The following is an 82,481-nucleotide window of genomic DNA, read 5'->3' as shown; positions in this document are numbered from 1 at the left end:
GCATTGGTCAGTTCATGTCGGCGCACCATGCCCAGCTCCTGCCCGGAACAGCAGCAGATCCACCACCCGGGCAAGAGCCAACAGACACTGCCTAGGCCGGTTCCTGGCTGGACTTGTCGGTCGGGTGCGGGTGGTGTCGTCCGCAACACGGCTTCGCCGCGTTGTCCTCTATCGCCGGACGGGCTGAAATCAGCCCGTCCGGCGATAGAGGACGTGCCCGAAGGGCGCTCCAGCCGCAGGCGCCAACGGACCGGTAGCCGGGGGACCGGGGCGCGGGCCCCAGTTCGGGAAGGGGCGGGGCAGGGGGACAAGCCCGCCCCCCTCACACCCGCCGTTCCAGCACATACCCGCACAATTCCACGAGCTCCTCCCGCGCCCCCTCCGCCAGCCGCACCGACTCAAGGCAGTCGTACGCCCCGGCCACCTGCCGCCGGGCCTCCTCCATCGTGAACTCCCGCCCACCCGCGGCTTCCACGATCGCGGAAGCCGCGGCCGCGGCCGCCGTGGACAGCGGCTCCGGCGAGCCGAGCAGCCCGGCGAGCCGCTCGGCCGCCGTGCTGTCCAGGGCCGTCGCGGCCAGCACGGGCAGCGTCCTCTTCCGGCGGCGCAGATCGCTGTGGACGGGCTTGCCCGTGGTCCCCGGGTCGCCCCAGATCCCGAGCAGGTCGTCGACCGCCTGGAACGCCAGCCCCAGCCGACGTCCCGCCTCCGACAGCGCCCCCACGACCGGCGGCGCGGCACCCGCGAGCAACGGGCCCAGCGCCATCGCGCACCCGAGCAGGGCCCCGGTCTTGCGGTCCGCCATCGCCCGGTACTCGGCTATGCCGACCGCCCCCGGCCCCGTCCACGGCCGGGACTCGAAGAGCAGGTCGTCGGCCTGGCCGTGGACGAGATCGCCCAGGGCCTCGGCGAGCCGGCCCACAGCCGCAGCTCCGTGTGGGCCACCGGCCCTGGCCAGCGTCTGCACCCCGAGGGCGAAGAGCGCGTCGCCGGTCAGCACCGCCGGGCCCGTGCCGAACGCCTTCCACACGGTGTCCCGGTGCCGGCGCCGCTCGTCGCCGTCCATGATGTCGTCGTGCACCAGCGAGAAGGTGTGGATCAACTCCACGGCGACAGCGGCGGCCACGCCCGGCTCCGCGGGCGCGCCGGCCGCTTCGGTGGCGAGGACGGCGAGTGCCTGCCGCACGCCCTTGCCGCCGGGGCCGGCGCTCGGCGTGCCGTCGGCGTCGCACCAGCCGAGCGAGAACGACGCCATCCGGCGCGGCTGGGGGTGGAGGCTCTCGACGGCCGCCCTGAGCGCGGGTTCGACGGATGCCCGGCAGCGCGTGAGGGCTTGGGGCGCCGTGGCCCGTGGTGCGGCGTGCGTGGTCATGGCGGCTTCTCTCTCCTGTGGCGGACCTGTTGACGCGTGCGGGTGGGGGCGGGCGGACCGGGGCGTCAGCCGGTGGGCAGGACGCCCAGTTCGGCCCGCGCCTTCTCGACCATGTCCCGCGCGTGCAGCAGGCCGATCGCACCGAGCGTGCGGTGGAGTTCGTCGAGGTCGGCGGAGGTCTCCGCGGCGTCGCGGCCCAGCCGGGCCCGGGCCTTGACCCACCCCAGCCGGGCGAGTGCCGCGCCGCGCGGCTCGTCCATGGCCCGGAACTCCTCCAGGGCACCGCTGTAGCAGACCTCGGCCTCCGCGTACCGCCCCGCGCGGAAGAGGACGTTGCCGCGCATCTTGTGGTTGTACGCCAGCGCGCTCACCAGCCGCATCTCCCGGCAGGTGGCCTCCGCCTCGGACAGCAGCGCCAGGGCCCGCGCGGTCTCGCCCCGCACGGACAGCACGTCCGCGATGCCCCGCAGGGCCCAGGCGCGGCCGCGGGCGTCGTCGGCTCCGCCGGCTATCGCGGCCGCTTCCTCGAACATCGCCAGGGCGGTGTCGTACGAACCGGTGTTGCGGTGCATCTGCGCGATGCCCTCCAGCGCCCACACCGTGTGCCGGGCCTCGCCGCGCCGTCTGGCCTCGGCGAGCAGCTTCTCGTGCAGTTCGCCGACGGCCTGGTAGTCGCCCTGTATCCGCCCCGTCTCGGCGAGGCCGGCGAGGGAGTAGCCGCGGGCCACGATGTCCCCGCCCTGCTCGGCGAGTTCGGCGGCCAGGGACAGCCACCGCCAGGCCAGGGCGAGCGCGCCGCGCTGCCGGGCGAGGGTCCCGCCGCTCCACACCGCCCAGGCCATCGCCCCGCGGTCCCCGGCCCGCCGCGCCGCGCGGTAGCTGGCCTTCCACGCGGCCTCCGCCTCCGCGACACGGCCCAGCCGCCGGTACGCCTCGGCGACGGCGAGCCCGGCGTGCGCCGACTCCAGTGCCTCGTCGCCGAGTTCGGCCTCCCGGCGTCTCGCCAGGGCCGTCTCCAGGACCTCCGCCAGCGAGGCGTTCACCGAGAGATCGCCCAGCGAGCCCCGGTACTCGGGTGCGAATGCCTTGCCGTACATGGTGTGCCTCACTTCGGGTCGATCGACGGCGGGTCAGCCGCTGATCAAGAAGCTATGGCGGGGGAGGGCGGCCCGGCATCCGACCAGGAGCCCGTGTGCCGTACATCCGAAGACCGGTGGCCGGGCGCCGGGTCATACGCGAGATGTACGAATGCCCCTGAGGGCTCTCGGGGTTACCCGGGGCCACCCGGTGTGGGATTCCCGTCATTGTCAAGGCCCGTAAGCACGATTTTCCGGACAGCCGGGCGGGGGTGACGAACCCTTCGGCCGGGTGACGGCGCACCCCCTCAGGACTGATAACTTCAGGGCGTCACCCACTTGACATCTCGATAAGGATGCGAAATTGGCTCGCCACCGGCTCCGCCGTTTAAACCGTCTCGCAGGAAGTGCGGCGGCCTCGGCCATAGCGCTCGCCGTGCTGCCCGCAGCGCCGGCCCTGGCGGATTCCGCCGACGGCTCGGGCACCCCGCACCTCGACGCCGTGGAGCAGACGCTGCGTCAGGTCTCGCCGGGGCTTGAAGGCGACGTATGGGAGCGCACCAGCGGTAACAAGCTGGACGCCTCCTCCGCCGACCCGACGGACTGGCTGTTGCAGACCCCCGGCTGCTGGGGCGACGACAAGTGCGCCGAGCGCCCAGGTACGAAGCGGCTGCTCGCCAAGATGACCGAGAACATCTCCAAGGCGAAGCGCACGGTCGACATATCCACGCTCGCGCCCTTCCCCGACGGTGCGTTCCAGGACGCGATCGTCGCCGGTCTGAAAGCCTCCGCGGAATCCGGCAACAAGCTGAAGGTCCGGATACTCGTCGGCGCCGCTCCCGTCTACCACTTGAATGTGGTGCCGTCGAAATACCGCGACGAGCTCAATTCCAAGCTGGGCAAGGCCGCCGGCGATGTCACGCTGAATGTCGCGTCGATGACCACGTCGAAGACCGCGTTCTCGTGGAACCACTCCAAGCTTCTCGTCGTGGACGGCGAGTCGGCGGTCACCGGTGGCATCAACGGCTGGAAGGGCGACTATGTCGACACGGCCCACCCGGTGTCGGACGTCGACCTCGCCCTGACCGGCCCCGCCGCCGGCTCGGCGGGCCGCTATCTGGACACGCTCTGGTCCTGGACGTGCGAGAACAAGAGCAACATCGCGAGCGTCTGGTTCGCCTCGTCCAACGGCGCCGGCTGCATGCCGACGCTGGAGAAGGACGCCAACCCCAAGGCGGCCGCCGCCACGGGCAATGTGCCGGTGATCGCAGTCGGCGGTCTCGGGGTCGGCATCAAGGACAAGGACTCCTCCTCGTCGTTCCGCCCGGACCTGCCGAGCGCCTCGGACACCAAGTGCGTCGTGGGTCTGCACGACAACACCAACGCAGACCGCGACTACGACACGGTCAACCCCGAGGAGAGCGCCCTGCGGGCGCTGGTCGGCAGCGCGAAGAGTCACGTCGAGATCTCCCAGCAGGACCTCAACGCCACCTGCCCGCCGCTGCCGCGCTACGACGTTCGCCTCTACGACGCCATCGCGGCGAAGATGGCGGCCGGTGTGAAGGTCCGCATCGTGGTCAGCGACCCGGCCAACCGCGGCGCCGTCGGCAGCGGCGGCTACTCGCAGATCAAGTCGCTGTCCGAGATCAGCGATCTGCTGCGCAACCGGCTGGCGCTGATCACCGGCGGCCAGCAGGGCGCCAAGGCGGCGATGTGCGGCAACCTCCAGCTCGCCACCGCCCGCAGCTCCGACAGCGCCAAGTGGGCCGACGGGCACCCGTACGCGCAGCACCACAAGCTGGTCTCCGTGGACGACTCCGCCTTCTACATCGGTTCCAAGAACCTCTACCCGTCCTGGCTCCAGGACTTCGGGTACATCGTGGAGAGTCCGGAGGCGGCCAAGCAGCTCGACGCCAAGCTGCTCGCCCCGCAGTGGCAGTTCTCGAAGGCGACCGCCACGTTCGACTACGAGCGCGGCGTCTGCCAGGGCTGATCGGGCCCGCAACGCGCGAAGGCTCCCGCCGGAGGACCGACCTCCGGCGGGAGCCTTCGCGGTTCCGGTCAGCGCGAGCGGCTCACGTCCAGTCCCGGTGAGGCCACCGTACCGGGCACCTTGCCGCAGTATTCGGCCTCCACGAGAGCCGTGGTGTCGCCCGTCCAGTCCGCGTTGAAGTTGAACGCCGCGGTGTGCCGCCCGTCCGGCGTCGAGGACACGACCGAGACCGATCCGGGGATGCCGCCGTCGTGTCCCCACACCTTCACCCCGCACGACAGCGTCGTGGTGAGGACACCGAGCCCGTACGCCATCCGCGGGTCCTTCCCGCCGGCCGGCACCGTGGTCAGCAACTCCCGCTGCTGGCGCTCCGGGAGGAGCTTGCCGCCGAGCAGCGCGTGGTAGAAGCGGTTGAGGTCACCCGTCGTGGAGACGATCTCGCCCGCCGCGTACGCCCACGACGGGTTGAAGACCGTGACGTCGTGGATCTTCGCGTCCGGGGCGCTGTCCAGCTTCCCGTACGCCCGTCCGTGCGGGTCCGGCATCCACGGCGAGGTGCCCGGCAGGGTGGTGGCCCGCAGGCCGGCGGGCTTGAGGACGCGCCGGGTGACCTCGGAGGCGTACGAGCGGCCGGACACCTTCTCCACGATCATGCCGGCGAGGACGTAGTTGGTGTTGGAGTAGTGCCAGCCGGCACCGGGCCGGAAGTCCGGCGCGTGGGCCATGGCGATGTCCACGAGCTGCCGCGGGGTGTGGGTGTCGAACCGGTGCTCGTAGAAGCCCGAGGTGAGGTCCTTCCGGACGTCCGGGTCCTCGGTGTAGTTGAAGATCCCGCTGGTGTGGTTGAGGAGTTGACGGACCGTGATGTGCCGTCCGTCGTGGCCGTGCCCCCGGACCACGCCGGGCAGCCAGCGGTCGACCGTGTCGTCGAGCCGGATCCTGCCCTCGGCCTCCTGCTGGAGGAGGGCCACCGAGGTGAAAGCCTTGGTGATGCTGCCGACCCGGAAGCGGTCCTCCGCCGCGCGCGGCCGGTGCGTGGTGAGGTCCGCGACCCCCGCTGACCCCTGCCAGACGCCGTCCTCTCCCACGCTCTGCCCCAGCACCCCCGGCACCCCGGCCCGCACCTGGGCCTCCATCGCGGTGCGAGTGGCGGCGTGCGGGCCGGTGCCTCTGCCCCCGGCCGAGGCGGGTGCGGTGAGGGCGGTCGCGGTCACCGCGGCGGTGGCCAGCGCCCCCACCAGAGCTCTGTGGATCGTGCGTACCTTCATGCTCTACGTCCCCTCCCTTTCCCACGGACAAGTGCACCCGACAGGACTCGCCCAACACCCGGCCGGTTGAGCCGCGTTGGGCGCGGGGCCGGAATCCGGCCATGCGCGGCCAGTGGGTCGGTGAAGAAGTTTCCCGAGCATCCGAAGGCGACTAAAATGGACATACCGTCGCGTGAACGGGGGTGATCAGCGGAATGGACGCCGAAGAGGTCTGGCGGACGACCGGCGCCGAGCGCCGGAGCCTCGCCGACCTGCTGGACCGGCTCTCCGACGAGGAGTGGGAGCGGTCGTCCCTCTGCGAAGGCTGGCGCGTACGTGACGTCGCCGCCCACCTCGCCCTGTCGCGCACCGGCCCCGGCGCCACTCTGATCGCTCTCGTGCGGGCGCGGGGCAGCTTTCACCGCATGGTGCGCGACACCGCCCGGCGCTACGCCGCGCGGCGGCCCACCGCGGCGCTGGCCGCCGAGATCCGGGAGTCGGCCGGATCCCGCCGCCACGCGGTCGGGACGAGCCATCTGGAGCCGCTCCTGGACGTCCTCGTGCACGGCCAGGACATCGCGCTGCCGCTGGGCAGGCCGCGCGAGATGCCGCCACAGGCGGCGGCCGTCGCCGCCACCCGCGTCTGGACGACCGGCTTTCCCTTCCACGCCCGGAAGAACCTCTGGGGCCTGCGCATCGCCGCGACCGACACCGAATGGGCCGCGGGGGAGGGCCACGAGGTGGAGGGCCCGATCAGCGCGATCCTGCTGCTCCTCACCGGCCGCCCGGCCGCCCTCGACCGGCTGTCGGGGGCGGGGGCGGAAGAGCTGCGCAGGCGCGTTCAGTGGGAGCCGGGCGCCGGGAGCACCCCGTCGAGGATGTGCCGCACCCCTCGCAGATAGCCGTGCCGCCCCTCGGCCTCGGCGGGGCGCTCGCCGTCGGCCGTGCCCCGGCCCTCCTGCGGCGGCCCGCCCGGACGTGGCACGGTCGCGAGGATCTGCCCGGTCGTGTAGTACCAGATCGTCCGGTGCGCCTCGACCGCCCGCTCCCGGCTGAGCCCGCAGCCGACGAGCGCGGCGACGATCTCCTCCGTCATCCACGCCGCGGGCATGCCCGCGGGCTCCCCGCGCGCCACGATGGGCACCACCCACGGGTTGCTCACGAACGCCTGGTGCATCAGCCCGCAGACCGTGGCCAGCCGCTCCCGCGGTTCCTCCGGAAGCTCCGGCCGCGGCAGCGTGCGGGCCGCGTGCTCCAGGGTCAGCGTGAGCAACTCGTCCTTGTCCCGCACATGGTGATAGACCGCCATCGCCGTGCTCCCCAGCGCACCGGCCAGCCGGCGCATCGTCAGGTTCTCCGCGCCCTCCTTGAGGATGATCTCGTAGGCGGCGGTGACGATGTGCTCGCGCGACAGCCGGGACGGCCGTCCCCGCTTCGGGCGTTCGGGTGTGCTGCCGGTCAGTGTTCTGCCCTCTTTCGTACGCGTGCCGCCGGGTCCGCCGCCACCGCGGGCGCGAGGGCGCCGCGGGAGTGTTCCGGATCTTCGCAGGCGTCCGAGGATACTGTTTCCGTATGCGTACGGTAACGCGCCGTCGCGCCGTGGGGGTCCGGCGGGGGAAGCGGAGCGGGCCGCGCGGGCCGCGCGTGTAGCTTTGCGTACAGCCGTGCCGACGACCCGCGCGGCATTGCGCTCGTCACCTGCGCGTGTACTGCCGTGCCGGTACCGCCCTACCGATACAAAGGACGCCCCACCCATGCCGTACGTGCGCCACTGGTTGCGCAACTCCATCCTGCTGTTCGCGCTCGCGATCACGCTGGGACTGGTCGCCGCGCACACCCACCTGATCCAGCCGCACGATCTCCAGCTGGACCGCACGATCCAGACGCTCCGCACCGGCTGGCTGAATCACACGATGGAGGGGGTCAGCTATCTGGCCTCGCCGGTGGCCGGAGTCGTGATCCTCGCGGTCTGGAGCGGCTGGCTGCTGTTCGTGCGGCGGCGGCCGATGCGCGCGGTGGCCACCTTCCTCGTCGTCGCGGTCGGCTGGAACAGCACGCAGCTGGCCAAGGCGATCGTGGCCCGCCCCCGGCCGCCCCGGGAGTTCATGCTCGATCCCGAGATCGGCTCCAACAGCTTCCCCAGCGGCCACACCGCCTTCACCGTCGCCGCGGTGGTCGCCGCGTACTTCCTCCTCCGCGAGACCCGTCACCGCCGGACCGTCCTGGTCTGCGGCGTCCTCGCGGTGCTTCTCGTCGCCTTCTCCCGGATGTACGTCGGCGCCCACTACCCCACGGACACCCTCGGCTCGGTGCTGATCGCCGGTTCCGCGATCTTCTTCGTGACCGGCGTCTGGCACGCCCGGGTGCTGCCCCAGCTGCACCGGCTGCCGCTGATGGAGCGCTTCGGCCTGTCCCGCGAGCTGGATGAGCGGGAGGCGGCGTCGCACGTCCACGGGACCGTGCCGAGCGGGCGCAGGCAGGCCGCGGGCAGCGGCTCCGCGCCCACCGGCGGACGCCACCGCAAGCACGCGGGGCGCTGACGCCCTCACCTTCAGCCGATGTCTCCGCCTTCAGCGGAACGAGCGGGCCGGTCGCCGGTGGCGACCGGCCCGCCGTCGTTCCCGCGCCTTCCGGATTTCTGCAACGGGTTCTAGTGTGTGCGCCGTCACCCGCGGCGACGGCGCGACCCTACGGAGGGCCCATGGACCTCGACCACACACCGGAGCAGCGGCGCCTCCGCGCCGAACTGCGGGACTACTTCGCCGGCCTCGTCCCCGACAACGCCTACGCCCGGCACACCGACCCCGCCCGGCAGAAGCGCTTCTACCGCGACACCGTCCGCCGGCTCGGCGCCGACGGCCGCCTGGGCGTGGGCTGGCCCAAGGAGTACGGGGGCGGCGGGATGACCCCCATGGAACAGTTCATCTTCTTCGACGAGGCCGCGCAGGCCGGGGTGCCCCTGCCACTCATGGCGCTCAACACCGTCGGACCGACGATCATGCAGTACGGGACTCCCGAGCAGAAGGCGTACTTCCTGCCGAGGATCCTCTCCGGGGAGATCGACTTCGCCATCGGCTACAGCGAGCCCGACGCGGGCACCGACCTCGCCTCGCTGAAGACCCGCGCCGTGCGTGACGGCGACGACTATGTCGTCAACGGACAGAAGATCTGGACCACCAACGGCGACACCGCCGACTGGATCTGGCTCGCCGTGCGCACCGCCCCCGTGGAGGAGGGCGTACCGCCCCACCGCGGCATCAGCATCCTGCTCGTGCCGACCGGCGCCCCCGGCTACTCGTACACCCCCATCGACACCCTCGCCTCCCACGGCACCACCGCCGGATACTACGAGAACGTCCGCGTCCCCGTCCGCAACCGGGTCGGGGAGGAGAACAAGGGCTGGCGGCTGATCACCACCCAGCTCAACCACGAGCGCGTCACCCTCGCCGCCCACGGCGCCACCGCGATCCGCGCCCTGCGCGACGTCCGGCGCTGGGCCGCGGCCACCCGGCTCCCCGACGGCCGCCGCGTCGCCGACCTCGGCTGGGTCCGCGGCCGCCTCGCCCGCACGCACCTGCGCCTCGACGCGATGAAGCTCCTCAACTGGCAGATGGTGGACGCACTCCAGCGGGGCACCCTCACCCCCCAGGACGCCTCCGCCGCCAAGGTCTACGGCTCCGAGGCACGCCGCGACGCCTACGCCTGGCTGATGGAGATCCTCGCCGCCGCGGGCCCCCTCAAGGAGGGCTCGGCGGGCGAGGTCCTCCACGGCGAACTGGAACGCGGCTACCGCAGCGCGGTCATCTTCACCTTCGGCGGCGGCAACAACGAGATCCAGCGCGAGATCATCTCCTGGATCGGGCTGGGGATGCCGCGGGTGCGGCGCTGAGTCCTTTGCGACGAGGCGGACTGAACGTCTCCGCGGGCGAAGCCGTTGCCCTGGCGGCCTCCGGCGCTAGCCAGCGCCCAGAATCGCAGGCATGCGGCCGCCGCAAGTGCACCTTGGCCTCATGGGCGTGATGGAGCCCCTTTATGCAAATTCCCATGCGCAGAAATCCTTTGCTATGACCGCTTTCAGGCAAACTGCTAGGAGCGGGCTCTGGCCGAGTTGTGCCGCCATGGCCGTGAGCCGTCCTTCGTCGGGACGCCGGTCGGCCAGAGCACGGCGCATCCACAGATCGGCCATGGCGAACGCATCGATCGCCCTCGGGCCTGCGTTCGCCCATGCCATGCACCCTCGGCCCAGGATTTGGCGGACTCGGGGCTGTGGCCGGCTGCGATCAGCTGTACGACGAAACAGGCCGGGTCGATGAACGCTGCCCCGCGTGTGAGCCATGACCAGTCAATACGCCATGCGCCCGCATCCCCTACCACCAAGTTGGACGGATTGATGTCGGTATGCAGCAGAGCGTCACCACGGAAGAATGCCAGCTCGTCTTCGCCGCTGACGCAGGAACGATCCCTTCCCACTGTCGATGACCGCAGCGAACTCCGTGGTGAACCCCTGCTTCGGAACATGCACTTGAGCGACTTCGCCGGTGTACGGGCGGATCAGTTCGCGGGAGTGCTCGCCGGGCAGTTCAGCCAAGTCGGTTCCTTTCGAACACTTCAGACCCTGGGTTGGCAAGTGGTCCGCGTTCCCGGTCGGCACGCCGAGTGCGGCTCGCACCGCGGATCAGAGCGAGTGGGGGCTGATGACGTCCGGGCTCAAGCATTACGGGCAGTTCTGGTTGGACAGGATCGGGAGCCAGCGGAGCGCAGTGCGGAACTGTCGACCGTCCATGATCCCTCCACGCGGCTACATGTACTCGTCGGGTTCCCCTCCGTGCTGGTCCATCGGCCAGGCGACCCGGCATTCCAGGCATGTGAGCCGCCATTCCTAGCGGCGCCGTACGTGATCACGTCAGGGTGCACGGTGATCGTGTGCGGCACATGCCGGATGACGGCGCGGGTCACTGCGTCACCTCCGCCTGGTGGCGCCTGGTGTCGTGATCGATCCGGGCATCAGCATGACGGTCCACGACCCTTCAGCTGCACGGTGTACGGGCCGCATCGGAAGACGCGGCGGGTACGGATCCGCGGTTCGACGTCGGGGTGCACGACCGGCGGGTGCCGGGCGCCCCCTTGGTCGCTTCGCACTCCTCTGTCCGCGCTGGGCTGCTCCTGCGCATGATCCGGCGCTGAAGCGTGACCTGGCCGACATGGTCGTCATGAGAGGCAACGCCGACCTGAGCCAGGTCCTTGGTGACCTTCCAGAACTCGTGTCCGGAGTCCAGAACTACGCCCACGCCGTCAATACGCCAGGAAGCCTGGGCGATGGTGGCTGAGGCATACAGCACGGTGTATTGGCTGGCTGCCCGACATCGGTGGATGACCCTGGCAGACCTCGCCGTCACCAAGCAAAAACTGGCAGCTGCTCAGGCTGATCCGGTAACTCTCGCGATTGCGGGGCGGGATACGGCTGGAGTTCATCTGAATCATGGTGAGTTCGAGGATGGCCTTGCCGTCGTCGACCGTGCGATCTGCCAGGTGGAGACCCACGCCGCCGGGCAAGGACGCTCGTGTGCTCTCGGAATTCCGCGCCTCCGGGGGATGACCCTGGCCGGCCGTCTGAAAGACAAGGCGACGGCTGACCGGCACATCGCGGAGTCTCGCAGGCTCGCACGAGACTTTGACCACGACGCGAATCGCCTCGGCAACCACTTCGGGCCCCAGAACACCGCTGTGCACGTCGTTGCTACTTCTGGCGACCTCGGTCGGCATCAGGATGCCATTGACGAGATGAGCCGGTTCGGGAGCAGGAACCCGCTTGTGTTGCCGGCTACGAGGACCAGTCCACTCCATATGAACGTCGCACGGTCGAAACTGGCCCTCGGCGACAGGACTGGTGCGCTGGAAGAGCTGGAAAAAGCCTGGGCCCTGGCACCGTAGATGGCACGGGTCCATCCGACCAGTCAGGAGTTGTGTGAGTCACCCGTCGCCATCCGGCCGGTGCGCGATCGCTCAGACGTAAGCCAGGGCCACCCCCTGCCACGCCCCCGCCGCCCGCGCGGTTTCCGACGAGGCCGCGCGGGCGAGCTGGTGACGCCGGAGTCCAGGCCGCTCAACCCCCCGCCGGCGTCCGCAGCGCCAGGATCGCCATGTCGTCATGGCCGTCGCCGGGGCGGGCGTCCGCCACGGCCCGGGCCAGGGCGGCCAGGGGCTCGTCGGCGTGCGCGGCCGCGACGGTCGCGATCATGCGCAGGCCCTCGTCGAAGTCGCGGCCCGGGTGCTCGACCAAGCCGTCGGTGAACATCAGGACGGTCGCTCCCGGCGGCAGCACGTGCCGGTGGTCGCGGCGGACGAGGCCGGCGTCGACGCCGATCGGCACGTCGGCGTCGGCGTCGAGGAAGCGCGCGTCGCCGTCCTCGGTCACCACGAGCGGCGGCGGATGGCCCGCGCTGCTCCACAGGAGCGACCAGCCGCCCTCGCACGGTGCGATGCGGGCCACGCAGACGGTGGCCATGGTGGGCTCCGTGACGGCCGCCAGGGTGCGGTCGAGGCGGCTGAGCAGCTCGCTGGGCAGCGCGTCGGAGTCGAAGGCCAGGGCGCGGAGCATGTTGCGGATCTGCGCCATCGTGGCGGCGGCGCGCACGTCGTGGCCGACGACATCACCGACGATCACCACGCGGCTGCCGTCGGGCAGCACCATCGCGTCGTACCAGTCGCCGCCGAGCAGTGCCGGGTCCGCCGCGGGCTGGTAGAGGGCCCAGGAGTCGAAGGGGGAGAGGTCGGGCAGGCTCGGCAGCAGCAGCCGCTGGAACTGCTCGGCACCCGCGCGCACCTGCCCGTACAGGCGGGCGTTCTCGATGGCCACACCGGCCGCGCCGGCCAGCGCGATCACCACGGCCTCGTCGGCGGCGTCGAAGGCGCCGCTGTCCTCGCGGTCGGTGAGGTAGAGATTGCCGTAGACCTTGCCGCGCACGGTGATGGCGACCCCGAGGAGCGTGCGCATCGGAGGGTGGCCGGGCGGGAATCCCGTCGCCTGCGGATGCTCGGGGATCGCCTCGACCCGCAGTGGCCGCGGGTCGCTGATGAGCAGGCCGAGCAGCCCCTGGCCGTGCGGGAGAGCCACCCCCGCCAGCCGCTGTCTCTCCTCCTCGGCCAGGCCCACGGGGATGAACTCGGCGAGCTCGGTGCCCTCCTCGTCCAGGACGCCGAGGGCTCCGTAGCGGGCCCCGACCAGCTCCATGGCGGTGGTCACGATGCGGCGCAGCACGACGGGGAGGTCCAGCTCCCCGCTGACCGCGAGTATCGCCCCCAGTAATCCGCGCATGCGCTCTTGCGTGCGGGCGAATTCGGCCAGCTGCTCCCCGAGCCGGTCGAGATCCTCGTCGAGGGCCGGCCGGCGACCGGTGAGGTCGCGGTGGGTGTGTCCGTTGTCTGTCTCACTTGTCGCCACCGCTCAGACACTAGTGAATCGGCCGCTCCGGGGTGGGGAATGACCGCATGTCAGTACGGTGACGGTGGCGCGGTCGGCGACACGCTCCGTCACTGGCGCGGGAAGCCGCTCGCGGACGCACTCGCGACCGCTTATCGAACGGACAACCACCCGGGTTCCAGAGGGGATTGAGGCGCTGCGGCAGCACTTATGGTAGGAGTCGCAGGAGGAGCGCCGATCACCGGAGGTGTGCCCATGCCGCAAGCCGACCCCGGGCTCTTCGGGCCCGCCTCGGTCGCCTGGCAGCTGCACGGTGACCCGATGATGTGGATCGCGGGCATCCGCGCGCTGTGGCTCCAGGCGCTGCACCCGCGCGCGGTCCGCGGTGTCACCCAGAATTCCGCCGCGTTCACCGAGGCCGATGCCTTCGGGCGGCTGCGGCGGACCGCGAACTTCGTGGGCACCACCCTCTACGGCACCACGGAGGCCGCCGAGCGCGCGGGCGCGGCCGTCCGCGGCATCCACCGGCGGCTGTCGGCCACCGATCCGGACACCGGCGAGCGCTACGGCGTCGACGACCCCGAACTGCTGCTGTGGGTGCACTGCGCCGAGGTCGACTCCTATCTCCACGTCGTCCGCCGCTCCGGCATCCCGCTCACCGCGGCCCAGGCCGACGCCTTCCTGGACGAGCACCGGGCCTCCGCCCGGCTCGTGGGCCTCGACCCCGCCGGTGTCCCGGCCTCGACGGAGGCGATGGCGGCGTACTTCGAGAAGGCGCGGCCCGGTCTGGCCCTCACCCCCGAGGCGCGTCAGGTCGACGCCTTCCTGCGCCGTCCGCCGGTGCGCCCCCTGCTCAGACCCGCGCGCGCCCTCGTGTGGGGGACGGTGGCCTCCCTCGCCTACGGGGCGCTCCCTCCTTACGCGCACGAGCTCTACGGGCGCGCCGCCCCGCCCCCTGCCGTCGTCACCCGCCGCTTGCGCCGCGCGGGCACCGTCCTGCGCTCCGTCCCCGCCACCGTACGATGGCAACTCCCGCCCAAACACATCCTCCGGGCCGTCGGCAGGATGGGCGCCGGTAGCCGCCCTTCCTCCTACAACCTGCAAAGACGGGCCGCCATACTGGAGGGGCCGGGGGAGGCACAGCGACGCGACGGGGGCGGCGGCGAGGGATGGCGGAATCCAGGCTGATCCAGGGCCGGTACCTGCTGCTCGAACGGATCGGGCGGGGCGGCATGGGCGAGGTGTGGCGGGCTCGCGACGAATCACTCGGCCGCCAGGTGGCCGTCAAGTGCCTCAAACCGATGGGGCCCCAGCACGAGCAGTCCTATCTCCGCGTGCTGCGCGAGCGGTTCCGGCGCGAGGCGCGCCTCGCCGCCGGGCTCCAGCACCGCGGCATCACCGTCATTCACGACTTCGGCGAGTCCGACGGCGTGCTCTTCCTCGTCATGGAGCTGCTCGACGGCCGCAACCTCAGCGAGCTCATGGAGGACAACGACCAGCGGCCGCTGCCCGTGTCCGAGGTCGTCGGGATCTCCGAGCAGGTGGCCGCGGCCCTCGCGTACACCCACCGGCAGGGCGTGGTGCACCGTGACCTCAAGCCCGCCAACATCATGCGGCTCACCGACGGCGCCGTGAAGATATGCGATTTCGGGATCGCCCGCCTCGGGCACGACATCGGCTTCTCCGCGCCGTCCTCGCGCCTCACCGGCACCGGCATCGCCATGGGCACCCCGCACTACATGTCGCCCGAGCAGATCGGCGGCGGCCAGGTCGACCACCGCAGCGACCTCTACTCCCTGGGCTGTGTGCTGTACGAGATCGCCACCGGCGCCCCGCCCTTCGACATGGACGACGCCTGGGCCGTCCTCGTCGGCCACCGCGACACCCCGCCCACCCCGCTGCGGGAGATTCGCCCCGAACTGCCGGAAACATTCGAGGAGGTCGTCCTCGACCTGCTCGCCAAGGACCCCGACGCCCGGCCGCCCGACGCCGGTGTCCTCCATGAACGGCTGCTGGAGCTCGCCCTGTCCGGGCACGCCACCACGGTGCCCCGCACGCTCCCCGAGGCCCGCCCACGCCCCCTGCGCGCCTCCGTGCGCCTGCCCGAACCGCCCCGGCTCCCGCACTGGGCCCGGAACATGACCACCGGTTCCAAGGCGACCGGCCCCGGCGTCCTGCCCTTGCCGCCGCCCGACCCGGCCGCCTCGCTCACCGGCGCCTGGACCGGGCCCGCCGCGGCGCGCGCCGAGGAGACCGCGCCGCCGTCCCCGGAGGTCGTGGCCGACCTCGCGACACGCCATCAGGAGGCGCTGCGGCTCGGCAGGCTGGGCCGCTGGACGGAGTCCGGCGAGGCGCACCACGAGGTGGCCGCCGAGCGCGAACGCGCCCTCGGCGCCGACCACCCCGACACCCTCGCCAGCCGCTACGAGGCCGCCTTCACCCTCAGCCGGCAGGGCCGCCCAGCCGACGCGCTGCGCGAGTACGCCCGCGCCGCGGCCGGCCGCGAACGCGTCCTGGGCGCCGACCACCCGGACACGCTCGCCGCCCGTCAGGAGACCGCGTACGTGCTCGGGCAGCTCGGCCGGTACGCCGAGGCCCACGAGGTCTACGCCGCCGTGCTCGCCGTCCGCGACCGCACCATGGGCCCCGAGCACCCCGACACTCTGCGCTGCCGCCACAACCTCGCCTTCAACCTGGGCCGGCTGGGGCGGCTGGAGGAGTCGTACGGCATGGCGCGCGAGGTCGCCGACGCCCGCGCCCGCGTCCTGGGCCCGAGCCACCCGGACACCCTCGTCACCCGCTACGAGGTCGGCTACGCCCTCGGCCAGCTGGGCCGCTGGACCGACGCGCTGCGGACCTACCGCGAGGTGGCCGCCGCACGGCAGCGCGCGCTCGGCGCCGACCACCCCGACACGCTCGCCGCCCGCTACGAGACCGGCATCTGCCTCGGCCGGCTCGGCCGCAGCGCGGAGGCGCTCCGGCTCTTCCGCGACCTCGTGGACGAGCGCACCCAGGCCCAGGGCCGGGAGCACCCCGACACCCTGCGGGCCCGGCACTGCCTCGGCGTCAACCTCGGCCGGCTCGGCCGCTGGGAGGAGGCGCTCGCCGAGGCGCGCGACGTGTGCGCGATCCGCGAGCGGGTGCTGGGCGCCGACCACCCCGAAACCCTTGTCAGCTGCCGGGAGATCGCGGTCGCCCTCGGCTGGCTCGGCCGCTGGACCGAGGCGCTCGCCCGCTACCGCGAGGTGGCCCAGGCCCGCCAGCGGGTGCTGGGCGCCGAGCACCCCGACGCCCTGGCCAGCCGTGGCGACGAGGCCCACTGCCTGGAGCAGCTCGGCCGCTCCACCGAGGCCGTCGAGCTCCACCGCCAGGTCGCCGCGCTGCGCTGGACGCGGGCCACCCGCGGGGCGCCGTACGGGAGATGACCCCGGTAATCTGACGTTGCGTCAGAAAAACTCTTCCCTCGCCCCGCCCGCTGCGGCATCCTGCCGCCCATGGAGACCGAGCTGAGCCGGCGACTGGGAATCGAGCACGCGCTCTTCGGCTTCACCCCCTTCCCCGCGGTGGCCGCGGCCGTCACCCGCGCCGGGGGACTCGGCGTGCTCGGCGCCGTGCGCTACACCGACCCCGGCGCCCTCGCCCGGGACCTCGACTGGATGGCCGCGCACACCGACGGCAAGCCGTACGGGCTCGACGTCGTCATGCCCGTCAAGAAGGTCGAGGGCGTCACCGAGGCCGACGTCGAGGCCATGATCCCGGACGCGCACCGGCGCTTCGTCCAGGAGACCCTCGCCCGGCACGGCGTACCCGCGCTCGCCGCCGGGGACCGCTCCGGATGGCGCATCACCGGCTGGATGGAGGAGGTCGCCCGCGCCCAGCTCGACGTCGCCTTCGAGCACCCGGTCACGCTGCTCGCCAACGCCCTCGGCCCGCCGCCCGCCGACGTCGTCCGCCGCGCCCACGACCACGGCGTCCTCGTCGCCGCGCTCGCCGGGAGCGCCCGGCACGCCGTCCGCCACGCCGAGGCGGGCATCGACATCGTCGTCGCCCAGGGCTACGAGGCGGGCGGCCACACCGGCGAGATCGCCACCATGGTGCTCACCCCCGAGGTCGTACAGGCCGTCGACCCGCTGCCCGTACTCGCCGCCGGTGGCATCGGCAGCGGCGAACAGATCGCCGCCGGGCTCGCGCTCGGCGCGCAGGGGGTCTGGCTGGGCTCCCTCTGGCTCACCACGGAGGAGGCCGAGCTGCACTCGCCCGCCCTCACCGCGAAGCTCCTGGCCGCGGGCTCCGGCGACACCGTGCGCTCCCGGGCGCTCACCGGCAAACCGGCCCGCCAGCTGCGCACGGCCTGGACCGACGCCTGGGACGACCCGGGCGGACCCGGCCCGCTGCCCATGCCACTGCAAGGGCTGCTCGTCGCCGAGGCCCTGTCCCGCATCCAGAAGTACGAGGTGGAGCCGCTGCTCGGCACACCGGTCGGGCAGATCGTGGGGCGGATGAACTCCCGGCGCAGTGTCCAGGCCGTCTTCGACGACCTGACGGCCGGCTTCGAGCGGGCCGTCGACCGGATGAACCGCATCGCGGGCCGCACCGGGCCCGCCCGGCCCTGAGACCGAGGAGGGAGCACCCCATGCCGCACCCCGAAGGGTTCTGGGCACAGGCCACCGCCGACCCCGAACGCACCGTGCTCGTCACCCCCGACGGCCGCACCCGCACCGCGGGCCGGCTCCACGCCGCCGCCAACCGGCTGGTCCGCGGCCTGCGCGCCGCCGGACTCCGCCGGGGCGACGCCTTCGCCGCCGTCCTCCCCAACGGCGAGGAACTCCTCACCGCCTACCTCGCGGCCGCCCAGGCCGGCTTCTACCTCGTACCCGTCAACCACCATCTCCTCGGCGAGGAGATCGCCTGGATCGTGGCGGACGCGGAGGCGGGGGCGCTCATCGCCCACGAGCGGTTCGCCGCCGCCGCGACCGCCGCCGCCGACGGCGCGGGGCTGCCCGCCGCGCGCCGCTACGCCGTCGGTGACATCCCCGGCTTCCGCCCGTACGAAGGGCTCCTCGCCGGCCACCCCGGCACCCCGCCGGCGGACCGCACGCTCGGCTGGGTCATGAACTACACCTCCGGCACCACCGGCAGGCCACGGGGCATCCGCCGTCCCCTGCCCGGGAAGCCGCCCGAGGAGAGCCATCTCGGCGGCTTCCTCGGCATCTTCGGCATCAAGCCGTTCGACGACAACACCCACCTCGTCTGCTCACCGCTCTACCACACGGCGGTCCTCCAGTTCGCGGCCGCTTCCCTGCATCTCGGCCACCGACTGGTGGTCATGGACAAATGGACCCCCGAGGAGATGCTGCGCCTCATCGACACCCACCGCTGCACCCACACCCACATGGTCCCCACCCAGTTCCAGCGGCTGCTGGCACTGCCCGCGCACGTACGGGACGCGTACGACGTCTCCTCCATGCGGCACGCCATCCACGGCGCCGCCCCCTGCCCCGACCACGTCAAGCGCGCGATGATCCACTGGTGGGGCGACTGCGTCGAGGAGTACTACGCGGCCAGCGAGGGCGGCGGGGCCTTCGCCACCGCCGAGGACTGGCTGAAGAAACCCGGCACCGTCGGCAGGGCCTGGCCCATCAGCGAACTCGCCGTCTTCGACGACACCGGCCGACGGCTGCCCGCCGGTGAACTCGGCACCGTCTACATGAAGATGACCACCGGCGGTTTCGCCTATCACAAGGACGAGGGCAAGACCCGCGAGAACCGCATCGGCGACTTCTTCACCGTCGGCGACCTCGGCTTTCTGGACGAGGACGGCTATCTCTTCCTCCGCGACCGCAAGATCGACCTGATCATCTCCGGCGGGGTCAACATCTACCCCGCCGAGGTCGAATCCGTGCTCCTCACCCATCCCGCCGTGGCCGACGCCGCCGTCTTCGGCGTCCCGCACGACGACTGGGGCGAGGAGGTGAGAGCCGTGGTGGAGCCGGCCGACGGCCATGCGCCCGGCGCCCCGCTGGCCGCCGAGCTCCTCGCCCACTGCGCGCGCCACCTGGCGGGCTACAAGCGGCCCCGGGCCGTCGACTTCATCGCCGACATGCCCCGCGACCCCAACGGCAAGCTCTACAAACGCCGGCTGCGCGACCCGCACTGGCGGCGCCCGGCTTAGCCCGCGGGCCGGCCCGTGCCCGCGGCCGCGTCCTCGAACTCCCCCAGACTCCGTCCGGGGGTGCCCCCGGACGGAGTCTGGGGGAGGTAGCTGGGGGAGTTCGAGGACAACGCGGCGAAGCCGTGTCGCCGGGGGGCTGGGGGCTTGCCCCCACGCGGCGGAGATGCGGCCGGGAAGGGGCGGGGCAGGGGAAGAAGCCTGCCGCAGGCGCCGGCCGACCCGCACTGGCGGTCCCGGCGTCGTGCCCTCCGGCCCTGCTCACGGCCTCGGCTCACGCGCGTCCACGACGCGCCTCAGCTTGCCCGTCGAGCGCTCCAGCGTGCCCGGGTCCACGATCTCCACGGTTGCCGACACCCCGATGCCCTCCTTCACCCGGCGGGCGATCTCCCCGGCCGCCTCCGCGCGTCGCCCCGGCGTCGCCCCGGGCCGGGCCTCCGCGCGCACGGTGAGGTGGTCCATCCGGCCCTCGCGCGTCAGCCGCAACTGGAAGTGCGGGGCGACGCCCGGCGTGCGCAGCACGATCTCCTCGACCTGCCCGGGAAAGAGGTTGACCCCGCGCACGATGATCAGATCGTCGCTGCGCCCGCTGATCCGTTCCATGCGCCGGAAGACGCGGGCGGTGCCGGGCAGCAGCCGCGTGAGGTCGCGGGTGCGGTAGCGCACGACGGGCATCGCCTCCTTGGTGAGCGAGGTGAGGACCAGCTCGCCGTGCTCGCCCTCGGACAGCACCTCGCCCGTGACCGGGTCCACGATCTCGGGAAGGAAGTGGTCCTCCCAGATGTGCGGCCCGTCCTTGGTCTCCACGCACTCCTGCGCGACGCCCGGACCCATGACCTCGGACAGGCCGTAGATGTCCACCGCGTCGAGGGCGAACCTCTCCTCGATCTCCCGCCGCATCCCCTCCGTCCAGGGCTCGGCCCCGAAGACGCCGGTCCGCAGCGAGGACGCCCGGGGGTCGAGCCCTTGGCGCTCGAACTCGTCGAGCAGGGTGAGCATGTAGGACGGCGTCACCATGATGACCTCCGGCCGGAGGTCCGTAAGCAGCCTGACCTGGCGTTCGGTCATCCCGCCGGACGCGGGGATCACCGTGCAGCCGAGCCGCTCCGCGCCGTAGTGCGCGCCCAGCCCGCCGGTGAACAGGCCGTAGCCGTACGCCACATGCACCTTGTCCCCCGGCCGGACACCGGCCGCCCGCAGCGAGCGCGCGACGACCTCGGCCCATGTGCCGAGGTCCCCCTGCGTGTAGCCGACGACGGTCGGGGTGCCCGTCGTACCACTGGAGGCATGGATCCGCCGCACCTCGCCCTCCGGCACGGCGAACATCCCGAACGGATAGTGCTCGCGCAGATCCCCCTTGGTGGTGAACGGGAACCGCGCGAGATCCCCGAGCCCCCGGCACTCCTCGGGCCGCACGCCTGCGGCGTCGAACGCGTGCCGGTAGAAGGGCACGCGCTCGTACACGCGCCGCAGGGTCCGGCGCAGCCGTACGAGCTGCAACTCGGTGAGCTGCTCACGGGACATCTGCTCGGCTGCGTCGACCATGCCGGGGAGTTTCCCCGGGTGCGGCGGTGGCCGAAACCGGGGGAGTGCCCCGGACGCCACCGGCTATCCGAGGACCCGCCCCGCGAACCGCCGTTCGAAGCCGTCGCCCACGTCCGCCGTCACCGTCACGTCGTACGCCCCGTCCGAAGCCACCGCCACCGTCAGCTCCGTGTGGCCGCCGGCCGTGACCGTGGCGGTCGTGCCGTCCGAGACGGTGAAGAGCACGGGAGCGCGGCCGCCGTTCGTCAGGGTCAGCCGCAGTCCGTCGGGCGAGGCCGTGACCGCGGCCTCCGGACGGCCCTTCGCCGCGTTCGTCCATGTGCGGACGTCTCCCTTGAAGCCGCGCAGATAGCCGTCGGGGCCGTGCAGGTCGATGTCGTACTTGCCGCCGCCGTAGGTGAGCGCGCTGAAGTAGTCGCTCGCGCTGCCGCCCACCGGGACGGTGTAGTGCCATGCCTCGTACGCCCGGTGGTTCACCGCGTAGGCCGTGAAGCCCGCGCCCAGCCGGCCGGTGTTGACCACCTTGAACCACAGGCGGTTGGTGGAGGTGTCGGTCCAGGACGTGGTGTCGAAACCGTAGCCGGTCGGCCGGGCCGGGCGGGTGCCCTCCTCCTGGGCGGGGCGGGCGGCGCCGGCCGGGGGCCTGGCGTCGGGCAGGGAGTCCTGCTTGTCGCAGGCGGCGACGAGGGCCGTCGTGTCCGGCAGGGCGGGGAAGGAGGCGTTCTTCGAGGTGAAGTCGAAGGCGCTCATCAGGTCGCCGCACACCGTGCGCCGCCAGGCGGAGATGTTGGGCTCCTTGACGCCGGTCCAGTTCTCCAGGAAGCGCAGCGGCGAGGTGTGGTCGAGCACCTCGGAGTGGACGTAACCGGACCGGCTCCACGGTGAGATCACGGTCATCGGGACCCGCGGCCCGAGCCCGATGGGCGCGCCGCCGATGAACTCGTCGGGGGTGCCGGACGGCGGCACGGGCGGGGCGACGTGGTCGAAGAAGCCGTCGTTCTCGTCGAAGTTGAGGAAGACCACCGTCTTCGCCCAGACCTCGGGGTGCGCGGCCAGCGACTCCAGGACGTACTTCGCGGTGTAGTCGGCGCCGTACGCGGGCGGGTAGGCGGGGTGCTCGGACTGCCGCTCGGGGGCGACGACCCAGCTGACGGCGGGCAGCTTGCCGTCGGCGACGTCCTGGTTGAAGGCGTCGGCTGTACGGCGCCGCATGCCGTTGATGTACAGCGAGGAGTCGCTCCCGGCGCTCTTGAAGCGGCTGAACCAGGCCAGCGGGTTGTCGTCGTAGTTGTCCTGCTGCTGGTAGACGCGCCAGGAGATCCCGGCGGCGTCGAGCCGCTCGGGGTAGGTGGTCCAGGTGTAGCCCTTCTCGGAGTTGTCGGTGACCGGGCCGCCGTTCCGGCCGCCCGGGTCGATCATGCCCGTCCACTGGTAGAGCCGGTTGGGGTTGGTCGGCCCCTGCACGGAGCAGAAATACTGGTCGCAGATGGTGAACGCCTCGGCCAGCGCGAACTGGAAGGGGATGTCGGCGCGCTGGTAATACCCCATGGTCCAGGCGCTCTTGGCGGGGATCCAGTTGTTGTATCTGCCGCCGTTCCAGGCGCTGTGGGTGCCCGCCCAGCCGTGGTCGAGGTCGCGGACGCGCTGGGCGTCGGTGGTGGCCGTGTCCAGGTGCCAGGGCGTCAGCACACTGCCGCCGAGGGGTCCGAGCGTCGTCTGGCGCAGGACGTCGGAGCCGCCGGGGAAGCGCAGCAGGGAGCGGTCCCCGAAGCCCCGTACGCCCTTCAGCGTGCCGAAGTAGTGGTCGAAGGAGCGGTTCTCCTGCATGAAGATCACCACGTGCTCGACATCGTCCAGCCTGCCGGACGGCGAGCTCGCGGCCATGGCCTGCTGGAGCGAGGACGGCAGGGCGCCGAGCGCGGCGGCGCCGGCGGCCGCACCGAGGAAACCACGGCGGGACAAGGGGGTCACGGTGACTCCTGGAGGCAGCGGGTGGAAGGTGACGCGCTGATTGAAGGCCCACGCGGCCACCCCCGCCCCAACGCCTGCGGAGTGCGCCGTGTCCACCGCGCGCACAGGAGGTGTCCCGCGTGTCAAGACTTGGCAAAAGCGCTACGGGGCGCGCTCGCCGCAGGCCACGGCGCGCGCCCACCGGTAGTCCGCCTTGCCGCTGGGCGAGCGCTCGACGCGGTCGGTGAGGACGAGGCTGCGCGGCACCTTGTACCCCGCCAGCCGGGCGCGGCAGTGCTCCTGGAGGGCGCCGAGCGTCGGCGGGCGCGCACCGGGCCGGGGCTGGACGACGGCGGCGACACGGTGTCCCCACCGGGCGTCGGGCACGCCGGTGACCAGCGCGTCGTACACATCCGGATGAGCCTTGAGGGCCTCCTCGACCTCTTCCGGATAGACCTTCTCGCCACCGGTGTTGATGCACTGCGAGCCGCGCCCCAGGACGGTGACCACGCCGTCCGCGCCGACCGTGGCCATGTCCCCGAGCAGGACCCACCGCTCGCCCCGCGCCTGGAAGAACGTCTCCGCGGTCTTCGCCGGGTCGTTGTAGTAGCCGAGCGGCACATGGCCGCGCTGCGCGACCCGCCCGACCTCGCCGGGGCCCACCGGTTCGTACGTCACCGGATCGACCACCGCCGTACGGTCGTTGACGCGCACCCGCAGGCCCCGGCCGCCGTCGTCGGTCGCGGTGCCGTTGAAGCCGGACTCCGAGGAGCCGAAGTTGTTCACCAGGGCCACGTGCGGCAGGAGCGCCGCGAACTCCTCCCGTACGGTGTCCGACAGGACGGCCCCCGAGCTGCTGACGCTGAACAGTGACGAGCAGTCCGTGCCCCGCAGCGGCCCCGCCAGCGCCTCCACCAGAGGCCGCAGCATCGCGTCGCCCACCAGCGAGACGCAGGTGACGCGCTCCTTCGCGACGGTCCGCAGCACCTGCTCCGGGACGTACTTGCGGTGCAGGACCACCTTCTGGCCGAAGTCGAAGGCGATGAAGGCCGTCAGCGTGGACGTGCCGTGCATCAGGGGCGCGGCGGGGAAGAAGACGAGGCCCTCGCCGCCCGCCGCGACCCGCTCGGCGAGCTCCTCGGGCCGCCGCACCGGGTCGCCGGTCGGCGCGCCGCCGCCGAGCCCCGAGAAGAAGAGGTCCTCCTGCCGCCACATGACGCCCTTGGGCATGCCGGTGGTGCCGCCGGTGTAGATGATGATCTGGTCGTCGCCGGAGCGCGGCCCGAAGTCGCGCCCCGGGGCGCCCGATGCCTCGGCGTCCGCGAAGGGCACGGGCTCGATCCGGGGCCTGGGGGCGCCCTCGGGCGGCGGGCCGACGCGGACGAGGTGACGGATCCGCTCCACCCCGGGCAGCGCCGCCGCCACCCGCCCGGTGAACTCGGCGTCGAAGACCAGCCCCGCCAGGTCGGCGTCCCGGTAGAGATAGGCCAGCTCCTCCTCCACATAGCGGTAGTTGACGTTGACCGGCACGGCCCGGAGCTTCAGGCACGCCCAGAGGGTCTGGAGGTACTCGACGCCGTTGTAGAGGTGCAGGCCCACGTGCTCGCCCGGCCGGATGCCGCTGTCACGCAGGTGGTGGGCCAGCCGGTCGGCCGCCGCGTCGAGCTGCGCGTACGTCAGCCGCCGCTCGGCGCCGCTGCCCGGGTGCTCGATGTGCACCAGGGCCTCCCGGCCGGGCACCGTGTCGACGACCGACTCGAAGAGGTCGGCGAGGTTCACGTCCATGTCTCCTCCTGCCGGGCGGTACGGCGGGGAACGGCGGTGGTGCGGTGGGGCCCGGTCGCGCGGTCGCGGGACGGGAACGGCGGTGGCACGGTGGCCGGGACGGCCCGGCGGTCATTAGAGCGCCGGGCGCGGTGGGTGGGAAGGGGCGCCGCCCAAGAAATCTGACAGGTTGTCAGAAAACTCTTGAAGTGCGGACCCGCCTCCGCCACCCTGTTCTCCGTCGCCGGACAGGAGGACACCCATGAGCGGGACCGCACACCTCGTGGTCGAACGCGTCGGCGCCACCCTGCTGCTCACCCTCAACCGGCCGGAGGCCAGGAACGCCCTCTCCCTGCCGATGCTGGTCGGGCTCCACGACGGCTGGGCCGAGGCGGATGAGGACGACACCGTCCGCTCCGTCGTCCTCACCGGCGCGGGCGGAGCCTTCTGCTCCGGCATGGACCTCAAGGCGCTCGCCGGGCAGGGGAGGGCGGCCGACGACACCTGCCGGGAGCGGCTGAAGGCGGACCCCGACCTCCACTGGAAGGCCATGCTCCGCCACCACCGCCCCCGCAAGCCCGTCATCGCCGCCGTCGAGGGCCCCTGCGTCGCGGGCGGCACCGAGATCCTCCAGGGCACCGACATCCGCGTCGCGGGCGAGAGCGCCACCTTCGGCCTCTTCGAGGTCCGGCGCGGCCTCTTCCCCGTCGGCGGCTCCACCGTCCGCCTCGCCCGCCAGATCCCGCGCACCCACGCCCTCGAAATGCTGCTCACCGGCCGCCCCTACACCGCCCGCGAGGCCGAGCGCATCGGGCTGATCGGACGGGTCGTGCCCGACGGCACCGCCCTGGAGTCGGCCCTCGCCACCGCCGAACTCGTCAACGCCAACGGCCCGCTGGCCGTGGAGGCGGTCAAGGCGTGCGCCTACGAGACCGCCGGCCTCGACGAGCCCGACGCCCTCGCCGTCGAGCTCGAACGCGGCATGCGGATCTTCGACACCGCCGACGCCAAGGAAGGCGCCCGCGCCTTCGCCGAGAAGCGCCCGCCCGTCTTCCGGCGCGCCTGAGCCCCCCCGGAGACGCCCGAGACCGTCCGACAGAAGGAGAGCCGCGGCCGTGTCCGAGATCCTCACCGCGCCCCTGGTCGTCGAATTCCCCTTCACCCGCTCCCTGGGCCCCGTCCAGAGCGCCTTCCTCACGGGCCTGCGCGAACGCGTCGTCCTCGGCGTGCGCACCACCGACGGCCGCGTCCTCGTGCCGCCCGTCGAGTACGACCCGTTCACCGCCGAGGAGATCCGCGAGCTCGTCGAGGTGGCCCCCACCGGCACCGTCACCACCTGGGCCTGGAACGCGGCCCCCCGCCCGCGGCAGCCCCTGCCGACTCCCTTCGCGTGGGCCCTCGTACGCCTCGACGGAGCCGACACGGCCCTCCTGCACGCTCTCGACGCCCCCGGCCCCGACGCCGTACGCACCGGCATGCGCGTACGCGTCCGCTGGACCGCCGAGCGCACCGGCGCGATCACCGACATCGCGTGCTTCGAACCGCACGAGAGCGGCACGGCGGGCCCCGCGACCCCGCACAGCGGCGCCTTCGCCGACCCGGTCACCGGCATCACCACCCCCGCCCGCCTCGACTACACCTACGCCCCCGGCCGCGCCCAGAGCCGCCACCTCGCGGCCCTCGCCCGGCACACCCTCACCGGCGAACGCTGCCCCGCCTGCCGCCGCGTGTACGTACCGCCCCGGGGCGCCTGCCCGACCTGCGGCGTCGCCACCGGCGAACAGGTCGAGGTAGGCCCGCGCGGCACCGTCACCACCTACTGCGTCGTCAACATCAAGGCCAGGAACGCCGCGATCGACGTCCCGTACGTCTACGCCCACATCGCCCTCGACGGCGCCGACCTCGCCCTGCACGGGCGCATCGCGGGCATCCCCTGCGACCAGGTGCGCATGGGCCTGCGCGTCGAGCCGGTCTGGACCGAGGGCGCCCGCCACCCCGATCACTACCGCCCCACGGGCGAACCCGACGCCGACTACGACACGTACAAGGAGCTGCTGTGACGCGGTACGCCCGCGACGTGGCGATCGTCGCCTTCGCGCAGACCGCCCACCGGCGCTCGTCGGAGGACGTGTCCGAGACCGAGATGCTGCTGCCCGTCCTGCGCGAGGTGCTGGACCGGGCACAACTGGCACCCGGCGAGGCCGGCTTCACCTGCTCGGGGTCGAGCGACTACCTCGCCGGGCGCCCCTTCTCCTTCACCATGGCCCTCGACTGCGTCGGCGCCTGGCCGCCCGTCGCGGAGTCCCACGTGGAGACGGACGGTGCCTGGGCGCTCTACGAAGCCTGGGTCGAACTCCTCACCGGCGCCGCCGACACCGCCCTCGTCTACGCCTACGGCAAGTCCTCCGCCGGTGATCTCGGCGCCGTCCTCACCCGCCAGCTCGACCCCTACTGCACCGCCCCGCTGTGGCCCGGCCCCGTCGACCTCGCCGCGCTCCAGGCGCAGGCGCTCATCGACGCGGGCGAGACCGACGAGGAGGCCCTCGCCGCCGTCGCGGACCGCAGCCGCGCCGCCGCCCGCACCAACCCCCACGCGCGGCTGCGCGGCCGGGTGCCGATGGGCGACCACCTCGTAGCACCGCTGCGCACCGGCGACTGCCCGCCCGTCTGCGACGGCGCCGCCGCGGTCGTCCTCGCCGCCGGGGACACCGCCCGCCGCATGTGCGAACGGCCCGCCTGGATCCGCGGCCTGGACCACCGCGTCGACCCGCAGGGCCTCGGACTGCGCGACCTCACCGACGCCCCCTCCGCCCGGCTCGCCGCCGAACACGCCGGGGCGTTCGACGCCCCCGTCGACACCGCGGAGATCCACGCGCCCTTCACCGCGCAGGAGGTGATTCTGCGCAAGGCCCTCCGGCTCGGGGACGACGTCACGGTCAACCCCTCCGGCGGCGCCCTCGCCGCCGACCCGGTCATGGCGACCGGGCTGATCCGCTTCGGCGAGGCGGCCGCCCGCATCCACCGCGGCGCGTCGGACCGGGCGCTGGCCCACGCCACCTCCGGGCCGTGCCTCCAGCAGAACCTCGTCGGCGTCCTGGAAGGGGAGAGCCGGTGAAGCGCGCGGACAACGAACCCGTGGCCGTCGTCGGCGTCGGCCAGACCCGGCATGCCGCCGCCCGCCGGGACGTCTCGATCGCCGGGCTCGTCCGCGAGGCCGCTCTGCGCGCCCTCGCCGACGCGGAGCTGACCTGGGCCGGCATCGACGCCGTCGTGATCGGCAAGGCGCCGGACTTCTTCGAGGGCGTCATGATGCCCGAGCTCTACCTCGCCGACGCGCTCGGAGCCGTCGGCAAACCCCTGATGCGTGTGCACACCGCGGGTTCCGTCGGCGGCTCCACGGCCCTCGTCGCCGCGAACCTCGTTGCCTCCCGGGTGCGCGGCACCGTCCTGGCCGTCGCCTTCGAGAAGCAGTCCGAGTCGAACGCCATGTGGGGGCTGTCCCTGCCCGTCCCCTTCCAGCAGCCCCTGCTGGCCGGCGCCGGCGGCTTCTTCGCCCCGCATGTACGCGCGTACATGCGCCGCACCGGAGCACCCGATCACGTCGGCGCGCTCGTCGCCTACAAGGACCGCCGCAACGCCCTGCGGAATCCCCATGCCCACCTCCACGAACACGACATCACGCTGGAGAAGGTGCGGTCGTCGCCCATGCTGTGGGACCCGATCCGCTACTCCGAGACCTGCCCTTCCTCCGACGGGGCCTGCGCGATGGTCCTCACCGGCCGCCGGGGCGCCGCGCGCGCACCGCGGCCGCCGGCCTGGATGCACGGCGGCGCCATGCGCAGCGAGCCGACCCTCTTCGCCGGCAAGGACTTCGTCTCGCCCCGGGCGGGCCGCGACTGCGCCGCCGAGGTCTACCGCCAGGCGGGGATCACCGACCCGCGCCGCGAGATCGACGTGGCCGAACTCTATGTCCCCTTCAGCTGGTACGAGCCGATGTGGCTGGAGAACCTCGGCTTCGCGGCCGAGGGCGAGGGCTGGAAACTCACCGTCTCCGGCGCCACCGAGCAGGACGGCGACCTGCCCGTGAACCCCTCGGGCGGGGTGCTGTCCACCAACCCCATCGGTGCCTCGGGCATGCTGCGCTTCGCCGAGGCCGCGCTCCAGGTGTGCGGCCGGGCCGGCGCACACCAGGTCGACGGCGCCCGCAAGGCGCTCGGTCACGCCTACGGCGGGGGAGCGCAGTTCTTCTCGATGTGGCTGGTGGGCGCCGAGCCGCCCGGCAGCTGAGACGCGCGGCCTGTCCGGCGCATCGCGTGCTCGCTAGGGTGGCCGGGAGGGACGACCGGGAGGAGCAACGGACGTGGCGAAGAGCACGACGCACCAACTGGCCGGTGGCACAAGGCCGGAGCTCGACCTCGCGAACGCCGCATGGCAGCCGGGCAGTCAGGGCGTCGGCGACGTCCAGATCGCCTTCGTCGAGGGATTCATCGCCATGCGTCACGAACGCAGGCCGGACGCGCCCGCCTTGGTGTTCACCCCGGCGGAGTGGCGGGCGTTCGTCGTCGGCGCGCGGGGCGGCGAATTCGATCCGGCCTGACGCCCCGGGGCCGCCCGCCGCGCACGCCCCGGGACCACACGGCGTCAGCCGACCCGGGAGCCCTCCGTCAGCAGATCGGCGTGGTAGCGGCGGGCGACCTCCGGGTGGGCGCGCAGCCAGCCCTTGACCTCATTGCGGCCGTACTCCGCGAACAGCGGGTTGGCGGAGTCCTGGGTGACCCCCGGCGCCCGGTGCGCGTGCGGGAAGGGCACGGGCTCGATGCGCGCGTCCAGCCGGGGGTTGTAGAAGAACGGCACGGAGTAGCGCTCCCGGGTGCCGGGCGGGCTGACCACGCGGTGGTTGGTGGCCTTGAGATAGCCGTTGGTCGCCACCTCCAGCAGCTCGCCGAGGTTGATCACGAACGCCCCGGGCAGCGGCGGCACATCGCGGAACACCCCGTCCGAGCCCTCCACTTGGAGGCCGCCGACCTCGTCCTGGAGCAGCAGCGTCAGGAAGCCGTAGTCCTTGTGCGCGCCCACGCCCTGCCCCGCGCCGTCGGGGGCGCTGCCGGGGTAGCGGACCAGCTTGAGGTGCAGGTGGGGGCGGTCGGCGAAGGCGTCGTCGTAGAAGGTGGGCGGAGCGCCGATCGAGGCCAGCAGCTCGTGCAGCAGCCGCCCGGCGATCTCGCTCAGCCTGTCGATCCAGCGCAGCGCGGTGGTCTTCAGCTCGGGAAGGGCGGCGGGCCACTGGTTCGGGCCCTCCAGCCACCAGTAGCCGGGCTCGTCGCCGGTGGGTATGCGGGCCGCGCGCTCGGCGCCTATGTCGATCTGGTCCCGCCAGTCGCGGCTGCCGCCGGTCCGCTCGTCACCGATGCGGGTGTAGCCGCGGAAATGGGGCGAGTTGAGGTTGCTGATGGACAGCCGCTCCGCCTCGGGGAGCGCGAAGAACGCGCGGAGGGTACGCATCAGTTCGGCGGTCTCGGACTCGGTGATCCCGTGCCCGGTCAGATGGAAGAAGCCCACGTCGCGGGCGGCGGCGTGCAGCGCCTCGTGGAAGGCGGCGCGGCCGGCGGCGTCACCCGACGCGGCCGAGAGGTCGAGGACAGGAAGCTTGTTGCTCATGAGGGTGTCCACAGCGTGAAGGCCCGGTTTCCGTACGGCGGTATGCCGGACGGCCGCGCTGCCGTCGCGGGGTACGCGGACAGGGCAGGCGGGACCGGGAAAGCGGCAGGGAAGAGAGAAAGAGGAAAGAGGCCACGGCCCGGGAAAGCGGGCTGGGCGGGGTGAAGGTCAGCCGTAGTGGCGACAGGACATGCTCGTGACGCGGAGGAGGTCCACGTGGCGGCGTTTCACGAGCATGGTCACGTGCCCCATCGTATACGACGCCGTAACAAACGGATCCGGCCTGGTCGGACGGCCTGGCGGCGGTGGATCTTCCGGGTCCGGGCGCAAGGGAATCCCCCCTTCCGCGGTGCTCGTGCACCCGCGGAAGGGGGGATTCGCGCAGCAGCGTCCGCCGTGGTCAGCGACCGTTGCCCGAGCCGTTGCCCGAGACGACCGGGATCTCGCTGAGGATGTGCGACAGCGGGTCGTCGCCGTCGGAGATCGTCGAGTTGTCGGTGCACTGCTGCTGCTGCTGGGAGCTGAGGACCGGTACGTCCTGGACGCCGACGTTGAGCAGGGCGATCAGGGACTGGAGGCCGATCTTGCCGATGCCGAGGCACGGCTTGTTGAGCGTGCCCTGGATCAGGCTCATCTGCGGGCTCTGCTCGCCGCCGGTCTTGGTGTTGCCGTAACCGGTGCGGGAAGCGTTTCCGTTCGCCACGTCCTGGTCGTTGCCGATCGCCATCGCGGGACCGGCGATGGTGCCGACCGCCGAGGCCGTCAGTGCGGCCGTGGCGAGTACCTTCTTGAGCACGTCTGTGCCTTTCGATCGATTAGCGCCTTCTCAGGGGAAGTGTCCTGAGTAACTCGACCCCATTTGCCGAGGTTTCGGGCATTCACTCATTTGCGCCATCGGACGATCGGCACGGAAAGGCCGGGAGTCTCGCTACTGCCTCGGGTTATTTCCCCCGCCGGTGCGGCGCATGGGGGTGATCGCGGCGGGGGCCTGCCCGGTATCGCTGGTAGCGTGCTGCGTGCGGCGGATCTTCGGCCGTCAGTCCGCCCGGACAGCGCCCCCACAAGCTGCGTCCGGGCGGGCTTTTGCGCTCCTGCGGGCCGGTCGCCGGGCGTGGCGGGCGGGCCTCAGGGCCGGCTGCGCTCCGGCGCGAACGGCACCCCGGACCGGAGGCCGCGCAGCCCCACCACCAGCGCCTCGCCGAGGAAGCTGACACCGATGTTCAGCTGTGTGGGCCGCGCGCTCTCGTGCATGCCCGCGCGCGTGGCGAGCAGCCCGAAGCCCGCCATGGCGGCGAAGGTGATCACCAGGACGAGGAAGGACCGTCCGGTGTAGCGCTGCCACAGCACCCCGTTCTTCTCGAAGACCGCGATGGTCGACCCGCGCCACGCGCCGGCCGCCATGCCCAGCACGGCGCCCGTCGCCGACCAGACGCCGTCCGTCGCGGTCAGCCCCTCGGCCTTGGCCAGGGACGCGACGCCGAGGCCGGTCAGGATCACCGGGGCCGCCAGCAGATCGCGGGCATTGAGCGGCTCTCCCGCCAGTCGCTTGATCACTACGACGACCACCGCCACGGCGATGATCCCCCCGAGCAGCCAGCTGTGCACGTGGCCTCCTTTTTAGCTTGACTGTGCCAAAAAGATATTAGCTCGGCCGTGCTATAAAGCCAACATGCCGAAGATCGTCGATCCCGGGGCCCGCCGCCGCGCCGTGGCCGCGGCCTTCCTCCGCGTCGTGGGCCGCGACGGCCTGGAAGCCGCCTCGCTGCGCAACGTCGCCGACGAGGCGGGGCTCGCCATCGGGTCCGTCCGCCACTACTTCAGCGATCACGACGAGCTGGTGATCTTCGCGATGGGGGAGCTGATCGACCGCATCGAACGCCGCCTCCGCGCCCGCGCCGACCTCGTCCTCGCCACCGCACCCGGCGGCGACCTCCGCACGCGCGCCGAGGAACTGCTCGCCGAGCTCCTGCCGCTCGACGACGAGCGCCGCGAGGAGGCCGAACTCTGGATCGCCTTCACCACGGCGGCCCGCACCCGGCCCGGACTGCGGCCCCGCGCCGTCGAGTTGCAGCGGGGCACCGTCACCCTGCTGGCCCGTGTCCTCCAGGGCGGCCGGGAGAGCGGAGGTCTGTCCGACGGCCTCGACGTCGAACTGGAGAGCCTCCGGCTCGCCGCGCTGGTCGACGGCCTCTCCCTCCAGGCCGTGCTCGAACCGGACCGGCTGACCCCCGAGCTCCAGCGCCGGATGCTGAGCCACCACCTGGACACCCTCGGGCAGCACCGCTGACCGCACCCGTTCGGCCCCACGGCCGCCGCGCGCGCCACTCGCCCCGTACGCCGCCCGGGCCCCGCGCGCGGGCCGCACCGGGGGTCTCCCCGGCGTCACGGCGCGCCGCGGTGCACGTACGATGTGAGCATGTCGTTCCTCCGCCGCCGCAGCGCCGCCACGCCCACCGGGCCGGACTTCGACGTCCTCGCCATGGACCCGGGGGACTGGCCCGGCGACCTCGGTGCCGGGCTGCTGCCCGCGCCCGACGGCAGCTGCCAGGGCGTCTTCCTCCGCTACGACCTCTTCGGCGGGCGCGGCCCCGCGATGATCATCGGCAATCTGCCCGAGGGCTCCCCGGCCCGCGAGCTGGGCGAGGGCCAGGTCCCCTTCGAGGTGGCACAGCTGCTGGTGGCCCTCGGCAACGACGAGCCCGTGCAGGTGCTGGAGACCGAGGACATCCCGGTCATGCACGAGGACAACCTGCTGATCGTGCGCCGTCTGAAGTGCTCCGAAGGCCGCATCTCCTGCACCCAGTTCGACCGCAGCGACGGCGTCCTCGTCACCATCGCCAGCTGGGACCGGCCCATCACCGACGAGCTCTACCAGCTGCTCAAGCCGCTGCCCGCGGAGATGTTCCAGCAGGTCTGAGCCCGCGGAACGCCCCATCGACACCGGAGCCCGGTACGCCTGCCGTACCGGGCTCTCTCGCTGTCCGCCTCCTCAGCTGCCGGACTGGCGCACGCTCACATCGGCGGCCCTGACGAAGGCCACCCGGTGACCGAACTGGATCTCGTAGTAGACGTCCTTGCCGCGGATCACCCGGTGCCCCGCCGGATCGAAGGACTTCGACCACAGATACTCGTTCGGCACCTGACCGCCCAGCACGTACGCCTGCCCCGCGAGCAGTTTGTACGGCAGCGGTGTCACCTCCTGCACGGGCACACCGGCGGGATACGCCTCCTTCTCCGGATAGGCCCGTCCGTAGACCGGGACCCCGGCCGACCCCGCCTTGGGGGTGACCACCTTGCCCCGGGCGTTGACCACGGTGGGGTCCCACCACGGGTTGACGAACCACGCCTTCTGACCGAGGTACCAGATCGCCGTCCAGTCGCCCTGGCGGTCGGCGACCGCGAACTGCTGGCCGGTGGAGGCGCGGGCCCCCGTGTCGTTGACGTCGGTCGTCGAGGCGCCGCCGTCCGGGCGCAGCCCGATGTCCTTCACGAGGGGGGCGTCCTTCTTCGGCGCCGTGTACAGCCGGACCGCGCCCGAACCGTGCCGCGCACAGGGCTTGCCCGCTCCCTCGCAGCCCGTGTACCGCGGGGTGTTGGAGTCGTAGTCGGGCCGGATGGTGACCATCCCGCCGTACGTGCCGCCCGTGGGGTAGAAGGGCTTGCCCAGCAGCTCGAAATAGTGCTCCCAGTCCCAGAAGGGACCCGGGTCGGTGTGCATGCCCTTGATGGTCGCCGGGGTCGTCCCCGGGACGTTGTCATGACCCAGGATGTGCTGCCGGTCCAGCGGGACGTGCAGCTTGTCGGCCAGATAGCGCACCAGCCGGGCCGACGTGCGGTACATCTCCTCGGTGTACCAGGCCTCGGGCTGGGCGAGGAAGCCCTCGTGCTCGATGCCGACGGAGGCGGAGTTCACATACCAGTTGCCCGCGTGCCAGGCCACGTCCTTCGTCGGCACGTGCTGGGCGATGTGCCCGTCCGAGGAGCGCACGGTGTAGTTCCAGGAGACGTACGCGGGATCCTTGATCAGCTTGACCGTCGTCTCCCACGACGCCTCGGTGTCGTGGATGACGATGAAGTCCACCTTCTGCGAAGGCGCCTTGGGGCGGTCCGCGAGGTCGTGGTTGCCGTAGTCCGCCCCCTCCAGCTTCTGATACGGCGCCGGGGCCGACTCGCACGCCACCGAGGACGGGCACTCCACGCCCTTCGCCGAAGGCGCCGGCAGCCCCAGCCGCCGCACCAGGTCCATGCGGTCGACCGCACGGGGGACCGCCTCCAGATCGACCAGCTGACCGGCGTCCGTCGTGCGCCGCACACCCGCGCGGATCACCTCGAAGACGTCGTGCGCGAAGGTGCCGGCCGACACCGCGTCCGCGGCGCCCGGATAGCTCGCCACCGCGCCGTACCAGTCCGCGGGGTCGGGACTCGGCGGCAGACCCAGCCGGTGCTGCGCGGCGGCCAGCAGGGCCGCACCACCCTGGACGTTGGCCGCCGGGTCCAGGCGGAGCGCCTCGGTGGACAGGCCGGACAGCTCGGCGGCCCGGTCCAGCGTGCGCAGCCGCGCCGGGACCTCCACGGGCACGGGCAGCTCCGGGCGGACGGAACGCGCCCCGGCCAGCGGCCGGGCGCCGTCGCCGCGGGGATCCTGGAGCTCGTCACCGCGGCGCGTGCCCGCCGCGAGCGCGGTGACGGCCTCGGTGAGGTGCATGGGGCCGTAGCCACCGGTGACACTGGGCGCACCGGCATGGTCGTTCCAGCGGGACTGGAGATACGAGACGCCCAGCAGCACGCTCGAGGGCACGCGATACTTCGCGGACGCCGCGATGAAGGCCCGCTGCAACGCGCCGGAGCCCGGCTGCTCCCCGGCGCCGGCCACGGCACCGCCCGAGAGGGCGGGCGTCAACAGGGCGGCCGACGTCAGGACGCCGACCGCCCGGAGTCTGCGGCGGTTTCCCCGCAGGGCTCTCGGCAGGGTGGTCCGGGGGGCGGGGGCGGATCCTCGCAATGCGGCCTCCTCGGGACGGCGGTGCCACCGAGCTGGATGGTAGGTGCGCGATCGGGCGTGCCGGACCGGACGTACCAGAGGTAGCCGCTGGATGACGATCCGTCAATCATGGTGATGCGCCTGTGTGGGTGACGCTTCAGCGTGAAAACGGTGGTCATCCTTGCCGGTGAACGACGACACGCCGCGCGGGGAGGACGCGCGGCGTGTCGGGGTGGCGAGCCGGGTGGGAGCGGTCAGCGGGTGCCGACCGCCGCCCTTACGGCACGCCGGGCGAGCGCGCAGTCGTCGTGCAGACGACGCAGCAGCAGCCGCTGCTCCTCACCGGACTCGGCGGCACCGGGTGCGGTCGGCGTGGCACCGGGTGCGGTCGGGGCCGGCTCCTGCAATGCGCGCTGGACAGCCGTTTCGTACGTACGGATCTCCCGCGTCAGCACGAGCATCAGATTCACCAGAAAGGCGTCACGCGAGACCGTGCCGGCCTGCTGTGCGTACTGGCTGATCTGACGGCGGGCCCCCGGGGCGTCCCCGAGGACGGTCCAGAGGGTGGCCAGGTCGTATCCCGGGAGATACCAGCCGGCCTGGTCCCAGTCGACGAGCACCGGGCCCGCGGGGGAGAGCAGGATGTTGGAGAGCAGGGCGTCGCCGTGGCAGAACTGCCCCTGGACGTGGGCCAGCCCGTGCAGCAGCTTCTGGAGGTCGCCCAGATCGCGGTCGGTGAGCAGGCCCAGCTCGTGATAGCGGGTGATGCGCTTGCCGTAGTCGAGCGGCATGTCGAACATGCCGGCCGGGGGCCGCCAGAGGTTGACCCGGCAGATCGCCCCGAGCGCCGCGCGGACATCCGCGCGGGGCGGTGGGTCGGTCGGGTGCCGCATGGCGGCGGCCGGCCGGCCGGGCATCCGCTCGATCACCAGCGTGCAGTTGTCGGGGTCCGCGGCGATCAGCCGCGGCACCCGCACCGGCGGGCGGTGACGGACGAACGCCCGGTACGTAGCTATTTCGTGGCGGAACCGCTCGGCCCATGCCGGAGAGTGGTCCAGTAAACACTTGGCCACTGCTGTACTGCGGCCGGTGGACCCGACCAGCAGGACCGAGCGGCCGCTGCGGCGCAGCACCTGGACCGGGTTGAACTCCGGGCAGATGCGGTGCACCGCGGCGATGGCCGTGCGCAACTGCGCGCCCTGGGGGCCGGACAAGTCGATTCTCCCGCTGAGCGGTTGGCCGCCGAGCCCCGCGGGCCGCCGGGCCCGTCCGGCACCGAAGGCAGCTCCCGCGGCGTGGGAGGGGTCGAGGTACGGTCCGCCGCCTACGTGCTGCGGACGGAGCTGCCGGGGCGGCGCGGACACGGAGGACGAGGCTGCATACATGTGCGGAACAGATCCCTTCGTGTGCCGGCGAATTACGGCGCTCCCCGGTCCCCGGGCCGTGGGGCACCCTGGGGAATGCCTTCCGGCTGCGGGGTGGCCGGGGTGGCGCGTTCCTACATCACACCCGACCGCGGGTGGCACACCATCTGGCGCACCCTGGCGAACCCTGGCGAATACTCGCTTGGCCCATGACGGCCCGCTACCTTCAAGTCAGCCGAGAACCTGGGGGCTTGACGTGACGAGGGAACCCAACACCCGCCTAGCGGATCTGTTCGGCCTGGCCGGATGGTCCAAGGGCGAACTCGCGAGACTGGTGAACCGGCAGGCGGCCGTCATGGGCCACCCGCAGCTGGCCACCGACACCTCACGGGTGAGGCGTTGGATCGACATGGGGGAGTCCCCCCGCGATCCCGTGCCCCGTGTGCTGGCAGCCCTCTTCACCGAGCGGCTCGGTCGTGTCGTGACCATCGAGGACCTCGGGTTCGGCCGGCGAGGGCGCGCAGGCAAGGGGCAGTCCGCTGACGGGCTGCCCTGGCCGCCCGAGCGGACCGCCGCGGTCCTCACCGAATTCACGGGAATGGACCTCATGCTCAACCGACGCGGCTTGGTGGGCGCGGGCGCCGCGCTCGCCGCAGGCTCAGCACTCAGCAGCGCTATGCACGACTGGCTGCACTCCGATCCGGTTCTCGCCTCCGACGCTCCCCGCTTCACCGACCCCCTGCACCTGAACTCCACACACGCCGACCACGCCGGGCTCGACCGCTACGAGGCGGCGCCCGTGGGCTCCACCGAGATCGACGCCCTGGAGCACTCGGTCAACGTCTTCCGCGCCTGGGACGCCCAGCGCGGCGGCGGCCTCCAGCGCAAGGCGGTCGTGGGCCAGCTCAACGAGGTGGGCGGCATGCTCGCCTACCACCACCCCGAGCACCTCCAGCGGAGGCTGTGGGGGGTCGCCGCGAATCTCGCGGTGCTCGCCGGCTGGATGTCCCACGACGTGGGCCTGGAGCCCACCGCGCAGAAGTATTTCGTCATCGCCGCCCACGCGGCACGCGAGGGCGGCGACCGACCGCGGGCGGGCGAGGCGCTCTCCCGTGCCGCGCGCCAGATGGTCCACCTCGGCCGCCCGGACGACGCGCTGGATCTGATGAAGCTCGCCAAGTCCGGCTCCGGCGAGGAGGCCCTGCCCCGCACCCGCGCCATGCTCTGCACCATCGAGGCATGGGCTCAGGCGTCCATGGGCCGGGGTCAGGCCATGCGGCGCACCCTGGGCGAGGCCGAGGAGCTCTTCATCTCGGACAAGGGCGATGTGCCACCGCCCAGCTGGATGCAGTCGTTCGACGAGGCGGACCTCCACGGCATGGAGGCGCTGGCCTACCGCACGCTCGCGGAGCACGATCCCTCGGCCGCGGCGGTCGCCCAGCAGCACGCCAAGGAGGCCCTGGCGCTGCGCGGCGCCGGCTACCAACGCTCCATGATCTTCGACTACATCTCCATGGCGTCGGCCTGCTTCATCGACAACGACCCGGAGCAGGCGGACACCTATGCCCGGCTGGCACTGGTGTCCATCGGTGAAACGTCCTCGCACCGCACCTGGGACCGGCTGCGCGTGATGTACCGGCTCACCGGGCGGTACGCGGGCTACGGCCGGATCGAGGACCTCCGCCAGGAGATCAAGCAGGCTCTCCCCAAGGCTCCGAAGAGCCCGGGGAAGGGCACGCGCAAGGATCCGGACAAGGGCACGGCCGTCTAGGGCGGTTCGGGGTCTCTCCCGGGATCACATGAAGGACCTCTCCGGCACCGGGTTCACCCCAAGAAGCGGATCCTCAAGTTCCGCGGATCTTCAAGCGGCTTCGGCCGGGCCCGCGTACGGATGCTTCCACGGACCGTCTCAACGGCGGATGCGGGCGATCAGCACGCAGGCGTCGTCCTCGCGCTCCTTGCCCCCGAACTCCTCCAGCACGCCCCTGACGCACTCCTGGGCACTCCTGGCCGTGGCGAACCGCGGTGCGAGGTCCAGCAGCCGCTCCGTGATCGCAGCGGACGGCTCGGTGCTGCGGGGTGACAGACCGTCGGTGTGCAACACCAGCACATCGCCGGGCTCCAAGGGCTCTTCGGCCTGGGCGTACGCGGCATCGGGCACCGCTCCGAGCAGCATGCCCTCCGGTGGTCGGAGGGCACTGCCGACTCCGTCGCGGAAGAGCAGCGGGGCGGGGTGGCCCGCCTGCGACCAGCTCAGCGTCCTGGTCGTGGGGTCGTAACGACAGCACACGGCGCTGCCCAGGGCGGGCTGCGCGGAGGCATCGAGGAGGTGATTGAGCCAGCCCATCAGAGGGCCGGGCTCGGCCCCGGTGACCGCCATGCCCCGCAGCGCGCCCAGCAGCATGGCCATGCTGGAAGTGGCGGCCACGCCGTGCCCGGTGAGGCCGCCCACGCTCAGCACGGTCCTGCCGTCCGGCAGTTGGAGGGCGTCGAACCAGTCCCCGCCGACCAGCGCGCTGCGGGCGGAAGGAAGATAGTGCGCCGCGAGATCGAGAGTGCCGGGGGTCGCGTCGGCCTCCGGCACCGTGCTGCCCGGGGGGAAGACCAAGGAGCCGCGCCACGGCGGCAGCACGGCCTCCTGGAGCTCGACCGCGAGGCGGTGCTCGGTGCGCGCGGCGTGCCGGTGGTGCCGCAGCGAGTCGCGCGTCTCCTGCACGGCCTGGCGGCTGCGGCGCAGCTCGCTCACGTCCCGTAACACCGCCCACATGGAGGCCGCGGCGCCGTCCGCGTCGAGCACCGGCTCACCCATCATGTGCACGGTGCGCCGCGAGCCGTCACCGCGCACGATGCGGAACTCCCCGTCGATCGGCTTGCCGTCGACGAGGCAGTCGGTGACCATCGCGGTCAGCAGTTGGGTGTCCTCCTCCAGGATCCAGGAGGGCAGCTCGTCGAGCGTGGGCGCGCCGTCCTCGGGCCGGCGGCCGAAGAGCTCGAAGAGCTCGGGGGACCAGGTGACATCGTCGGTGAGGAGATTCCACTCGGCGCTGCCGGCCTTGCCGAGCGCCGCGCCGGGCTGCCGGCCGTACGCCCCGGCCGGATCCCCCGGGAGCGCCTCCGGATCGTCGGCGCGGGCCGCCGTGCCTTCGTCGGGCAGCCCTTCCCGGAGCTGGTCCAGGTGCTCGCCGAGGTCGTCGAGCTGATGCGCGGCGAGCTCGCACAGGGCGCGCTGCCAGCGCGCCCGGGGGTCGGCGGGCAGCTCCTCGCCCACGGCCTCGCGACGCACGGCGTCGAGGTCGCCACGGAGCCGGCGCGTGAGCGAGATCAGCGCGTCGACGGTCTGCTCGGGCGGCTGAGCGGCGGAACGATCCGTGTGGAGGGGGGACGGCATGACGTACTCCGATACGGGCGTGGCGCGACCGGCGTTGGGTCCGGGGGAAAGGCCGGTAACGACTGTTGCACAGGGAGCGAGGGCCTGTAAGTGGTTTGGCAACACCCGATCCGGTGGTGTCGACGGCATATGCCGAAGGCAACAGGGAGGTTTGTCAGGGGCATGAGGTATGGGGCGTTCCGGGTGCGGCAGGAGGTGTTCGGCGGTAGGGAGGAGGTGTGTCGTGGACATGGAGACGCGGTGCCGCGCAGGGCGCGGAGGGGCGAACGACGTCAAATGCGGTCAAAGATCCACTGTGTGCTCGCGGTGGGCCCGGAGCGCCGCCGCCCGGTGCTCCGGGCCGGGAAGCCCCTGGCCTCGGGTGCCGGTGGCCCAGAGGAGGGGCGGAGGCGGGCAATTCGGGCGCGACTCGGCGGAATGCTCGGCTCCGGGTAGGCTGCGGGCGCTCGGAGACCTCGAGTTCCCGCTGTTCACCAGGCATGGCACCGGTGGACACCGGCAAGAATGCCGGACGACGGAAATCCCGTTGCCAGCCGACTCCCCGCACCGGATGCTGACCCCATGTTCGATCCAGACATAGCGCCCAGCGGCACCCTGCTCGGCCTCCTTCAGCGAGGCCGCGGCGACGGGACCCTGCATGCCCTCGCGGCGCCCCGGGCGGAGGCGCTCGCGGCGCTGCACCACTGCGTGCTCCACGACCCCCGGCGTGACTGGCAGGTCGAGAACCGCTCGCTCTATTACGCGCGCCTCCACATGGACCTCGACGGCGGGTTCGACGAGATCGAACAGCACCTCTTCCACCCCGACGACCTGCTCGACACCGCCGAGGAGCGCACCGGGCTGGCCCTCGCCGTCCTCGGCCACCTCGCGTCGTACGGCCGCACGGACGCCCTGCTGCTGCTGCGCCGCTACGCGATCTCCGGCGGGAACTGGGCCTGGGCACTCGACGAGCTGGCCCTGCGGGACGACGACGCCGGACTGCTGGGCCTCGGGGAGAGCGTCCTGGCCCGCTTCCCCCACACCCCCGCGGGTGAGACCGCGCTCGCCGCGGCCGTGCGCGACGCCTTCGAGCCCCGCCCCTGGCGGCTGTGGGCCGACGACCGGCTGTCGCCCGCGACCGCCGCCCGCGTCCGCGCCGCCCAGGAGCAGGGCTCCTTCGACCGCTGGCAGCGCCAGCTGCGCCCGACGGGCCCCCGGCCCGGCTGGAGCGTGCGCGAGGTCCTGGACTGGGCCCAGGAGGGCCTGGCCCTGCACCCCACCCAGCTGCGGCACGTCCCCGCGACCCGCTGCCTCACCGCCGTCGCCGGTCCCGAGGACCGGCTGGAGATCATCCAGGCGGCCGCGTCCGGCCCCGAGGCCGCGCGCGCCACCGCCCTGCGCTATCTCGCGGAGCACCACGACCCCCAGGCCCTCGACCTGATCGAGACGGCCGCGGCCGACCCCGCCGAGCTGGTCGCGGAGGCGGCCGTCACCGCCTTCGAGCGCATGCGCGACACCGCGGCCCTGGAGCGGGCCCGTGTGTGGATCCATCGCGCCGACGCCCTCGGCGCCGCCGCCGCGGGCATGCTGGCCTGCCGGGGCGCGGCGTACGACTCCGCGCTCGTGCTCGGTGCCCTGCGCCGGACGGTGCGGGCCGAGGGCCCGGACGCCGCGGTGCTGTGCGACCTCGTCCACGGCGCCGGGCGGCTCTCGATCGGCTGCGCCGCGCCCGTCCTGCGCCACATCTACCGCGAGACCTCCTCCTCGCAGCTGCGCGGGCGCACGGCGCGCGCCCTGGCGGCCACGGACCCGTCGTTCGCCACCGGCTTCGCCGTCGAGTGCCTGTGGGACTGCGAGGAGACCACCCGCGAGCTGGCCGCCCACCACGCCACCACGGCGGACGCGCGCGTGGTCGAGCAGCTCCGCAGACTCGCCGCCGACCCGGCCGAGGAGGCCGAGGTCCAGACGGCGGTCCGCAGCCGCTTTGGCCCCGAGGCGTCCTCGGCGGGATGATCAGCGGCATGACTTCCACGATCATGCCGCGCGCCGCGGCCGGCGGCCGGGCGCTGCTGCTCTCCGCCACCCTCATATCCGCCGTCGCCGTCCCGCTGGTGGCCGGGCCCGCCGCGGAGGCCCGGCCGCGTGCCGCGGCCGCCGCGGACAGGGACACCACGGCTGTCCGGATCACCGAGGGCCAGGTCGCCGAGGCCGCGCCCGGCCGCCCGATCCTCTACCCGAGCGTGACGAGCTGCCTGACGGTGACGGTCCACCTGAAGGACGGCGGCAAGGCGGGCGCGCACGCCAGCCTCTTCCAGGTGCCCGGCGAATACCGCTCCGACCGGATCCTCGCCGCGCTCAGGAACCGGGTCGGGAAGCGGCCGGTGAGCGGCGTCGAGGTCAAGGGCGCGGTCGGCGCCTGGTATCCCGGCTATTTCACCAAGGCCATCGAGAGCTACGGCGAGGGCGAGACCGTTCCCTACCCCACGGCGCCCGACGCGGAAGGCATCGCGAAGGCGGTGGCCTCGGGGCTCGGCGTGCCGCGCGCGAAGGTCACCGTCGAGGACCTCCCTGACGGCGATCTGACCGTCAACTGATCCGGGCGCCGGGCGGAACGGCCGCCCGGCGCCACCCGCCGATGCCGGCTTTCCCGTCGTCACCTGCTTGAATCGGACCGGCTGAACGTCAACCGGACTTCAACTGACCGCGCCGCCGTGCCAAGCTGGGGCGACGGACGCCATGACCAGGAGGTTTTTGATGACGGACAGCAACGCGTCCCAGGACACGCCCGAAACCGGCGCCGAGGACGATGTGAAGCGGAAGTTCCGCGAGGCCCTGGAGCGCAAGCGCGGCCAGTCGGCCGAGGGCGGCGCCAACGGCCAGAGCCGCGACGGCTCCAAGATCCACGGCACCCACGGCAAGGCGGGTGGCCAGCGCTCCTTCCGTCGCAAGAGCGGCTGACCGTCCCCTCGGTCAGGTACGGCGGCGCCCGAAGGCCCGCCGTGCCAGCCGGATCGCCAGCGCGATCAGCAGCACCACGAAGAGCACGACGATGATCAGCACCACCAGCAGGAAGATGCCCAGCTTCGCGAAGAAGCCCTTCTTCTTTTTCTTCGCCTTCGCGGCCGTGACCTGGTGGTCCACAGCGGTCCGGGTGGTCTGCCGCGCCCCGTGACGTACGGCGGCGGGCGCCTGGGCGGTGTCGGCGGTGCCCGTCGCGGCCACCGTCCGGCCGGCGGACGCCACCGTCCGGGCCGGGCTCTCGGCCGAAGCGGCCGGCACGAGCAGGGCGGCCCCCAGGGCCAGGGCCGCGACGACGGCCGCACGGCGGGTGCGCCGGTCCCGGCGCCGCACGGCGTCCGCCGACCGCCCCTCGCGCGGTGGCCCGTCAGCTTCCAACTCAGCGATCATCCATGCCCCCATGGTGTGCCGGGTGTCCCTGGCAGCGCAGGCGGTACCGGCGGGTGAACCACCGGCGTCCCCATTATCCGCCCACCGCGGGCGACTTGAGCAGGGCGCGTGCCGGGCCGACGGGGCGCGACGGAATCGCGACAGACGCGCCCCGTACGGCCGGACGCACCCCGTCGAGCGGGTAGGGCCCGGCGACCTGGTGCGTTCGTACGAGGAAGCGCGGGCGGCCGGCGCCCGGGCACGGCGGCCGTTCGCCGCGGCGCGTTCACCACCCCACGCGATGTCAACACCCCACCCGTCACTGTCACCCCACAGGACCGCCCCGCATCGCGTCGCGCCCCCGGCACCCGCCGCCCGCCTGGAAAGCTGGAGCCGCGAGGCCCCGGACCCGCCGACGCCTCCGTTCCCCGAACGCACACCGCGAGGACCCGTGACCCTCGATTCGCCCCCGCACTCCGTCGCCCCCGAGCGGTCCCCGGCCGCCTTCTTCTCGCGCTACTACACGCGGCGCACGGAGGAACTGTGGCCCCGGCCCGACGACGCCCTCGACTCCCTGGCCCGCTACGCCCTGCTGCCCCACGGCAAACTGCTGCGCCCCAGGCTGTTCCTGCTGTGTGTCGCGGCACTGGGCGGCGACCTCGCCCAGGCCGCCTCCCTCGCGGCCGCCCTGGAAAGCCACCACACCGCGAGCCTGGTGCACGACGACCTCATCGACGGGGACGCCGAACGCCGGGGCCGCCCCTCGGTCCACGCGCGTTTCGGCACCGACCGGGCCCTGCTCGTGGGTGACGCCCTGATGTGCCGCTCCTTCGCCGACGTCGCCGACTGCCGCGGTCAGGGGCTCGCCCCCGAACTGCTGCTGGACATCATCGCCCTGGCGGGCGACACCGGAGTCGAGATCTGCCGGGGCCAGCTGCTGGAGGACCGGATGCGCACCGACCTGGGCTGCGGCCTCGACGCCTATCTCGCCATGATCACCCTCAAGACCGCCGCCCTGCTGCGCTCCACCTGCCGCATGGCGGCACTCGTCACCGGCGCCGGTGACGAGGTGACCGCGGCGCTCACCGCCTACGGCGAGATCCTGGGCATCGCCTTCCAGATGCGCGACGACCTCCTGCCGTACCGCGCCCAGGACGTACGGTCGCCGACCGGCAAGCCCATGGCCAGCGATCTGAGCAACCGCCGCCCCACGCTGCCGTTGCTCCTCGCCCTGGAGCGGGCCACCCCGCGGCAGGCCCGGCGCCTGCGGCGGCTGTTCCTGCGGGGCGAGGGGCGGCGGGCGCGCAGCAGGCTGACCGCGCTGGTGCACGAAGTGAAGGCCGTGGAAGCGGCGGTGGGGATGCTCGACGCCTACGTGGAGACCGCGCGCACGCACCTGAACCGGCTGCCCGACACCGCGCACCGTGAGCAACTGCATCGGCTGACGTACGCGATGAGCACCAGCTGACGCGCGGTGCCGGGGCCGCGCCCCGGTCAGACCGCCGTGGCCGGCGTGCCGAAGTCGCGCAGGGCCTCGTTCACGATGGCCTCCAGGCGCTCATGGTGCGCTCCGCGCCAGTAGACGCGCTCGCAGTCCACACACTGGGCGAAGACGTCGTACGTGGAGCGCGTGCCGTGTTCCAGGCGCTCGCCCACCGACTGCTTGTCGGCGTCGCGGAGCGGGCCGTTGCAGGCCGTGCACCGGCTCCAGGGCACGAGGGCCGGGGCGAAGCGGCCGAGGACGTCGCGCAGTTGCTCGTCCGGCCGGTCGCTGTAGACGTAGGCGCCCGCCCAGATCTCCCGGCGCCGCAGCAGCCCCCGGTCACGGGAGAGCAGCACCCGGCGCTCGGCCGCCGAGAGGGCCGCGAGGGCGGGGTCGCCGATGTCCTCGCTCTCGTAGGCGGCGTCCACGCCCAGCAGCCGCAACCGCCGGGCCAGCGTCCCCAGGTGCACGTCGAGGAGGAAGCGCAGCGGAGCCCCCGGCACCTCCTGCGGGCGCGTGACGGCGCGCACCTCGACGTCCTCGTCCGCTCCCGGGACGTACGACACCGGCACCTGCCGCCCGTTGACCAGCAGCGCGCCCACCTCGGTGAGCGGGACGCCGGACGACTCGACGACATGGCCGAGCGAGGAGGCGCCGTCGGTGGCCACGGGGGTGCGCTCCGCGCGGCGGTCGGCGGGCGCGAAGAGCCGCAGTTCGGGGGCGAGGGTGAGGCGGATCCGGCAAGGGTTCACACCTTCAGCATAGGAAACGGCCTGTGTGCGACGGCGGCTGCCCCGCCCGGGGCCTCGGCCGGCGCGTACGGCCGCGCCCGGTGCCACCCGGCCGCCGATGTCGATCGTGCCGTCGGCGCGCGGGCGGGTGAGGATCTGCGAGGCCGCGCCCTGACGGATGTCGAGGGCACGGCCCAGCCGGTCGGTGAGCGTCAGCGCGGCCGCGCCCGTCGCCTCGTCCTCGGCGATGCCGTCGCCGCGGCGGGGGAAGCCGCGGGCGCGCACCCGGCCGGCGCGCTCGTCCTGCCAGGCCCAGGCGTACAGCCAGCCCTCGCCCTCGGGAGGCGCGGGCAGCGCCTCGACCTCGGCCGGTGAGGCGTACTGCTCGGTGAGCCGTCCGGCCGCCCACGCGGCGCGGCCGCGCACCCAGGTGAACTCGCCGTCCCCGTGCACGCGGACCTCGCCCGCGGGCGGCCGCAGCACCTCCGTACCCAGCAGCCACCCCACGCCGACCAGCGGGTGGCCGGCGAAGGGTAGCCGGACGCTGGGCGTCCAGATGTCGACGACGCCTCGGCCGGCGTCGTCGATGAACACGGTCTCGCTGTAGCCGAGTTCGGCGGCGAGTTCCTGCCTGGCCGTGTCACCGCGCACGGCCGTGCCGTCGTGGACGACGCCGAGGGCGTTGCCGCCCTCGGCGTCCGGTCCGGTGAAGACGTGGAGCACCTGGATGTCGATCATGTGGGCATTCAACATCAGGCGCGGCGCGCCGTCCGGGTCAGGGCTGCCGGGTGTCCGGGGCGGCCGCGGGTCCCTGACGCAGGAACAGCAGCATCCGCGTGAGTCTCCCGGGCGGGCGAGCGCTGGCCCGGAGGGCTCGTTCCGGTGGCGAGGCGGGCGGAGTCTCCGGCTCCGCGGCCGCGGGGGAGCCCTCCGGAAGGCCGGCCGGTTCCTCTTCGACGACGGCGGTGGGTGGTGGCCCGGAGGCGTGGTCGCGGTAGACCTGGGCGCGCAGATAGGCGCCCATGGCACGCGCGGGGTCGAGGGGCATGACGTCTCTTTCCGGTCTCTCTGCTCTCGTACCTGCTGGATGTGCCGGGCGTGGTGGGCGGCCCCGGGCAGTGGGGCGCGCCTCGCCCTCAGCAGCGCAGGACGGTGTGACCCGCGCGGGCGGCGCGCGCTGGAGCGGCGTCGGCGCGGGAGACGAGCAGGGGGAGAGGAAGCCGGGCGACCGGGGTGGCCGGGCCGGTGGGCAGGGGCACGCGCCGCCCCTCGCGCACGGCGCTCCCGGGGAGCAGCGGTACGGAGGTGACGCACTCGTCGGACGGGGCGAACTCCGAGGAGGAGGTGCCCTCTTCGCGGTCGTCGCCGTACGCCATGGCCTGGACGCCGCCGCCCGCGAGGACCAGCAGCAAGGAGATCAGCACGGCGGCCGCGGCGCGGAGCGCCGACTGCGGCAGAGCGAGACCCCAACCAGGCATGGACTTAGCGTAAGATTGCCATTACTTTGCGCGCATTCCTGCGTTCGGGTGATTTTTCCGGATCTCGCAGGAGGGCTACTTCCTGGCGGCGAGCTCCTTGTCCAGCCAGCGCAGCACGACCGGGTACTCCTCGCGCCACGTCTGGAAGTTGTGTCCGCCCTCGTCACGGACGAGTTTGGTGACGCGGGCCGGGGGCTTGGCGGCGGCCGCGAACTTCAGGGTCGGCTCGTAGTTCTCCTCGCCGGTCTTGCTCGTCGACACCAGCAGGGACACGGGCGGCGGGGGCATGTGCTCGAGGCGCCAGGTCAGGTCGTTCTCGTTCCTGTACGCCTTGCTGCCGGCGTAGAGGTCGCCGGTCTTGCCGTCCTGCCGGGCGAAGTAGTCCGCGGACAGCCCCGCTGCCGCCCCGTACCGCGCGGGGTCGGTCATGGCGAGCTTCAGCGCGCAGTAGCCGCCGGTGGAGTTGCCCACGGCGCCCCAGGAGCCCACGGCGTCCGAGGCGCGGTACTGCTCGGAGACCGCCAGCGGGAGGTCCTGGCCGAAGAACGTCAGCGCCTGCGGGCCGCCCGGCACGTCCGTGCAGTTGGTGTCGCGGTCGGCGACGACCGAGGGCCGCACGAGGAGATAGATGGTGGGCCGGATCTCCTTCGCCATGATGGCGGAGGACGCCACCTGCGGGATCTTGAGCTGGGTGATGAGGTTCTTGGAGACCCCTGGCTGGCCCGTGATCGCCACGACCACGGGGAACTTCTCGCTCGCGTGCTCCTTCTGGAAATACTGCGGCGGCAGATAGGCGTAGCCGTCCATGCTCAGCCCGCTGACCGGGCCGCGGATCTCGACGCGGTCCACCTGGCCCGCCTTCTCCCGGGTGCCCTTCAGGCCCACCGACTCCTGCCCCTTGACGGTGAGGGCGCGCACCCGCTCGCCGCCCTCCGGGCCCGGCTGGAGGGACTGGCGGCTGGAGGCGCGGCCGAGGAGCTCGTTCCAAGTGGAGTAGAAGCCGAAGGTGTTGTTCGCGGCGACGAGGAGCACCGCCAGGATGCCGGCCTGGGTGACGGCCAGCAGTCCGATCCGGGCGGCCAGGGGCAGGAGCCCCTTCCCCGCCGCGCGCGGCCACAGCCAGAGCACGAGCACGCTCACCGCGAGGGCGATGAGCGTGAGGACGGTGAGGAACGTCTGGGACGTGAGGCCCACGGTGGTCACTCCTCGTGGAGGGAGGTTCCCCAGGAGAGACGGGATACGGCCGGTACGGGTTTACCGTGCGACGGCCGATGTCATCTTATGCCGGTGGGGAAAGCCCGGCGATTCCGGCGCCGGGCGGGCCGGGGCCCGGCCCGCCCGGCAACGCGTGAGGTCAGCCGGTGCCCAGGACCTTCGCCTCCAGCTCCGGGTCCAGCCCGGGTGCCGGGCGGTCCGGGCGCCGCGGCGCCACGCAGTCCAGCGTCCGCAGCCACGCCCAGGTGTCGGCCACCGTCTCTTCGGCGGGCCGGCACCGCAGCCCCGCGGCCAGGGCCTTCGCCGCCGACCCCCGGTGCAGCGTGTCGTACAGCTCGCCGCGCGGCACCCACACCGGAAGGTCCGTCCACGGCTGGACGCCCGCCGCGAGAATCGCCTCGGGGCCGGTCCAGCGCAGCTCGGCGTCCGAGCCCGTGGCGCGCACGCACGCCTCCAGCAGGGCGCCCGTCGTGGTGTGTCCCGGCGGGGCGATCAGGTTGTACGGGCCGGAGAGCCCCTCCGTGACGGCGTCCAGCGTCCAGGTGGCGAGGTCGCGCACGTCGATGAACTGCAGGGGGAGGTCGCGCGGCCCGGGCGCCAGGACCGGCCCGCCGCGGGCGATCCGGTTCAGCCACCAGGGCAGCCGGCCGATGTTCTCGCGGGGGCCGAGGATCAGCCCGGCGCGCACCAGCAGTGACGCGTCGTCGCCGAAGGCCGCCGTCGCCGCGAGCTCCCCGCCGCGCTTGTCCTGCGCGTAGTCCACCGCGCCGGCGTCCGGCGAGCCGTCGACCACGGGGTGGCTCTCGTCGTGCCCGTCCGGCGAGGGGTAGGTGTAGACGGAGCCGGTCGAGACGTAGGCGTAGCGCCCGGCCCGGCCCGCCAGCGCCCGCGCCGCGTCGCGCACGGCCGTCGGCGCCGCCGACCAGGTGTCGACGACCGCGTCCCACTCGCCCGTGCCCAGGGCCGCCAGGCCGTCCGGTGCCGTGCGGTCGCCGTGCAGCGCCCTCACGCCGGCCGGTGCCGCGTGCCGCCCGCGGTGAAAGACGGTCACCTCCCAGCCGCGGGCCAGGGCCGCCTCGGTGACGGCGTGGCCCACGAATTCCGTTCCGCCCAGAATCAGTAGTCTCATGAGGGAAACCCTGCCTGCTCAAGGGCGTTGACGGAAGCGTCGTCAGCCGTGAGCGGATCTGCCGCGGGCAGACGGCCGGAGGCCGCCTTCCGTCATATGCCGGTAATCATTCAACCAGCCGCCGATCGAGTGGAGTTGATCCCTCCCCCAAGGATTTGAGGGCAACCTTACTTAGAGGGGGCGGCGCGGCTTCCGGTTGCCTCCCGGAGTTGGGGTCGATCTTGGAAGGCGCGTCGGCGGCGAGCGCCGTTCGGGTGATGTATCCGGCAATCGGCGGGTGTAACGGGCAAGCCGGACAGGAGTGATCAGGCCGATCTCAGGGCGTCTCATTCCCCGGGGCATCTCTGTGGCACCGTGCGAAGAGGGCGGGCGCCGCGGCGGTGTGTACCAATGTCGGCACAGGTCATCGCGGAGATGGCCGCCGGATCCGGGGGCGGCCCCTCCGGCGGGGGGTCCGCGGAGGTGCGTCCAATTCCGGACAGCGGCCGGGCACATGCGCCTGGGCTACTCGGCAGTGCGCCAGCGGGACGTTCGGCCATGGCGCACTATATGGCTGGGCGGTCGAGAGGCATCGGTGCCTCTCGAGGGCCGGGCGCCGCCGTGCCCGCCGCCCGTGGACACCGTCGTACGGCACCGGCTCCGGCCGTACGGCATCGGCGGCGGACACAGCGTCCGCGCCGGGCGCAGGAGAAGCGGGCGGTCGGGTGGGGAGGCGCGACCGCGCAGGGGCCGTTTCCGGGGACTCAATCGATGTGCCGTGGTGCCGGGTCCGGCCCTGCGCGCACACGTCGTACCGGACGGCCGCGCACCGGGTGCGCGAGGCCGTTCTGGGGGGAGAAAATCATGGGTCGTTCGACCCGTCTTGCCGCAGCCTGGGCTGCGGGCGCCCTGCTGGCCGTGGCCGTTCCCGTGACGGGAGCGTATGCCGCGGACACCACTCCGAGGATCGATCTGCGGGTGCTCGTCGTCGACGACGGCGGTCCCGCCACCGAGGCGATACGCGCCGAACTGGACGACGCGGGAACGCCGTACACGAGCGTGGCGCTCGACGACGCCGGGCGGCCCCGGATCGACGACGCGTTCCTCAGCGACACCGTCGACGGCAGACCCAGGGCCAAGTTCCAGGGCGTCGTGCTGCCCAACGACAATCCCTTCGGGGCCAATTCGCCGGAGATGGCGGCGCTGGCGTCGTACGAGAAGCGCTTCGGCATACGTCAGGTGGACGCCTATACGTATGCCCGCCCGGCCGTGGGCCTCAACACCCCGCAGGACGCCGGCTACAGCGGCACCCTGGACGGCGCCACCGCGCAGGTGACGGCGAGCGGGGTCACCGGACCGTTCGGCTACCTCAGGAAAAACGTTCCCTTTGAGGACAACGACCCCGGTGTCAACGAGAGTTGGGGCTATCTCTCGGCCCCGCTGGCCAAGCAGGCCGACGGCGCCACCTACACCAGCTATCTCGACGCCCCCATACCCGGCGGCACGGGGCGCGGTTCGCTCATCGGCCAGTACACCCACGACGGCCGCAGCGAGCTGGTCGTCACCTTCGTCTACAACCAGTACCAGCAGCAGTTCCGGCTCGTCTCCCGCGGCATGGTGGAGTGGCTGACCCAGGGTGTCCATCTCGGCGCCTCCCGGAACTACTTCGCCGTGCACGTCGACGACGTCTTCGCCTCCGACGACCGCTGGGACACCAAGCTCAAGTGCACCCCCGGTGACGTCGACTGCCCCGGCAACCCCACCCCCGACCACCCCGCGCTGCGGATGACGGCCGCCGACGCGCAGTACGCCAAGCAGTGGTCGCAGAGCCATGGACTCCCGCTCGATCTGCTCTACAACGGCGTCGGCAGCGAGGAGTACAAGGCGGACCACGGCGGGGCCCCCGACCCGCTGCTGAACCAGCTCGTCGCGGACCAGAAGTCCTTCCGCTGGGTCAACCACACCTACACCCACGCGTTCCTGGGCTGCGAGCAGAACACCACCGTCGTGCCCTGGAAGTGCCAGACCGATCTCTTCGGCAAGGTGCGCTGGGTCAGCGGGGCGACCATCAACAGCCAGATCAACGACAACCTCAACTGGGGCGCCCGGCAAGGGCTCACCCTCGACCGGGACGAGCTCGTCACCGGCGAGCACTCCGGCCTGCGGACGACTCCGCAGCAGCCCGACGACAACCCCAACCTCGCGCCCGTGCTGGCCGCGAACGGCGTCCGCTGGATCGGCAGCGACACTTCGCGCGAGCGGCAGCAGCGCCCGGTGGGCGCCGCGCTCACCGTCCCCCGCTACCCCATGAACATCTTCTACAACACCGGCACCGCCGCCGAGGAGACCGACGAGTACAACTGGCTCTACACCAAGAAGGCCGACGGCGGCAGCGGCACCTGTGAGAACTCCAAGGTGACGACCTGCCTGAAGAGCCCGCTGGACGTGAAGACGGGCTTCGGCTCCTACATCGTGCCGCTGGAGAGCCGGATCGCGCTGAGCCACGTGCTCGCCAACGACCCGCGGCCGCACTTCATGCACCAGTCCAACCTCTCCGAGGAGCGTATCGGCTACGCGGCCCTGGAGAAGACCCTCGCCGACTACGCGGGCCTCTACGCCGACAGCGCGCCGATCGTCAACCTCCGCATGCGGGACATCGGTACGGAGCTGAGCAAGCGGTCCGCCTGGAAGGCCGCGGTCGCCTCCGGTGCCACCGCCTACCGCATCGGCTCCGCGGTCACCGTCGGCGCACCGGCCGGCGTGGAGGTCACCGCGACCCTCCCCGAGGGCACCGTGCAGGTCAAGGGCGCGACCACCACCCCCTTCGGCACCGCGTACGCCGGAGCGCGCTCCGGCTGGGCCACGCCCGCCGCCGGGCAGACCCAGCTCTCCTTCACCCTGCCCGCCACCGCCACCACCGCGGCCACACACGCCACGGCCCACGCCGCACGGGTGCAGGACCCGGCGGCCCGCCTGTCGATCCCCCAGGGCGTCGCCCGCCCCGTGCCGTTCGGCCCGGGACAGGGCGCCCGCCGCTGAGCGCACCCCGTCACCTCAGGCCGCGCCACTTCTGGAGAACCGAATTTCATGCACGGACCGCTTGCCGAAACGGCATTCGACACCCCCTCGGTGACCCTGCTCACCGAGGGGACCTACCCGCACAGCCATGGCGGAGTGAGCGTGTGGTGCGACCAGTTGGTGCAGGGCATGCCCGACGTCGACTTCCGGGTCATCGCGGTGACGGGCACCGGCCGGGAGGCCCTCGCCTGGGAACTCCCGTCCCACGTCCGCGGCGTCGAGACCCACCCGCTGTGGGGCCCGGCCCCGGCCGGCCGCGCCCCGCGCGGCCGGGCCCTGCGCTCCTTCCTCACCTGCTACGAACAGTTCCTGCTGGCCCTCCTCGACCCCGCGCAGGAGCACCACTTCCCGCGCGCCTTCTACCGGCTGGCCGACCACGCGGCGGCGGGCACCCTGGCCCCGGCCCTGCGGGGCGAGGCCGCCGCCCGCACCCTCGTCCGCGTCTGGAACAGGACCGGACTCGCCACCGCCGCCGCGCGCCCCACGCTCCACGACGCGCTGACCGCCACCGACCTGCTGGAACACGCGCTCCGTCCGCTCGCCGCCGACCCGCCCCCCGGCGGCGTCACCCACGCGGTGAGCGGCGGGCTCGCCGCCCTGCCGGGCCTGGTCGCCCACCACCGGCACGGCACCCCTTTCCTCCTCACCGAACACGGCATCTATCTGCGGGAGCGCTACCTCGGCTTCCGTACGGAGCCGTACACCTGGCCGGTCAAGTCCCTGATGCTGGGCTTCTTCCGGCTGCTCGCGATCGAGAGCTACCGGTGCGCCGCGCTGGTCACCCCGGGCAACCGCTACAACCGGCGCTGGGAGGAGCACGGCGGCACCCCGCCCGCCCGGATCCGCACCGTCTACAACGGCGTCGACCCGGCGGCCTTCCCGCCCGCCGGACCGGAGCCGGAGACCCCGACCCTCAGCTGGGCCGGGCGCGTCGACCCGATCAAGGGCCTGGAGACCCTGATCCGGGCGTTCGCCCTCGTCCGGGCCGAGCTCCCCGAGGCGCGGCTGCGCCTCTTCGGCGGCACCCCGCGCGGCGGGGAGGGCTACCGCACCGCCTGCGAGAAGCTCGCCGCCGAGCTCGGTGTCGGCGAGGCCGTGGTCTTCGAGGGCCGGGTCGAGGACATCCGCGACGCCTACGCCGCGGGCAACGTGGTGATGCTCTCCAGCATCAGCGAAGGCTTCCCCTTCACCCTCATCGAGGCCATGTCCTGCGGCCGGGCCACGGTCTCGACCGACGTGGGCGGGGTCCGCGAAGCCGTCGGCGACACCGGGCTCGTCGTCCCGCCGCGCGACCCCGAGAGCATGGCGAAGGCGGCACTGAAACTGCTGCGGGACGACGCGCTGCGCGCCCGCATGGGCGAGGCCGCCCGGCTCCGCGTCATCGAGCAGTTCACCCTCCGCCAGACGATCAGCGCCTTCCGCGACATCTACCGCGACCTCGCCGGTGTCGGCCGGCCGCCCGTCGAGCGCGCCTGGCACAAGCCGCGGCCCGCTCACGAGGAAGCCGCTCCCGTCCCGGTCATGGCCATGGCGGCAGGTGACGCCGGATGAGCGGGTTACTCCGCCTGGTGCCCGACGAACCCGAGCCCGCCCACGAGCTCGCGGGCACCCCGGTGGCCGGCCGCCCCAGACCCCGGCCGCGGTGGGCCGCGGACCCGATCGACGAACTCGCCGAGGAGCTCGCCGCGGTGTGTGCCGTCGCCGTGCACCCCGACGAGATCGCGGCGGTCCTGGAGGCCGACGGGCTGACCGGGGAACAGATCACCGAACGCTACGGCCGGGCCGACGCCTTCGAGCTCGCGGCGGAGCTGTACGCACGCGTCCCCCGCAGCCACCCCGAGCCCGGCCCCCGCCCCGACCCCTGGCGGGTGCACCCCGCCCAATTCCTGCTCAGGGCCCTGGTGTTCACCCTCCCCGGTTTCGGCTACGCCCTCGGCTCACCGCTGATGAGCGGAGCCCGGGACGGCTACGGACTGCCCCAGGGCACCGTCGGACTCGTGCTCTCGGCGCTCGTGGCCTGGGCGTGGAACCAGGGCTTCGCCCACCGCGCCTACCTCCGGCTCGCCGTGGGCCGTCCGGCCGCGGGGCGCTGCCTGCGGTGGGGAGCGCCGCTCGGCGCCCTCCTCGCCACCGCGGCGACACTGGCGGCACCCCGCGGCGCCGGGGTCACCTCCTTCGCCGCGGGCCAGGCCGTCTATCTCGCGGCGGCCACCGTCCTGCTCGTCCTCGGCCGCGAACAGCTCCTGCTGCTCACCCTGCTGCCCACCGCCGCCGGGGGAGCGCTGCTCCTCGCCGTCCCCCTGCCCGCCCCCGTGCGGATCGCCCTGCTCCTCGCCACCGTCGCCGGCGTGACCGGCGCCGCGGTCCACGAGATCCTCCGCACCCGGGAGACCGGCACCCCGGGCACCCCGCCGCCCCCGCTGTCACCGCTGGCCTCACTGCCGTACGGGCTGTTCGGCCTGGGCTGCGGTGTGCTCACCACCCTCGCCGCGCTCGGGGACGTCCTGCGCCACAGCCCCGGCGCCCGCACGGCCGGTGCCGCCGTCATCGCGCTCACCCTCAGCATGGGAGCCGCCGAATGGCTGCTCTACCGCTGCCGGAGCATGGCCCTGGCCGCGCTCACCCGTGCCACCACTCCGCGGGGACTGCTGATCGGCGGGGTCCGCGTGCTCGCCTTCTGCGCGAGCGTCTACCTCGCCGTCCTCACGGTCCTCGCCCTGGCCACCGGCGCGCTCTGGCCGGACGGCCCCCCGGTCACCGCCGTACGGCTCGCCGGACTGCTCGCCCTCGGCACCGTCCTGTGGGCCGGGCTGCTGCTGCAGGCGTTCGGCGTCGCCTGGGTCCCGGCGCTGCTGTGCCTGGGCGCGGCCGGCGCCGAATCGGCCGCGCTGGCCCTGCGGGCCTCGACTCCCCCCACGGTCCAGCTCCTCGTCTGTACGGCCGCGGCCGCCGCCCTGCTGGCCGTCTCGGCCCAACGGCTCGGACGCCTCACCACGCACCGCTGACGCACCGCGTACCTCCAGCACCGCACGGCGCCACCACGGGCCGGTCCCGCGCACAGCCCGTCACAAGGGAGATCTCTCATGCCCGCATCCGCACCCGTCGCCGTCACCGGCGCGGAAGGCTTCATCGGCTCGCACCTCGTCGAGGCACTCGTCGCCTCCGGCCACCGGGTCCGCGCCATGGTGCAGTACAACTCCTTCTCCTCCTACGGCTGGCTGGAGACGCTGCCCGGCGAAGTGATGGAGCAGGTCGACGTCGTCCTCGGCGACGTCCGCGACCCCGGCTCCGTCACCGGGCTCGTCACCGGCACCGAAGCCGTCTACCACCTGGCCGCGCTGATCGCGATCCCGTACTCCTACCTCGCCCCGCACAGCTATGTGGAGACCAACGTCACCGGCACCCTCAATGTGCTCGAAGCCGTACGCCACCTGGGCATCCCACGCCTCGTGCACACCTCCACCAGCGAGACCTACGGCACCGCGCAGACCGTGCCCATCAGCGAGGACCACCCCATCAACACCCAGTCCCCGTACTCCGCTTCGAAGGCCGGCGGCGACCGGCTCGCGGACAGCTACCACGCCAGCTTCGGGGTGCCCGTGGTCACGCTGCGGCCGTTCAACACCTTCGGGCCGCGGCAGTCCATGCGCGCCGTCATCCCCACCGTGATCGGCCAGGTCGCCGCCGGACAGCGCGTCATCACCCTCGGCGACCTCCGTCCCACCCGCGACTTCAGCTACGTCAAGGACACCGTCGCCGCCTTCCTCGCCGTCGGCACCGCGCCCGCCGACGTCGTCGTCGGCCGCACCTTCAACTCCGGCACCGGCGAGGAGATCTCCATCGGAGACCTGGTGTCCCTGATCGGCAAGCTCATGGACACCGACCTGGACGTACGCCCCGACCCCGAGCGCGTCCGGCCGGAGAACTCGGAGGTCATGCGGCTCGTCTGCGACGCGGGCAGGCTGCGCGCCGCCACCGGCTGGGCCCCCGCGCACACGCTCCAGCAGGGCCTGGCCGCGACCGTCGACTTCTTCCGCGACCCGCGGAACCTCGCGCGCTACAAGGCCGGCATCTACAACGTCTGACCCGGCCGGCCCGCTCACCACCCGACGTGACCCACGCAGAGAGGACGGCAACCATGCACGTAGTCATACTCGCCGGAGGCAAGGGCGTCCGGCTGCGCCCGTACACCACGGCGCTCCCCAAGCCGCTGGTGCCCATCGGCGAGGAGCACGCGATCCTGGAGATCGTGATGCGCCAGCTCGCCGGCGCGGGCTTCACCAGCTGCACCCTCGCGATCGGCCACCTCGGCCACATCATCCGCGCCTATGTCGGCGACGGCTCCCAATGGGGCATGAAGGTCGACTACACCACCGAGGAGAGCCCCCTCGGCACCATGGGCCCCCTGCTCACCATGCTCGACCGGCTGCCCGAGCACTTCCTCGCCATGAACGGCGACATCCTCACCGACCTCGACTTCGGTGACGTCTACCGCACCCATGTCGCCTCCGGCGCACCGCTGACGATCGCCACCTACGCCCGTCAGGTGAACATCGACTTCGGGGTGCTCACCACCGACGCCGGGCGCGTCGTCGGCTTCGCCGAGAAGCCGAGCATGGACTACCGCGTCTCCATGGGCGTCTACGGCGTCTCCCGCGCGGCGCTGGCCCGCTACACCCCCGGACTGCCCCTCGGCTTCGACGAGTTGGTGCTGGACATGCTGGAGGAGGGGACCCCGCCGCACGCCTACGACTTCGACGGCTACTGGCTCGACATCGGCCGTCCCGACGACTACGACCGGGCCAACCGCGAATTCTCCGGGCACCGCGACCTGCTGATCAAGGGAGCGTGAACGGCTCGCATGCGCATTCTCGTCCTCGGCGGCACCGGCTTCCTGGGCCGGCACGCCGCCAGCAGCCTGCGCGCCCTCCCGGGCGCGCAGGTCCTCGACGCCGGCCGCGGGCCGGGTGCCGCGCTGACCGTCGACCTGGCCACCGCGGACCCGGACCGGCTCGCCGCCGCCCTGCGGACCGCCGCCCCCGACGCCGTCGTCAACTGCGCCGGCGCGGTCGGCGGCGGCCCTGTGACCCTCACCGCGACCAACGCCCGCGGCCCCGCCGTCCTCTGCGAGGCACTGCTCGCGGCGGCGCCCCGGGCGCGCCTGGTCCACCTCGGCTCCGCCGCCGAGTACGGCGCCACCGATGCCCGTACGCCGCTGGCCGAATCCGGCATCACCCGCCCGGTGGGGCTCTACGGCGCCAGCAAGCTGGCGGGCACCCTCGCGGTCACCGGATCCGGCCTCGACGCCGTCGTCCTGCGGGTGTTCAACCCCGTCGGCCCCGGTGCCCCGGCCGCCTCGCTGCCCGGCCGGCTCGCCGCCGAGCTGCGCCGGGCCGGGCCCGACGGCCGGGTCCGGGTCGGCGACCTCTCCACCCACCGCGACTTCGTCGACGCCCGCGACGTGGCCGAGGCCGTCGTCCGCGCCGTCACCGCCCCCGGGCCACTGCCGCCCGTCGTCAACATCGGCAGCGGAACCGCCCGTTCGGCCCGCGAGCTCGCCGAGGAACTCATCCGGGCCGCGGGCTTCCGCGGCCGGCTGGACGAGGACGGCGACGGCTCGCACCGCTCCGCCGCCGTACCCTGGCAGCAGGCGGACATCACGCTCGCCGCGCGCGCGTTGCACTGGCTGCCGCGCCGCCCCTTGGCAGAGTCCCTCACCGACCTCTGGGACGGGACCGCCCGACCGCCGGAGTCCGCCCCATGAACGGTACGGCCGCGGCACGACGCCGACTGCTCGTCCCGCTGTACGTCCACCCCGCCGCCGACCCCGGCGCGTGGGCCGCGCTGGAGGCGGCCGCGCCCGCGCTGCGCGGCGTGGTCCTCAACGTCGCCGACGGGCCGGGGCACCGCCCCGACCCCGCCTTCACGGCCGCGGCCGCGCGCCTGCGCGCCGCGGGCGTCCCGCTGTTCGGCTACGCCGACACCGGCTACGGCCACCGGTTGGCCCGCGAGGTCGTCGCCGACATCCGCCGCCACCGCAGGTGGTACGAGGTCGACGGGGTCTTCCTCGACCAGGCCGCGGCCCACCCCGCGCTGCTGCCCCGCTACCGCCGCCTGGTGCTGCTCGGCAAGGCGCTGGGCGCGCGCACCGCCGTGCTCAACCCCGGCACGCACCCCGACCCCGGCTACGCCCAACTCGCCGACCTGCTCGTCACTTTCGAGGGCGACTGGGAGGCGTACCGGCGGGCGGAGGTCCCGGCCTGGACCGCCGACCATCCGCCGGAGCGCTTCTGCCACCTCGTCCACGGGGTGCCTCCCGAGCGCGCCGAGCAGGTGGCGCGCACCGCCGAGCGGCGAGGCGCGGCGGTGCACTGCGCCGTGCCGGGCGAGGGGCCCAACCCCTGGCAGGCCGTGCCCCGGACGGCCGCGGCCGCGGGGGAGGGGCGATGAGACGCACCTGGTGGGCAGCGCTGTCGGCGGTGCTGCTGCTGGTCCTCGCGGGCTGCTCGTCCGACGACTCCCCGCGGGCGGAGCCGGACGACGGCGCGGGCCCGGCCGGCCGCTCCGCGAGCCCGCCGTCCGGCCGCTGGCAGCCCCGCCCCGGCACCCGCTGGCAGTGGCAGCTCGACGGGAAGGTCGACACGAGCGTGGACGTCCCCGTCTACGACATCGACGGGTTCGAGAACTCCGCCGCGGTCGTGGACCGCCTCCACGCGCACGGCCGCAAGGTGATCTGCTACATCAACGCCGGTGCGTGGGAGGACTTCCGGCCCGATCAGAGCGCCTTCCCGAAAACCCTGCTCGGCGACCGCAACAAGGGCTGGAAGGGCGAGAAGTGGCTGGACATCCGCCGCCTCGACACCCTCCGCCCGCTCATGGCCGCCCGCTTCGACATGTGCCGCGAGAAGGGCTTCGACGCGGTCGAACCGGACCTGACGGAGGGCTACCGCAACCACACCGGCTTCCCCCTGACGGCCGCCGACCAGCTCGCCTTCAACCGCATGCTCGCGCGACTGGCCCACGACCGCGGCCTGGCCATCGGCCTGAAGAACGACCTCGAACAGATCCCGCGGCTGGTCTCCGACTTCGACTTCGCCGTGAACGAGCAGTGCGCGCAGTACGAGGAGTGCGACGAGCTGACGCCGTTCGTCAAGAGCGGGAAGGCGGTCTTCCACGTGGAGTACGAGCTGGACCCGGGCGACTTCTGCCACGAGGCGAAGAGCCTCGGCCTGAGCTCCATGCGCAAACGGCTGGCGCTGGACGCGTGGCGCCAGCCGTGCTGAGGTTCCCGCGGGGGTCCCCGGTGGGTCAGGCGATCGCGTCCACGTAGACCCACTCGCCGTCGACGCGGGCGAAGCCGCTGTTCTCGTGCTGGTCGCCCGCGCGGCCGCGGGCGGTGAAGTGGGCGCGGAATTCCACGGTGCCCTCGTTGTGGAACGCCGTGCCGCCCGTCGTGCCGAGGATCTCCAGGCGGGTCCACCGCTGCTCCGGGTCGAAGTCGATGCTCTCCGGGCGCGTGCTCGGGTGCCAGGACCGCAGCAGGTAGGGGGCGTCGTGCACGGCGAACGCGCTGTAACGGGACCTCATGAGCGCCTCGGCGGTGGCCGCGGTCCTGACGCCCCGGTGGAGGGCGCCGCAGCATTCGCCGTAGGGCTTGCCGAGACCGCAGGGGCAGTCGGCGGTGAGGTCGGTGGTGCGTGTGTTGGACATCCTCCGATTGTCCACGCCGCCGGGGGCGCCGCGCCGCGCGGGCCGACACGCGTCCTCGCTGCTGGCGGCACGGCCCGCCCACCGGGATGATCGGACCCTCACGGCGGCCTGCAGAGGAGCCCCTGGATGTCCCGTCACCGCACGAGCAAGCGCGTCGCGCTGATCGCGGCCCTGGCCGCCCTGGCCCTGGCCCTCACCCCGGCCACCGGCACCGCCGGTCCGCACCGGGCCGCTCCGTACGACCACCAGCGCTGCGGCAACACTTCCGGCAGGGTGCTGCTGTCCTTCGACGACTGGGCCTACGACGACCCCGACCTCGCCGTGGAGGTGGGGGACTATCTGGCGGGCCGGGGCATCCGCGCCGCGTTCTTCCTCATCAACGAATTCGCCTCCCAGAACCCGCGCATCGTCGACACCCTGCGCGACCAGGGCCACTGGGTCGGCAACCACACCTACTCCCACCGGAACCTCCCGGACCTCTCCGAGGCCGACGCCCGCGCCGAGATCCGCGACGGCCTGGACAGCACCCTGCTGCGGCCCCCCTTCGGCAACTACGGGGACCGGGAGAGCCGCATCGCCTCCGAACTCGGCTACCGCGTCTGCACCTGGACCGTGGACACGCTCGACTGGGACAACAGCGCGGGCGGCTTCCCCGGCGCCGACACCCTCCGGGCGCGCGTCCGCCAGGCACCCGCGGCGGACAAGCGGGGCGGAGTGATTCTCGGGCACCTCTTCACCCACTTCCCCGACGCCGTGCCGGGGATCATCGACGACCTCCGCGACGAGGGCTATCAGCTGTGCCGCGACACGGGACCCACCTCGCGGAACATCCCCGTCCCGCTGGACTGCTGAACGCCCCGGCGGCCGACCGCCGTCCGGGCCCGCCGGAGACCGAGGACGAAGCGCGATGACCACCCGCCGGCGCGAGGCGCAGACCGGCGAGTGATCGCCCGGTCGTCGCGCTGCGTCGCCTGGATCCGGGTCCCCTTCTTCATCCCGCTCTTCCTGGCGGGGCAGCGCCCGGACGCGGAAGCGGGGGCGGAGGCCCTGGCCCGCGCCCAGGCGGGCGCGCGCGGGACCGTCAAGGAGATGCGCGAGATCATCTTCGATCCGTACCCGCAGATCCTCGCCACCGCGGGCCTGCCCGCCGCCCTGGAGGCACCGGGCGGCCGCTTCGCCGTGGACAGCGCCCCCGGCCGCGCCATGACGACCGAGGTGAGACGGCCGGCGGGCCCGCCCCGGGGTCGCGACGGGCACGGCGCCACCCGCGGGCGGCGGAGGCGCTGCGGTCCGGCGGTGGTGCCGACGGGCCGGGCCTCGCGGGGCCGCCCCCGGCCGCTTGCCCGCCGGACGCCTCCGCCCCGCCGCGCTACGTCGAGCACCGGCCCGGCACCCCCGGCGCCCGGGGCCGCCCTGCTGATCGTCGACGCCGAGGCGTGGCTCACCGGGGTGGCCCGCGCCGCGGCCCGGATCCGGCCCCGGGCTGAGGGCAGCGCCCGGCCGTCCTGGAGGAAACCTCCTATTGTGGTGCGAGAGGGACAAAGCTGTCGCGCGAGGCGGCACGCACGCGGAAGGGCGGTCGTATGGAGTCCGATGCCGGTGCGCCGGTGACGGTGGTCGTCGCCGACGACCACCCCGTCTACCGCGAGGGCATCGCCCGCGGGCTGCGGCTGAGCGGCCGGATCGAGGTGGTGGCCGAGACGGGGGACGGCGCGGAGACGCTCCGGGTGATCCGGGAGCTGGAGCCCCAGGTCGCCCTGATCGACTACCGCATCCCCACCATGGACGGCATCGCCGTCGTGCGCGCCGTCGTCCGCGACCAGCTGCCGACCCGCGCCATCCTGCTCTCGGCCACGACGGACGCCGCCGTGGTCTACCGGGCCGTGGAGGAGGGCGCGGCGGGCTATCTCGCCAAGGACGCCAAGCGGGCCGAGATCGTCGACGCGGTCCTGAAGGTCGCGAACGGCAAGCAGGTGGTCTCACAGGACCTCGCCGGAGGACTCGTCGACGAGATCCGGCTGCGCGCGGACCGGGACACCACGGTCCTCTCCGAGCGCGAACGGCAGGTGCTGCACGGCTTCGCCGCCGGCAAGAGCATCCCCCAGGTGGCCGCGGAGCTCTATCTGGGCGCGAGCACCGTCAAGACCCACACCCAGCGGCTGTACGAGAAGCTCGGGGTGTCCGACCGGGCGGCCGCCGTCGCCGAGGCGATGCGGCGCGGCCTGCTGGAATAGCGCGACCGTGCCCCTCAGACGGCCACCTCCGCGCCCGCCAGCTCCCGCGCGACCTGCCGCGCCTGCCGCACCACATTGCGCAGGTGGTTGGCGAACGGGATGCGGACGTGCGTCCCCACCCCCACAACCCACACCCGCTCCGGCGCGGCCCCGGCCGCCCGGCGGACCCGCAGATCGCCCTCCAGGTGGTCGACGGCCGTGGCGTGCGGGGGCGGATCACCCAGGTGCAGCGCGGAGCCCGCGCGGTCCCAGTGGAGCACCGGCGGGTGATAGCCGGTGGCGTTGACCACGTAGTCGAACCGCTCCACCCGCCCGTCCGGTGCCGCCACCCGCCAGGCGCCTCCGTCGAAGGCCACGGCGGACGGGTAGGACGGTGCCATCCGCAGCGCGCCCGAGTCGAAACAGGCCAGCAGGCGGCGGGCGTTGACCGCGGTCACCGCGGTGGCGTAGCGCCCGGTGAACCACCCGAAGCGCGCCGCGAGCGCCGTGCGGCGCGCGGGCGGCAGCGCGGGCGCGAGGGCGATCACGGCCTCGATCAGGGGCACCATCACCCCGGCACACGCGCAGGCCCCCTCCTCCATCAGCGCCGTCTCCTCCCGCAGCCGCCGCACGGGGTCGGCCGCCCGCGAGGTCTGCCGCCGCAGCGGCAGCGGGCCGAGCAGCCGGACGGCCTCCACCACGCAGCGGACCAGCCGCTCCTCCAGACAAGGGTCGCCGGGGTCGAGCCGGGCGATCCGGTCCAGCGGCGGGAAGTCCCGTACGGGCGCGGCCAGCGACACCCGTACGGCGGGCAGCAGACCCGACGGCGAGGTCACCGTCGTGCGGTGCCCGTCCCGGCACAGCAGCAACGAGGCGTCCACCGCCGACTGGTGACTGCCGACCACCAGCACTCGCGAATCCGGGCGCAGCGTCCGGATCCGGGCCGCCGGATAGGGGCTGTCCAGATAGCGGGGGTGAGCGGTGAAGGCGGCGAAGCCGTCGGGGGTGCGGGGGCGGTGGACGCCGGTGCAGACGACGACGCCGTCGGCCCGCACCACCCGCCCGTCGGCCAGCTCGATCCGCGGCCCTTCCGCGCCCCGCGTCTCGACCAAGGCGGCCGTGCCGCGCACCTGCCGCACGGCGATGCCGTGGGCCGCCGCCCGCTCCCGGGCCCAGGTGAAGCGGTCGTGGCAGTACTCGGCCATCCGGGCGCGGGGGACGCAGTCCTTCTCGCCGCCGGTCCAGCCGTGCCGTCGGAGGTAGGTGACGAAGTCGAAGGGCCGGTCCGCGAGCAGGGAGTTGATCTCCACGGCCGTGTTGCACAACAGCAGCGGGTCGGTGTCCCCGAAGGCGAGCCCCCACCCCGCGGGCTGGGGGTCGATGAGGAGAACGGTGCCGACGCGGCCGCGCCCGGCCCCTCCGGAGGGGCCGAGGAGCGTACGCACCAGGTGGAGGATGACGCTGGTCCCGGCGACCCCGCCGCCGACGACCGCCACGGTGCGCCCCGGACGCCCGCCCTCGGGCCCCTCCTCCCGGCCGCCGTCGGGCCCGGCGTCCCACCCGGAGGCGGACTCGGCGATGCGTCCCACAGGCACCTCCCTTTCCGTAGAGCACCCTGCCCAGTCGGCCGTCCGGCGGAACCCGCCGCCGCCGACAGCGGCGGAAACGGCCGGGATGCGGCCCGTGGGGCGAGGGGTTAGGTTCCGTTGCGGGGCGGCGCACACCACACGCCCGCCGCCCCGTCATCGCCACCGGCGGGGCGCGTGATCCCCGAAGGGACGGGACATCGCGTGGACCACGGCCCCGGCACAGCACCCGGCCCGGAGGCGGCCGACCCCGCCCGCTGGGCGATGCTCGCGGTGCTCTGCGCCAGCCTCCTCCTGGTGGCCATGGACGCCACGATCCTCAACGTGGCCCTGCCGTCCCTCATCAAGGAGATGCGGCCGGACGCCCTCCAGCAGTTGTGGATCATCGACATCTACGGCCTGGTGCTGGGCGGGCTGCTCGTGACCGCGGGCGCCGTGGGCGACCGGGTGGGCCGGAAGCTGCTGTTCGTCGCCGGGTTCTCCGCCTTCGGGGCGGCCTCGGTGCTCGCCGCCACCGCCGGGATCACCGAGAGCGTCCTCCAGCTGATCGCCGGCCGGGTGCTGCTCGCCATCGGCGGGGCCATGGTGATGCCGTCCACCCTCTCCCTGATCCGCACCATCTTCACCGACGCCCACGAGCGCACCCTCGCGATCGGGATCTGGGCCGCCGTCGCGGGCGCGGGCGCCGCGATCGGCCCCCTGGTCGGCGGTGTGCTGGTGAACGCCTTCTCCTGGTCGGCGGCCTTCTGGGTGAACGTGCCCGTCGTCGTGGTCACCGTCGTCGCGGCCGTGCTGCTGCTCCCCGAATACCGCAGCCCCTCGCACCACGCCCTCGACCTGTGGTCCGCCGCGCTGTCCGTGGCCGGAGTCATCGCCACCGCCTGGGGCATCAAGCACCTGGCGGGCGGTTTCCGGCCCGCCGACCTGGCCGCGCTGCTGGCCGGCCTGGCGGCGCTCACCTGGTTCGTACGCCGCCAACTGGACGCCGCGGACCCGCTGCTGGACGTCCGGCTCTTCGCCGGCAGGCCCTTCCTGGCGGCCGCGCTCGCCACCCTGACGGCGATGATGGCGATCGGCGCCGCCCTCTATCTGATCTCCCTCTGGCTTCAGTATGTGCACGGCTACGACGCCCTGGCGGCCGGGCTGCGGACCCTGCCCGTCGCGCTCGCCCTGCTCGCCTCGTCGCTGGCGACGCCCTGGCTGCTGCGCCGGATCGGGGTGCGGACCGTGCTGACGGTGGGTCTGGCCGCGCTGCTGTGCGGCTTCGCCGTGCTGGCCGCGGCCCCGCGGCCGCCGGACTACGGCGTGGTGGCGATCGCCCTGATCACCTTCGGCATCGGCGACGGCATGGCCATCACCGCCTCCGCGGCGGTGATGGTCTCGGCCGTGCGCCCCGAGCGCGCGGGCCAGGCGGGCGCGGTCTCCGAGAGCGCCTACGAACTGGGCATCGGCTTCGGCGTGGCCCTGCTCGGCAGCATCCACACCACGCTGTTCCGCTCCCGGATGACCGGTCTCCCGGCCGAGGTGCGGGGCGCGGACCTGGCGACCGCGCGGCAGTCGGTGGGCGGCGCCGACGAGGTGGCCCGCTCCTTCGGCACCGACAGCGCGGTGGGCCGGGCCCTGCTGGCCGCGGCGCGCTCGGCGTTCGACGACGCGCTGGCCACCACCGCGCTGGTGTGCGTGGGCATCGTCGCGGTGGCGGTGGTCCTGGCGGCGCTGCTGGTCCCGAAGGACTTCCGGGCGGATTCGGCGCACTGACCCGCCGCGGGGCGGGCCCGCGAGGCGGTACGGACCGGAGGATTCCTCACGCGCGCCACGTGCCGCGGCACGCGGCCGCCAGGAAGCCCGGCCCGAAGGACAGCAGCAAGCCCCGCTCGCCGTCGCCCGGCGGGTCCTCGTGCGTGCGGGCGAGCACGTCGAGGACGGCGACACCGCCCAGGTTCCCGTTCTCCGCCAGGCTGTCCCACGAGTGCCGCAGCATCGTCGCGTCGACGCCGAGGCCCCGCGCGGTATCGTCGAGGACCCGTGGCCCGCCCGGATGGACGACCGCCCACCGCGGTTCGGCGGACGGCGCCTGCACGGAGTCCAGCCAGGCGCCCAGGGCGGGCATCACCTCGCCGGTGGCCTCGGTGGCCTCGCGGGTGGAGTCGAAGTGCAGCCCGGCGTCGTCGAGCCGGCCCCGGTAGCGGTCGCCGCTGTCGGGCAGCAGGTACTCCCAGGTGTCCTCGACGCGCAGGCCGGGGCCGAGCGGGGCGTCGGTGACGACGCAGGCGCCGGCGCCGTCGCCGAACAGCGCCTTGTAGATCATCGATTCGAAGGCGGTGTTGCGGTGGTTGTAGATCGTGCTGATGGTCTCCGCGACGACCACCAGGACCCGGCTCCCCGGGCGCGCCCGCACATGGTCGGTGGCGCGGACCAGGGCCTGGGCCCCGCCCACGCAGCCGAGGGACGTCATGGGGACCCGGCGCACGTCGGCGCGCAGCCCGAGCGCGCCGATGAGGTGGATGTCCAGGCCCGGCACGGCCCACGAGGTGGAGTGGCTGGTGACGATGCAGTCGATGTCCGACGGCTCGAGCCCGGTGTCCGCGAGCGCGGTCCGCGCCGCCCGCGTGGCCAGTTCGGCGGAGTCGGCGAACGCCACCCGGTTGCGCTCCTCCACCGACGCGGTCCCGGAGACCGTGGGGGAGTCCAGCGGCTGGGTGAACCTCCGGGTGCGCACACCGGTGGCGTGGACGACGCGCAGCACGGAATCCAGCCGCGGATGGTCCGCGTGGTGCTCACGGATGTCGTCACAGATGTCCTCGGTGGTCACACGGTGACGGGGGAGGGCTATGGCGGGGGGCGAGACGTGCGATGTCACGGGACCTCCACGGGTCGGGGCGGCGGCCGGCCTTGGTCGGGGGCGGTGTCCGGCACGGGCCGACCCGCACGGTCATCCTGCGCGCAGCATGGGCCGGCGGGTCGGTCCGCTCCGTTCACCGGCACGGAAGACCAGCACCATAAGCCGGGCGCGCGGTGACGCGAGAGGCTCCGCGCTGCACAGCGACACCCAGCCGGGGCCCCGCACCGGGTGCAGCAGCGGCCGTTCGTCGCCGTCGGGGTGGACGTACGCCCCGCCGCCCGCCTCGTAGAGCGGCCCCACCACCGGGTCGGCGAGGATGTCCGCCTCCAGCTCGCCGAGCGTCTCGTCGTGGGGCAGCGCCGCCACGGCCGCGCGCATCTGCGGCAGGATCATCGGCACCCAGTGCTCCTGCCAGCCGGCGAGGACCGTGCGGGCCTCCGGGTGGAGCGTCATCCACCGCATCGTGTTCTGAGGGACCTCGCGGCGCGGGAACATCTCGGCGAACGCCTGGTTGTGCGCGAGCACCCGCCAGGACTGGTCGTTGATGTAGGCCATGTGGGACTGGCCCTCGACGACGTCCTGCCAGGCCCGGGGCACCTCCGTGCCCGAGCGCTGGTGCAGCGGGTAGGGCGGGCGGCGGTGCACGGCGTAGAGCCACAGCGACGTCCACTCGTGCTCGGTGAACGCGAGCAGCCGCGCGACGTCGCGCAGCAGGTCCTCCGGCGGATTGGGGTACGCGCCCGTCTCCAGTCGGTTGAACGTGCCGTAGGTGCGGTGCAGCAGCTGGTCGATCTGGCTCTGGGTCAGCCCCGGGGCGCGCCTGCCCTGGCGTGACGGACGGACGAGTCCGTGGTCCTCCGGAGCGATCCGGCCCCGCCGTTCGCGGAGCAATGCCTGTAGGGCTTCCTTGTCCAACGGAAATCTCCCCCCAATATCACGAACGGCGCCGCAAGGGGAAGCCGATTTGTTGGGTCACTTTTTCCTGCAAAAAGCTCTCCGCAGAAATGATCGCATCCCTGCTGCATGATCGACCCACGGGTCAGCAGCCACGGGGGTGCCGCTGACCTGGTCCGACTTCACCGCGAGCAGGTGGTCGTGAGAGAGCTGGAGGGAGGGGGACACCATGCGTGCGCTGACCGACCGACAGGGACAGCAGTGGGCGGGGAACATCCGCCCGCAGCTTCCGCGAGCGGCGTTATAGGAACGGCGGGGCCGCGCCCCGCCCCTCCGCGCGCGTCTTCGCCGCGCCCCGCCGCCCGTGTGCTCCGAACGGGCGTCGCACGGCCCCGCGCCGGGCTGTCCGCGCCGCTCCACCGGTGCCTGCTGATAGATCGGCGGTACAGGCGCGACGCGAAGGAGCCCGTCATGCGCGAGAGCCGGGGAGTTCCCTCCGCCGCGGCGAGCGCCGCCCGGATCGGCGTCACCTGCGCGGGCGCGGTCCCCGCGGCCGTGCTCCGCCTGAGCGGCACCCCGCTCGCGCCCGGCTGGACCGTGGCCGTCTTCGGCCTGGGCGTGCTGTGCTCGGCGCTGTTGCTGATGTGGGCGGCCGAGACCGCCCGTGCCGACATGGCCGGCGCGCTCGCGCTCGCCCTGCTGGCCTTCATCGCGGTGCTGCCCGAATACGCCGTCGACCTCTACTTCGCCTACGCCGCCGGCTCCGACCCCTCGTACGCCGCCTACGCCGCGGCCAACATGACCGGCGCCAACCGGCTGCTCGTGGGCGTCGGCTGGCCGCTGGTCGCGCTCGCCTCGGCGCTCGCGCTGCGCCGCCGCGCCCTGCCGGACACCGGGATCGCGCTGGAGCCGCACCGGCGCATCGACGTCGCCTTCCTCGCGGTGGCCGCCGTGTTCGCCTTCGTGATGCCGCTGACCCGGGAGATCGGCTGGTACGTCCCGGTGGTGATCGTCCCCTGGTACGGCTACTACCTCTACCGGATCGGCAAGTGCGGCTCGGGGGAGATGGAGGAGCTCGTCGGGGTCCCCGCGCGGCTCGCCACGCTGCCCCGGGCCGCACGCCGCGCCACCACCGCGTCGCTGTTCGCCGCCGCCGCGGCCGTGGTCTTCGCCTGCGCGGAGCCCTTCGCCAACGGCCTGGTGGAGGCGGGCGCCTCGCTCGGCATCGACCGCTTCGTCCTGGTCCAGTGGCTCGCCCCGCTGGCCTCCGAGGCCCCGGAGCTCATCGTCGCCGTGGTCTTCGCGTGGCGGCTGCGGGCGAGTGACGGACTCGGCGCGCTGCTGTCCAGCAAGGTCAACCAGTGGACGCTGCTGGTCGGCTGCCTGCCGCTGGCCCACGCCCTGGGCGGCGGGGGAGCGGCCCTGCCCCTGGTGACCCGTCAGGTCGACGAGGTCGCCCTGACCGCCGCCCAGACCGTCCTCGCCGTGGTGGTCCTGCTCGGCCTGCGGTTCGTTCCCCTCCAGGCCGCCGGTCTCTTCGTCCTCTTCGCGGTGCAGTTCGCCCTGCCGGGCGAGTCCGCCCGGCTGCTCATGGCCTATGTGTATCTGGGCCTCGCCGCCCTGCTCCTGGCCACCCGCGTCCGCCACCTGCCGGCCACGGCCCGGGCCCTGGGCGGGCGGATCGAGGGGGACCCGCACTACTGACGCGGCGGCCACGGCCCGGCCCATGGCCGCCGGTCACGGTTCGGTGATGAGATCGGTGAGGGCCTTGATGCCGTCCGCCGCCAGCACCTGGCGCTGCCGGTCCGCCGGGGTGCCCCGCCGCAGCAGCCGGTGCACCAGCGAGCTCACCCGGTGGAGGTCGCCGGACTCCTCCAGCGCCTGCCCGATGTGCCCGAGCAGGGCGTGGACGACGTCCTCGGCACCGCGCTGCTTCCCCTCGGGGTCGACGAGGACGCCCTCCAGACCGTGCCGGGCGGCGTGCCAGTTCGCGGCGCTGAGCAGCTCCGGCGGGCAGTGCGCCGACCGGCGGCCGCTCTTCTCGTCGCGGATGGCGGTCGCCACCATGCCGCGCACGATCCCGGCGAGCATCACGGCGTCGTCGACGCGCAGCTGGACGTCCAGGCAGCGCACCTCGATCGTGGGATAGCGGTCGGACAGCCTGGCCTGCCAGTACAGCTGCCCCCGGTCGGTGATCGCCCCGGCGACGAAGAGCGCCTGGATACGCTCCTCGTAGTCGGCGAGGTCGGTGAAGTGCGGGGGCGGTCCGCTGACGGGCCAGCGGCTGTAGACCACGGTGCGCCAGCTGGCGAAGCCGGTGTCGTGACCGTGCCACATCGGTGAGTTGGCCGCCATGGCCACCAGCACCGGCAGCCAGGGGCGGACGCGGTTGAGTACGGCGACGCCCATCTCCCGGTCGGGGATGGCGACATGCACGTGCATCCCGTTGACCAGCTGTTCGTCGACCAGTTGGGCCGCCCGGCCGCGCATCGCCAGATAGCGCGGGTGCCGGGTGACGGGTACGGGCACCAGGCCCGCGCGGGGTGACGTGCCGGACGCCGCGATCCGGCAGCCGTTCCGCTTGGCGGCGGAGCTCACGGCGTGGCGCAGCCGCAGCAGATGGCCGCTCGCCTCCGCGAGGTCGGCGCAGACCGGAGTGGCCACTTCCACCTGGGCCTGCAACAACTCCGCCTGAATCTCCCGCTCGTGCACGACCGGCTCCAGGTCCACCGCTGCGCAGACCTGCTCCGCCTTCGGAACGGGCAGTGCGGTGGCCGGGTCGAGCAGAAGATACTCCTCCTCGATCCCTAGGGTGAGCATGCCGTAGGGCTACCCTCGCGCTGTCGAGGCGAACCGCGCGCTCCCCGCGGTCGCGTGTTTCTGACGCAAAGACGTCCGCCCTCGCGCGCGTACCGGCGGCGGGGCGGCGCCGGGTGACCGGATTTCAGTCTCCGGATTACCTCAACTCCCAAGAACGAAAAGGAGTTGCGTGATTTCCGTGCGCCGGAAAAGCACCCCGGTTCCCTGACCGCCGCGAAGTGAAGAAGTTCACAGAAAGCCGTTCCGGCTCCGGTTTCCGGGACTTCGTGATGCAGGATCGTCACTCGAACACAAGATCCCGTCACCGAGACGGGCACCCCGGGCGGACGCCGAGTCCTGCCGCCGTTCCGGGTGCGGAGCAGACCGACTGGATCGGCAGGAGCGGGAGACCCAGGTACGGCGGACCACGATGGCGGTGGTCCTTGGGGTGAAGCCACGGATGTGGCCGGGCAACTTCGACAGCCCGAACCCGACAGGTCATCTTTCGCAGGCGGATGACGAAGGGTTTGACATGTCTGCGTTCCCCGGCATATCCACGCGTGTGTCCAAGGCCGGCGCCGCGACCGTCCTCACCGCCGCCACCGTCACCGCCTCGATGCTGCTGCCCGGAGTGGCGGCGAACGCCCAGGCGGCGACACCGGGTCAGGCCGCGCTGAAGGTCGCCGCCTCCAAGAAGGGCTCGCCCTACCAGTACGGCGCCGCGGGCCCCAACCGCTTCGACTGCTCGGGCCTGACGCTCTACTCGTTCAAGAAGGTCGGCAAGAACCTGCCGCGCACCGCGCAGGACCAGTACAACAGGACCCGGCACCTCTCCGCCGGCTCCCGCCAGACCGGCGACCTGGTCTTCTTCCACTCCGGCAGCAACGTCTACCACGTGGGCATCTACGCCGGTGACAACAAGATCTGGCACTCGCCCAAGCCCGGCGCGTCGGTCCGGCTGGAGAAGATCTGGAGCAACAGCGTCTGGTACGGCCGCGTCAACTGACCCGGCGGACCGCCGAGAAGACGGCCCCCCGCGCCGTGAGGCGCGCGGGGCCGTGTGCCGGTACGGGTGGTGCGGCCGCGTGGCGCGGGATCAGGGCAGTTGCGCCCCGAGCGCCTGCAGGGCCGCGGGTACCGGCTGGAAGAAGGTCTCGCCACCGGAGGAGCAGTCCCCGCTGCCGCCCGAGGTGAGGCCCAGTGCCGTGTCGTTGTCGAAGAGCGCGCCGCCGCTGTCGCCCGGCTCGGCGCACACGCTGGTGTCGATCAGGCCGTCGACCTGGCCCTCCTGGTAGTTGACGGTCGCGTTGAGGCCGGTGACCTGGCCGTCGTGCAGGCCGCTGGTGCTGCCGCTGCGCTGCACCTGCTCGCCGACCGTCGCCTCACCGGCCCGGCTGATGTTCTGCTGGCTGCCGTTGTAGAGGTCGACCGCGCTGGTGTGGTCGGAGGAACCGGTGTAGCGCACCAGGGCGTAGTCGTGGCCGGGGAAGGTCGAGCTCTCCGTGGTGCCGGCCTGGGCGCCGCCCTGTGAGTCGGACCACTCGGCCGAGGCGTTGCCGCAGTGCCCCGCCGTCAGGAAGTACGGCTGCCCGTCCTTGCTGACGTTGAAGCCGAGCGAACAGCGCACGCCGCTGCCCCAGATGGCGTCGCCGCCGGCGATGAGCGGCCGGAAGGTGCCCGCCGTCCTTCTGAGCGTGGCCTTGTCGCCCAGGCTCGCGACGACCTTGTCGAGCTTGCTCAGCCGCTCCCCGCGCACCGTGCTGTCGGCGGTGACGACGACCTTGTTGGTCCTGGGGTCGACCGACCAGGCGGTGCCCGGGATGGACGCCTGGGCCTTGAGGGTGCCTCTGGCCGAGGCGAGCTCGGCCGCCGAGTGCCGGACCTGCCGGGCCTCGGCGCCCGCGGCCCGCACCTTCGCCGCGGTCGCCGCGTCGAGCACATCGACGACGAGCCGGTGGGTGGTGGCGTCGTAGTACGAGCCCGCGGTGTCCGCCGGGAGCTCGGCCGCGATCCGCTGGGCGAGGCCCGTGGCCTGCTCGGCGGAGACGGTGCCGGGCGCCGGTGCGGACATGGCGTGGGCGGCGGGCAGGGCGAGCGCGGCGGTCGCGAGGACGGCGGCGGCCGTACCGGCCATGGCGGAACGGCGTGCGGATATGCGAGGACGTTTCACGAGACCTCCAGTGGGGGGTGCCCGACGGGACCGATGTCCGGGCACGGAGGGTGCATGTGACGGGCTGACAGGGGCGTGACGGCCGATGCGTCACCCGGAGCCGACCGGGAGATGCTAGTCGCGTCCATGTCAATTCTCTGGAGTATCGGATCGCCCCTGTGAACGTTCAAGAGCGACATTCGGTCGTACGGGCGAGGTGTCGGCAAGTCCCTTGCGTCACATGCGTACCGCGAGCCGTTCTTGTGAACGCCCGTGACGGGCGCGGATGAGCGAGGGGCGGTGAGCGGACAGGAAGGGGCGCGGCTGTCCGGTAATCGTTCCTTCGGGGGTGAGGCGAAGGTTTTTTTGCGCACCTTTAACGGTGCCCGGATTCAACGGTGCCCGGAGCGCCCGGACGACGACGGGCCTCGACCGCGAACGCGGTCGAGGCCCGCACCTGCGGCCCGCTCGGGCCTACTGCGCGCCCGTCGTGTGCGTCGGGCGGATCGGACCGCTGGGCTCGGTCCCCGGGATGGGGGTGCCCTCCGCGTGCTCGACGGGCGCGCCCAGCCCGGCGAGGATGGCCTGCTCGCTGGGCGTGTTCTGCTCTGCGGGCTGCGCGGCCTCGGTGGGCTTCAGGGCGTCGGTGGTCATGCGGAACTCCTGTCGTGCGGGTCGAACGGTCTTTCGCCGAAGTATGTGCCACCGCGATCAACAGGCGATCAACGGTCCCGCACCCGTAACGTCACGGGTACCGCTTGCCGCGCGAACCCTTGAGATACTGTCCCCCTTGTCGCCGGGCGGAGTGTGCGCGGCGAGGTCGGGGGAGACATGGGCGCCAGCGGAGCGACAACGGGAGCACGGCTCTCCTTCCAGCTGCTCGGCCCCGTGCACGCACAGCTCGACGGGCACCAGGTCGAGCTCGGTGCCCGGCAGCAGCGCGCCATGCTCGCCGTCCTCCTGCTGCGCGGCGGCCGCACGGTCTCCAGCGACGAACTGATCGACGCCCTGTGGGGCGAGCTGGCACCGCCTCAGGCCCTCGGCACCATCCGGACCTACGCCTCCCGCCTGCGCAACCTCCTCGAACCCGGCCGGGTGGCCAGGACCCCGGCCACGGTCCTCGTCTCCTCCGCGGGCGGCTACGCCCTGCACATACCCCCCGAGCAGGTCGACGCCGTCGTCTTCCAGCGCCGTCTCGCCGAGGCGGCCGAGGCCCGCGACGCCGGGGACACCGAGACCGCGCACAGCCGCTACGCCGCGGCCCTCGACCTCTGGCACGGCGCCGCGCTGGCCGGGCTCCCCGGCCCGTACGCCGAACGGCAGCGGCACCGGCTCTCGGAGGCCCGCCTCGTCGCCCAGGAAGGGCTCTTCGACTGCGCCCTCGCCCTCGGCCGCCACGCCGAGATCGTCCCCGAGCTGAGCTCCCTCGCCGCCGAACACCCCCTGCGCGAACGCCTCCGCGCCCTGCTGATCCTCGCCCTCTACCGCTGCGGCCGCCAGGTCGAGGCCCTCGCCGCCTTCACCGGCACCCGGCGCCTGCTCGTCGCCGAACTCGGCGTCGAACCCGGCCCCGAACTCACCGAACTGCACGCCAGGGTGCTCGCCGCCGACCCCGGACTGGCCTACGCCCCGGCCGCGGCCCCCGAGCCCGCGGCCGGCCCCGCGGACGCCGCGCGCCCCAGGGCCGTCCCCTTCCAGCTCCCGGCCGGCATCCCCGACTTCACCGGGCGCGAAGAGCTCGTGCGCGACGTGTGCGCCGCTCTCACCGAGCCCTCCGGGCCCGCCGTGATGATCGCCATGCTCACCGGCATCGGCGGCGTCGGCAAGACCACGCTCGCCGTGCACGCCGCCCACGTGGCCCGCCCCTGCTTCCCCGACGGCCAGCTCTACGTCGATCTCCAGGGCCAGGGCGCGCACCCCGCCGACAGCGGCAGCGTCCTGGCCCACTTCCTCCAGGCCCTCGACGTCCCCGAGACGGACATCCCCGACGACCTCGGCCAGCGCGCCGCCCTCTACCGCTCCGTGCTCGCCGACCGGCGCGTCCTGCTCCTCCTCGACAACGCCCGCGACGCCGCCCAGATCCGCCCCCTCCTCCCCGGCACCGCGGGCTGCGCCGTCCTCGTCACCAGCCGGTCCCGGGCCCTCACCCTCGGCGGCGCCCGCCACTTCCACGTCGGCGTCGCCAGCGCGCCCGAGGCCCTCTCGCTCCTCGCCGCCATCGTGGGCGCCGAGCGGGTCGCCGCCGAACCCCGGGCCGCCGCCGCGCTCGTCGCGGCCTGCGGCCATCTGCCGCTCGCCGTGCGCATCGTGGCCTCCCGCCTGGCAGCCCGGCCCGGCTGGACCATCGCCTCCTTCGGCACCCGGCTCGACGACGAACGCCGCACGCTCGACGAACTGCAGGCCGGCGACCTCACCGTGGAGGCCACCTTCCGGCTCGGCTACGCCCACCTCGCCGACGACCAGGCCAGGGCCTTCCGCCTGCTGGCCCTCCCCACCGCCCCCGACCTGTCGCTGCCGGCGGCCGCCGCGCTGCTGGACTGCGACGAGTTCACCGCCGAGGACCTCGCCGAGGCTCTCGCCGACGCGGGCATGCTGGAGTCGTACGCCACCGGCCGCTACCGCTTCCACGACCTGCTGCGGCTCTACGCGCGTCGCCAGGCCGAGCAGACCGACACCCCGCAGGAGCGCCACGGCGCCGTCCAGCGCCTCCTCGACCACCATCTCGCCACGGTCGGCAACGCCTCCCGCACCCTCGAACCCGACCACGCGCTCCAGCGCCACCTGCACCCCGTCACCCTGCCCGGCGTCCCCTTCGCCGACGCCGACGACGCCCGGCAGTGGCTGCGCCACGAGCACATACCGCTCGCCTCCCTCCTCGCCCAGGCCGTCCCCGGCGCACCGGACGCCCTGCGCCCCGCCGGCGACCTGCTGCTCACCTGGTCCGGCCTGATCGAGGGCCCCGCCCACCGCGAGGAACTGCGCCGCCTCTGCGAACTCACCGCCGACACCGCGCACGCCCGCGACGAACCCCGCGTCGAGGCCCGGGCCCGCTACACCCTCGGCAACCTCCACTACCTCACCGATGTGTACGACGCCGCCGAGCGCGAACTGACCACCGCGCTGCGGCTCGCCGAGGAAGCCGCCGACAACCTGTGCCGCCACCTCGCGGCCAACGCGCTCGGCATCCTCCACCTCGCCACCGACCGCCCCGACCGGGCCCTCCCGCTGCTGGAGCTCGCCGGCTCCCTCTGCGACGGTCTCGACGACAAGGGCAGCGAGGCGCGGGTGCTCGCCAACACCGCCCGCGTGCACCTCGCCCTCGCCCAGCCCGAGCAGGCCGAACGCGCCGCCGCGGAGGCCGTCCGGCTGGCGGAGGCGACCGGCAACGGCCCGACCGTGGCGATGACGCTCTACCAGCACGGCTACGTCCTCCGCAGGACCGGCGCCCCCGCGCTCGCCGCCGAGCGCATGCGCGGCGCGCTCGGCCACTTCATCTCCCAGCACCAGCGCGGCTGGGAGGGGCTGGCCTGGGCGCGCCTCGCGGAGTGCCGCCTCGACGAGCAGCGCGACGAGGACGCCGTCTCCTGCGCCGAGGAGTCCCTGCGGATCGCCCGCGAACTGGGCAAGAGCTACTGCCAAGGGCTCGCCCACGCCGTGCTCGGCCAGGCCCTCCCGCGGCTCGGCCGCCCGGACCGCGGCCACGACCACCTGCGCGAGGCCCTCACACTCTTCACCCGTCTCGGGGTCCCCGAGGCCGGCGCGGTCCGCGCCCTGCTCGACACGGCGACGGCGCCCACCCCCTGAAGACCACGCCCGCCACCCACCCGGGCACAGACTCTCTTTCCCTTGCCTGGAGGAAACACTTCCAAGCCTTTGACCTGCGCTTTGCCACCCCCGACCTGCCCGTAGATCCACTCCGGCCGGGGCTACGCTGAGCGATCGTGGCACTGACCAATCTCACCCCCGCCCGAGCCTTCGGCACCTGGCAAGCGGACCCCTTCGGCCTCGCCCTCATCGTCCTCCTCGGCGGTCTCTACGCCTGGGGCGTCGTGCGGGTGACGAGGAAGGGCGAGCGCTGGCCCGTGGTCCGTACGCTCGCGTTCGTGACCCTCGGCCTCGGGGCGATCGCCGTCGCGACCCTGTCGGCCCTCGCGGTGTACGACCGGGTCCTCTTCTGGCCCGCCGCGGTGCAGAACATCCTCCTCGACCTGATCGCACCGCTCGGCCTCGCCCTCGGCGATCCCGTCGCCCTCGCCCGCCGCGCGCTGCCCGCCCGCGGCGCCGAGCGGCTGCACCGGGCGATGCGCGGGCGCGTCGTGAGAGCGCTCACGTTCCCGCTGGTCAGCACCCTGCTCGTGCTCGCCACGGAGTTGTGCGTCTACTTCACGCCCTACTTCGAGGCCGCCCTGCGGAACGAAGCGATCCACCGGCTGATGTACCTCCACCTCCTCGCGGCGGGCAGCCTGTTCGTCCTGCCCATGCTCTCCCGCGAGGAACTGCTGCCCGCGTGGTGCAGCCACCCCGTGCGGGCGCTGCTGGTCTTCGTCGACGGGCTGGTCGACGCCGTGCCCGGCATCGTCGTGATGACCAGCGGCACCCTGATCGCGGGCGGCTGGTACGGATCGCAAACACGCGGCTGGGGCCCGAGCCCGGAGCACGACCAGGCGCTCGGCGGCGGACTGATGCTGTCGATCGCCGAACTCGTCGGCATGCCCTTCCTCATCGCCGTCTTCGTCGAGTGGCGCCGCGCCGAGCGGGTCAGGACGGCCGAGCTGGACCGAAGGCTCGACCAGGAGCTCACTACGGTCCCCGCTCCCGCCGTCACCCCGGAGCGCGCCGCCGAGCCGCCCGCTCCCGAGCTGACCCGCCCCTGGTGGGAGACCGACCAGGGCGTCGTCGGCGAGCGCTTCCGGCAGACCCGGGACAACCGCCCGTAATTGACTTGGCCGCCGCCCCGGATCTCCGCGGACTTGCCGCACGCACGATCCGAATCGCCCGATCCGGGCGGCCGGCACGAATGCCGGCCCTCACTGCCCGAGGGTCACCGGAATGCCGTCGAACTGCCCGCCGAGACAACGGAGACCGGTCGGGCTCGTCCCGTCCTGATCGACGAATCCACCCCCGCCTACGCACTGCCCGGCGGTGACGGTGTCCTGCTTCGCCATGGCGGACTGTGCTGTGGCGGAAGCGGTCCCGGCGATGCCGAAGAGCACACCGGCCCCGAGCACCAGGGTGCACAGAGAAGATGCGAGGTATCGCATGTCAACTCCACTCCTAGGGTGCGTTTTCCTCTTCAGGACAGATGATCGGCCCTGCGGATGAATTCCGAATACCTGCTCAATCTTCGTGTGGCGCATTGTCCCCCGAGTGGGCTATACAGCAGCCTGTATGCGGGGTGGCGTCGAAGAGCCCGGGCCGGTCGCATCGCCACGGAGGCCAGGAGTTAATGTCGGCCCTCGTGACCGACACTTCCTCCTGTCTGAGCGCGACAGCGGACGCCTATGACGCCGTCGCCGTCCGCTATGCCGAATTCGTCCGCGGTGCGCTCGACCGGCTGCCGATGGACCGTTCCGTGCTCGCCGCGTTCGCGGAATGCGTGCGGGCCGCGGGCGGCGGGATCGTCGGAGAGCTCGGCTGCGGGCCCGGGCACATGACGGCGCACCTGCGGGAGCTGGGGCTGGACGCCTACGGTGTCGACCTCTCGCCGGTGATGATCGACCTCGCCCGCCGGGCGTTCCCCGGTCTGCGCTTCGAGGTCGGTTCGATGGGCGCCCTGGCGGAGGACGACGCCGCGCTGGACGGTGTCATGTCCTGGTATTCGGTCATCCATGCCCCGCCGCGCGAAATCCCTTCGTACATGGCCGAGTTCCACCGAGTGCTGGCCCCGGGTGGCCACCTCCTGCTCGCCTTCTTCGAATCCGAGGGCGACCCGGTGACGCCGTTCGACCACAAGGTGACCACGGCCTACCGGTGGCCGATCGACGACCTCGCCGGCCTGGCCCGTGACGCCGGTTTCGCGGAGATCGGCCGCATGCTGCGCGAGCCGCAGGAGGGCGAGCGGTACCGGCGCGGGCATCTGCTGATGCGCAAGCAGTAGGAGCGCGGCTCCGCGCGGACGCGAGGGCGCCCCGCCGTCAGCGGGGCGCCCTTCCCGGTGTCAGTGGCCCCGGGCGATCCAGTCGGCGAGCGCCGGTGCCTCGGCGCCGACCGTGGTCGCGTCGCCATGGCCCGTACGCACCACCGTCTCCGGCGGGAGGGACAGCAGCCGGTCCCGGATGGAGTCGATGATCGTGGGGAAGTCCGAGAAGGACCGCCCCGTCGCGCCGGGGCCGCCCTGGAAGAGGGTGTCGCCGGTGAACACGGTCCCCAGCGCCGGCGCGTACAGGCAGACGGCACCCGGGCTGTGGCCCGGGGTGTGCAGCACCGTCAGCTCCACGCCGGCGACCGACAGGACCTGGCCGTCCGCCAGTTCCCGGTCGGGCGCGACGCCCGGGTGGGTCAGATCCCACAGCTCACGGTCGGCCGGGTGCAGCAGGACCGGCGCGCCCGTACGGTCCGCGAGGGCGGGAGCCGCGTCGATGTGGTCGTTATGGGCGTGCGTGGAGACGATCGCGACCAGCGGGCGCCCGCCCACCGCCTTCGCGATCGCGTCGGCGTCGTGGGACGCGTCGACGACGAGGACCTCCTCGTCGTCACCGACGAGCCAGACGTTGTTGTCGACGTCCCAGGTCCCGCCGTCGAGGGCGAAGGTCCCGGACGTGACCAGGTGCTCGATACGCGCCGCCATCACAGCATCACCACCGAACGCAGCACATCGCCCTTCTCCATGCGGTGGAAGGCGTCCTCCACCTCGTCCAGCGCGATGGTCTCGCTGACGAACGCGTCGAGGTCGAGGCGCCCCTGGAGGTAGAGGTCGATGAGCATGGGGAAGTCGCGGGAGGGCAGGCAGTCGCCGTACCACGAGGACTTCAGCGAGCCGCCGCGCCCGAAGACGTCCAGCAGCGGCAGCTCCAGCTTCATCTCCGGCGTCGGCACGCCCACCAGGACCACGGTCCCGGCCAGGTCCCGCGCGTAGAACGCCTGCTCGTACGTCTCGGGGCGGCCCACCGCGTCGATGACGACGTCCGCGCCGAAGCCGCCCGTCAGCGAGCGGATCGCCTCGACGCCGTCGACGGAGCGGGAGTTGACGGTGTGCGTGGCGCCCAGCGACTTCGCCGTCTCCAGCTTGGCGTCGGCGATGTCCACCGCGATGATCTTCGAGGCGCCGGCCAGCCGGGCACCCGCGATCGCCGCGCCGCCGACGCCGCCGCAGCCGATGACCGCCACGGTGTCCCCGCGCCCCACCGCTCCGGTGTTGATCGCCGCGCCCAGGCCGGCCATCACGCCGCAGCCGAGCAGGCCCGCGGCGGCCGGGGAGGCGGCGGGGTCGACCTTGGTGCACTGCCCGGCGGCCACCAGGGTCTTCTCCGCGAAGGCGCCGATGCCCAGGGCGGGGGAGAGCTCCGTGCCGTCGGTGAGCGTCATCCTCTGCTTGGCGTTGTGCGTGTCGAAGCAGTACCACGGGCGCCCGCGCAGACAGGCCCGGCACTGCCCGCAGACCGCGCGCCAGTTGAGGATCACGAAGTCGCCCGGGGCCACCTCGGTCACCCCGGCGCCGACCGACTCGACCACACCGGCGGCCTCATGGCCGAGCAGGAAGGGGAATTCGTCATTGATCCCGCCCTCCCGGTAGTGCAGATCGGTGTGGCACACCCCGCACGCCTGGATCTTCACCACGGCCTCGCCCGGACCGGGGTCGGGCACCACGATCGTCTCGACCCGGACCGGTTCGCCCTTGCCTCGGGCGATGACACCGCGTACTTCTTGCGCCATGGGGTGCAGCCTGCCTTTCTCGGTGAGTCAGCTGTCCCCACTCTGCGCCGGAAGCGGCGATGTGTCCAACACCCCGTTCCGATCACATTCAGCAGCCGTCCTGCTCAATCGCCGTCGCGGTGCGCGATGGTCGCCAGCAGGGCCCGCGCGGCCGCCGTCGGCTGGCCCGCGGCGGGCACGGCGACCCCCACCTTCCACCGCACCGGCCCCTCCAACGGCACCGCGCTCAGCCCCCGCGCCTGCTCCTTGAGCGTCACGGGCCGGGGCACCACCGCGGCCCCCAGGCCCCGTGACACCAGGTCCAGCAGCGTATAGACGTCATTGACCTGGAGCGCCACCTTCCGCGTCACCCCCGCCTCGGCGAACGCGAGATCCGCCGCCCGCCGCGCGCCCCAGTCGGGGTGCAGGTCCACGAACACCTCCCCGGCCAGCCGCGCCGCGGGCACCGGCCCGCCGACGCCCGCCAGCGGATGGTCCGCCCGGCACAGCAGCATCAGCGGTTCCTCGGCGATCCGGCGGAGCCGCACGCCGTCGTGGATGTCGTCGTGCACGACGAAGGCCAGGTCGAGCTCGCCCCGGCGCACCTGCTCCAGCAGCCGCCCGGAACCCGCCTGTTCCATGTGCACCTCCACCTGCGGGTGGAGCGCGTGGAAGGAGGCCAGCAGCGCGCCGGCGTCGACCGTGCCCATGCACTGCTCCGTACCGACCGAGAGCGTCCCGCCCATCAGCCCCTGCACGGCCGCGACCGCCTCCCGGGCCGCCGCCGCGCACGCCAGCGTCCGCCGCGCCTCGACGAGCAGCGCCCGCCCGGCGTCCGTCAGCCCGACCCGCCGGGTGGTGCGGATGAACAGCTCCGCGCCCAGCTCCCGTTCCAGTGCCCGCACGGAGGCCGACACCCCGGACTGGGCGACGCGCAGCCGCTCGGCGGCGTGCGTGAAGTGCTGCTCCTCGGCGACGGCCACGAAGTGTTCGAGGTGTCTGAGTTCCATGATTGAGCATGGTAGGTGCTGGATGCGCATGCCCTGCCGGAGTACGGGAGCCGGGAGCCGGCGGGAACCCCGCGGGACGGCAGGAGAACCGCCTCCACACCCCCTCCACACCGGCATCACCAACACTTCCCGGCCAACTCGCAACATCGCCGCAACACTGTCACGTGGCTCACACCTGCTCCGTAGGTCACATTCCGGTTGGCGGGAGTGGCCGGTCCTGTTCGGGTGGTGCAGCCAAGGCGTGGCCGCTCTGTCTAATCTCCGGCGCCATGCGCAGAACAACTTTGGGACGGCTCAGCCTGTCCGCAGCCCTCGCGTCCGTCGTCGCCCTGCTCGGCATGGCCGAGCCCGCCACCGCCGCGACCCCGCCCATGACCATCACCGTGGACAAACAGTCCGCGACCCCCGGCTCCACGGTGAACATCACCCTGGCGTTCACCAACGACCAGGCCACGAACGCACAGTTCGTGTACCAGTCGATACAGCCGACGTACAACACCCAGCAGGACCCGGGCCTGAAGTACGCGTTCACCACCTGCACCGGTGACACCACCAACTGCACGGTGCCGACCCACCAGAGCGGCGCGGTCAGCTACAACGCCCCCGTGCTGCCGAACGGCACCCGGACCGTCACGATGAGCTACCAGATCGCCGCCGACGCGGCGTGCGGGCCCTCGCGGCGGATCGAGTTCTACACCTACCTCTACTACGAGTACCAGGGCGGCCAGGCCAAGAAGGACGGGATGTACCCCGTGGGCGGCACGGACATCGTGTGCAAGACCCCCACGGCCCGCGCCGGCCACTGAGCCACCGGCCCCGGCAGTGAACAGGCGCCGGACCGCGCCGCTTTGCTGAGCGCGTCGGCGGTCGCGTACCACCCAGCACAGCAACAGCCGAAGGTTCGGCCCGGCCGGGAACATCCCGGCCGGGCCTGGCCGCGCGCGACGGGACCGCTACGTCTCGTCGTCCGCCGCCTCGTCGCGGGCCATCGGCCCCGCCGTCCACAGCGGCATCAGCCACAGCGCCACCAGCACAACCAGG

The 82,481-nt window shown here is 73.0% G+C and carries 73 protein-coding genes, 1 pseudogene and 1 riboswitch (1 of these 75 cut by a window edge); of the genes and pseudogenes, 39 read left to right on the top strand and 35 right to left on the bottom strand.

Features of this window, described 5'->3' with window-relative positions:
* Positions 1–322: 322 nt before the first annotated feature.
* Complete coding sequence (locus ACH427_RS23900; RefSeq protein ID WP_398872286.1) at positions 323–1,372, bottom strand: polyprenyl synthetase family protein; 1,050 nt, start codon at positions 1,370–1,372, stop codon at positions 323–325.
* Positions 1,373–1,437: 65 nt separating this feature from the next.
* Entirely contained in the window at positions 1,438–2,469 is a 1,032-nt protein-coding gene (locus ACH427_RS23895; protein WP_398872304.1) for a tetratricopeptide repeat protein, read from the bottom strand.
* A 415-nt stretch (positions 2,470–2,884) separates the two neighbouring features.
* On the opposite strand from ACH427_RS23895, the gene ACH427_RS23890 reads away from it, so the two are divergent.
* A complete protein-coding gene (locus ACH427_RS23890; RefSeq protein ID WP_398872284.1) occupies positions 2,885–4,441 on the top strand; it encodes a phospholipase D-like domain-containing protein in 1,557 nt (518 codons plus the stop codon).
* A gap of 68 nt (positions 4,442–4,509) precedes the next feature.
* On the opposite strand, the gene ACH427_RS23885 is transcribed toward ACH427_RS23890, so the two are convergent.
* Positions 4,510–5,709, bottom strand: a complete 1,200-nt coding sequence (locus ACH427_RS23885) for a serine hydrolase domain-containing protein (protein ID WP_398872282.1) — start codon at positions 5,707–5,709, stop codon at positions 4,510–4,512.
* A 182-nt stretch (positions 5,710–5,891) separates the two neighbouring features.
* On the opposite strand from ACH427_RS23885, the gene ACH427_RS23880 reads away from it, so the two are divergent.
* Positions 5,892–6,590, top strand: coding sequence for a maleylpyruvate isomerase family mycothiol-dependent enzyme (locus ACH427_RS23880; RefSeq protein ID WP_398872280.1), 699 nt, complete (start codon positions 5,892–5,894; stop codon positions 6,588–6,590).
* On the opposite strand, the gene ACH427_RS23875 is transcribed toward ACH427_RS23880, so the two are convergent.
* Positions 6,530–7,444 carry a TetR/AcrR family transcriptional regulator gene (locus tag ACH427_RS23875; RefSeq protein ID WP_398872302.1) on the bottom strand — a complete coding sequence of 305 codons (915 nt, stop codon included), beginning with the start codon at positions 7,442–7,444 and terminating at the stop codon, positions 6,530–6,532. The genes ACH427_RS23880 and ACH427_RS23875 overlap by 61 nt on opposite strands.
* Here ACH427_RS23875 and ACH427_RS23870 point away from each other — a divergent pair.
* Together ACH427_RS23870 and ACH427_RS23865 are read left to right on the top strand one after the other, a co-directional pair.
* Positions 7,443–8,228, top strand: coding sequence for a phosphatase PAP2 family protein (locus ACH427_RS23870; protein WP_398872278.1), 786 nt, complete (start codon positions 7,443–7,445; stop codon positions 8,226–8,228). The genes ACH427_RS23875 and ACH427_RS23870 overlap by 2 nt on opposite strands.
* 161 nt (positions 8,229–8,389) lie before the next feature.
* Entirely contained in the window at positions 8,390–9,577 is a 1,188-nt protein-coding gene (locus ACH427_RS23865; protein WP_398872276.1) for an acyl-CoA dehydrogenase family protein, read from the top strand.
* 522 nt (positions 9,578–10,099) lie between these two features.
* On the opposite strand, the gene ACH427_RS23860 is transcribed toward ACH427_RS23865, so the two are convergent.
* Complete coding sequence (locus tag ACH427_RS23860; RefSeq protein WP_398872274.1) at positions 10,100–10,276, bottom strand: hypothetical protein; 177 nt, start codon at positions 10,274–10,276, stop codon at positions 10,100–10,102.
* Positions 10,277–11,058: 782 nt separating this feature from the next.
* Between ACH427_RS23860 and ACH427_RS23855 the strand changes: the two genes are divergently transcribed.
* On the top strand, positions 11,059–11,619 hold the full coding sequence (locus tag ACH427_RS23855) for a DNA-binding protein (protein WP_398872272.1): 561 nt from the start codon (positions 11,059–11,061) through the stop codon (positions 11,617–11,619).
* 172 nt (positions 11,620–11,791) lie between these two features.
* Here the strand turns inward: ACH427_RS23855 and ACH427_RS23850 are convergent, their stop codons facing one another.
* Positions 11,792–13,129, bottom strand: a complete 1,338-nt coding sequence (locus ACH427_RS23850) for a PP2C family protein-serine/threonine phosphatase (RefSeq protein ID WP_398872270.1) — start codon at positions 13,127–13,129, stop codon at positions 11,792–11,794.
* 234 nt (positions 13,130–13,363) lie between these two features.
* On the opposite strand from ACH427_RS23850, the gene ACH427_RS23845 reads away from it, so the two are divergent.
* From ACH427_RS23845 to ACH427_RS23830, 4 genes are all read left to right on the top strand, one after another.
* Positions 13,364–14,296 (top strand): oxygenase MpaB family protein, encoded by a 933-nt coding sequence (locus ACH427_RS23845; protein WP_398872268.1) that lies wholly within the window; start codon positions 13,364–13,366, stop codon positions 14,294–14,296.
* On the top strand, positions 14,278–16,533 hold the full coding sequence (locus tag ACH427_RS23840; protein ID WP_398872266.1) for a tetratricopeptide repeat protein: 2,256 nt from the start codon (positions 14,278–14,280) through the stop codon (positions 16,531–16,533). Before ACH427_RS23845 ends, ACH427_RS23840 begins: the two co-directional genes overlap by 19 nt.
* A 69-nt stretch (positions 16,534–16,602) precedes the next feature.
* A complete protein-coding gene (locus ACH427_RS23835) occupies positions 16,603–17,721 on the top strand; it encodes a nitronate monooxygenase (RefSeq protein WP_398872264.1) in 1,119 nt (372 codons plus the stop codon).
* Between the two features lie 20 nt (positions 17,722–17,741).
* Positions 17,742–19,280, top strand: a complete 1,539-nt coding sequence (locus ACH427_RS23830; RefSeq protein WP_398872262.1) for an acyl-CoA synthetase — start codon at positions 17,742–17,744, stop codon at positions 19,278–19,280.
* A gap of 258 nt (positions 19,281–19,538) precedes the next feature.
* Here ACH427_RS23830 and paaK read toward each other — a convergent pair whose 3' ends face one another.
* From paaK to ACH427_RS23815, 3 genes are all read right to left on the bottom strand, one after another.
* Complete coding sequence (gene paaK / locus ACH427_RS23825; protein ID WP_398872260.1) at positions 19,539–20,822, bottom strand: phenylacetate--CoA ligase PaaK; 1,284 nt, start codon at positions 20,820–20,822, stop codon at positions 19,539–19,541.
* A 63-nt stretch (positions 20,823–20,885) separates the two neighbouring features.
* On the bottom strand, positions 20,886–22,793 hold the full coding sequence (locus ACH427_RS23820; RefSeq protein WP_398872258.1) for a phosphocholine-specific phospholipase C: 1,908 nt from the start codon (positions 22,791–22,793) through the stop codon (positions 20,886–20,888).
* A 141-nt stretch (positions 22,794–22,934) separates the two neighbouring features.
* The gene (locus ACH427_RS23815; protein ID WP_398872256.1) at positions 22,935–24,557 is read right to left on the bottom strand and encodes an acyl-CoA synthetase; all 1,623 of its coding nucleotides are present in this window, start codon (positions 24,555–24,557) and stop codon (positions 22,935–22,937) included.
* 241 nt (positions 24,558–24,798) lie between these two features.
* Here ACH427_RS23815 and ACH427_RS23810 point away from each other — a divergent pair, with 241 nt between their 5' ends.
* From ACH427_RS23810 to ACH427_RS23790, 5 genes are all read left to right on the top strand, one after another.
* Positions 24,799–25,602: a crotonase/enoyl-CoA hydratase family protein gene (locus ACH427_RS23810; protein ID WP_398872254.1), complete on the top strand. Its 804-nt coding sequence runs from the start codon at positions 24,799–24,801 to the stop codon at positions 25,600–25,602.
* Positions 25,603–25,651: 49 nt separating this feature from the next.
* On the top strand, positions 25,652–26,596 hold the full coding sequence (locus ACH427_RS23805) for a Zn-ribbon domain-containing OB-fold protein (protein WP_398872252.1): 945 nt from the start codon (positions 25,652–25,654) through the stop codon (positions 26,594–26,596).
* A complete protein-coding gene (locus ACH427_RS23800; RefSeq protein ID WP_398872250.1) occupies positions 26,593–27,651 on the top strand; it encodes a thiolase domain-containing protein in 1,059 nt (352 codons plus the stop codon). Before ACH427_RS23805 ends, ACH427_RS23800 begins: the two co-directional genes overlap by 4 nt.
* Positions 27,648–28,823 carry a thiolase domain-containing protein gene (locus ACH427_RS23795; RefSeq protein ID WP_398872248.1) on the top strand — a complete coding sequence of 392 codons (1,176 nt, stop codon included), beginning with the start codon at positions 27,648–27,650 and terminating at the stop codon, positions 28,821–28,823. The genes ACH427_RS23800 and ACH427_RS23795 overlap by 4 nt, the downstream gene beginning before the upstream one ends.
* Positions 28,824–28,896: 73 nt before the next feature.
* On the top strand, positions 28,897–29,133 hold the full coding sequence (locus ACH427_RS23790) for a DUF397 domain-containing protein (RefSeq protein ID WP_398872246.1): 237 nt from the start codon (positions 28,897–28,899) through the stop codon (positions 29,131–29,133).
* A 44-nt stretch (positions 29,134–29,177) separates the two neighbouring features.
* Here ACH427_RS23790 and ACH427_RS23785 read toward each other — a convergent pair whose 3' ends face one another.
* From ACH427_RS23785 to ACH427_RS23770, 4 genes are all read right to left on the bottom strand, one after another.
* On the bottom strand, positions 29,178–30,194 hold the full coding sequence (locus tag ACH427_RS23785) for an isopenicillin N synthase family dioxygenase (RefSeq protein ID WP_398872244.1): 1,017 nt from the start codon (positions 30,192–30,194) through the stop codon (positions 29,178–29,180).
* A gap of 168 nt (positions 30,195–30,362) precedes the next feature.
* A complete protein-coding gene (locus ACH427_RS23780) occupies positions 30,363–30,446 on the bottom strand; it encodes a putative leader peptide (RefSeq protein ID WP_398872300.1) in 84 nt (27 codons plus the stop codon).
* Positions 30,447–30,594: 148 nt separating this feature from the next.
* Positions 30,595–30,990 (bottom strand): rodlin, encoded by a 396-nt coding sequence (locus ACH427_RS23775; protein ID WP_398872242.1) that lies wholly within the window; start codon positions 30,988–30,990, stop codon positions 30,595–30,597.
* Between the two features lie 329 nt (positions 30,991–31,319).
* Positions 31,320–31,799, bottom strand: a complete 480-nt coding sequence (locus tag ACH427_RS23770; protein ID WP_398872240.1) for a DUF1453 domain-containing protein — start codon at positions 31,797–31,799, stop codon at positions 31,320–31,322.
* 64 nt (positions 31,800–31,863) lie between these two features.
* Between ACH427_RS23770 and ACH427_RS23765 the strand changes: the two genes are divergently transcribed.
* Positions 31,864–32,481: a TetR/AcrR family transcriptional regulator gene (locus ACH427_RS23765; RefSeq protein ID WP_398872238.1), complete on the top strand. Its 618-nt coding sequence runs from the start codon at positions 31,864–31,866 to the stop codon at positions 32,479–32,481.
* Positions 32,482–32,610: 129 nt separating this feature from the next.
* A complete protein-coding gene (locus ACH427_RS23760; protein WP_301889609.1) occupies positions 32,611–33,111 on the top strand; it encodes a hypothetical protein in 501 nt (166 codons plus the stop codon).
* 72 nt (positions 33,112–33,183) lie between these two features.
* Here the strand turns inward: ACH427_RS23760 and ACH427_RS23755 are convergent, their stop codons facing one another.
* Positions 33,184–35,196, bottom strand: coding sequence for an N-acetylmuramoyl-L-alanine amidase (locus ACH427_RS23755; RefSeq protein WP_398872235.1), 2,013 nt, complete (start codon positions 35,194–35,196; stop codon positions 33,184–33,186).
* Between the two features lie 233 nt (positions 35,197–35,429).
* Positions 35,430–36,560: an aminoglycoside phosphotransferase family protein gene (locus ACH427_RS23750; RefSeq protein ID WP_398872233.1), complete on the bottom strand. Its 1,131-nt coding sequence runs from the start codon at positions 36,558–36,560 to the stop codon at positions 35,430–35,432.
* 235 nt (positions 36,561–36,795) lie between these two features.
* On the opposite strand from ACH427_RS23750, the gene ACH427_RS23745 reads away from it, so the two are divergent.
* Entirely contained in the window at positions 36,796–38,310 is a 1,515-nt protein-coding gene (locus tag ACH427_RS23745) for a hypothetical protein (RefSeq protein ID WP_398872231.1), read from the top strand.
* 138 nt (positions 38,311–38,448) lie between these two features.
* On the opposite strand, the gene ACH427_RS23740 is transcribed toward ACH427_RS23745, so the two are convergent.
* Positions 38,449–39,927: a PP2C family protein-serine/threonine phosphatase gene (locus ACH427_RS23740; RefSeq protein ID WP_398872229.1), complete on the bottom strand. Its 1,479-nt coding sequence runs from the start codon at positions 39,925–39,927 to the stop codon at positions 38,449–38,451.
* Between the two features lie 561 nt (positions 39,928–40,488).
* Here ACH427_RS23740 and ACH427_RS23735 point away from each other — a divergent pair.
* From ACH427_RS23735 to ACH427_RS23725, 3 genes are all read left to right on the top strand, one after another.
* The gene (locus tag ACH427_RS23735; RefSeq protein WP_398872227.1) at positions 40,489–41,919 is read left to right on the top strand and encodes a HEAT repeat domain-containing protein; all 1,431 of its coding nucleotides are present in this window, start codon (positions 40,489–40,491) and stop codon (positions 41,917–41,919) included.
* Between the two features lie 8 nt (positions 41,920–41,927).
* Positions 41,928–42,500 carry a hypothetical protein gene (locus ACH427_RS23730; protein WP_398872225.1) on the top strand — a complete coding sequence of 191 codons (573 nt, stop codon included), beginning with the start codon at positions 41,928–41,930 and terminating at the stop codon, positions 42,498–42,500.
* A gap of 160 nt (positions 42,501–42,660) precedes the next feature.
* Positions 42,661–42,864, top strand: coding sequence for a DUF5302 domain-containing protein (locus tag ACH427_RS23725; RefSeq protein ID WP_398872223.1), 204 nt, complete (start codon positions 42,661–42,663; stop codon positions 42,862–42,864).
* Between the two features lie 12 nt (positions 42,865–42,876).
* Here ACH427_RS23725 and ACH427_RS23720 read toward each other — a convergent pair whose 3' ends face one another.
* Positions 42,877–43,314 carry a hypothetical protein gene (locus tag ACH427_RS23720; protein WP_398872222.1) on the bottom strand — a complete coding sequence of 146 codons (438 nt, stop codon included), beginning with the start codon at positions 43,312–43,314 and terminating at the stop codon, positions 42,877–42,879.
* Between the two features lie 430 nt (positions 43,315–43,744).
* Here ACH427_RS23720 and ACH427_RS23715 point away from each other — a divergent pair, with 430 nt between their 5' ends.
* A complete protein-coding gene (locus tag ACH427_RS23715; protein WP_398872220.1) occupies positions 43,745–44,761 on the top strand; it encodes a polyprenyl synthetase family protein in 1,017 nt (338 codons plus the stop codon).
* Positions 44,762–44,787: 26 nt separating this feature from the next.
* On the opposite strand, the gene ACH427_RS23710 is transcribed toward ACH427_RS23715, so the two are convergent.
* From ACH427_RS23710 to ACH427_RS23685, 6 genes and pseudogenes are all read right to left on the bottom strand, one after another.
* Positions 44,788–45,528 carry a Mut7-C RNAse domain-containing protein gene (locus ACH427_RS23710; protein ID WP_398872298.1) on the bottom strand — a complete coding sequence of 247 codons (741 nt, stop codon included), beginning with the start codon at positions 45,526–45,528 and terminating at the stop codon, positions 44,788–44,790.
* A gap of 468 nt (positions 45,529–45,996) precedes the next feature.
* Positions 45,997–46,245 (bottom strand): annotated as a pseudogene (locus tag ACH427_RS23705) (PhzF family phenazine biosynthesis protein); the annotation flags it as partial.
* A gap of 37 nt (positions 46,246–46,282) precedes the next feature.
* A complete protein-coding gene (locus ACH427_RS23700) occupies positions 46,283–46,555 on the bottom strand; it encodes a hypothetical protein (RefSeq protein WP_398872218.1) in 273 nt (90 codons plus the stop codon).
* 88 nt (positions 46,556–46,643) lie between these two features.
* Positions 46,644–46,985, bottom strand: a complete 342-nt coding sequence (locus ACH427_RS23695) for a hypothetical protein (RefSeq protein ID WP_398872216.1) — start codon at positions 46,983–46,985, stop codon at positions 46,644–46,646.
* A gap of 75 nt (positions 46,986–47,060) precedes the next feature.
* Positions 47,061–48,179, bottom strand: coding sequence for an alpha/beta hydrolase (locus tag ACH427_RS23690; RefSeq protein ID WP_398872214.1), 1,119 nt, complete (start codon positions 48,177–48,179; stop codon positions 47,061–47,063).
* Positions 48,180–48,339: 160 nt separating this feature from the next.
* Positions 48,340–49,329: an NAD-dependent epimerase/dehydratase family protein gene (locus tag ACH427_RS23685; RefSeq protein WP_398872212.1), complete on the bottom strand. Its 990-nt coding sequence runs from the start codon at positions 49,327–49,329 to the stop codon at positions 48,340–48,342.
* 843 nt (positions 49,330–50,172) lie between these two features.
* On the opposite strand from ACH427_RS23685, the gene ACH427_RS23680 reads away from it, so the two are divergent.
* From ACH427_RS23680 to ACH427_RS23645, 8 genes are all read left to right on the top strand, one after another.
* Positions 50,173–52,347 carry a hypothetical protein gene (locus tag ACH427_RS23680; protein ID WP_398872210.1) on the top strand — a complete coding sequence of 725 codons (2,175 nt, stop codon included), beginning with the start codon at positions 50,173–50,175 and terminating at the stop codon, positions 52,345–52,347.
* A gap of 48 nt (positions 52,348–52,395) precedes the next feature.
* Positions 52,396–53,937, top strand: coding sequence for a GT4 family glycosyltransferase PelF (gene pelF / locus ACH427_RS23675; protein WP_398872208.1), 1,542 nt, complete (start codon positions 52,396–52,398; stop codon positions 53,935–53,937).
* Positions 53,934–55,391, top strand: a complete 1,458-nt coding sequence (locus ACH427_RS23670; protein WP_398872206.1) for a hypothetical protein — start codon at positions 53,934–53,936, stop codon at positions 55,389–55,391. Before pelF ends, ACH427_RS23670 begins: the two co-directional genes overlap by 4 nt.
* Positions 55,392–55,469: 78 nt before the next feature.
* On the top strand, positions 55,470–56,471 hold the full coding sequence (locus ACH427_RS23665; protein WP_398872204.1) for a GDP-mannose 4,6-dehydratase: 1,002 nt from the start codon (positions 55,470–55,472) through the stop codon (positions 56,469–56,471).
* 53 nt (positions 56,472–56,524) lie between these two features.
* Positions 56,525–57,238, top strand: a complete 714-nt coding sequence (locus ACH427_RS23660; protein WP_398872202.1) for an NDP-sugar synthase — start codon at positions 56,525–56,527, stop codon at positions 57,236–57,238.
* Between the two features lie 9 nt (positions 57,239–57,247).
* A complete protein-coding gene (locus ACH427_RS23655) occupies positions 57,248–58,150 on the top strand; it encodes an NAD-dependent epimerase/dehydratase family protein (protein WP_398872200.1) in 903 nt (300 codons plus the stop codon).
* On the top strand, positions 58,147–58,836 hold the full coding sequence (locus ACH427_RS23650; protein ID WP_398872198.1) for a spherulation-specific family 4 protein: 690 nt from the start codon (positions 58,147–58,149) through the stop codon (positions 58,834–58,836). The genes ACH427_RS23655 and ACH427_RS23650 overlap by 4 nt, the downstream gene beginning before the upstream one ends.
* Positions 58,833–59,669, top strand: a complete 837-nt coding sequence (locus tag ACH427_RS23645) for an endo alpha-1,4 polygalactosaminidase (RefSeq protein WP_398872196.1) — start codon at positions 58,833–58,835, stop codon at positions 59,667–59,669. The genes ACH427_RS23650 and ACH427_RS23645 overlap by 4 nt, the downstream gene beginning before the upstream one ends.
* Before the next feature lie 25 nt (positions 59,670–59,694).
* Here ACH427_RS23645 and ACH427_RS23640 read toward each other — a convergent pair whose 3' ends face one another.
* Positions 59,695–60,096 (bottom strand): YchJ family protein, encoded by a 402-nt coding sequence (locus tag ACH427_RS23640; RefSeq protein ID WP_398872194.1) that lies wholly within the window; start codon positions 60,094–60,096, stop codon positions 59,695–59,697.
* Positions 60,097–60,222: 126 nt separating this feature from the next.
* On the opposite strand from ACH427_RS23640, the gene ACH427_RS23635 reads away from it, so the two are divergent.
* From ACH427_RS23635 to ACH427_RS23625, 3 genes are all read left to right on the top strand, one after another.
* Positions 60,223–60,948, top strand: a complete 726-nt coding sequence (locus ACH427_RS23635; RefSeq protein WP_398872192.1) for a polysaccharide deacetylase family protein — start codon at positions 60,223–60,225, stop codon at positions 60,946–60,948.
* Positions 60,949–61,038: 90 nt separating this feature from the next.
* Positions 61,039–61,707 (top strand): hypothetical protein, encoded by a 669-nt coding sequence (locus ACH427_RS23630; protein ID WP_398872191.1) that lies wholly within the window; start codon positions 61,039–61,041, stop codon positions 61,705–61,707.
* Positions 61,680–62,330, top strand: a complete 651-nt coding sequence (locus tag ACH427_RS23625; RefSeq protein ID WP_398872189.1) for a response regulator — start codon at positions 61,680–61,682, stop codon at positions 62,328–62,330. The genes ACH427_RS23630 and ACH427_RS23625 overlap by 28 nt, the downstream gene beginning before the upstream one ends.
* A gap of 14 nt (positions 62,331–62,344) precedes the next feature.
* Here the strand turns inward: ACH427_RS23625 and ACH427_RS23620 are convergent, their stop codons facing one another.
* Entirely contained in the window at positions 62,345–63,898 is a 1,554-nt protein-coding gene (locus ACH427_RS23620) for an FAD/NAD(P)-binding protein (RefSeq protein ID WP_398872187.1), read from the bottom strand.
* A 201-nt stretch (positions 63,899–64,099) separates the two neighbouring features.
* Here ACH427_RS23620 and ACH427_RS23615 point away from each other — a divergent pair, with 201 nt between their 5' ends.
* Complete coding sequence (locus ACH427_RS23615; RefSeq protein ID WP_398872185.1) at positions 64,100–65,653, top strand: MFS transporter; 1,554 nt, start codon at positions 64,100–64,102, stop codon at positions 65,651–65,653.
* Between the two features lie 46 nt (positions 65,654–65,699).
* Here the strand turns inward: ACH427_RS23615 and ACH427_RS23610 are convergent, their stop codons facing one another.
* Complete coding sequence (locus ACH427_RS23610) at positions 65,700–66,755, bottom strand: type III polyketide synthase (protein WP_398872183.1); 1,056 nt, start codon at positions 66,753–66,755, stop codon at positions 65,700–65,702.
* Between the two features lie 72 nt (positions 66,756–66,827).
* The gene (locus tag ACH427_RS23605) at positions 66,828–67,652 is read right to left on the bottom strand and encodes a helix-turn-helix domain-containing protein (RefSeq protein WP_398872181.1); all 825 of its coding nucleotides are present in this window, start codon (positions 67,650–67,652) and stop codon (positions 66,828–66,830) included.
* A gap of 450 nt (positions 67,653–68,102) precedes the next feature.
* Between ACH427_RS23605 and ACH427_RS23600 the strand changes: the two genes are divergently transcribed.
* The gene (locus ACH427_RS23600) at positions 68,103–69,335 is read left to right on the top strand and encodes a hypothetical protein (RefSeq protein ID WP_398872179.1); all 1,233 of its coding nucleotides are present in this window, start codon (positions 68,103–68,105) and stop codon (positions 69,333–69,335) included.
* Between the two features lie 33 nt (positions 69,336–69,368).
* Here ACH427_RS23600 and ACH427_RS23595 read toward each other — a convergent pair whose 3' ends face one another.
* On the bottom strand, positions 69,369–70,451 hold the full coding sequence (locus ACH427_RS23595; RefSeq protein WP_398872177.1) for a glutamate--cysteine ligase: 1,083 nt from the start codon (positions 70,449–70,451) through the stop codon (positions 69,369–69,371).
* Between the two features lie 330 nt (positions 70,452–70,781).
* A riboswitch (cyclic di-AMP (ydaO/yuaA leader) is annotated at positions 70,782–70,959 on the top strand.
* Positions 70,960–70,962: 3 nt separating this feature from the next.
* On the opposite strand from ACH427_RS23595, the gene ACH427_RS23590 reads away from it, so the two are divergent.
* A complete protein-coding gene (locus ACH427_RS23590) occupies positions 70,963–71,436 on the top strand; it encodes a C40 family peptidase (RefSeq protein WP_398872175.1) in 474 nt (157 codons plus the stop codon).
* 90 nt (positions 71,437–71,526) lie between these two features.
* Here ACH427_RS23590 and ACH427_RS23585 read toward each other — a convergent pair whose 3' ends face one another.
* Both ACH427_RS23585 and ACH427_RS23580 read right to left on the bottom strand, forming a co-directional pair.
* The gene (locus ACH427_RS23585; RefSeq protein ID WP_398872173.1) at positions 71,527–72,600 is read right to left on the bottom strand and encodes a S1 family peptidase; all 1,074 of its coding nucleotides are present in this window, start codon (positions 72,598–72,600) and stop codon (positions 71,527–71,529) included.
* 453 nt (positions 72,601–73,053) lie between these two features.
* Entirely contained in the window at positions 73,054–73,233 is a 180-nt protein-coding gene (locus ACH427_RS23580) for a hypothetical protein (RefSeq protein ID WP_398872171.1), read from the bottom strand.
* A 177-nt stretch (positions 73,234–73,410) separates the two neighbouring features.
* Here ACH427_RS23580 and ACH427_RS23575 point away from each other — a divergent pair, with 177 nt between their 5' ends.
* Complete coding sequence (locus ACH427_RS23575; RefSeq protein ID WP_398872169.1) at positions 73,411–76,383, top strand: AfsR/SARP family transcriptional regulator; 2,973 nt, start codon at positions 73,411–73,413, stop codon at positions 76,381–76,383.
* 134 nt (positions 76,384–76,517) lie between these two features.
* The gene (locus ACH427_RS23570) at positions 76,518–77,516 is read left to right on the top strand and encodes a cytochrome c oxidase assembly protein (RefSeq protein WP_398872296.1); all 999 of its coding nucleotides are present in this window, start codon (positions 76,518–76,520) and stop codon (positions 77,514–77,516) included.
* A gap of 90 nt (positions 77,517–77,606) precedes the next feature.
* Here ACH427_RS23570 and ACH427_RS23565 read toward each other — a convergent pair whose 3' ends face one another.
* Positions 77,607–77,840 carry a hypothetical protein gene (locus ACH427_RS23565; protein WP_398872167.1) on the bottom strand — a complete coding sequence of 78 codons (234 nt, stop codon included), beginning with the start codon at positions 77,838–77,840 and terminating at the stop codon, positions 77,607–77,609.
* A gap of 197 nt (positions 77,841–78,037) precedes the next feature.
* Between ACH427_RS23565 and ACH427_RS23560 the strand changes: the two genes are divergently transcribed.
* Positions 78,038–78,676 (top strand): class I SAM-dependent DNA methyltransferase, encoded by a 639-nt coding sequence (locus ACH427_RS23560; protein WP_398872165.1) that lies wholly within the window; start codon positions 78,038–78,040, stop codon positions 78,674–78,676.
* Between the two features lie 60 nt (positions 78,677–78,736).
* On the opposite strand, the gene ACH427_RS23555 is transcribed toward ACH427_RS23560, so the two are convergent.
* From ACH427_RS23555 to ACH427_RS23545, 3 genes are all read right to left on the bottom strand, one after another.
* A complete protein-coding gene (locus ACH427_RS23555) occupies positions 78,737–79,366 on the bottom strand; it encodes an MBL fold metallo-hydrolase (RefSeq protein ID WP_398872163.1) in 630 nt (209 codons plus the stop codon).
* Positions 79,366–80,451, bottom strand: a complete 1,086-nt coding sequence (locus ACH427_RS23550) for an S-(hydroxymethyl)mycothiol dehydrogenase (protein ID WP_366005765.1) — start codon at positions 80,449–80,451, stop codon at positions 79,366–79,368. The genes ACH427_RS23555 and ACH427_RS23550 overlap by 1 nt, the downstream gene beginning before the upstream one ends.
* Before the next feature lie 104 nt (positions 80,452–80,555).
* Positions 80,556–81,440 carry a LysR family transcriptional regulator gene (locus ACH427_RS23545; RefSeq protein ID WP_398872161.1) on the bottom strand — a complete coding sequence of 295 codons (885 nt, stop codon included), beginning with the start codon at positions 81,438–81,440 and terminating at the stop codon, positions 80,556–80,558.
* A 269-nt stretch (positions 81,441–81,709) separates the two neighbouring features.
* Here ACH427_RS23545 and ACH427_RS23540 point away from each other — a divergent pair, with 269 nt between their 5' ends.
* Positions 81,710–82,246, top strand: coding sequence for a hypothetical protein (locus ACH427_RS23540; RefSeq protein WP_398872159.1), 537 nt, complete (start codon positions 81,710–81,712; stop codon positions 82,244–82,246).
* Positions 82,247–82,393: 147 nt separating this feature from the next.
* Here the strand turns inward: ACH427_RS23540 and ACH427_RS23535 are convergent, their stop codons facing one another.
* Positions 82,394–82,481, bottom strand: partial view of a hypothetical protein gene (locus tag ACH427_RS23535; protein WP_398872157.1) — the end only. Its footprint extends 254 nt past the window's final position; the window shows 88 of its 342 coding nt (coding positions 255–342); its start codon lies off the right edge, out of view; the stop codon is at positions 82,394–82,396.

This window comes from Streptomyces sp. NPDC020379, from assembly GCF_044387105.1.
Lineage (GTDB): Bacteria > Actinomycetota > Actinomycetes > Streptomycetales > Streptomycetaceae > Streptomyces.
The sequence above is the reverse complement of the archived record's forward strand: the minus strand, read 5'-3'. Positions and strand labels throughout refer to the sequence as shown.

Bases quoted from the DNA above. Each gene is read 5' to 3' on its own strand.
- ACH427_RS23900 (WP_398872286.1), bottom strand. From the start codon at position 1,372: ATGACCACGCACGCCGCACCACGGGCCACGGCGCCCCAAGCCCTCACG.
- ACH427_RS23895 (WP_398872304.1), bottom strand. From the start codon at position 2,469: ATGTACGGCAAGGCATTCGCACCCGAGTACCGGGGCTCGCTGGGCGAT.
- ACH427_RS23885 (WP_398872282.1), bottom strand. From the start codon at position 5,709: ATGAAGGTACGCACGATCCACAGAGCTCTGGTGGGGGCGCTGGCCACC.
- ACH427_RS23870 (WP_398872278.1), top strand. From the start codon at position 7,443: ATGCCGTACGTGCGCCACTGGTTGCGCAACTCCATCCTGCTGTTCGCG.
- ACH427_RS23875 (WP_398872302.1), bottom strand. From the start codon at position 7,444: ATGGGTGGGGCGTCCTTTGTATCGGTAGGGCGGTACCGGCACGGCAGT.
- ACH427_RS23865 (WP_398872276.1), top strand. From the start codon at position 8,390: ATGGACCTCGACCACACACCGGAGCAGCGGCGCCTCCGCGCCGAACTG.
- ACH427_RS23855 (WP_398872272.1), top strand. From the start codon at position 11,059: ATGACCCTGGCAGACCTCGCCGTCACCAAGCAAAAACTGGCAGCTGCT.
- ACH427_RS23845 (WP_398872268.1), top strand. From the start codon at position 13,364: ATGCCGCAAGCCGACCCCGGGCTCTTCGGGCCCGCCTCGGTCGCCTGG.
- ACH427_RS23840 (WP_398872266.1), top strand. From the start codon at position 14,278: ATGGCGGAATCCAGGCTGATCCAGGGCCGGTACCTGCTGCTCGAACGG.
- ACH427_RS23835 (WP_398872264.1), top strand. From the start codon at position 16,603: ATGGAGACCGAGCTGAGCCGGCGACTGGGAATCGAGCACGCGCTCTTC.
- ACH427_RS23830 (WP_398872262.1), top strand. From the start codon at position 17,742: ATGCCGCACCCCGAAGGGTTCTGGGCACAGGCCACCGCCGACCCCGAA.
- paaK (WP_398872260.1), bottom strand. From the start codon at position 20,822: ATGGTCGACGCAGCCGAGCAGATGTCCCGTGAGCAGCTCACCGAGTTG.
- ACH427_RS23815 (WP_398872256.1), bottom strand. From the start codon at position 24,557: ATGGACGTGAACCTCGCCGACCTCTTCGAGTCGGTCGTCGACACGGTG.
- ACH427_RS23810 (WP_398872254.1), top strand. From the start codon at position 24,799: ATGAGCGGGACCGCACACCTCGTGGTCGAACGCGTCGGCGCCACCCTG.
- ACH427_RS23785 (WP_398872244.1), bottom strand. From the start codon at position 30,194: ATGAGCAACAAGCTTCCTGTCCTCGACCTCTCGGCCGCGTCGGGTGAC.
- ACH427_RS23780 (WP_398872300.1), bottom strand. From the start codon at position 30,446: ATGGGGCACGTGACCATGCTCGTGAAACGCCGCCACGTGGACCTCCTC.
- ACH427_RS23765 (WP_398872238.1), top strand. From the start codon at position 31,864: ATGCCGAAGATCGTCGATCCCGGGGCCCGCCGCCGCGCCGTGGCCGCG.
- ACH427_RS23760 (WP_301889609.1), top strand. From the start codon at position 32,611: ATGTCGTTCCTCCGCCGCCGCAGCGCCGCCACGCCCACCGGGCCGGAC.
- ACH427_RS23750 (WP_398872233.1), bottom strand. From the start codon at position 36,560: ATGTATGCAGCCTCGTCCTCCGTGTCCGCGCCGCCCCGGCAGCTCCGT.
- ACH427_RS23740 (WP_398872229.1), bottom strand. From the start codon at position 39,927: ATGCCGTCCCCCCTCCACACGGATCGTTCCGCCGCTCAGCCGCCCGAG.
- ACH427_RS23735 (WP_398872227.1), top strand. From the start codon at position 40,489: ATGTTCGATCCAGACATAGCGCCCAGCGGCACCCTGCTCGGCCTCCTT.
- ACH427_RS23730 (WP_398872225.1), top strand. From the start codon at position 41,928: ATGACTTCCACGATCATGCCGCGCGCCGCGGCCGGCGGCCGGGCGCTG.
- ACH427_RS23725 (WP_398872223.1), top strand. From the start codon at position 42,661: ATGACGGACAGCAACGCGTCCCAGGACACGCCCGAAACCGGCGCCGAG.
- ACH427_RS23720 (WP_398872222.1), bottom strand. From the start codon at position 43,314: ATGATCGCTGAGTTGGAAGCTGACGGGCCACCGCGCGAGGGGCGGTCG.
- ACH427_RS23700 (WP_398872218.1), bottom strand. From the start codon at position 46,555: ATGCCCCTCGACCCCGCGCGTGCCATGGGCGCCTATCTGCGCGCCCAG.
- ACH427_RS23695 (WP_398872216.1), bottom strand. From the start codon at position 46,985: ATGCCTGGTTGGGGTCTCGCTCTGCCGCAGTCGGCGCTCCGCGCCGCG.
- ACH427_RS23685 (WP_398872212.1), bottom strand. From the start codon at position 49,329: ATGAGACTACTGATTCTGGGCGGAACGGAATTCGTGGGCCACGCCGTC.
- ACH427_RS23680 (WP_398872210.1), top strand. From the start codon at position 50,173: ATGGGTCGTTCGACCCGTCTTGCCGCAGCCTGGGCTGCGGGCGCCCTG.
- pelF (WP_398872208.1), top strand. From the start codon at position 52,396: ATGCACGGACCGCTTGCCGAAACGGCATTCGACACCCCCTCGGTGACC.
- ACH427_RS23670 (WP_398872206.1), top strand. From the start codon at position 53,934: ATGAGCGGGTTACTCCGCCTGGTGCCCGACGAACCCGAGCCCGCCCAC.
- ACH427_RS23665 (WP_398872204.1), top strand. From the start codon at position 55,470: ATGCCCGCATCCGCACCCGTCGCCGTCACCGGCGCGGAAGGCTTCATC.
- ACH427_RS23660 (WP_398872202.1), top strand. From the start codon at position 56,525: ATGCACGTAGTCATACTCGCCGGAGGCAAGGGCGTCCGGCTGCGCCCG.
- ACH427_RS23655 (WP_398872200.1), top strand. From the start codon at position 57,248: ATGCGCATTCTCGTCCTCGGCGGCACCGGCTTCCTGGGCCGGCACGCC.
- ACH427_RS23650 (WP_398872198.1), top strand. From the start codon at position 58,147: ATGAACGGTACGGCCGCGGCACGACGCCGACTGCTCGTCCCGCTGTAC.
- ACH427_RS23645 (WP_398872196.1), top strand. From the start codon at position 58,833: ATGAGACGCACCTGGTGGGCAGCGCTGTCGGCGGTGCTGCTGCTGGTC.
- ACH427_RS23640 (WP_398872194.1), bottom strand. From the start codon at position 60,096: ATGTCCAACACACGCACCACCGACCTCACCGCCGACTGCCCCTGCGGT.
- ACH427_RS23635 (WP_398872192.1), top strand. From the start codon at position 60,223: ATGTCCCGTCACCGCACGAGCAAGCGCGTCGCGCTGATCGCGGCCCTG.
- ACH427_RS23625 (WP_398872189.1), top strand. From the start codon at position 61,680: ATGGAGTCCGATGCCGGTGCGCCGGTGACGGTGGTCGTCGCCGACGAC.
- ACH427_RS23600 (WP_398872179.1), top strand. From the start codon at position 68,103: ATGCGCGAGAGCCGGGGAGTTCCCTCCGCCGCGGCGAGCGCCGCCCGG.
- ACH427_RS23595 (WP_398872177.1), bottom strand. From the start codon at position 70,451: ATGCTCACCCTAGGGATCGAGGAGGAGTATCTTCTGCTCGACCCGGCC.
- ACH427_RS23590 (WP_398872175.1), top strand. From the start codon at position 70,963: ATGTCTGCGTTCCCCGGCATATCCACGCGTGTGTCCAAGGCCGGCGCC.
- ACH427_RS23580 (WP_398872171.1), bottom strand. From the start codon at position 73,233: ATGACCACCGACGCCCTGAAGCCCACCGAGGCCGCGCAGCCCGCAGAG.
- ACH427_RS23575 (WP_398872169.1), top strand. From the start codon at position 73,411: ATGGGCGCCAGCGGAGCGACAACGGGAGCACGGCTCTCCTTCCAGCTG.
- ACH427_RS23565 (WP_398872167.1), bottom strand. From the start codon at position 77,840: ATGCGATACCTCGCATCTTCTCTGTGCACCCTGGTGCTCGGGGCCGGT.
- ACH427_RS23555 (WP_398872163.1), bottom strand. From the start codon at position 79,366: ATGGCGGCGCGTATCGAGCACCTGGTCACGTCCGGGACCTTCGCCCTC.
- ACH427_RS23550 (WP_366005765.1), bottom strand. From the start codon at position 80,451: ATGGCGCAAGAAGTACGCGGTGTCATCGCCCGAGGCAAGGGCGAACCG.
- ACH427_RS23545 (WP_398872161.1), bottom strand. From the start codon at position 81,440: ATGGAACTCAGACACCTCGAACACTTCGTGGCCGTCGCCGAGGAGCAG.
- ACH427_RS23540 (WP_398872159.1), top strand. From the start codon at position 81,710: ATGCGCAGAACAACTTTGGGACGGCTCAGCCTGTCCGCAGCCCTCGCG.